This window comes from Pseudomonas sp. SMV71 (genome assembly GCF_052042015.1).
Classification (GTDB): domain Bacteria; phylum Pseudomonadota; class Gammaproteobacteria; order Pseudomonadales; family Pseudomonadaceae; genus Aquipseudomonas.
Genome location: NZ_JBKGGU010000011.1, coordinates 1 through 115,343, shown reverse-complemented (window position 1 = coordinate 115,343; position 115,343 = coordinate 1). Strand labels below are relative to the sequence as shown.

Genomic DNA, 115,343 nt, shown 5'->3' with positions numbered 1-115,343 from the left:
GCAGGGCTGGAGTCAGTTGGGCAATCAGCTTCAGCAGGTCGCTCTTCATGTCCGGCGCCTGGCCAATGGGCTGTCCGGCGAGCAGTTTGCTTTCCAGGAACACTCCGCTGGCGGCGATGGCCTGGGCCAACCCCTTGGGCGAGCTCAGTTGCTGCACGTCCGGCAGGCCGGCCAGCAGGCGGGTCACTGCCGCACGCAGTTCAGTGCCGGTATCGTCGGTGGCCGGCAGGTTCTGCAGCATGGCGAGCAGGCTGTCCAGCGAGCCCTGGCGACTCACCTGGGTCACCAATTGCTGGCTCACCGCCAGTTGTTCCTGATGATTGCTCAGCGGTACGAACTTCAGTGTCTGGGCATCTTGCACCTGGGCGCTCAACAGCGTGCCGATACGCAGCGGCTGGGGGCTGTCGATATCCAGCGTGGCGCCAACTTGGGCGGTGTTGAGCAAGCTCACCAACGACCGATAAACAACCGGCTGCCCAGGCACTTGCGGCAGTGCCTGGCTGGTCAGTACCTTGCCTTGCAGCAGGGTGCCGACGGGCAATTGCGCGGTATCGATCCGAGTCAGGGTCGCAACCGTGGAGGCAACGACCTGTTGCACGGCAATCGCCAGGTTGCTCGGTGACGGCTGGGTCACGGCCAGGCTGGTGCCTTGGGGCAACGGTTGGGTGCTGGTAGCCTGCACCGTGGTCTGGCGGCCGCTGTCCAGGGTGACCTTGAGCAACAGCTGGAAAGTCTGGTCGGCCTGTTTGAGCGACAGCACTTCGGCCTGGGCGGTCTGGCCGGAACCTATCAGGCCCTCGGCGGGGGCCAGCAGTTTGAGCAGCTCGCCACTGATCACCGGCGTACGGGGCGCCGCCGTGGGCGGGGTGATCGGCAGGATGTTGATGTCGCCTGTCATCTGCGGTCTTACCTTGGAGAAAAATAAGCTCTCTTTAGACCTGGGGCCGACATGTATAATGCGGCCCGTCTTTCAGGGAGTGGCGAAAAACCTAGGCTGTGTACGAAATAGTTTGAAACGCTGGTTAGGCAAGGCAAAAACCGGCGAGGAACGGCCGGGGTCGCGCTCGACTTGACTGGTTGTCAATGAGCATTCCGATCGGACTCGCGCACGAGCCGGTTTTTAACGCCGCATAACCAAGTTTCAAGCTATTTCGTACATAGCCTAGCAATTGTTTGACGCAGCTCTGTAAAGCAGGCTGTCAATGCATCTATGCTGCACCACTTTAACGGCCGCTGCACCGCCGACTTGAACCGTATAAGGCCCGCGATCCCTTGACCAGTCCTCTCTTGCAAACCGTCGGCCTCGCCTGTGAGCGAGACTTGCGACTGCTTTTCGAGCATCTCGAATTGAGACTCTCGGCGGGCGATATGGTGCAGATCAGCGGTCCCAACGGCAGTGGCAAGACCAGCCTGTTGCGCCTGTTGGCTGGGCTGATGCAACCGACTGCGGGCCAGGTGTTGCTCAATGGCCGGCCCTTGCAGGCGCAACGCAGCGAACTGGCGCGCAACCTGCTCTGGATCGGCCACGCCGCCGGAATCAAGGATCTGCTGACCCCCGAAGAAAACCTCAGCTGGCTCTGTGCGCTGCACCGACCGGTCGGGCGCGAGGCGATCTGGCAGGCGTTGGCCACGGTAGGTCTGCGTGGCTTCGAAGATGTGCCGTGCCACACCCTGTCGGCCGGCCAGCAACGTCGCGTGGCCCTGGCCCGGCTGTATCTGGACAGCCCGCCGCTGTGGATCCTCGACGAACCCTTCACCGCCCTCGACAAGCAAGGTGTGGCGCAGCTTGAGGAGCATCTGGCCCGGCATTGCGAAAGCGGCGGCATGGTGTTGTTGACCACCCACCACACCCTGGCGCGGATGCCGTCCGGTTATCGCAACGTTGATCTGGGGAACTGGGCCGTATGAGTGTGTTCGGTTTGTTGCTGGCTCGCGAGGCGCGCCTGTTGTTCCGGCGTCCGGCCGAGCTGGCCAATCCGTTGGTGTTCTTCGCGATCGTCATTGCGCTGTTCCCCCTGGCGGTCGGCCCGGAGACTCAATTGTTGCAAACCTTGTCGCCGGGACTGGTCTGGGTGGCGGCACTTTTATCGGTCCTGCTCTCGCTGGACGGGCTTTTCCGCAGTGATTTCGAAGACGGTTCCCTGGAACAGTGGGTCCTTTCGCCGCACCCCCTGGCCCTTCTGGTTTTGGCCAAGGTGCTGGCACACTGGGTGTTTTCGGGATTGGCGCTGGTGCTGCTCTCGCCCCTGCTGGCGATGATGCTGGGACTGCCCGCCGCGTGCATGCCGGTGCTGCTGCTGTCGCTGTTGCTGGGCACGCCGGTGCTCAGCCTGCTCGGCGCGGTGGGCGCGGCGTTGACGGTGGGGCTCAAGCGTGGCGGCCTGCTGCTGGCCCTGTTGATCCTGCCGCTGTATATCCCGGTATTGATCCTCGGCAGTGGTGCCTTGCAAGCCGCATTGCAAGGTATGCCGGCAACCGGTTATCTGCTTTGGCTTGGGAGCCTGACCGCCCTGGCGATAACCCTGACACCCTTTGCAATAGCCGCTGGCCTGAAGATCAGCGTCGGCGAATAATAACGAGGCCTGGTCAAAAATTGACCACTTCCCAGGAAGTAAAGGCAGACCCGGCGGCTCGTGATGGCGAGCCGCGACCGTGATGGAAACAGCAATGAACTGGACCTGGTTTCATAAGCTCGGCTCACCCAAGTGGTTCTACGGCATCAGCGGCAAGCTGTTGCCCTGGTTGAGCATCGCCGCGGTGCTGCTGATTGGCTGCGGCGTCGTCTGGGGTCTGGCCTTCGCGCCGCCGGACTACCAGCAAGGCAACAGCTTTCGCATCATCTATATCCATGTACCCACCGCCATGCTGGCCCAGTCCGTCTATGTGATGCTGGCGGTGTGCGGCGTGGTCGGGCTGGTGTGGAAGATGAAACTGGCCGACGTCGCCCTGCAATGCGCCGCGCCCATCGGCGCCTGGATGACCGCCGTGGCGCTGGTCACCGGGGCCATCTGGGGCAAGCCGACCTGGGGTTCGTGGTGGGTCTGGGATGCCCGACTGACGTCGATGCTGATCCTGCTGTTCCTGTACTTCGGTCTTATTGCGCTGGGCAACGCCATCAGCAATCGTGACAGCGCCGCCAAGGCCTGCGCGGTGCTGGCGATTGTCGGGGTGATCAACATCCCGATCATCAAATACTCCGTGGAGTGGTGGAACACCCTGCACCAGGGCGCCACGTTCAAACTGACCGAGAAACCGGCGATGCCCGTTGAGATGTGGCTGCCGCTGCTGCTCACTGCATTGGGTTTCTACTGCTTCTTCGGTGCCGTGCTGTTGCTGCGCATGCGCCTGGAAGTACTCAAGCGTGAGTCCCGGGCCAGTTGGGTGAAGGCCGAAGTGCAGAACAGTCTGGAGGCCGCTCGATGAGTTTCGCTTCATTCGGCGATTTCCTCGCCATGGGCCATCATGGCCTGTATGTCTGGTCAGCCTACGGCATCTGCCTGGCGGTGCTGGCCCTCAACGTGGCGGCGCCGATCCTGGCCCGCAGGCGGTATCTGCAACAAGAGGCGCGTCGTCTGCGCCGGGAGAATGGCCAGTGAATCCGCTGCGCAAAAAACGTCTTGTCATCATTCTGGCGATCCTGGTGGGTGTTGGCGCCGCCGTCGGCCTGGCCCTGAGCGCCTTGCAGCAGAACATCAATCTGTTTTACACCCCGACACAGATCGCCAACGGCGAAGCGCCTAAGGACACGCGTATTCGCGCCGGCGGCATGGTGGAGGAAGGCTCGCTGGTGCGCTCCGGGGATTCCCTGGACGTGAAGTTCAATGTCACCGACTTCAACAAGAGCGTGACCATCACCTATCGCGGCATCCTGCCGGACCTGTTCCGCGAGGGGCAGGGTATCGTCGCCCTGGGCAGACTCAATGCCGACGGCGTGGTGGTGGCCGACGAAGTACTGGCCAAGCACGATGAAAAATACATGCCGCCGGAAGTGACCAAGGCCTTGAAAGACAGCGGCCAGTCGGCGCCCGCTCCCGTGAAGGAGGGTTGATCGATGACTGCCGGCATCTTTATTCCTGAGTTGGGTCATCTGGCGATGATCCTGGCCCTGTGCTTTGCCCTGGTGCAGGCGGTGGTGCCCCTGTTGGGCGCCTGGCGCGGCGACCGCCTGTGGATGAGCCTGGCCCAGCCGGCGGCGTGGGGGCAGTTCGCGTTCATGCTGTTCGCCTTCGGCTGCCTGACCTATGCCTTTATGGTCGATGATTTCTCAGTGGCCTATGTGGCCAGCAACTCCAACAGCGCCTTGCCCTGGTACTACAAGTTCAGCGCGGTGTGGGGCGCCCACGAAGGTTCGCTGCTGCTCTGGGCCTTGATCCTTGCTGGCTGGACCTTCGCGGTCTCGGTGTTTTCCCGGCAACTGCCCCAGGTGATGCTGGCCCGGGTACTGGCGGTGATGGGCCTGATCAGCACCGGTTTCCTGCTGTTTCTGATTGTCACCTCCAACCCGTTCGAACGCATCCTGCCCCAGATACCGGTGGACGGTCGCGACCTCAACCCGTTGCTGCAGGACATTGGCCTGATCGTTCACCCGCCGATGCTTTACATGGGGTATGTCGGTTTCTCGGTGGCGTTCGCCTTTGCGATTGCGGCATTGCTGGGTGGGCGTCTCGACGCCGCGTGGGCGCGCTGGTCCCGTCCGTGGACCATCGTCGCCTGGGCATTCCTCGGCATCGGTATCACCCTGGGCTCGTGGTGGGCCTATTACGAACTCGGCTGGGGCGGCTGGTGGTTCTGGGACCCGGTGGAAAACGCCTCGTTCATGCCCTGGCTGGTGGGCACCGCGCTGATTCACTCCCTGGCGGTCACGGAAAAGCGTGGCGTGTTCAAGAGCTGGACCGTGCTGCTGGCCATCGCCGCGTTTTCCCTGAGCCTGCTGGGAACGTTCCTGGTGCGTTCCGGGGTGTTGACGTCGGTGCATGCCTTCGCCTCTGACCCCGAGCGCGGCGTGTTCATCCTGATTTTCCTGCTGTTCGTGGTCGGAGGTTCGCTGACGTTGTTCGCCGTACGCGCACCGGTGGTGAAGAGCCAGGTCGGCTTCAACCTCTGGTCGCGGGAAACCCTGCTGCTGGGCAACAACCTGGTGCTGGTGGTGGCCGCGTCGATGATCCTGTTGGGAACCTTGTATCCGCTGGTGCTCGACGCCTTGTCCGGGGCCAAGCTGTCGGTCGGCCCGCCGTACTTCAACGCGCTGTTCATTCCGTTGATGGCGATCCTGATGGTGGTCATGGCCGTGGGCGTGCTGGTGCGCTGGCAAGACACCCCGCTCAAGTGGCTGATGGGCATGCTCACCCCGGTGTTGCTGGGCACCGCAGCGCTGGCCGTGGTGGCCGGCGTGGCCTATGGCGATTTCAACTGGGCGGTGCTGGCGACGTTCATGTTGGCGGCCTGGGTGTTGCTGGCGGGCGTGCGGGACATCTTCGACAAGACTCGGCACAAAGGCCTGATCAAAGGCCTGCCAACCCTGACCCGCAGCTATTGGGGCATGCAGATCGCCCACCTGGGCATCGCCGTCTGCGCCTTGGGCGTGGTGCTGTCCAGCCAGAACAGCGCCGAACGCGACCTGCGCCTGGCGCCGGGCGAATCCATGGACCTGGCCGGTTATCAGTTCGTGTTCGAGGGCGCCAGGCATTTTGAAGGTCCTAACTTCACCTCCGACAAAGGCACCGTGCGGGTGATTCGTGACGGCCGGGAAATCACGGTATTGCACCCGGAGAAACGCCTCTACACCGTGCAGAACTCGGTGATGACCGAAGCCGGGATCGACGCTGGTTTCACCCGCGATCTCTACGTGGCGCTGGGTGAATCCCTGGGCGACGGCGCGTGGGCGGTGCGGGTACACGTCAAGCCGTTCGTACGCTGGATCTGGTTTGGCGGCCTGCTCACCGGCCTGGGCGGCGCGTTGGCCGCGCTGGACCGACGTTACCGAGTCAAAGTGAAAACCCGGGTGCGTGAAGCCCTGGGCGTGACGGGAGCCACTGCATGAAACGTTGGTTGATGTTGTTGCCGCTGGCGCTGTTCCTGGTGATGGCGGTCTTTCTGTACCGCGGCCTGTACCTGAACCCGTCCGATTTGCCTTCGGCGATGATCGGCAAGCCATTTCCCGAGTTTTCCCTGCCCTCGGTGCAGGGCGACAAGACCCTCACCCGCGCCGATCTGCTGGGCAAGCCGGCGTTGGTCAACGTCTGGGGCACTTGGTGCATCTCTTGCCGGGTCGAGCATCCGGTGTTGAACAAACTGGCGCAGAATGGCGTGGTGATCTATGGCGTCAACTACAAGGACGTCAATGCCGATGCCTTGAAGTGGCTTGCCGAATTCCACAATCCCTATCAGCTGGACATCCGCGACGAAGACGGCTCCCTGGGCCTGAACCTGGGCGTCTACGGCGCGCCGGAAACCTTCTTCATCGATGCCAAGGGCATCATCCGTGACAAATTCGTCGGGGTGATCGACGAACAGGTCTGGCGCGAGAAACTCGCCGCCAAGTACCAGGCGCTGGTGGACGAGGCCAAGCCATGAAGCGCTGGCTAGCGGCTGCTGTCCTGGGCTTGAGCATGGTCGGTGTGGCCCATGCCGCCATCGACACTTACGAATTCGCCAACGACGGCGAGCGCGAACGGTTTCGCGAGCTGACCAAGGAACTGCGCTGCCCCAAGTGCCAGAACCAGGACATCGCCGATTCCAATGCACCGATTGCCGCCGACCTGCGCAAGGAAATTTTCCGCATGCTGGGCGAGGGCAAGGACAACCAGCAGATCATCGATTTCATGGTGGATCGCTACGGTGAGTTCGTGCGCTACAACCCCGCCTTGTCTTCCAAGACCGCACTGCTGTGGTTCGGCCCGGCCGGGCTGTTGCTCGGTGGTTTCGTGGCCATTGCGCTGATCGTGCGCCGGCGCCGGGTCCAGCGCACGGCTGCCCCGGACACGCTTTCTGTCGAAGAGCGCCAGCGCCTCGACCAACTGTTGGATAAAACCAAGCATGATTGATTTCTGGCTCGCCGCAGGTCTGCTTCTCCTGGTTGCCCTGAGTTTTCTATTGATCCCGGTACTGCGCGGTCGCCGCGCTCAGTTGGAGGAGGATCGCACCGCCCTCAACGTGGCGTTGTACCAGGAGCGAATCGCCCAATTGCAGGCCGAGCGGGAGGAGGGCGTGCTCAATGCCGCGCAACTGGACACCGGTCGCGCCGAAGCGGCCCGTGAGCTGTTGGCCGACACCGAAGGCGCCGAGGCGCCGCGTGAATCCCGCTTGGGCAAGCCGTTGCCGCTGCTCGCTGCGGTGTTGGTACCGGTGTTGGGCGTGGCGCTGTACCTGCATTTCGGTGCCAGCGACAAGGTCGAACTGACCCGCGAATTTGCACAGGCGCCACAATCGATGCAAGACATGACCCGGCGCCTGGAGCGTGCGGTGGCGGCGCAGCCGGACTCCGCCGAGGGCTTGTACTTCCTGGGCCGTACCTACATGGCCCAGGACCGGCCTGCGGATGCGGCGAGAATTTTCGAGCGTACCGTGGCGGTGGCCGGGCGCCAACCCGAGCTGCTGGGGCAATGGGCCCAGGCGCAATATTTCGCCGATGGCAAGAAATGGTCGGACAAAGTCCAGGCGCTGACGGACGAAGCGCTGAAGCTCGATCCCAAGGAAGTCACCAGCCTCGGCCTGCTGGGCATCGCTGCATTCGAAGGCGAGCGTTATCAGGAGGCAATCGATTACTGGAGCCGCCTGCTGGCGCAACTGCCGGAGGGTGACAAATCCCGCGAGGCGTTGCAGGGTGGCATCACTCGCGCCACCGAGAAGCTTGAGGCCAGCGGCGGCAAGGTTGCCCAGGCGCCAGCGGCCAAGGCCGCAGCACTGCTAAAGGTCCGTGTCGACCTGGCGCCGGCCCTCAAGGCCAAGGTCCAGCCGGGTGACAGCGTGTTCGTCTTCGCCCGCGCCGCTTCCGGCCCGCCGGCGCCGTTGGCGGCCAAACGCCTGACGGTGGCCGATCTGCCGGTGACGGTCGAGCTGGGCGACGCTGACGCAATGATGCCGCAACTGAAACTGTCGAACTTCCCCGAAGTCCAACTGGTGGCGCGCATCTCCCGGGCCGGCCAGCCGACCGCCGGTGAGTGGATCGGCCGCAGCCAACCCCTGGCGAGCAGCACCACCGCGCCGCAGCAACTGACCATCGACAGCCCGGACCAATAACAGGAAGCCCGCACCATGACCGCCATCGCTCGTATCACCTTGCTCACGCTCGTCCTGGGCCTGAGCGCTTGTGCGGTCCAGCGTCCGCCCGAGCCTTCGGCGCCGCTGCCACCGATCCCGCCTTCGACTCCGACCACCAAGCCGGGGCCGTCCACGCCGCCGGGCAAGCCCGTCACCCCGAACAAACCGGCCAAGCCGGTGCCGCGCACCTCCGCCAGCTTCGCTCCGCCACCGGGTGGCAACAGCCATTGGGACGCCAAGCTTGGGGTCTATGTGCTGGATAACCAGACCAACACCTTCTATCGCCAGCGCACCTATTACCGCTGGAACAACGGCTGGAGCCGCTCCGTCAGCCCCAACGGGCCGTGGGAAGACACCACCATCGAAGGCGTGCCGGCGGGGCTGGGGCGTCAGTTTCACTGAGTACGCCGAACTGCTGTGGCAGAAGAGCTGCTGTGGTGAAGGCGCTTTCTGTGGCGAGGGAGCTTGCTCCCGCTGGGCCGGTCCGACGCCTAGGGCGAGCAGCCCCAATCCGGTTATCGCGTTCGATCAGGCATGCCTCATGAGTCTGTTTGCGACTGCTGCGCAGTCGAGCGGGAGCAAGCTCCCTCGCCACAATGAAGTTCGTTTCACTTGCCAAAGTGCATCCCCAGCTTTTTGTGTTTCCGAATATTCATTGAACAAAATTTTCACAAAATCTTGCGGACAATCCCCGCGCTTTAGTTGCAGCCGGTTATTTAATGGCAATGCCGTGGCCGTTCGTGCAACATTTGCGCTTTCGCGCAAGCCCCGGACCTGGCATGGGTCGATAGAGGGTGCGCCGCTGTTTCTTTTTTTGTCACTCAAACTCCAATAGGTCCTAAAACGACATGGCAATCCCGGACGCCCTGAGTCAGCAGCGCACTACGCATCGCCTGCTGCAACCGACCGTCAAATCGCACCTGGCCTACACGTTGCTTTGTGCCTTGGTGATGATGGTCATGTTCAGCCTGCTGCGCCTGGCGCTGCTGGTCTATAACCGCGAGATGATCCTCGACACGCCGGCCTCGACCTTCGTTGAGGCATTCGCCAACGGCCTGCGTTTCGACCTGCGGCTGGTGGTCTATCTCAGCATCCCGCTGCTGCTGGCATTGTTCAGCGCCCGGGCCATGGCGGCACGCGGGTTCTTTCGTTTCTGGCTGACCGTCACTTCCAGCATCGCGCTGTTCCTCGGCTTGATGGAGATGGACTTCTACCGCGAGTTCCACCAGCGCCTCAACGGCCTGGTCTTCCAATACGTAAAGGAAGATCCGAAAACCGTGATGAGCATGCTCTGGTACGGTTTCCCCGTGGTCCGCTACCTGCTGGCCTGGGCCGGCGGCACTCTCATCCTGAGCCTGGCGTTCAAGGGCGCCGACCGGGCGACCCGTCCGCGCGGCCCGTTCAGCGGCGGCAGCATCGGCACCCGCCAGGTCGCGCCGTGGTATGGACGCGTCGCGGTATTCATCGTCTGCCTGCTGGTGGCCGTGGTGGCCGCCCGTGGCACCCTGCGCCAGGGCCCTCCGCTGCGTTGGGGTGACGTCTACACCACCGACTCGAACTTCGCCAACCAGCTGGGCCTCAACGGTACGCTGTCGCTGGTGGCAGCGGCCAAGAGCCGGATGTCCGAGGACCGTGACAACATCTGGAAGGCGACTCTAGAGCAGCCGCTGGCCCAGCAGACCGTGCGCGACATGCTGGTGTTGCCCGACGACAAGCTCGTCGACACCGGTACCGCCGCAGTGCGTCGCGACTATACGCCGCCTGCCGAAAAGACACTGCCGATCAAGAACGTGGTGGTGATCCTCATGGAGAGCATGGCCGGCCATTCGGTCGGCGCGTTGGGCGCACCGGGCAACATCACGCCCTACCTGGACAAGTTATCCAAGGAAGGCCTGTTGTTTGACCGTTTCTTCTCCAACGGCACTCACACCCACCAAGGCATGTTCGCCACCATGGCGTGCTTCCCGAACCTGCCGGGTTTCGAATACCTGATGCAGACGCCGGAAGGCAGCCACAAGCTGTCCGGCCTGCCGCAACTGCTCAGTGCCCGCGACTACGATGACGTGTATGTCTACAACGGCGATTTTGCCTGGGACAACCAGTCAGGCTTCTTCAGCAGCCAGGGCATGACCAACTTCATCGGGCGTAACGACTTCGTGAACCCGGTGTTCTCCGACCCGACCTGGGGCGTGTCCGACCAGGACATGTTCGACCGGGGCCTGATCGAGCTCAAGGCGCGGGAAAACGGCAAGCCGTTCTATGCCTTGCTGCAAACCCTGTCCAACCACACGCCTTATGCCCTGCCGACGCCATTGCCGGTGGAGCGGGTCACTGATCGCGGCAACCTCAACGAACACCTGACCGCCATGCGTTACGCCGACTGGGCGTTGGGCCAGTTCTTCGAGAAGGCGCGCAAGGAGCCTTACTTCAAGGAAACCTTGTTCGTGGTGGTCGGCGACCATGGTTTCGGCAACGAGCGGCAGATTACCGGCATGGACCTGGGCCGCTTCAACGTACCCCTGCTGCTGATTGGCCCGGGCGTGCAGGAAAAATTCGGCCAGCGTAACCATACTGTCGGCACCCAGGTCGATATCGTACCGACCATCATGGGCCGCATCGGCGGGCAAGTGCGTCACCAATGCTGGGGGCGTGACCTGTTGAACCTGCCGCAAGGTGATACCGGTTTTGGTGTGATCAAGCCGTCGGGCAGTGACCAGACCACCGCCATCCTGCGCGACGACCGCGTCCTGGTCCTGCAGAAGGAAAAGGACATGCCGCCCAAGATGTACCGCTATGAATTGGGGGCCCATCCACGTGCCGAAGTCATTCCCGATGCACCGGACACTGCGCAGATGAAGCTCCAGCTCGAATCATTCCTGCAAACGGCGACCAAGAGCCTGCTGGACAACACCGCCGGCGTTGTTGATGGCAAGCCGGACTGACAGTTGGCGAGCATAAAAAAAGAGGCCTTATAAAGGCCTCTTTTTTTTGCTCAGTGGTTTATATCTTGCCCAGTAACAACAGGACCAGCAGCACCACCAACACTACACCGATGATACCGGACGGGCCGTAACCCCAACTTCTGGAGTGCGGGAAGACCGGCAGGCCACCGATCAGCAGAAGGATCAGAATAATGATGAGAATTGTGCCCATGGGTAGATTTCCTTATTGGTCAGTTCTGGGTTGATACAACTTTTAACTGCCAGCGCGCATGCATTGAATCCGGGCGGCTTAATAAGTCCGACCGTAACGTCCTGTAAAAAATTCAATGTTTTTTATTGGTCTAGGAAGTGCAGGTGCCCGGCGATACCTTGTGGCGAGGGAGCTTGCTCCCGCTCGAGTGCGCAGCGCTCGCAAGCTTTTAGCGGTCGCTGCGCAACCGAGCGGGAGCAAGCTCCCTCGCCACGGGAACCAGCCCAGGTATCAAAGGTTGTCGCGGTTTGCCCCCGCCATTCAGCAATCTGATGGAGCGTGGGTCGGCCAGGTGCCTTCGCTACACTTCGCCCATCTCTCCCGGAACAACAAGGCTGTCTGCTATGCAAAATCGCATGATGATCACTGGTGCCGGCTCTGGCCTGGGGCGCGAAATCGCGCTGCGCTGGGCCCGCGAAGGCTGGCGACTGGCCTTGTCGGATGTCGCCGAACCTGGCCTGGTGGAAACCCTCAGGCTGGTGCGCGAGGCCGGCGGTGACGGTTTCATCCAGCGTTGCGATGTACGCGACTACAGCCAGTTGACCGCATTCGCCCAGGCCTGCGAAGAGAAGCTCGGCGGTATCGATATCATCGTCAACAATGCCGGCGTGGCTTCGGGCGGGTTCTTCAGCGAACTTTCCCTGGAAGACTGGGACTGGCAGATCGCGATCAACCTGATGGGCGTGGTCAAGGGCTGCAAGGCGTTCCTGCCGTTGCTGGAAAAAAGCCGCGGCAAGATCATCAACATCGCCTCCATGGCGGCGCTGATGCAAGGCCCGGCCATGAGCAACTACAACGTCGCCAAGGCGGGTGTGGTGGCGTTGTCCGAGAGCCTGCTGGTGGAACTGGCGCAGCAGGAGATCGGCGTGCATGTGGTCTGCCCGTCGTTCTTCCAGACCAATCTGCTCGATTCATTCCGTGGCCCGACGCCGGCGATGAAAGCCCAGGTCGGCAAGTTGCTGGAAAGCTCGCCGATCACCGCCGCCGATATCGCCGACTACATCTACCAACAGGTTGGCGAAGGCCAATTCATGATCCTGCCTCATGAACAGGGCCGTATGGCCTGGGCCATGAAGCAGAAGAATCCGCAGTTGCTGTACAACGAAATGACCGCCATGGCCGACAAGATGCGCGCCAAGGCTCGGCAGAATCCGGCCTGACCCGCGAAGTTGACCTGCATGGCCCGTGCCCTCAGGATGGCGCCTTTCGGCCCTCCTGACGGACACGTGGATGCTCAATTACGTATGGTTCTTTCTCGCCGCGCTGTTTGAGATCGCCGGCTGCTACGCCTTCTGGATGTGGTTGCGCCAGGGCAAGAGTGCCTGGTGGATCATCCCTGCGCTGCTGAGCCTGACGCTCTTCGCCCTGTTGCTGACCCGCATCGAAGCCACCTATGCCGGACGCGCCTACGCCGCCTACGGGGGCATCTATATCATCGCTTCGATCAGCTGGCTGGCGGTGGTCGAGCGGGTGCGGCCACTGGGTTCGGACTGGATCGGCGTGGCGCTCTGTGTGCTGGGCGCGAGTGTGATCCTGTTCGGTCCGCGCTTTTCGGCCTCATGAAACGGCCCGGTTCGGGCGCAATGCTGTCCACTTAAGGTTTATCACATGTCGTGGCGAGGGAGCTTGCTCCCGCTGGGCTGCATAGCAGCCCCAGAAGCTTGGGACCGCTACGCCGAGGCGTCGGACCGGCCCAGCGGGAGCAAGCTCCCTCGCCACGGGGCGATGACGTTCCTTAAGTGAACGGCATTGCGGTTTGGGTGGATTTTGCAGGACATTTCCGTCAGCCGTCAGAGCTTTGCTTGTAGGGCCTTACTGAATTCTCGCGGCTCTCTTGAGAACTGTGGGCAGGCCGGGCATGGTCAAGGTCCAGACATTCTTAAGGACAAGAACCATGCTCGTACTTAGCCGCGCTGTGGGTGAACTGATTTCCATCGGTGACGATATTTCCGTCCGCGTGCTGTCGATTACCGGCGGCACCGTGCGTTTTGGTGTGGAAGCACCACGGCACGTCGATGTTCACCGCTCCGAAATCTACGAAAAGATCCAGAGGAAAAAGGCCAATGTCGCTCGCAAGGCGGCGTGTTCAGTCGAATAGATGCTTGGGCACGTCGTGCTTGAGCATTAGCTGGCACTGTTCGCTTTCAGGGTCGAAGACGATCAGTGCCTGGCCTTTGGTCAAGGCCTGCCTGACCCGCAATACGCGGGTTTCCAGGGGCGTGTCGTCGCCGTTGTCGGTGCCGTCGCGGGTCACGAAGTCCTCGATCAGGCGGGTGAGCGTGTCGACTTCGAGTTGGTCGTGGGGAATCAGCATGGGGCATCTCGGGTTAGGCAGTGTCGCGATGCTACGGCGATTGGGGGTTGGCGGCTAGCCTGTTTGGCTCTCGGATTCTGGTGGGAGCCGAGCTTGCTCGCGATAGCGGTAGATCAGTCAGCATCAATTTTGAATGTCAGACCGCCTTCGCGAGCAAGCTCGCTCCCACAAGGGATACGGGCAGGTTCAGCTCTCCGAACGCTGCCCTATCAGACTGTCCACCGACGGCACGCGGGTGTCGCTTTCCATCTGCGCGTCGTGTTCGATCTGGTGACTGAAACGGTCAAGGGAGCCTTGGGCCGGTTGTGCGTCACTGGCGAACACCGGCGGGCTGAGGATGTAGGCGCCGAGCAGGCGACTGAGGGCGGCCAGGCTGTCGATGTGGGTACGTTCGTAACCATGGGTGGCGTCGCAGCCGAAGGCGAGCAGGGCGGTGCGGATGTCATGGCCAGCGGTGATGGCCGAGTGGGCATCGCTGAAGTAGTAGCGGAACAGGTCGCGGCGCGCCGGCAATTCGTTCTCCTTGGCCAGCTTCAACAGATGCCGGGACAGGTGGTAGTCGTAAGGGCCGCCAGAGTCCTGCATCGCCACGCTGACCGCGTGCTCGCTCGAATGCTGGCCGGGGGCGACCGGCGCGATGTCGATGCCGACGAATTCGCTGACGTCCCAGGGCAGGGCGGCCGCCGCGCCGCTGCCGGTTTCCTCGGTGATGGTAAACAGCGGGTGACAATCGATCAGCAGTTCTTCGCCACTGTCGACAATTGCCTTGAGCGCCGCCAGCAGCGCCGCGACGCCAGCCTTGTCGTCCAGGTGACGGGCGCTGATATGCCCGCTTTCGGTGAACTCCGGCAACGGATCGAAGGCTACATAGTCGCCGATGCCCACGCCCAGGCTCTCGCAATCGGCACGGGTGGCGCAGTAGGCATCCAGGCGCAGTTCGACGTGGTCCCAACTGATGGGCATCTCGTCTACGGCGGTATTGAATGCGTGCCCGGATGCCATCAACGGCAGGACGCTGCCACGGATCACGCCCGTCTCGGTGAACAGGCTGACCCGGCTGCCTTCGGCAAACCGACTGGACCAGCAGCCCACCGGGGCCAGGGTCAGGCGGCCGTTGTCCTTGATGGCCCGCACCGAAGCGCCGATGGTATCCAGGTGGGCCGACACGGCCCGGTCGGGGCTGTTCTTGCGCCCCTTGAGCGTGGCGCGGATCGTGCCGCGACGGGTCATTTCAAAGGGAATAGCCAACTCTTCCAGCCGCTCGGCGACATACCGCACGATGGTGTCGGTGAAGCCGGTCGGACTGGGAATGGCGAGCATTTCCAGCAGGACTTTCTGCAGGTATTCGAGATCCGGTTCGGGAATTTTGCTGATCATGGAAACTCCTCTCGGACGATAGGGTTAAGCATAAGAGCCTTGTGGCGAGGGAGCTTGCTCCCGCTCGAGCGCGAAGCGGTCGCAGCGCTTGCCCTGAATAATCCGGGACAACTCGCATCCAATGGGGCCGCTGTGCGACCCAGCGGCAGCAAGCTCCCTCGCCACAGGTAATGGTGTTCAGGCCACCGCCTGGCTATGGGGAAACAATAGATCCACAAAGCGTTCAGCGGTGGGTTGCGGTTCGTGGTTGGCCAGGCCTGCGCGTTCGTTGGCTTCGATAAACACGTATTCCGGTTGATCGGCAGCGGGCACCAGCAGGTCGAGCCCGACCATGGGAATGTCCAGCGCCCGGGCGGCGCGCACTGCCGCATCGGCCAGGGTTGGGTGCAGGATACCGGTGACATCTTCCAGCACGCCGCCGGTATGCAGGTTCGCGGTGCGCCGGACGAACAGGTGTTCGCCGGCCGGCAACACACTGTCGTAGCTGTATCCCGCCGCGCTCAGGGTGCGTTCGGTCTCGGCATCCATCGGGATCTTGCTTTCGCCTCCGGTAGCGGCCTGGCGTCGACGACTCTGGGCTTCAATCAACTGGCCGACGGTGTGCTGGCCGTCGCCGATCACCTCCGCCGGGCGCCGGATCGCTGCCGCCACCACTTCAAAGCCGATTACCAGGATCCGCAGGTCCAGCCCTTCGTGGAAGCTTTCCAGTAGTACCCGGCTGTCGAAGCGCCGGGCGGCCTCGATGGCGCTCTGGACTTCCTCGATGGTGCGCAGGTCCACCGCCACGCCTTGACCCTGCTCACCGTCCAGCGGCTTGACCACCACCCGCTCGTGCTCATCGAGAAATGCCAGGTTGTCGTCGGCGTTACCTGCCATTTGCTGGACCGGCAGCTTCAGCCCGGCGTTCTTCAGCACCTTGTGCGTCAGGCTTTTGTCCTGGCACAGGGTCATGCTGATGGCGCTGGTCAGGTCACTCAAGGATTCCCGGCATCGCACCCGGCGGCTGCCGTGGATCAAGGTGAACAGGCCCGCCTCGGCGTCGTCCACCTGCACTTCAATGCCCCGGCGGTGCGCTTCCTCGACGATGATGCGCGCATAGGGGTTGAACTGCGCCTCGGGGCCTGGCCCCAAGAACAACGGCTGGTTGATGCCGTTCTTGCGTTTGATGGCGAAGGTCGAGAGGTTACGGAAGCCGAGCTTGGCGTAGAGGTTTTTCGCCTGGCGGTTGTTGTGCAACACCGACAGGTCCAGGTAGCTCAAGCCACGGCTCATGAAGTGCTCGATCAGGTGCCGCACCAGCACCTCACCCACGCCGGGCCGTGAGCATTGCGGATCGACGGCCAGGCACCACAGGCTGCTGCCGTTTTCCGGATCGTTGAAGGCCTTGCGATGATTGAGGCCCATCACGCTGCCGATCACCGCACCGGTGTCTTCGTCTTCGGCCAGCCAGTACACCGGACCGCCTTCATGGCGTGGGGTCAGTCGCTGCGGGTCGATGGGCAACATGCCACGAGCCTGGTACAGCTGATTGATGGCCTGCCAGTCGACTTCGTTCTGGGCCCGGCGGATCCGGAATCCGCGAAACACCCGCGTGGCCTGGCGATAGTCGCTGAACCACAGGCGCAGGGTGTCGGAAGGGTCGAGGAACAGGTGCATCGGCTCCAGCCCCAGCACTTGTTGGGGGGCGGCCACGTACAACGCGATGTCACGTTCGCCAGGCTGTTCGTTGAGCAATTCCCCGGCCAGGGTCGCCGGGTCCGGGAAGGTGTGGCCGACCAGCAGTCGGCCCCAGCCGCAATGCACCACGATCGGGTCGGTGCCCAGTTCGCTGCCGTCTTCGGCCAGGCGTGCCTGTAAGCGCTCGTATGACGGCGCCTGGCCGCGCAGCAGCCGTTGGTTGTGAACGGTTGGGTGAGGTTTCATCAATCAGATTCCTTGCTCGCTGAGCCACAGGTTCAGCGCCGCCAGTTGCCACAGCCGTGAGCCGCGCAATGGCGTGAGTTGGCCGTTGGGGTCCGACAACAGGCGGTCGAGCATGGCCGGGTTAAACAGGCCGCGATCCTGGCTCGGATCCAGCAGCAGTTCACGGACCCAGGCCAGCGTGTCGCCTTCCAGATGCTTGAGGCCCGGCACTGGGAAGTAGCCCTTCTTGCGGTCGATCACTTCGCCAGGAATCACCCGGCGTGCGGCTTCCTTGAGCACCTGCTTGCCGCCGTCGGGCAGTTTGAACTTCGCCGGGACGCGGGCCGAGAGTTCCACCAATCGGTAGTCCAGGAACGGCGTGCGCGCTTCCAGGCCCCAGGCCATGGTCATGTTGTCGACCCGCTTGACCGGGTCGTCCACCAGCATCACGCTGCTGTCCAGGCGCAGGGCCTTGTCCACTGCCGCATCGGCGCCCGGTTGGGCGAAATGTTCTTTGACGAAGTCGCCCGCGGCATCATGGTCGATCAACCACTGGGGCTGCACGGTGGCGGCATATTCTTCATAGCTGCGGTCGAAAAACGCCGCGCGGTAGGCCGCGTAGGGGTCGCTGGCGCCATCCACCTGCGGGTACCAGTGGTAACCGGCGAACAGTTCGTCGGCGCCTTGGCCGCTTTGCACCACTTTGCAGTGCTTGGCCACTTCCCGCGACAACAGGTAGAACGCGATGCAGTCGTGGCTGACCATCGGTTCGCTCATGGCGCGGAACGCTGCCGGCAGTTGTTCGATGATCTCTTTTTCGTCGATGCGCAACTGATGGTGACGGGTGCCGTAGTGCCTGGCGATCAGGTCCGAATACTGGAACTCGTCGCCGCGCTCCCCGCCGGCATCCTGGAAACCGATGGAAAACGTCGACAGGTCTTCGACACCGACTTCGCGCAGCAGGCCTACCAGCATGCTCGAATCGACCCCACCGGACAGCAGCACTCCGACGTCCACGGCGGCGCGCTGGCGAATGGCGACGGCTTCGCGGGTGCTGTCCAGCACGCGGTCGATCCAGTCTTCCAGGTTCAGGTTCTGTTCGTCGGCGTGGGGGCCGTAGGGCAGGGTCCACCAGGTTTTCTGCTCGGTGGTGCCATCGGCTTCGATCCGCATCCAGGTCGCCGGCGGCAGTTTTTCAACGCCTGCCAGCAACGTGCGCGGCGCCGGGACCACCGCATGGAAATTGAGGTAGTGATTGAGCGCGACCGGGTCGAGCATCGGGCTGATGTCACCGCCCTTGAGCAGCGCCGGCAACGCGGAGGCAAAGCGCAACCGCTGGCCGGTGCGCGACAGGTACAGCGGTTTGACACCGAGGCGGTCACGGGCGATGAACAATCGCTTGGCGTCGCGCTCCCAGATGGCGAAGGCGAACATGCCGTTGAGTTTGGGCAGCAGCGCTTCGCCCCAGGCGTGGTAGCCCTTGAGCAAGACTTCGGTGTCACCACCGGAATAGAAGCTGTAGCCCAGGGCTTCGAGTTCTGCCCGCAGTTCCGGGTAGTTGTAGATCGCGCCATTGAAGGCCAGGGACAGGCCCAGTTGATTGTCGATCATCGGCTGCGCCGAGCCGTCGGACAAGTCCATGATCTTGAGGCGGCGATGACCGAGGGCAATCGGCCCCTGGCTATGAAAACCCCAGGCGTCAGGGCCGCGAGGGGCCAGGTGATGGGTGATTCGCTCTACGGCCGCAAGGTCCGCAGGTTGTTGATCGAAACGTAACTCTCCAGCTAATCCGCACATAAGTCCTTACCGGTTTTTCCGTTGGGGAGGGGTCAGACACCGCGCCGAAATGGCGGGTACTCTGAAACTGACCGGGGGGAATGCCGCGAGTTTTATATCGATGCGTTATAAGCCGACGGGTGGGGCTGTCTGCTCCGCAGTACCAACCAATAGAGCAGCACTACCCTTGTGGAAGCGAGCCTGCTCGCGATGGCGGTGGGTCAGCTTGCATCTTGGTTGGCTGAAATCCCGCTATCGCGCGTGTCCAGCCGGGCTTCCTTGTGGGAGCGAGCTTGCTCGCGATAGCGGTAGATCAGCTGCATCTTGGTTACCTGACACATCGCTATCGCGAGCAAGCTCGCTCCCACAGGGTTCGTGGCGTGTCGGCAATCGGGCTCAGGACTTGCCGCGGACCAGCGCCCGCAACGCAAACCGGTTCGGGTGGCAGGCCTCGGCCACGCTGCGGGGCAAGGGCAGGGGCTCGTTGTCGAGCCAGGCGGCGATCAGCTCGCCGGACAAGGGCGCGGTAATCAGGCCGCGCGAGCCATGGCCGCTGTTGATGTACAGGCCATCGAGCCAGGGGCAGGGCTGGTCTGGAACCTGGCGGGCGTCCTTGCTCAAGGCCGAGTAGACCTCTGTAAAGGCCTGGCGGTCGGCCAAGGGCCCGAGGATCGGCAGGTAGTCGGGGCTGGTGCAGCGAAATGCCGCACGGCCTTCCAAGCGTTTCGGGTCCAGGGCATCGGCGTCCAGGCGCTGTACCAAGTCCATTGATATTTCTTCAAGCATTTGCAGGTTGCCGGCGTGTTCGGCGGCGGTGGGTGTCAGGTCGTCACTGTGGAAATCGAAGCTCGCGCCCAGTGTATGTTCGCCCAGCCGCGGCGGAGCCACGTAGCCTTCGGCGCAGACCACCGTCGCCAGGCCCTGGCTGCGAGCGGTTTGCGGCAGGCGGGTGATTTGCCCGCGAATGCGCTTGAGCGGCAGCTCGGCGGCCGGCTCGAAGCGTTTGATTTCAGCGGCGCTGGCGAGGATGACCACAGGGGCGCTGGCGAGGCAGCGTTCGTTATCCCAGGCCTGCCACTGGCCATCCACGCGGCGCAGTTCCAGGGCTTCGTGGTGGGGAAGCACTTCAATCGCCGAACCCGAGGCTTGCCAGGCACACAACGCTGGCGGATGGACCCAGCCGCCTTCGGGATAAAACAGTCCGCCACACGTCAGGCCGATTCCGGATCGGGCTTGGGCTTCGGGTTGATCCAGGCCGTGCAACAGGTCGGCTGGAAATGCAGCGGCCAGTTGCGCCTGGCGCTCGGCCTCCTTCTGGTTGAAGGCCAGCTGCAACACCCCGCAGCCGTCCCAGTCGATACCCCGTTGCAGGTGCTCGAGCAGGCGTCGCGTATAGCCGAAGCCGCTGAGGATCATCTGCGACAACGCTGTGCCGTGGGCGGACAGCTTCAGGTACAGCACGCCCTGGGGATTGCCGGAGGCTTCTTGCGCCAGCGCGGCGTGGCGCTCCAGCAGGGTGACCTGCCAACCCCGGGCCGCGAGACTCGCCGCACTGGCGCAACCGGCCAGTCCGCCGCCGATCACCAATGCCCGGCGATCGCCGCTCGGCGCGGTGGGGCGGGCGTACCAGGGCTTCGCCGAAACCGGCGCCGGGGTCTGCTCCGGCCAGCCGAGAAACACACCGCGCAGGATCTCCCATTTATGGCCGATGCCCGGCGTGCGCTTCATCTTGAAGCCTGCCGCGTTCAGCAAGCGGCGCACCCAGCCGGTGCTGGTGAAGGTGCTGAGAGTCGCGCCGGGGGCCGCCAGCCGGGCCAGTTCGGCGAACAGCTCGGCGGTCCACATTTCAGGATTCCTGGCCGGGGCGAAGCCGTCGAGGAACCACGCGTCGATCTGCCCGTCCAGCTGCGGCAATTGCTCCAGTGCATCGCCGATCAACAAGGTCAGCGTCACTCGGCCATCGGCCAAGGTCAGGCGCTGGAATCCCGGGTGGATCGCTATGTACTGTGCGAGCAATTGGTCGGCTTGCAGCTTGAGTTCCGGCCACAATGCCAGGGCCCGCTGCAGGTCTTGCGGGCTCAGGGGAAACTTCTCGACGCTGACAAAGTGCAGCCGCGCGCCGGCCGGTGCGCATTGTTCGAACAGCTGCCAGGCGCAGAGAAAATTCAAGCCGGTGCCGAACCCGGTTTCGCCGATCACCAACCGTCCATTCTCCGGCAGCGCCGCGAAGCGCTCGGCCAGATTGTTCTGTTCGAGGAACACGTAGCGGGTTTCTTCCAGCCCTGACTGGTCGGAAAAATACACATCGTCGAATACCCGCGAGCGCGGGCGACCGTGTTCGTCCCAGTCGAGTTGGGCGTGGTGCTGGATGGGTGGCATGGTGGGCTCGGTGCGAACGGGAGGGCCATTCTAGCCGATCGGTCTGCGCTTGCCTGATCCAAAGCAAGGGCGCGTCGATCCGTATGGAATCTGCTGCACTGCGCCGCGTCCAATCCGCTAGTCTTGCCCCATTCCCTGGAAGGAGCTGTCCATGTTCGAATCCGCTGAAATCGGTCATTTCATTGATAAAGATACGTACGAGGCCGAGGTCCCGGCGTTGCGTGAAGCGCTGCTCGAGGCCCAGTTCGAATTGCAGCAGCAGGGCCGGTTTCCGGTGATTGTGTTGATCAACGGTATCGAAGGCGCGGGCAAGGGCGAGACGGTGAAGTTGCTCAATGAGTGGATGGACCCGCGGCTGATCGAAGTGCGTACATTCGACCAGCAGACCGACGAAGAACTGGCGCGGCCACCGGCGTGGCGCTATTGGCGGATGCTCCCGGCAAAGGGGCGCATGGGGATTTTCTTCGGTAACTGGTACAGCCAGATGTTGCAGGGGCGGGTGCATGGCGAGTTCAAGGACCCGCGCCTCGACCAGGCGATCAACGCGGCGGAGCGCCTGGAAAAAATGCTCTGCGATGAAGGCGCGCTGATCTTCAAGTTCTGGTTCCATCTGTCCAAGAAGCAGATGAAGGCCCGGCTCAAGAGCCTCAAGGATGACCCGCTGCACAGTTGGCGCATCAGCCCGTTGGACTGGCAGCAGTCCCAGACCTACGACAAGTTTGTCAAATACGGCGAACGGGTATTGCGCCGCACCAGTCGCGATTACGCGCCATGGCATGTGATCGAAGGCGTGGACAGTTGCTATCGCAGCCTTACCGTTGGGCGGATCCTGGTCGAAGGCCTGCGCCAGGCGTTGGACCGGGCGAAGATCAAGCCGCAGAAGACCAGCGTGGCACCGCTGCCGCCGCTGGATGACCAGGTCACGCTGCTCGACAGCCTGGACATGACCTTGCGCCTGGACAAGGACGATTACGAAGAGCAGCTGATCACCGAGCAGGCGCGGTTCGCCGGTCTGTTGCGGGACAAACGCATGCGCCGGCACGCCCTGGTAGCGGTGTTCGAAGGCAACGATGCGGCGGGCAAGGGCGGGGCGATCCGGCGGGTCGCGGCGGCCCTCGACCCGCGCCAGTACAGCATCGTGCCGATTGCCGCGCCCACTGAAGAGGAGCGCGCCCATCCCTATATGTGGCGGTTCTGGCGGCACATTCCGGCGCGGGGCAAGTTCACCGTATTCGATCGTTCCTGGTATGGCCGGGTGCTGGTGGAGCGGGTCGAAGGCTTTTGCAGTCGGGCCGACTGGCAGCGGGCGTACGGCGAGATCAATGATTTCGAGGAGCAGATTGCCGATGCCGGCGTGGTGGTGGTCAAGTTCTGGCTGGCGATCGATAAGCAGACTCAGCTGGAGCGATTCCAGGAGCGCGAGGAGGTCCCGTTCAAACGCTTCAAGATCACTGAAGACGACTGGCGCAACCGCGACAAGTGGGACGCCTACCGGTCGGCGGTCTGCGACATGGTCGATCGCACCAGCACCGAGATTTCCCCGTGGACGCTGGTGGAGGCTAACGACAAGCGTTGGGCCCGGGTCAAGGTGTTGCGCACCCTCAACCAGGCGCTGGAGGCGGCTTTTGAACGCAGCGATAAACAGGCCCGTAAAGGAAAAGGCAAGCACTGAGACGATGGGGACGCATACGCGGGGTGAATGATTGTCGCGGTCGGTTATGCAGTGGACCTATGCTCGGTTCCACTTAACCGACCCAACAATGAGGAACAGCCATGCGTGAAGTGGTAATCGTCGACAGCGTGCGAACCGGCCTGGCCAAGTCTTTTCGCGGCAAGTTCAACATCACCCGTCCGGACGACATGGCGGCGCATTGTGTCAACGCGCTGCTGGCGCGCCATGACATCAGTCCGGCCAGCGTCGAGGATTGTATTGTCGGTGCCGGGTCCAACGAGGGCGCCCAGGGCTACAACATCGGTCGCAACGTAGCGGTGCTCTCGCAACTGGGCATCGGCACCGCCGGCATGACCCTCAACCGCTTCTGTTCCTCGGGCCTGCAAGCCATCGCCATCGCGGCCAACCAGATCGCCTCCGGTTGCAGTGACATCATCGTCGCCGGTGGCGTGGAATCCATCAGCCTGACGCTTAAAAGCGTCAACACCGACAACCTGATCAACCCGCTGCTCAAGGAGCAGGTGCCGGGGATCTATTTCCCCATGGGCCAGACCGCCGAAATCGTCGCCCGCCGTTATCAGGTCAGTCGCGAGGCGCAGGACCGCTACGCTCTGCAGAGCCAGCAACGCACCGCCAAGGCCCAGGCGGCTGGCCTGTTCAATGACGAAATCATCCCGATGACGGTCAAGTACAAGGTCGAGGACAAGGACACTGGCGCGGTGCGGATTCTCGAAGGCGTGGTGGACCGCGATGACTGCAACCGTCCGGACACCACCTATGAAAGCCTCGCTGGCCTCAAGCCTGTGTTTGCCGAAGACGGTTCGGTGACGGCGGGTAACTCTTCGCAATTGTCCGACGGGGCTTCGATGACCCTGGTGATGAGCCTGGAAAAAGCCCAGGCGCTGGGGCTCAAGCCCAAGGCATTCTTCCGTGGCTTTACCGTGGCCGGTTGCGCGCCGGACGAGATGGGTATCGGCCCGGTGTTCTCGGTGCCGAAACTGCTCAAGGCCAAGGGGCTGCAGATCGCCGATATCGACCTGTGGGAGCTCAACGAGGCGTTCGCGTCCCAGTGCCTGTACAGCCGTGATCGGCTGGAAATCGATCCTGAGAAGTACAACGTCAACGGCGGCTCGATCTCCATCGGCCACCCGTTCGGCATGACCGGCTCGCGGCAGGTCGGGCATCTGGTGCGCGAACTGCAGCGGCGCAACCTGCGCTATGGCATCGTGACCATGTGCGTGGGCGGCGGGATGGGGGCGACGGGGTTGTTCGAGGCGGTGAGGTAACGGCGAGCCGATTGGCTTTTTGTGGCTGGGGATTGCCATAGCCGCTGATTGCCGAGGCTATGGTCATCGTGGCGAGGGAGCTTGCTCCCGCTCGGCTGCGAAGCAGTCGCCGGCCTGATTGGTGCAGTGTCGGAGGTGAGGAGGACCGCTTCGCGGTCCAGCGGGAGCAAGCTCCTTCGCCGCGGGATACGGGTTGTTCCTTCGAATGGGGCTAGCTGGCGACCTTATCGACCTGCAGCATCCGCTTGATGTACGCCTCGACTTCGAGCAAGGCAGCCTCGCGACTGACGAACGGGCCTTCCTGGGTGCCTTCGCGGGTACTGAAGTAGAACTCGCCATTTATCCGGCAAATTCGGTCACTGGGGAAGACCATCGCGGAGGCGGGGTCCTGGGCACGTTTGCCAAGCATGAAGGGGCTCCAGATAAAGCGGCTGAGTCGGCTGAATGGGAGTGTAGACGCTGGCATCGATTGCTGCTTATCCAGCCGATAGGCGGCAATGTGCCATCGTCGTTCCGAATTTAATCGCCAACTGTGTCTGTGGTGCCTGCGGATCCATGCCTAGAATGGGCGCTCATGTCTTGAGCTTCGAGGATTGCATGCACATTTCGTCCGGTCGCTGGGTCTACGGCCTGTTTCTCGCCCTGTTGACCGCATTGTTGTGGGGCATTCTGCCGATCAAGCTCAAGCAAGTGCTGCAAGTGATGGATCCAGTGACCGTGACCTGGTTTCGCCTACTGGTGTCGGGCGGCATGCTGTTCATTTACCTGGCGGCCACCCGGCGCTTGCCCAGTCGCAAGGTGCTGGGGCCTCGTGGTGGCTGGCTGGTGATGATGGCAGTGCTCGGGCTGGTGGGAAACTACGTGTTGTACCTGATGGGGCTCAACCGCCTCAGTCCCGGCACGGCGCAACTGGTGGTGCAGATGGGCCCGATCATGTTGCTGGTCGCCAGCCTGTTCGTGTTCAAGGAGCGCTTCAGCGTCGGGCAGGGCATCGGCCTGGCGGTGTTGTTGATCGGTTTCGCGCTGTTTTTCAACCAGCGTCTCGTTGAGTTGCTGACGTCCCTGAGCGAGTACACCGCCGGGGTGCTGCTGGTGTTGCTGGCGTCGACGGTCTGGACCTTCTACGCCCTGGGCCAGAAGCAATTGCTGACGGTGTGGAATTCATTGCAGGTGATGATGGTGATCTACCTGTTCTGCGCTTTGTTGCTCACCCCTTGGGTACATCCGCTTGAGGCCCTGCAACTGAGCCCGCTGCAAGGTTGGCTGTTACTCGCTTGTTGCCTCAACACCCTGATTGCCTACGGCGCGTTTGCCGAGGCCCTGGCCCATTGGGAAGCCTCGCGGGTCAGCGCAACGCTGGCGATCACTCCGTTGGTGACCTTCGCCGCCGTAGCCATCGCGGCCTGGTGGTGGCCCGATTACGTGCATGCCGAGCAGATCAACCTGTTGGGGTATGGCGGGGCGGTGTTGGTGGTGCTGGGGTCGGCCCTGGTTGCGCTGGGGCCGTCGCTGATCGCCGGACTCAGGGCCCGACGGCAGCGGATGGTTGTAGAACGATAGGGGGCACCGTTCCCCTGTGGGAGCGGGCTTGCTCGCGATGGAGGTATGGCAGGCGCAGAAGATGTCAAACCCACTGGCCCCATCGCGAGCAGGCTCGCTCCCACATTTGGATCTTCAGCGCGCACTTATTTTGTGTCCGAGTGGGATCTCCTGTGGGAGCGAGCCTGCTCGCGATGAGGGCCCGTCAGTCACGCCACACTCAGCCCTGGCTACCCGCCTCCAGCATATTCTCCGGCCTTACCCAGGCATCGAATTCTTCATCGGTCAGATAGCCCAGCTGCAAGGCCGCTTCGCGCAGGGTCAGGCCCTCGCTGTAGGCTTTCTTGGCAATCTCGGCCGATTTGTCGTAGCCGATATGCGGGTTCAGCGCGGTCACCAGCATCAATCCGCGCTCCAGGTGCGCGGCCATCTGCCCGGCATCCGGCTCGAGCCCGGCAATGCAATGTTGTTGGAAGTTGCTGCAGCCGTCGGCCAGCAGACGGATCGATTGCAGCAGGTTGTGGATGATCACCGGCTTGAACACGTTCAATTGCAGATGGCCCTGGCTGGCGGCGAACCCGATGGTCACGTCGTTGCCCAGGACCTGGCAGGCGAGCATCGACAAGGCTTCGCACTGGGTCGGGTTGACCTTGCCCGGCATGATCGAACTGCCCGGCTCGTTGGCCGGCAGTTTCACCTCGGCGAACCCTGCGCGTGGACCCGAGCCCAGCAGGCGCAGGTCGTTGGCGATTTTCATCAGGGTCACGGCCAGGGTTTTCAGCGCGCCGGACAGTGCAGTCAGGGGTTCGTGGCCGGCCAGCGCGGCAAACTTGTTCGGCGCGGTGACAAACGGCAGGCCCGACAGCGCTGCCAGCTCGGCGGCAATCGCTTCGCCAAAGCCATGGGGCGAATTGAGCCCGGTGCCCACCGCCGTACCGCCCTGGGCCAGCTCGCAGACCGCCGGCAGCGCCGCGCGGATGGTCCGTTCGGCATAGTCGAGCTGGGCAATGAACGCCGACAACTCCTGGCCAAAGGTGATCGGCGTGGCGTCCATCATGTGGGTGCGGCCGGTCTTGACCAGTTTCATGTGGCGCGCCGCCAGTTCCGCCAGGCCACCGGACAATTCGGCGATGGCCGGTAGCAGTTGCTGATAGACCGCCTGGACCGCCGCGATGTGCATGGCGGTCGGGAAGCAGTCATTGGAGCTCTGGGAGCGGTTGACATGATCGTTGGGGTGCACCGGGCTCTTGCCGCCACGAGGGTTGCCTGCCAGCTCGTTGGCACGGCCGGCGATGACTTCGTTGACGTTCATGTTGCTCTGGGTGCCGCTGCCGGTCTGCCAGACCACCAGCGGGAACTGGTCGTCATGCTGGCCCGCCAGCACTTCGTCGGCGGCCTGTTCGATCAGGCGGGCGATGTCGGCGGGCAGGTCGCCATTGCGGTCATTGACGCGGGCGGCGGCCTTCTTGACCAGCGCCAGGGCATGCAGCACCGACAGCGGCATACGCTCCTCGCCGATGGCAAAGTTGATCATCGAGCGCTGGGTCTGGGCGCCCCAGTAGGCCTGCTCCGGGACTTCAACCTGGCCAAGGCTGTCGGTTTCGATACGGCTCATCGGGTCAAACTCCTTCAAGGGCTGAATGCGCAGTTTAGGCCCTGACGGGCTGCGCCGGTTCCTTCAATCGTCCTTCAATTTAGGAGTGGTGGGTCGGGCCCGTCAATCGGGCCCGGCAAGCCTGAGGGTTGAGCCCCGGCGTTTTTTAGGCGCAGAATGGTCGCCCTTGGGGTTTTACCTCGCCTGTTATGAAAGGAAACTCGATGACCCGTCTTCGTGCCATCTGTACCGCAGTTGCTCTGGTGTGTGCCAGCGGCCCTGTTTTCGCCGATACCGCCAGCCACAACGCCAGCGCCGAAGCGTTCCTGACCCTGGCGCACGCCGACAAGCTGGGCACCCCGGTATATATGCAGGTGCAACAGATGTTTGCCCAGCGCTTCGAACAGACCAAGGCCCCCGAATCGAAGAAAGCCACCCTGGAAACCTACCAGGCCAAGGCCAATGCCGCCCTGGACCAGGCCATCGGCTGGAACAAGCTCAAGCCGGACATGGTCAAGCTCTACACCAGCAACTTCAGCGAATCGGAGCTCAAGGACCTGGTAGCGTTCTACCAGTCGCCACTGGGCAAGAAGGTGCTGGAGAAGATGCCGCAGCTGACCCAGCAATCCGCCCAACTGACCCAGGCCAAGCTTGAAAGCGCGGTGCCGGTGGTCAACAAGCTGCTGGCCGACATGACCGCCGAGCTTGAGCCAAAAGCCGCCGCCCCAGCCAAGAAAAAGCCGTAAGCGGAGCCCGGTATGAGCATGCAACAACGCATCGAATCGACCCTCGGGCTGTTGCAGCCCGAGCATCTGCAAGTGCTGGATGAAAGCCACATGCACAGCCGTGGGCTACAGACCCACTTCAAGGCCGTGGTGGTCAGCCGGCAGTTCGAGGGGCTCAATCGCGTCAAGCGCCACCAGAAGGTCTACGGCACGCTGGGCGAGCTGATGGGCGAGTTCCATGCGTTGGCGCTGCACACCTACACCCCCGAAGAATGGGCCCAGGTCGATGCGGCCCCGGCCTCGCCGACTTGTGCCGGTGGCAGTAAGCACTGATTCAGGCGCTGTGGCAGGGAGCGTGCAGTGGTGAAGCGCTTTGCGTGGTGAGGGGGCTTGCTCCCGCTGGACCGCGAAGCGGTCCCCCTGAAATGACGCAGGCGACGGCTTCGCCGCCGAGCGGGAGCAAGCTCCCTCGCCACAGCAAGCTCTCCTCGCCACAGGTGTGCTCCTAAAGCCACCGTGTATTTGTTAGAATCCGCAACGCGCCGCTGACCCGGCGCGTTTTTTTTCGCATCCGGTTCACCCTTTGCGAGGGTAGCCACCTGGAGAAACACCCATGACACAACCCATTGTCGTGGCGGCACTGTATAAGTTCGTCACCCTTGAAGATTACGTCGAGCTGCGTGAGCCTTTGCTTCAGGCCATGCTCGACAATGGCATCAAAGGCACCTTGCTGATTGCCCATGAAGGCATCAACGGCACGGTGTCCGGTACCCGCGAGGGCATCGACGGCCTGCTGGCCTGGCTGCGCAACGATCCGCGCATGGTCGACATCGACCACAAGGAATCGTACTGCGACGAACAGCCGTTCTATCGCACCAAGGTCAAGCTCAAGAAAGAAATCGTCACCCTGGGCGTCGAAGGCGTGGACCCGAACAAGCAGGTCGGCACCTATGTCGAGCCGCAGGACTGGAACGCGCTGATCAGCGATCCGCAGGTGCTGTTGATCGACACTCGCAATGATTACGAAGTGTCCATCGGCACCTTCGAAGGCGCCATCGACCCGAAGACCACCAGCTTTCGCGAGTTTCCCGATTACATCAAGGCCAATTTCGATCCGGCCAAACATAAGAAAGTGGCGATGTTCTGCACCGGTGGCATTCGCTGTGAAAAAGCCTCCAGCTACATGCTCAGTCAGGGCTTTGACGAGGTCTATCACCTCAAGGGCGGTATCCTGAAATACCTCGAAGAGGTGCCCCAGGAACAAACCAAGTGGCGCGGTGACTGCTTCGTGTTCGACAACCGCGTGACGGTTCGCCACGACCTCAGCGAGGGCGACTATGATCAATGTCACGCCTGTCGCACGCCCGTCAGTGTCGAAGACCGTGCCTCCGAGCACTACGTGCCCGGCATCAGTTGCCCCCATTGCTGGGACAAGCTGAGTGAGAAAACCCGACGCAGTGCTATCGACCGGCAGAAGCAGATCGAGCTGGCCAAGGCTCGCAACATGCCGCACCCGATCGGCTACAACTACAAGCAGCAATCTTCCGAGGCTTGAACCCATGGCGTCACGCCTGCTCTATGTGATGGACCCGATGTGTTCCTGGTGCTGGGGCTTCGCGCCAGTGGCTGACGCATTGGTCGAGCAGGCGCACGCCGCTGGCGTCGAACTGCATCTGGTGGTGGGCGGTTTGCGCACTGGCAGTGGTTCGGCGCTGGAGCCGACGACCCGGCGCTACATTCTTGAACACTGGCAGGCCGTGACTCAGGCCACCGGCCAGCCTTTCAAATTCGAAGGCGCCTTGCCGGACGGTTTTGTCTACGACACCGAACCGGCGTGCCGGGCGGTGGTCACCGCTCGCAGCCTGGCGCCGGACCTGGCCTGGGGCCTGGTGAAACTGATTCAGCAGGCTTTTTATGTGCAAGGCCGCGACGTCACTCACGCCAGCGTCCTGGTGGAGCTGGCCGAACAGGCCGGCTTGCCGCGCATCGAATTCGCCGCCGCGTTCGACCGCGCCGATCAACACGCGGCCACCGCGGCGGATTTCACCTGGGTACAGGACTTGGGCATCGCCGGGTTCCCGACGCTGCTGGCCGAGCGTGACGGCCAACTGGCCCTGCTCACCAACGGCTATCAGCCGCTGAGCCAGTTGTCGCCCTTGCTCGGGCGCTGGCTGGAGCGCGCCGCCTGTGCCTGACCGACCCGAGGGCGCGTCCGCCCCGCAGCACATCGATCGATTGAGCTGGGCGCAAATCCGTCGCCTGGCCTTCAAACATAAAAAAGCCTTGTGGATCGCCAACGGCGTGGCCGTGCTGGCGACGCTGTGCAGCGTACCCATTCCATTGCTGCTGCCGCTGTTGGTGGACGAAGTGCTGCTGGGGCGCGGCGATGCAGCCTTGAAGATCATGGACCTGGCGTTGCCGACCGGCTGGCAACGGGCTGCCGGCTACATCGGGTTGATGCTGCTGGTGACCCTGGCGCTGCGCTGCGCTGCCTTGCTCTTCAACGTGCTGCAGGCGCGGTTATTCGCCAGCCTGGCCAAGGACATCGTTTATCGCATTCGCGTGCGCTTGATCGAGCGTCTCAAGCGTATCTCCCTGGGCGAATACGAAAGCCTGGGCAGCGGCACGGTGGCGGCCCACCTGGTCACCGACCTGGAGACTCTCGACAAATTCATCGGCGAGACCCTCAGTCGTTTTCTGGTGGCGATGCTGACGCTGGTGGGCACTGCCGGCATCCTTGTGTGGATGCATTGGAAGCTGGCACTGCTGATCCTGTTGTTCAATCCGCTGGTGATCTACGCCACGGTGCAATTGGGCAAGCGCGTCAAGCACCTCAAGAAACTGGAAAACGACAGCACCTCGCGGTTTACCCAGGCCCTGACCGAAACCCTGGACGCCATCCAGGAAGTGCGCGCCGGCAACCGCCAGGGCTACTTTCTCGGTCGGTTGGGCGCGCGCGCCCGTGAAGTGCGTGACTATGCGGTGAACTCGCAGTGGAAAACCGACGCCTCGAACCGCGCCAGTGGCCTGCTGTTCCAGTTCGGTATCGACATTTTTCGCGCCGCGGCCATGCTCACCGTGGTGTTTTCCGACCTGTCCATCGGCCAGATGCTGGCGGTGTTCAGTTACCTCTGGTTCATGATCGGCCCCGTCGAGCAGCTGCTGAATCTGCAATACGCGTTTTATGCGGCTGGCGGTGCGTTGAGCCGGATCAATGAGCTGCTGGCCCGAGCCGACGAGCCTCAGTACGCCGGTGGCATCGATCCGTTCAAGGGGCGCGACACCGTGGGTATCGACATCCACGGCCTGAGTTTCGGCTACGGCGAGGAACCGGTGCTCAACCAACTGAACCTGTCCATCGCGCCGGGGGAGAAGGTGGCCATCGTTGGCGCCAGCGGCGGGGGCAAGAGCACCCTGGTGCAACTGTTGCTGGGGCTGTACACGCCGCAGTCAGGCAATATTCGTTTTGGCGGGGCCACGCAGCAAGAGATCGGCCTGGACACCATCCGGGAGAACGTCGCGGTGGTGCTGCAACACCCGGCGCTGTTCAACGACACGGTACGCGCCAACCTTGCCATGGGCCGCGAGTGTGGCGACGACGCTTGTTGGCGAGCGCTGGAAATCGCCCAGCTCGATTCCACGGTACGCGCTTTGCCTCAGGGACTGGACAGTGTGGTGGGGCGTTCCGGGGTGCGCCTGTCGGGCGGGCAGCGCCAGCGCCTGGCGATTGCACGCATGGTGTTGGCCGAGCCCAAAGTCGTCATTCTCGACGAGGCGACATCCGCCTTGGACTCCGCCACCGAATATAACCTGCACCAGGCGCTGGCCCGGTTCCTGAGCAACCGCACCACGTTGGTTATCGCTCATCGGTTGTCGGCCGTAAAACAGGCTGACCGAGTGCTGGTCTTCGATGGTGGTCGGATCGCCGAGGACGGCGGCCACCAGCAGCTGATCGCTGATGGCGGCCTCTATGCCAGGCTCTATGGGCACCTGCAACAGCATTGATGACGCAGGTTCAGTCCGAGTCGGTAGAGGTGCTCATCTCTTCGGCCGGACGCTTGCGTCGTTGTCCCCAGATGACGTTCAGCGCATCGGCCCCGCGCTCATGGCCGAACTCCTTCATGACAATCGAACAGGATTCGCAGGGCGGCAAGGTGGTCGCCACGGTGATTGACTTAATGTCTTCGGGGCCCGGATATTTTTCACTGAGGTAGCCAATCAACTTGCTTTCACTGTCCCCGGAAGTGATCCGACTCAATCTGTCCGAGCTGCCAGGAGCATCCATGAGGTGGGGGATAGCCAGCAGTTTGCCGTCGGGACTCAGGCTAAGGGCGGCCGGGTCGATAGGGTTCCTGAGCCCATCGACATTGAAGTAAGTGACATCACCCACTGTGATCTCGGTCAGTCCGCTATTGGACTTGAACAGTGGCAGATGCCGGGTGTAGTCCTCGATGCCGGAGACACTGACATAAATTTCCTTGTGCCCCGACGTGGTGGTAACGCTGGCGAACGCAATGTTCTTCTGATTCTGGGTCGGGAGGATCTTTTGCAGCTCCAGCATGGCGTCATGGATAGTGACTGTTCGAACGGTCGATTGCGCGGAAGCGCCGCCGGAAGGAGTTGTAAAGAGCGCATTGAAAATGTCCGCTGTTGACGTTTGCAGTGCTTCGGGCGCCTGCCTGGAGGGCTTCCATACGGCGGCGCCGTTGGGCAAGTCAGAGACAATCATGCGGGTTCTGCGATCAAACAACACGGCTTCTGCGGGGTAGGTATTGACCTTCACCCACTTCATGTTCGAAGGCGGGTGGTCCGGTGCGCCGATAGGGATTGAAATTTCATCAATCTTGTCCAGCGCCAGTTCGACCTGCTCTCTTCCGTAAATCCTCGCGGCGTTGTTTGCATTCAGTGAGCCGATGTACACCCGATGCAGTTCCTCACCCACAGAGCCTGGCACCAGGTCGTCGGGCCCCAGTTTCTTCAGAGTAAGCGGGGACTCGATGCTGTCCGTAGAGGACAGTTTCGTCATGTAGTAGTCGTCGAAATTCAATCGCGTGAAAACGTACGTATATTTTTCATCGATGGAGCGGATGATAAGCGCGCCCGTCTCGTGTATATCGTCGATTTTTTCTGCTGTGCCGGTGACTTTGATTCCTCCATACAGACCGGTCTGGAACTCCACTGTCGCGCAGATCGTTTCCCTGGGGATGGGAATTTTGCTCTTCAGGCCAATCCATTCGGGTCGTCCTTTGTAGGTGTTGAGCTTACCGTCCTTGAGCTCATAGATCTTTCCTTCAAACGCCAACAGGGCACGCTCGTCGGCAGTTTTCGGCACGGAAGGATAGAGCGTCGTATCGCCAAACCAGGGGGCCCAGCTCAGTTCGGTTTCAAACTCCCCGGCAGGCGGTCGTTCGGCCGGCTTGCCTGGCAATACATATTTTGTCTTGCACACCTCACCGGGTGCGCGGCGTACCCGGCATGGGCGCTTCTGGAGTATTTCACTGGCATCCAGGTGGCTGGCGCGGCGCAGGACTCCCTTGTTCAACCGGTAAGGAACATCATCCAGATAAAGCGTGCGGTTGCCATCGACTTCCAGCCGTTCGCGCACGCGCGTTGTTTCAGGTACTTCGACGATGACTTCGGTGTCGGTCGTGGCCCGCGAGTTGTAGTAGGAGCGTCCTAACGACAATTCGTCCGAGTCGTCGGTCAATGATGGGCCGTAGGGTCTGGACGATAGCGGGTCGATCAGGCGGTAGTCGGTTCTATCCGAGGAGCCGATATTGCGTACCGGAACATCATCAACCCCTCGTACTGTACTGAGTTGGTCATTTGGCAGCAGAGGCCGCCATCGTCCTGGATCAGTGACCTGGCTCGTGCCCTTTACAAAGTCATAGTGTCCCGCTCTGCCGGTCAAGGTCTTGAGATTCAGATAACCGCTCTTACCGAGCCGGTACGCGCTTTGGCTACCGGCACGCAGCAAGCCTGGAATGCCATCGAGGGGGTTCAGAGTGGCATTGAGCAAGGTGCCCGTGAGTTTCGCGAAGGCGGGAAGTGTTTCGCGGATGGTCCATTTGCCTACTGTGTTGACCAGCTTCAATGAGCCTGAGGCGAACTTTCCGATGGGAAGGACGAAGGAGGCCAAATCAATGAAAAGACCAAACGCACCCCTGGCCAGTCGCTCACGACTTCCTGAACTCAGGTCTTCGATGCTGCTCCAGAAAGGCACGACCGTCTTCGCCACTTCGAGGACTTTCTTGCGATTGGCTTCTTCACGATCGAATTCGGTCTCCCCATAACAGCTATCGCGCAGTGCTTTCTCATCCAGGAACAGCAGGTGCTGGGCGATGTGCCGCGTGATTCTTTGGGTGGTCTTCGATTCCAATGTATACGGCAGGGCGTTGATATCGTTGCTATCAACCGGTTCAAGTGTGTCGCCCAGTTGATCCATGATGGCGAGGCATTCTGCGTCAGCGCGCGGAGCGGTTCCTTTCTCATGGGCATCCCAGTCGAACGGGAGGCTTTTATGACCTGCCACGGTCACGGTCACGGACGAACCGTGACTGATTCTCCACCTTTCTGTCTTTGGTTCTGCGCCAATATGCTGGGGAGTGACATCTGTTCGGCATCGAATGATTCCCGCCTTGGGCAGGAGTTCAAAGTAGGACGTTTCATTGTCCCGGGTCGCTGAGAGGATGAAACCATTACGCGCCCGCAGGGAAAGCGTGTCGTCTTGTGTTTCGTTCGCCGCCTCAATACCCGTAGTTGCTTTTCTTAACGTATAGATCTTGACCGACCCATATTCCAAGCGGTGGCGACCAGCCAAGGGAAGGGAAGCGAGTAGATGAGTGATCAGCGTTCTATAGGCGCTCCTGATCCAATTGATGTGGATCTTGAAGTGAGTCGTGAACGTCTGCTCGATATCTGGCAATGTTCTGCGCTCAGGAGGGATAGCAAATAGCTCCGGCCACGACAGATTCGTCTGTACGGTTCGATCACCGTCGATTTTCAACCAGAGATCGGTTGGAGATTTTCCATCCGGGCCAGTAAAGAACCATTTCCTTTCATAGAGCTGCCCGGAGGCATAGACATCCACAAACGAATAGGCGTCAGGCACACGTTTACCAATGGGGGCCATGAGGCGTAACTGTGTACCGGTGTATGCAGCATCGGCTTCCTTGATCAGCTTTATACCGTCCGACACGAAACGGCCTTCACCAAAAAGCCGAGCCATTCTGAGTTTGGCAATGTTCAGTCTTTCGGGCGGGGGACTATCGAGCCAGCGGATGGCGCTGTTCAGGCTGTCGATTACAGCGTCGAGCTTCTGCGCGGCGTCCTGCATGTCTTGCGTCGTATAGTTGGCGTCGGCGTTGTAGGCAAGCACGCCATTTGTCACCGCCCATTCCTGCATCGGTTTCAGTCGGGTCAGCGTGATCAGCTTCAAATCTTCAGTCGTTGCTTCTGCGGCCTGCCTGATAGGGAGATCGACCAATTGTTGGAAATTCAGTCGTTGCAGCAACAGCGGATCAATGGCCTTGGCGAGATGGACCCCATGGACAAAATTCACCCAAACGGTGGAGCTTCGGTAGGGCAATTGCGGCGGTATATCGCGAACCTGGAACTCTGCCGGGAACAATGGTAGGAAAAGGCCTGCAATCAGAACGGATTCATTCGCGGACGCGGCGCGTTTTGTCGTGACCAGGTGGGCTTCGAACGCGGTCAGGATCTGCTGGTAGCTTTTCCCCCAATTGGACGACTTTTGCCAACGGTAGCCGGCGATGCCGTCCGGGTTGTCGGTTCCTGTCGAGGTGATCCACAGGCGAAGGGTCTTGATCAGCAACTGGTAGCGTATTTGCGGAGCGGTTTCTTCGCCGGCCTGGCCGCCGTACCAACCCAGAGCTTGCAGCAGTTTGTTTGCCAACGCCTGGGCTTTTGCAGATTGCAGGATCGTTTCGAGGTACATCGACGGTTTCGCGCGGACCGTTGTCGCTGACAGGTTGCCGATATCGACGGAGTCGAGGTAAGCCAGCAAGGACGTCTGCGATGGGGGGAGCAATTGGCCCACCGTACCGATGATCTGACTGTCGACCAAGGCCTGCGCGGCCGTTGGCTCTTGGCTCGGTTCGTCGAAATTTACGCCATGCCACAGTCCCAGCGAATGGCGAGCACGTTGCTCCTCCAATGCATCGATCGTGGCTTGGCGTTGTGCGGCGTCTTGCGGATCCCAAGGGGCGATCCCATAGAATCGGGTCATTCTGATCAGTGAGAACCGGCCGTCGAAGCGGATCTTTCCCGCCAGTCTCAGGACGGATTTTTCAATGCCTTTCAGTAACTCACTTAAAGCAGGCTTCTTGTCGAGTTCAAGCTGGACAATGTCCGGACCGTTCTTCTGGCGTGCCGAGTAAAAGACTCTGCCCTCTTTCAGCGTGACCGTCAGTGTGTCGTGTAACGCATTGAGCGTGCCGCACAGTGCCTGGTATGCCTTGTCTTCGATCAGCGCCTGTAATGCACGCTGCCCGATTTCATTTTCCAGGGCCATGGGTGAGTGAGGCTTGGGTGTAACCAGCTTGTCGACGAATCTGTCTGGGGATGTTTCATTGTTTCGCATCAATGCCAACAGCGCGTCGTATTCATCCAGCAGACCTTGGTGAACCTGGACATGGGATGGCCGTTGGTCAAGTAATGAAAGATCAGTAGTGGGTAAAGACTGCATAGTGACGTCCCTGATAACTAACGAAGCTCCAGTCGCTAAAAATGGCGAGGAGCGCAGAGGGCTCTTATTCGATCAGTCCAGGAGAATCAGGGGCGGTAGATATGTATGGACTTGCGGCAGGTTGTAACCTTTCTGGCGGTTTTCACTGTCAGCCACCGGTGGTGATTCAGGCATTCGGGCAGGCCCAACGCTAAATCCTGTATGACCTCTTGCGGGGAACTGCTGCTACTCCTAGTCTTGCTGGAATGATCGGTCTGATGGCTGGTCGACGAGCCTATACAGGGAACTCATGAATCAAGCGCGGACTCTCGGAACCCCCCGGTTGTTGGGCATCGTGTGGCCTTTTATCGCCGTCGTCCTGTTTCAGGCGCTGTTGGGAGGCGTCAGCCTTTATGTGTTGTCTGCGGTTCGCGGCTATGTAGCGGGGGAAAGTCTCTGGTCCAAGGGCCAGAAAGACGCCATCTATTACCTCAACCTCTATGCGGACAGTCGCGACGAGGTAATCTTTCGCAAGTATCAGCAAGCCATCGCCGTGCCCGAGGGCGGTCATGAACTGCGGGTAGCGCTGGACCGCGAGCCGCCGGACCTGGAAGCGGCCAGGGCCGGCATCCTCAAGGGTGGCAATCACCCGGACGACGTCGCCAGCCTGATCTGGCTGTACCTGAACTTTCGTCATTTCAGTTACCTGGAAGAAGCCATCGATCTTTGGACGGTGGGGGACGGTTACCTGATCGAACTGGATAATGTCGCCCAGGAGATGCACCGCAGTATTACCGCTGGCTCGGCTTCTCAAACCGACGTCCGCGGCTGGAAAGCGCGGATCTTTGCCATCAACGACTCCGTCACCCCGGCGGCCAAGGCGTTCAGTGATGCACTGGGGGAGGGGTCGCGCTTCATCTTGCGGCTGCTGCTGGTGACCAACTTTGCCACCGCCCTGGGTCTGATCGTCCTGGCGTTGTTGCGCACGCACAAATTACTGGCTCAGCGCCAGGTATTCGCCAATGCGCTGCAGTTGGAGAAAGAGCGGGCGCAGATTACCTTGCAATCCATCGGCGATGGGGTGATTACCACCGACGTCGAAGGCGCTATCGCCTACATGAACCCCGCCGCCGAGGCGATGACCCATTGGAAGGCCGAACACGCCACGGGGTTGCCCCTGGGGGCGCTGTTCAATCTGCTCGATGACAACGCACAGGCCGAAGGTCTGACCCTGATCGAGCACATCCTCAGCGGCCGCCTCAGTGGTGCCAGCGAGCATTCCAAGCTGATCCAGCGCCTGGACGGCAGCACCGTGTCGGTGACGTTGGTGGGGGCGCCGATCCGTCATGCCGGCAAGGTCAGTGGCGCGGTCCTGGTGCTGCACGACATGACCCAGGAGCGCCAGTACATCGCCAACCTGTCATGGCAGGCCACCCATGATGCCTTGACGGGCCTGGCCAACCGCCGGGAGTTCGAGTATCGCCTCGAGCAGGCCTTGCATAATCTCTCGCGCCAGGCCGGTCGGCATGCCTTGATGTTCCTCGACCTGGACCAGTTCAAGTTAGTCAACGACACCTGTGGTCATGCGGCGGGCGATGAGCTGTTGCGTCATATCTGCGCCTTGTTGCAGTCGGGGCTGCGGGAAAACGACACCCTGGCCCGGCTGGGCGGGGATGAGTTCGGTATCTTGCTGGAGAACTGTTCGCCCGAGGCGGCGGAAAAAATCGCCGAGGGGCTGCGCCAGACCGTGCAGAACCTGCACTTTGTCTGGAAAGGCCGGCCATTCGTGACCACAGTGAGTATCGGCCTGGTGCACATCGCCCACGCGCCGACCACTCTGGAGGCCTCCCTGCGTGCCGCCGACATGGCCTGCTATATGGCCAAGGAGAAGGGCCGCAACCGGGTCCAGGTCTACCATGCCGACGACTCGGAACTGTCGCTGCGTTTTGGCGAGATGGCCTGGGTGCAGCGTTTGCACATGGCCCTGGAAGAAAACCGCTTCTGTCTTTATGCCCAGGAAATCGCTGCCTTGGGCCCGGGTGACCATGGCGGCGGGCATATCGAGATCCTGCTGCGCCTGCACGATGAAGCCGGGCGGATGATCTTGCCGGACAGCTTCATTCCCGCGGCGGAACGCTATGGCCTGATGACATCGCTCGATCGTTGGGTGGTGGAAAATGTATTCAGGATCATCCGCCAGTGCCTGGATGATTCGCCCCAAGGACCGATGGCGATGTGTGCGATCAATCTGTCAGGCACGACTATCGGAGATCAGGCGTTCCTCGACTTCCTGCGTAAACAGTTCGCGGCGTATTCGATTCCGCCGGAAATGATTTGTTTTGAAATTACCGAAACCAGCGCTATCGCGAATTTGGGCAGTGCGATCCGCTTTATCAATGAACTCAAGAGCTTGGGCTGTTACTTCTCGCTGGACGACTTTTGCGCCGGAATGTCTTCATTCGCTTACCTGAAACATTTACCTGTAGACTTCCTGAAGATCGATGGGAGTTTCGTAAAGGATATGCTGGACGACCCGATTAACCGTGCAATGGTCGAGGTGATCAATCACATCGGCCACGTCATGGGTAAGCGTACGATTGCCGAGTTTGTTGAAACCACCCAGATCGAGCAGGCATTGCTGGAGATCGGGGTGGATTATGCCCAAGGGTATGTGATCGAGCGTCCGCAATTGTTTACCTGTGACACATTGTCATGCAGGCCGGCCCGGCCCCAGCCGCTGTTATTCAAGGCCCCCGGCACGTTCCGCTGAAACTCTTGTTGGTCCGGAAAAAATCACAATCAAAAGGAGCCCGACAGTGATCGACACATTCAACCGAACAGGCCCGCTCATGGACGCCACAAGCTATCCGAAATGGGCCCAACAGCTCATTGCCGATTGCAGCGAGAGCAAGCGCCGGGTTGTCGAACACGAGCTGTATCAGCGCATGCGCGATAACAAGCTCAGCGCCAAGACCATGCGTCATTACCTCATTGGGGGATGGCCGGTCGTAGAACAGTTCGCTTTATACATGGCACAGAACCTCACCAAGACCCGCTTTGCCCGCCATCCTGGCGAGGACATGGCGCGTCGCTGGCTAATGCGCAACATCCGTGTCGAACTCAACCATGCCGACTACTGGGTCAATTGGAGCGCCGCCCACGGCGTGACCCTGGAGGAGCTGCAAGCCCAGCAGGTGCCGCCCGAGCTTCATGCTTTGAGCCACTGGTGCTGGCACACCAGCTCGTCGGATTCGCTGATCGTGGCCATCGCCGCGACCAACTACGCCATCGAGGGCGCGACCGGGGAGTGGTCGGCGTTGGTGTGCTCTACTGGCGTCTACGCGGCGGCCTTCCCTGAGGAAGAGCGCAAGCGGGCCATGAAATGGCTGAAGATGCATGCCCAATACGACGATGCTCATCCGTGGGAAGCCCTGGAGATCATCTGCACCCTGGGTGGCATGAATCCGAGCAAGGCCCTGCAAACCGAGCTGCGCCAGGCCGTGTGCAAGAGCTATGACTACATGTATCTGTTCCTGGAGCGGTGCATGCAGTTGGAACAAGCGGAGTCGGTGGGCAAGACCACCGCCAACCGCGAGCGCCTGGCGCTGGCCGGGAGCTGATTCGGTACGCTTGGAATAAGTAATCTGCTGTGGGAGTGAGTCAGCTTGCGAGGGGGGTTGTGCAGTCAACGGGGAGGTTGACCGCCAGGCCCTCATCGCGAGCAGGCTCGCTCCCACAGTTGTTTCGAGAGATATGTTCGGCCACCCAACTCCTGTTGGAGCGGGCTTGCTCGCGAAAACGGTGGGGCTGCTTGCAAAGGTGCCGGATGTGCCGCCGCCTTCGCGGCAAGCCCGCTCCCACATTGAGCCTGCGATAGACACTGATTTACTCAGCGCCCCACGCCCCCTGTGGGAGCGAGCCTGCTCGCGATAGCCGTAGGCGGGCTTTTTGAGAATATCCCTCAGCCCGCCATTGCCAACCGATTGCGGCCTTCGCGCTTGGCTACGTACAGTGCACTGTCGGCCCGACGCAACAGGCTTTCCGCCGACTCACCCGGCAGCAGCGTTGCACACCCCAGGCTGACGGTCAGTTCAATCCTCGTGCCCGCGGCAAAGTAATCCTGGATTTGGGCGGCGTAGCGCAGGCGTTCGCCGATCAGGGCGGCGGCTTCCCGGCTGGTGTTGGCCAGCAGGATCAGGAACTCTTCACCGCCGAACCGGAACACCATGTCCACGTTGCGCAGCTCAGTCTTGATCGACTCGGCTACCGCCCTGAGCACCTCGTCGCCGGCGCCATGCCCATGGCTGTCGTTGATCCGTTTGAAATGATCAATGTCGAGCATCAGCAGTGACAAGGGCTGCGAATGACGCCGGGCCATGTCGATCTCTCGTGCCAGGGTCTGGTCCATGGCAACTCGGTTACCGGTGCCGGTCAGCGGATCACGCAGGGCGCTTTGCGTGGCGGCGCGGTAGAGCAGGGCGTTGCGCAGCGGATACAACAACGCTGACATGGCGGCTTCGAGGTCGCTCTGCTCCGATTCGGCAAAGCGCTGGTTGCGGCGGAACACCAGTTCACCCAGGTCTTCGCCTTCATGGCGCAGGTTGTAGCAGAGAGTGTGATGCCCGCGTTGCCCGAATTCCAGGCGCAGATCGCTGGTTTTGTGCTGGTAAGCCAACGCATCCAGGGGCACCAGGCGCTGAACCTCACGGAAAAACAGACCCAGGATGCGTTGTGGCTCCAGGCTGGTCTGTAACTGTTGGTTAAGTTGCTGGCGCAGCTGCGACAGACTGATCGGCCGCGCGACGAGCGGCGAGGCCTGGCCAAAGCCCAGGCGCTGCAACTTGGCGCTGTCGAAGTCGATCGCGTTGAACTGGGTGGGCGTTTTCATATGGCGTAAGCCCCTAAGCTGAATCTGTCCCGACAGGCAGGGTGTCGCGGCTTTGGGCTGCGCGTCTTACTGGTCCTTCAGTCCCGTAGGACAATGATTTGAGTTTAGTCCGCTTCTTTGCAGGCGTAAGTGCTCGTCTCACCGTCCATTTCCCGCCGAACATGGCGTGTTTGAGGAAGGTTAGAGCGAAAGTCGTGCCATTCGGTTCAGTTGGACAGAAACTGCCGGCTAATCAAACGGTTGAGTTAAAAACCGGGCACCTTGCGTGCCAGTGTCTTGGCGGTTCGTCTGGCTGGGCACCCCGAACAGGGGGCGCTGGCGCGACGGTAAAATGTCGCGCACAGCCCGATGCCGTTACTGCGCGTTGAGCGCCTGGCCGTTGACGTCGGCGCTGTCCGGCCCCATGAGATACAGGTAGACCGGCATGATTTCTTCAGGGGTCGGATTGTTGAGCGGGTTTTCCCCTGGGTAGGCCTGGGCACGCATGCTGGTGCGCGTCGCGCCGGGATTGATGCTGTTGGCGCGCACGCGGGCAACGCTGTCGACTTCGTCTGCCAGAGTCTGCATGAGCCCTTCGGTGGCAAACTTGGACACGCCATAAGCGCCCCAATAAGCTCGGCCCTTACGTCCGACGCTGCTGGAGGTGAACACCACGGATGCGTCGCTGGACAACTTGAGCAGCGGCAGCAAAGTGCTGGTGAGCATGAACGTGGCATTGACGTTCACGTGCATTACCCGCATGAAGTTCTCACCGGACAATTGCTCCAACGGCGTGCGCGGGCCGATGATCGAGGCGTTGTGCAGCAGGCCGTCCAGATGACCGAATTCGGTTTCGATCATGGCCGCCAGTTCATCGTACTGATGGGGCAGGGCGGTTTCCAGGTTGAACGGAATCACCACCGGTTGTGGATGGCCAGCCGCTTCGATTTCATCGTAGACCTGGGTCAGGTTGGCTTCGGTCTTGCCCAGCAGCAGCACGGTAGCGCCATGGGCGGCATAGGTCTTGGCGGCAGCGGCGCCGATACCGCGACCGGCACCGGTGACCAGGATCACCCGGCCGTTGAGCAGATCGGGGCGGGCGGAATAATCAAACATAGAAAACCTCAACAGTTAAAGCGCACGGTAGCGATGGCTAGAGCGGTGATGGATTGCTGTGACGGTGGCGCTAGCTTTTGTGGCGAGGGAGCTTGCTCCCGCTCGATTGCGCAGCAATCGCAAAAAAGGGCCCGCTTCGCGGTCCAGCGGAAGCAAGCTCTCTCGCCACAACAGCAGTCGCACGTTCCTCAGCTCAGCAACTGCACAATGCGTTATCCAGCGCTTCGCGCAGTGCCGATGGATGATCGATCACCACATCCGCGCCCCAATGCCGGGGGTTGTCGTCCGGGTGGATATAGCCGTAGGTCACGGCGCAGGTCTTGGTCCCGGCGCTGCGGCCGGATTCGATGTCCCGCAGGTCGTCGCCCACGAACAGCACGCTGGCCGGGTCCAGGTCGAGCATCTTGCAGGCCAGGGTCAGGGGTTCGGGGTCCGGCTTGCTGTTTTTCACGTGGTCCGGGCAGATCAGCACTTTCGAGCGTTCGGCCAGGCCCAACTGCTGCATGATCGGTTCGGCGAAGCGCACCGGCTTGTTGGTGACCACCCCCCAGATCAGATTGGACGCCTCGATGTCCGCCAGCACCTCGGCCATGCCATCGAACAGATGGCTATGGACCGCGCAGCCCTTGAGGTAACGGCCGAGAAACTCCTGGCGCAGTTCCTCGAAGCCGGGCGATTCCGGGTCCATGGAAAACGTCACCGCGACCATCGCTCGGGCGCCGCCCGAAATCTCGTCGCGAATGTGCTGCGTGTTCATGGGCGGCAGGCCACGATCGGCACGCATGGCCTGGCAGATGGCGATGAAGTCCGGCGCGGTGTCCAGCAGCGTGCCGTCCATGTCGAAAAGAACTGCTTTGAGACGCATCGACTTACTCCTCGCGAAGGGTCTGGATCATGTAGTTGACGTCGACATCGGCGGCCAGCTTGTAATGCTTGGTCAGCGGGTTGTAGGTCAGGCCGATGATGTCCTTGACGGTCAGCCCGGCCATACGGCTCCAGGCGCCCAGCTCCGAAGGCCGGATGAATTTCTTGAAATCGTGGGTGCCGCGGGGCAACAGCTTCATGATGTATTCGGCGCCGATGATCGCGAACAGGTACGCCTTGGGGTTGCGGTTGATGGTGGAGAAAAACACCTGGCCGCCCGGCTTGACCATGCGGAAGCAGGCGCGGATGACCGACGACGGGTCCGGCACGTGTTCGAGCATTTCCAGGCAGGTGACCACGTCGAACTGGCCGGGCATTTCTTCGGCCAGGGCTTCGGCGGTGATCTGGCGGTACTCCACGCTGACACCCGATTCCAGTTGGTGCAATTGCGCAACGGCCAATGGCGCTTCGCCCATGTCGATGCCCATCACTGTCGCGCCGCGCAAGGCCATGGCTTCGCTGAGAATGCCGCCGCCGCAGCCGACGTCGAGCACTTTCTTGCCGGCCAGGTTGACACGCTCGTCAATCCAGTTGACCCGCAGCGGGTTGATGTCATGCAGTGGCTTGAACTCGCTTTCCCGGTCCCACCAGCGGTGGGCCAGGGCTTCGAACTTGGCGATTTCGGCGTGGTCGACGTTGCTCATGTGCAGATCCTCGAAAAACTTGGAAATTCAGTTGCCCCGAGCCGTGGCTCGAGGGGCGGGTTATTCGTTGCGGCCGCTGATACGGCGGCCCCAGGCCTGGGCCGTGGCGGTCAATTGCGTTTCGTCCTGGCGTGTCAGCCGGCCATCCTCGAGCAACGGCTTGCCGCCTACCCAAAGGTGTTTCACGCAGTCGCGGCCGCTGGCGTAAATCAGCTGTGACACCGGGTCGTAGACCGGCTGCTGCGCCAGCCCCGACAGATCGAAGGCCACCAGGTCGGCGGCTTTGCCGACTTCCAGCGAGCCGACCGTGGCTTCGATACCCAGGGCTCGGGCGCCATTGAGCGTGGCCATGCGCAGCGCCCGATGAGCGTCCAGGGCCGAGGCCGATCCCGCCACAGCCTTGGCCAGTAGGGCGGCGGTGCGGGTTTCACCCAGCAGGTCGAGGTCGTTGTTGCTCGCCGCGCCGTCGGTGCCGATCGCCACATTGACCCCGGCCTGCCATAGACGCTCCACCGGACAGAAACCGCTGGCCAGCTTGAGGTTCGATTCCGGGCAATGGATCACACTGCAGTTGCTTTCTACCAGCAAGGCCTGGTCTTCATCACTGATTTGCGTCATGTGCACCGCCTGGAAGCGCGGCCCCAGCAAGCCCAGTCGGCCCAGGCGCGCCATCGGTCGCTCACCGGTCTGGTCCACGGCCTGCTGCACTTCGAAGGCGGTTTCGTGGACATGCATGTGAATCGGGGCGTCCAGCTCCTCGGCGATCACGCGGATTTTCTCCAGGTTGCCATCGTCCACGGTGTACGGCGCATGCGGGCCGAATGCGACTTTGATCCGTGGATGATGCTTGAGGTCGCCGAACAACTCGATGCCCTGACGAATGGCTTCGTCAGCGTTGGCTGCACCTGGGATCGGAAAGTCGAGGATCGGGATCGCGATCTGCGCGCGTATACCGCTGTCGTGGACGCATTCGCTGGCGACCTTGGGGAAGAAATACATGTCAGAAAAACAGGTGATGCCGCCCTTGATCTGCTCGGCGATCGCCAGGTCGGTGCCGTCGCGCACGAATGTCTCGTCGACCCATTTGGCCTCGGCCGGCCAGATGTGCTGTTCGAGCCAGGTCATCAAGGGCAGGTCGTCGGCCAGCCCGCGGAACAGGGTCATTGCAGCATGCCCATGGGCGTTGACCAGGCCCGGGCTGAGCAGCATGCCGGGCAGTTCGCGGACCTGGGCTGCGTCACACTTGAGGGCTTCGGCCCGTGGGCCGATGAACACGATGCAACCGTCACGGACGCCCAGGCCATGATCCTTGAGCACGACACCGGCGGGTTCGACAGGCACCAACCAGGTCGGCAGCAATAATAAGTCGAGCGCAACGGCAGGCTTGGGCATCGTGGAAGGGTTCCATGGGGTATAAAGGATGGCGAAGTATACCCGAGCGTCTTCCCGGAGGGCTCGCTATAATCGGCGGCTTTTGTTCATGAGTGCGGAGTGAAGGATGCGCGACCGACTGTTGGCTGCGGAGAAAGTGAAAGCCATCGATTGGCGGGACGGCACCCTGTACCTGCTGGATCGGCGCGTGTTGCCGTTCGAGCAGAACTGGATCGCCTGCACCAGCGCGGCCGATGTGGCCGAGGCGATTCGCTCCCGGGCAGTGCGCGGCGCGCCGGCCGTGGGCATCAGTGCGGCCTATGCCGTGGTGCTGGCGGCGCGCGCCCGAGCCGCACAGGGCGATGACTGGCAAACGGCGCTGGAAGCCGACTTTACGCTATTGGCCGACGCCCGGCCGACGGCTGCGAACCTGGCCTGGGTACTGGAGCGGATGCGCGACCGCATCGGGCGCTTGAAAGAACATGTCGAGCCGCTGACAGTGCTTGAAGCCGAAGCCATCGCGATCCATGAAAGCGATCGCGAAGCCAACCTGACCATGGCCCAGCTCGGCGTCGACCTGATCCGCAAGCATCAGGGCAACGCCCAGGCCATCCTGACCCACGGCAACACCGGCGCGCTGGTCACCGGTGGCTTCGGTACGGCCCTGGGGGTCATTCGCGGTGCGTTCAGCGAAGGCATGGTCGAGCGCGTCTATGCCGACGAAACCCGACCGGGACTGCAAGGCTCGCGCCTGACTGCGTGGGAGCTCGCCGGCGAGGGCATTCCAGTGACCCTCAACGCTGACGCTGCGGCGGCCCACATCATGAAAACCAAGGGGGTGACCTGGGTTATCGTCGGTGCTGATCGCATTGCGGCCAACGGCGACGTGGTCAACCGGATCGGTACGTATCAACTGGCGGTCTGTGCCATGCACCACGGCGTGCGCTTCATGGTCGTGGCGCCGAGTGCCACCTTCGACCTGGACCTGGCCAGCGGCGAAGACCTGGCAATCACGGAGCGCGACGGGCGCGAACTGCTCAAGGTGGGCGGCCAGTCCCTGGACGCGGACGTAGAGGCCTTCGATCCGGTGTTCGACGTCACCCCGGCGGACCTGATCGATGTCATCGTCACCGAGAAGGGCATCATCGAGCGTCCTGATACGGCGAAGATTGCTCAATTGATGTGCCGCAAGCGGCTGCATTGAGGCAGCTGGCGTCAGATATATCGCAATCGCGAGCAGGCTCGCTCCCACATCGGGCGATGGTGCGCACGAAATTTCACGCACATGCAGCGCGCTGTGGAAGCGTGCCTGCTCGCGATGAGGCCCTTACAGGCAACAAATCACCGGAATTTACCCCCGGATTCTGCACCCGCAACCCCTCTAAGCCCCTCTGACCGCATATCAGCCTGTCACCGGTCAACTAACTACGCACCATGCGCATCTGGGGGATAGGTGCGTGGCGGCTCTTGTGATAACATCCGGCGGTTTCCAGGGCTGCCTCGCGAGGTGGCCTTTACTGCGCAGATCCATGGCATAACTCGTTGATTTGTCGTAAGTCGCTGCACGGCACCTGTCCTGCAGCGGCGAGCTTCGTTCGTCCTGTCTGGATGTGCGAGGTTTCACCAGAAAAAGGAATCAGGCTTCTCATGGGCGAACTGGCCAAAGAAATCCTCCCGGTCAATATCGAAGACGAGCTGAAACAGTCCTACCTCGACTACGCGATGAGCGTGATCGTCGGGCGAGCGCTGCCCGATGCGCGCGATGGCTTGAAGCCCGTGCACCGGCGCGTGCTGTTCGCGATGAGCGAGCTGGGCAACGACTTCAACAAGCCGTACAAGAAATCCGCCCGTGTCGTCGGTGACGTGATCGGTAAGTATCACCCCCACGGCGACACTGCCGTGTACGACACCATCGTTCGGATGGCGCAGCCGTTCTCGCTGCGCTACCTGCTGGTAGACGGCCAGGGCAACTTCGGTTCGGTAGACGGCGACAACGCCGCGGCCATGCGATACACCGAAGTGCGCATGACCAAGCTGGCCCACGAGTTGCTGGCCGACCTGCACAAGGAAACCGTGGACTGGGTGCCGAACTACGACGGCACCGAAATGATCCCGGCGGTCATGCCGACCCGTATTCCCAATCTGCTGGTCAACGGTTCCAGCGGTATCGCCGTCGGCATGGCGACCAACATCCCGCCGCACAACCTCGGTGAAGTCATCGACGGTTGCCTGGCCCTCATCGACAATCCCGAGCTGACCGTCGATGAGCTGATGCAGTACATCCCCGGCCCGGACTTCCCGACCGCCGCGATCATCAACGGTCGCGCCGGCATCATCGAAGCCTACCGCACCGGCCGTGGCCGCATTTACATGCGTGCGCGTTCGACCGTGGAAGACATCGACAAAGTCGGTGGTCGCCAGCAGATCGTCATCACCGAACTCCCTTACCAGTTGAACAAGGCTCGTCTGATCGAAAAGATCGCCGAGCTGGTAAAAGAGAAGAAGCTCGAAGGCATCACCGAACTGCGCGACGAGTCCGACAAGGACGGCATGCGCGTGGTGATCGAGCTGCGTCGTGGCGAGGTGCCTGAGGTGATCCTCAACAACCTCTATGCCCAGACCCAGCTGCAAAGCGTGTTCGGCATCAACATCGTGGCGTTGATCGACGGTCGTCCGCGGATCCTGAACCTCAAGGACCTGCTGGAAGCCTTCGTTCGTCACCGTCGCGAAGTCGTCACTCGCCGCACCGTGTTCGAGCTGCGCAAGGCCCGTGAGCGGGGTCATATCCTCGAAGGCCAGGCCGTTGCCCTGTCGAACATCGACCCGGTGATTGCCCTGATCAAGGCCTCGCCAACCCCGTCGGAAGCCAAGGAAGCACTGGTCAGCACGCCTTGGGAGTCCAGTGCGGTGATGACCATGGTCGAGCGCGCCGGCGCCGACTCGTGCTGTCCTGAGAACCTCGATCCACAATACGGGCTGCGTGATGGCAAGTATTTCCTGTCCCCGGAACAGGCCCAGGCCATCCTGGAACTGCGCCTGCACCGCCTGACCGGCCTGGAGCACGAGAAGCTGCTGGCCGAGTACCAGGAGATCCTCAACCAGATCGGCGAGCTGATCCGTATCCTCAACAGCGCCACTCGCTTGATGGAAGTGATCCGCGAAGAGCTGGAAGTGATCCGCGCCGAGTATGGCGACGTGCGTCGCACCGAGATCCTCGATGCGCGCCTGGACCTGACCCTGGGTGACATGATCCCGGAAGAAGACCGCGTGGTGACCATTTCCCACGGCGGCTACGCCAAGACCCAGCCGCTTGCCGCCTACCAGGCCCAGCGTCGCGGCGGCAAGGGCAAGTCGGCGACCGGCGTCAAGGACGAGGACTACATCGCCCACTTGCTGGTCGCCAACAGCCATACCACGCTGTTGCTGTTCTCCAGCAAGGGCAAGGTGTACTGGCTCAAGACCTACGAGATCCCCGAGGCGTCCCGTGCTGCCCGTGGTCGTCCGCTGGTCAACCTGCTGCCGCTGGACGACGGTGAGTACATCACTACCATGTTGCCGGTGGAGGAATACACCGAAGGTCACTACATCTTCATGGCCACCGCCAACGGCACCGTGAAGAAAACCCCGCTGGAATCCTTCAGCCGCCAGCGCAGCGTGGGCCTGATCGCCCTGGAGCTGGACGAAGGCGACGTGCTGATTTCCGCTGCCATCACCGACGGCGAGCGTGAAGTCATGCTGTTCTCCGACGGTGGCAAGGTGACTCGCTTCAAGGAATCCGACGTTCGCGCCATGGGCCGTACCGCTCGCGGTGTGCGTGGCATGCGCCTGCCAGAAGGGCAGAAGCTGATTTCCATGCTGATCCCCGAAGAAGGCAGCCAGATCCTTACCGCATCCGAGCGTGGCTACGGTAAGCGCACCGCCATCAGTGAGTTCCCGGAGTACAAGCGTGGCGGCCAGGGCGTGATCGCCATGGTCAGCAACGAGCGTAACGGCCGTCTGGTTGGCGCCGTTCAGGTGCTTGATGGCGAGGAGATCATGCTGATTTCCGATCAGGGCACACTGGTGCGTACGCGGGTCGACGAGGTGTCGAGCCTGGGCCGTAACACCCAGGGTGTGACGCTGATCAAGCTGGCCAGCGATGAAACGCTGGTAGGGCTGGAGCGGGTCCAGGAACCGTCGGAAGTCGAAGGCGGGGAGCTGGAGGGCGAAGAAGGGGAGGCATTCGACGGTACCCTCGGTGCCGGTGCGGACGACCTAGCCGGCGACGAGCCTTCGCTCGACGCTGCCGCAGACGAAGAAGAACCGCAGGCGTAAGCGGACACGCAGGGGGGCGGATGAAGATTCGCCCCCTTGTTGTTTGTCCCTTTTGAAAATTTGCGACACTGCACCTTCCCTTATGTGGGAGCCAATACTGCTCATCTGAGGGGGGCTGAATCATTGTGGCGAGGGAGCTTGCTCCCGCTGGGCTGTGTAGCAGCCTTTTGTGAGCGCTTCGCACTCAAGCGGGAGCAAGCTCCCTCGCCACGGATTCAGTTCTTCCCTTGGGGCAGTGGTGTTGAATGAAGATTTATGTGACCACCAGATCAGAGCGAGATTGGATGTGAGCAAGAGAGCCTATAACTTCTGTGCCGGCCCGGCGGCGCTTCCTGAAGCGGTCTTGAAGCGTGCCCAGGGTGAACTTCTCGACTGGCAGGGCAAGGGCCTGTCCGTGATGGAAATGAGCCATCGCAGCGACGAGTTCGTGTCCATCGCCACCAAGGCCGAGCAGGACCTGCGTGATCTGCTGAACATCCCGTCCGATTACAAGGTGCTGTTCCTGCAGGGCGGCGCCAGCCAGCAGTTTGCCCAGGTTCCGCTGAACCTGCTGCCGGAAAACGGCCACGCCGACTACATCGACACCGGCATTTGGTCGCAGAAAGCCATCGAGGAAGCCTCGCGCTACGGTCGCGTCAATGTTGCCGGCACTGCCAAGCCCTATGACTATTTCGCCATTCCCGGCCAGAACGAATGGAACCTGTCCAAGGACGCGGCCTACGTTCACTACGCACCGAACGAAACCATCGGCGGCCTGGAATTCAACTGGATCCCGGAAACCGGCGACGTACCGCTGGTGGCCGACATGTCCTCGGACATTCTCTCGCGCCCTGTGGATATCTCCCGTTTCGGCATGATCTACGCCGGTGCGCAGAAAAACATCGGCCCGAGCGGCATCCTGGTCAGCATCATCCGTGAAGACCTGCTGGGGCGTGCCCGTTCGCTGTGCCCGACCATGCTCAACTACAAGGTCGCGGCCGATAACGGCTCGATGTACAACACCCCGCCGACCCTGGCCTGGTACCTGTCGGGCCTGGTGTTCGAATGGCTCAAGGAGCAAGGCGGCGTCGAGGCCATCGGCAAGCTCAACGAAGTGAAGCAGCGCACGCTGTATGACTTCATCGATGCCAGCGGCCTCTACAGCAACCCGATCAACAAGGCCGACCGTTCCTGGATGAACGTACCGTTCCGCCTGGCCGACGACCGTCTGGACAAGCCATTCCTGGCCGGTGCCGACGAGCGCGGGCTGCTGAACCTCAAGGGCCATCGTTCGGTCGGCGGCATGCGCGCCTCCATCTACAACGCCGTGGACATCAATGCGGTCAACGCGCTGATTGCCTACATGGCAGAGTTCGAGAAGGAACATGGCTGATGTCTGAGCAAGAACTCAAGGCGCTGCGCCTGCGCATCGACGCCCTGGACGAAAAGGTTCTGGAACTGATCAGCGAGCGCGCGCGCTGCGCCCAGGAAGTTGCGCGGGTGAAGATGGCCTCCCTGGCCGAGGGCGAAGTGCCGGTCTTCTATCGTCCCGAGCGCGAGGCGCAGGTGCTCAAACGCGTCATGGAGCGCAACAAGGGCCCGCTGAGCAACGAAGAGATGGCGCGGTTGTTCCGCGAGGTCATGTCCTCGTGCCTGGCCCTTGAGCAGCCACTGAAAGTCGCTTACCTGGGGCCCGAGGGTACCTTTACCCAGGCTGCCGCCATGAAGCACTTCGGTCACGCCGTGATCAGTAAGCCGATGGCGGCCATCGACGAAGTCTTCCGCGAAGTGGCGGCAGGCGCGGTGAATTTTGGCGTCGTGCCGGTGGAAAACTCCACCGAAGGCGCGGTCAACCACACGTTGGACAGCTTCCTCGAGCACGACATGGTGATCTGTGGCGAAGTCGAGCTGCGGATCCACCATCACCTGCTCGTGGGCGAAAACACCAAGACCGATAGCATCAGCCGCATCTACTCCCACGCCCAGTCCCTGGCGCAGTGCCGCAAGTGGCTGGACGCGCATTACCCGAATGTCGAGCGCGTGGCGGTGTCGAGCAACGCCGAGGCGGCCAAGCGGGTCAAGGGCGAGTGGAACTCGGCCGCGATTGCCGGCGATATGGCAGCCGGTCTCTACGGACTGACGCGCCTGGCAGAAAAAATCGAGGACCGTCCGGACAATTCCACGCGGTTCCTGATGATCGGCAACCAGGAGGTGCCGCCGACCGGCGACGACAAGACCTCGATCATCGTTTCCATGAGCAACAAGCCTGGCGCGCTGCATGAATTGCTGGTGCCGTTTCACGACAACGGTATCGACCTGACCCGGATCGAGACGCGTCCGTCGCGCAGCGGTAAGTGGACCTACGTGTTCTTCATCGATTTCGTCGGCCACCACCGCGATCCGCTGGTCAAGGGGGTGTTGGAGAAAATCAGTCAGGAAGCCGTGGCACTCAAGGTGCTGGGTTCCTACCCCAAGGCAGTTCTTTAAGGGCGGATAGCAAATGAGTGGCAATTTCCTCGCCCTGGCACAGCCAGGCGTACAACAACTCTCGCCCTACGTTCCGGGCAAGCCGGTGGACGAACTGGCACGAGAACTGGACCTGGACCCGGCGAGCATCGTCAAGCTGGCGAGCAACGAAAACCCATTGGGCGCGAGCCCCAAGGCGCTGGAAGCGATTCGCGATGCCGTGGCCGAGCTGACCCGCTATCCCGACGGCAACGGCTTTGCCTTGAAAAGCCTGCTGGCCGAGCGCTGTGGTGTCGAGTTGAACCAGGTGACGTTGGGCAATGGCTCCAACGATGTCCTTGAGCTGGTGGCGCGTGCCTACCTGGCGCCGGGTCTCAACGCCGTGTTCAGCGAGCATGCGTTCGCGGTCTATCCGATCGCCACTCAGGCCGTCGGCGCCGACGCCCATGTAGTCCCGGCCAGGGACTGGGGACATGATCTGCCGGCCATGCTCGCCGCCATCGATGCCAACACCCGTGTGGTGTTCATCGCCAACCCGAACAACCCGACCGGCACCTGGTTCGACGCCCAGGCTCTGGACGACTTCCTGCAGGATGTGCCCGAGCACGTGCTGGTGGTGTTGGACGAGGCCTATATCGAGTACGCCGAGGGAAGCGACTTGCCTGACGGCCTGGATTTCCTCGCGGCCTATCCGAACCTGCTGGTCTCGCGCACCTTCTCCAAGGCCTATGGCCTGGCGTCGCTGCGGGTCGGCTACGGCCTGTCCACGCCGGTGGTGGCTGACGTGCTGAACCGCGTACGTCAGCCATTCAACGTCAACAGCCTGGCCCTGGCCGCAGCCTGTGCCGCGTTGCAGGATGACGCCTACCTGGCCGAAAGCCGGCGCTTGAACGAGGCGGGCATGCAGCAACTGGAAGCCGGATTCCGTGAGCTGGGCCTGGGTTGGATTCCATCCAAAGGCAATTTCATCTGCGTCGACCTCGACCGTGTCGCGGCACCGGTTTTCCAGGGCTTGCTGCGTGAAGGTGTGATCGTGCGTCCGGTGGCCAACTACGGCATGCCGAATCACCTGCGCATCACCATCGGCTTGCCGGCGGAAAACCGCCGTTTCCTTGAGGCGTTGAGCAAGGTCCTGGCACGTGGTTGATGTCACTTCACTGCAACCTGCTGCACCTATGATCGGTCGCCTGGTGGTGGTCGGCCTGGGGTTGATCGGCGGTTCGTTTGCCAAGGGGCTGCGTGAAAGCGGCCTGTGTCGTGAGGTGGTCGGTGTCGACCTGGACCCGCAGTCGCGTAAGCTGGCGGTGGAGCTGGGGGTAGTGGATCGTTGCGAGGACGATCTGGCGGTCGCTTGCCAGGGTGCGGACGTGATCCAGCTGGCGGTGCCGATCCTGGCCATGGAAAAGCTGCTGGCACGGCTGGCGACCCTGGATCTGGAGCGCACCATCCTGACGGATGTCGGCAGCGCCAAGGGCAATGTCGTGCGCGCGGCTGCCGAGGCTTTCGGCGCGATGCCGGCGCGTTTCGTACCCGGTCATCCGATTGCCGGTTCCGAGCAGAGTGGGGTAGAGGCCTCCAACGCCGAACTGTTTCGTCGCCACAAAGTGATACTGACACCGTTGGAACAGACCGATCCGGCTGCGCTGGCGGTAGTGGACCGCCTGTGGCGCGAGCTGGGAGCCGATGTAGAGCACATGCAGGTCGAGCGTCACGACGAAGTATTGGCCGCCACCAGCCATTTGCCGCACCTGCTGGCGTTCGGTCTGGTGGATTCATTGGCCAAACGCAATGAAAATCTTGAGATCTTCCGTTACGCTGCCGGCGGTTTCCGCGATTTCACGAGAATCGCCGGGAGCGACCCGGTCATGTGGCACGACATCTTTCTCGCCAACCGCGAAGCTGTCCTGCGCACACTCGATACATTTCGCAGCGACCTCGACGCCTTGCGCGACGCGGTCGATGCAGGGGACGGGCACCAATTGCTGGGCGTTTTCACACGCGCCAGGGTGGCCCGCGAGCATTTCAGTAAAATCCTGGCCCGTCGGGCCTATGTGGACGCTATGAACTCCAACGATCTGATTTTCCTGGCACAACCTGGTGGCTCCCTGAGTGGGCGTATTCGTGTACCGGGCGATAAATCGATTTCCCACCGCTCAATCATGCTTGGCTCGCTGGCTGAAGGCGTGACCGAGGTTGAAGGCTTTCTTGAAGGCGAAGATGCCCTGGCGACGTTGCAAGCGTTTCGCGACATGGGGGTGGTTATCGAAGGGCCACACCACGGCCGCGTGACTATCCATGGTGTCGGCCTGCACGGCCTGAAGCCGGCCCCGGGGCCGATCTACCTGGGCAACTCCGGGACCTCGATGCGTCTGCTTTCCGGCCTGCTGGCTGCGCAGGACTTCGACAGCACCCTGACTGGCGATGCCTCGCTGTCCAAGCGCCCGATGAATCGCGTCGCCAATCCGTTGCGCGAGATGGGCGCGGTCATCGAGACTGCGGCCGAGGGGCGTCCGCCGATGACCATTCGCGGCGGCAACAAACTCAAGGGCCTGACCTACACCATGCCGATGGCCAGTGCCCAGGTGAAATCCTGCCTGCTGCTGGCAGGTCTCTACGCCGAAGGCAAGACCACCGTCACCGAGCCAGCGCCGACCCGCGACCATACCGAGCGGATGTTGCGTGGTTTTGGCTACCCGGTGACAGTCGATGGTGCGACTGCCTCGGTCGAGTCCGGCAGCAAGCTGACTGCGACCCATATCGAAGTGCCGGGCGATATTTCCTCGTCGGCGTTCTTCCTGGTAGCCGCTTCGATTGCCGAAGGCTCTGACCTGGTGCTCGAACACGTGGGTATCAACCCGACCCGTACCGGCGTGATCGACATTCTGCGCCTGATGGGTGCCGACATCACCTTGGAGAATCCGCGTGAAGTGGGTGGCGAACCGGTGGCCGACCTGCACGTACGAGCAGCTAGACTCAAGGGTATCGAGATTCCCGAGGCGCTGGTTCCGTTGGCCATCGATGAATTCCCGGTGCTGTTCGTCGCGGCGGCTTGTGCAGAAGGGCGCACTGTATTGACCGGTGCTGAGGAGCTGCGGGTCAAGGAGTCGGATCGCATCCAGGTGATGGCAGACGGCTTGCTGGCCCTGGGCGTGAAGTGCCAGCCCACACCGGATGGCATCATCATCGACGGTGGCCAGATCGGCGGCGGCGAAGTTCATGGTCATGGCGACCATCGCATTGCCATGGCCTTCAGTGTTGCGTCCTTGCGCGCCAGTGCATCGATTCGCATCCATGACTGCGCCAACGTCGCAACGTCGTTCCCGAACTTCCTGGCGTTGTGCGCGCAGGTCGGAATCCGAGTAGCACAAGAGGCACAGTCGTGAACATCAAGGCACCGGTCATCACCATCGATGGCCCAAGTGGTTCGGGCAAGGGCACCGTCGCTGGTATCCTCGCCAGGCAGTTGGGCTGGAACCTGCTCGATTCGGGTGCCTTGTATCGTCTGTTGGCATTCGCTGCCGCCAACCACGGCGTCGACCTGACCAACGAAGAGTTGCTCAAGGCATTGGCCGCGCATCTGGATGTCCAGTTCATCGCAGCCACTGACGGCCAGTTGCAGCGCATTATCCTGGAAGGCGACGAAGTCAGCGATGTCATTCGTACCGAAAGCGTGGGTGCCGGTGCTTCCCAGGTGGCTGCGCTACCGGCGGTGCGCGAAGCGCTGCTGCAACGCCAGCGCGCATTCCAGGAGCCGCCAGGGCTGGTTGCCGACGGTCGCGACATGGGCACCGTGGTATTTCCCGATGCGCCATTGAAGATTTTCCTCACCGCCAGCGCGGAAGAGCGGGCGCGTCGCCGCTATTTGCAGTTGAAGGGCAAAGGCGAGGATGTTAGTCTGTCGAGTCTGCTAGATGAGATCCGTGCACGCGACGAGCGTGATACCCAGCGCGCAGTAGCCCCGCTAAAGCCGGCGGCCGATGCGATACAGCTGGATTCCACGGAGTTGTCCATCGACCAGGTGTTGCAACGCATCATGAGCGAGATCGCCATTCGCGATATCGCCGGGTGACCAGGAAGCTCCGCAGGGGACCAGTCATAGTCCTGCGGTGCTTCTTTTATATGAAACTAACCCATACCGTCTGGGGTATGGAGCCGGGCGTATTCTTCGCCCCAATCAACAGGAATTAAAATGAGCGAAAGCTTTGCGGAACTCTTTGAAGAAAGCTTGAAAACCCTGAACCTTCAGGCAGGCTCCATCATCACCGGCGTTATCGTTGATATCGATTACCAGTCTGGCTGGGTAACCGTTCACGCTGGTCTGAAGTCTGAAGCACTGATCCCGCTTGAGCAGTTCTACAACGATGCTGGCGAACTGAACATCAACGTGGGTGACGAAGTTCACGTTGCGCTGGACTCGGTTGAAGATGGCTTCGGTGAAACCAAGCTGTCCCGTGAAAAAGCCAAGCGCGCTGAATGCTGGATCGTTCTGGAAGCAGCCTTCGCAGCCGAGGAAGTGGTCAAGGGCGTTATCAACGGTAAGGTTAAAGGCGGCTTCACTGTCGACGTTAACGGCATCCGTGCGTTCCTGCCAGGTTCCCTGGTTGACGTCCGTCCAGTGCGCGACACCACGCACCTGGAAGGCAAAGAGCTGGAATTCAAGGTCATCAAGCTGGACCAGAAGCGCAACAACGTTGTCGTTTCCCGTCGCAGTGTCCTGGAAGCCGAGAACTCCGCCGAGCGCGAAGCTCTGCTGGAATCGCTGCAGGAAGGCCAACAGGTCAAGGGTATCGTCAAGAACCTCACCGATTACGGCGCATTCGTCGATCTGGGTGGCGTCGATGGCCTGCTGCACATCACCGACATGGCCTGGAAGCGTATCAAGCATCCTTCGGAAATCGTCAACGTTGGCGACGAGATCGATGTCAAGGTTCTGAAGTACGATCGCGAGCGCAACCGTGTTTCCCTGGGCCTCAAGCAACTGGGCGAAGACCCATGGGTTGCTATCAAAGCCCGTTACCCAGAAGGCACTCGCGTCACCGCTCGTGTGACCAACCTCACCGACTACGGCTGCTTCGCTGAGCTGGAAGAAGGCGTTGAAGGTCTGGTACACGTTTCCGAAATGGACTGGACCAACAAGAACATCCACCCTTCGAAAGTCGTACAAGTCGGCGACGAAGTGGAAGTCATGGTTCTGGACATCGACGAAGAGCGTCGTCGTATCTCCCTGGGCATCAAGCAGTGCAAGTCCAACCCATGGGAAGACTTCTCTGGCCAGTTCAACAAGGGCGACAAGATCTCCGGCACCATCAAGTCGATCACCGATTTCGGTATCTTCATTGGTCTGGATGGCGGCATCGACGGCCTGGTTCACCTGTCCGACATCTCCTGGAACGAAGTGGGCGAAGAAGCCGTACGTCGTTTCAAGAAGGGCGACGAGCTGGACACCGTTATCCTGTCGGTTGACCCAGAGCGCGAGCGCATCTCCCTGGGTATCAAGCAACTGGAAAGCGATCCGTTCTCCGAGTACGTTCAAGAGAACGACAAAGGCGCAATCGTTAAGGGTATCGTGAAAGAAGTTGACGCCAAAGGCGCCATCATCACCCTGGCCGACGATATCGAAGCGACTCTGAAAGCCTCCGAAATCAGCCGTGACCGCGTTGAAGACGCGCGCAACGTCCTGAAAGAAGGCGAAGAAGTAGAAGCCAAGATCATCAGCGTTGACCGCAAGAGCCGTGTAATCCAGCTCTCGATCAAGTCGAAAGACGTTGAAGACGAGAAAGAAGCTATCCAAAGCCTGCGCGACAAGCCAGCTTCGGACAGCGTCGCTGCTGGTCCTACCACTCTGGGCGACCTGCTGCGTGCACAAATGGAAAAGCAGAACTGAGTTCTGTTGGGCCACAAAAAAGGGCGACTTCGGTCGCCCTTTTTTGTGGGCGTGATTTGTCTGAATCGCTGCCTTGAGCGCTCGCCATGAACCAACACCTCGTCCAAGCTGTCTTTGATTAAGCAGATGGTGCGTATAACCAGTTAGGCTTGAGTTAGCCTATTGGCCCACTAGAGGGATTCGATGAACAGGCTTTTTCTTGTGCTGGCTGTATTGACGCTGGCAGGTTGCTCCACAAGCGCAAAGACTCATGCTGTGCGCGGCGTCAGCGGCATCGAGATCGACTGCTCAGGACTCGGCTCTGGCTGGGAGAAGTGCAACAAGCGGGCTGCGAAGGAGTGCAAGGGAGCAGGCTATAAAGTCATTACCCGTTCTGACGAGGCCAAAGATGAGGACCAGTACCCCTTCGGTTTCAATCCGGCAGGTTATCTGACTCGTACAATGTTGGTCATGTGTCGATAGCTTCAACGCTTCATTTGATCGGGAGTCCTGAACAGGGCATTAACCTGTTCAGGATCTGCGAAGGGGCTGGGAGTCACCCGACGACGTAGAATTTCTTGTACCAATCCACGAATTGGCCGATGCCGCCCTCTATTGACGTGCTGGGAGCGTAGCCAGTATCAATCCTTAATTGCTCGACATCCGCGAATGTATGCTCAACGTCCCCTGGCTGTAAGGGGAGAAGCTCTTTCTGTGTGGTTTTGCCCAATGCATCTTCGATATGGCTGATGTAGGTAAGCAATTCAACAGGTTGGCTGTTTCCAATATTATAGATTTTCCATGGCGCACGGCTGGAAGCTGGATCGGGTGCCAGTCCAGACCATTCGGGGTTTGGGGCCGCTATATGATCGAGAACCTGTACTACACCTTTAACGATATCGTCGATATAAGTAAAGTCGCGACGGTGTTTTCCATAGTTGAAAATCTTTAAGGGTTTGCCTTCCAATATCGCCCTGACAAACAGGAATGGCGACATATCAGGCCGTCCCCACGGGCCATAGACCGTGAAGAAGCGTAGGCCAGTTGTCGGCAGTCCATAAAGATGACTATAGGAATGGGCCATCAATTCATTGGCTTTTTTAGTTGCCGCGTAAAGTGACACAGGATGGTCTACGTTGTCGTGTACGGCGAACGGCATGCTCTCGTTTGCGCCGTAAACCGAGCTGGATGAGGCATAGACCAAGTGCTTGACTCTACCTTGGCGACAGCCTTCAAGCACGTTCAGGAAGCCGACCAGATTGCTCTCTGCATAGGCATGTGGGTTTTCCAATGAGTAACGAACCCCCGCCTGTGCGGCAAGATGAACGACCTTATCGAAACCTTCTTTGGCAAAAAGAGCAGCCATTGATGCCCGATCGCCAATGTCCATCCGTATGAAGCGAAAGCCCTGGAGCGGAATCAGAAGTGCGAGTCGGGCTTCTTTGAGCGAGACCTCATAATAGTCATTCAGATTATCGATGCCCACGACCTCATCGCCACGGGCTAGCAGCGCCTGGCTGACATGGAAGCCGATAAAGCCGGCTGCTCCCGTCACGAGTACCTTCACTGTGGGATTCCTTGCTGATGTTGGACGTCGCCGCGACCTATTGCGTAATACATGAATCCAGCCTCTTTGGCGGAAATCGGATCGAACAGGTTACGTCCGTCAACCAGAACCGGGAAATTCAGGCAACGCTTGAGCCATTGGAAATCTACGGTACGAAACTGTTTCCATTCGGTACAGATGACCAAGGCATCGGCGCCTGCCAACGCTTGCTCCCGGTTCTCCACCAACTGCAGGTCGCTGCGTGGACCATAAATGCGGGAGGTTTCATCCATCGCAGCAGGGTCAAATGCCTGAACTTTTCCGCCTGCGGCCCAGATTGCTTCCATCAGATTGCGGCTTGGCGCAGCACGCATATCGTCAGTGTTCGGCTTGAATGAAAGGCCCCAGACCGCGATGGTTTTATCCGCTAGATCAGAGTCGAAGGCATGCAGGAGCTTATCGAACAGCACATTCTTCTGACGATTGTTGACCGACTCCACAGCATTGAGCAATTCAGCTTCGTAACCGATTTCGTGTGCAGTGCGCGCCAGCGCTTGAACGTCTTTCGGGAAGCACGAACCGCCATAACCGCAACCAGGGTAGATGAATTGAAAGCCGATCCTCGGGTCCGAGCCAATGCCCAGTCTGACTTGCTCGATATCTGCCCCGAGACGCTCTGCCATCTGCGCAATCTCGTTCATGAAGCTGATTTTTGTCGCAAGCATTGCATTGGCCGCGTATTTGGTGAGTTCGGCAGAGCGCACATCCATGAAGATTAACTTATCGCGGTTGCGACTGTAGGGGGCATAACATTCACGCATAGCCGCCCTGACTTCTTCGCAGTTGGTTCCGACGATGATGCGCGCAGCCTTGGAGAAGTCCTCTATTGCAGAACCTTCCTTAAGGAACTCTGGATTGGAGCAGACAGCGAATTCCAGCTCGATTTGCCTGGCTTTCAATGTTTCGGTGATCGTGTGGGTAACCTTGTCGGCGGTTCCCACCGGAACGGTGGACTTGTTAACGATGATTTTTCGGCTGCTCATATGCTGACCGATGGTCCGGGCGACAGCCAATACATGTTGTAAATCGGCAGAACCATCCTCATTGGGGGGGGTTCCTACGGCAATCATTTGCAACTCGCCGAAGTCGACGCCTTCATTCGGATTCGTCGTGAAGTGCAGCCGGCCCTGTTGCTGATTCTGTTCGAGCAGCGCATCCAGCCCCGGCTCGTAGATCGGGACGATACCGCGCTTGAGACCCTCGATTTTTTCTTTGTCGATATCGACGCACATCACTTCATGGCCGGCATCCGCAAGACAGGCGCCGGTGACAAGACCAACGTAGCCAGTGCCGAATACTGTAACTCTCATAATTTACGATCCTGATAAATAAGGGGAGCCACTATCGAGAGGCTTTTCAAAGAGCTTTGTCGCGTAGCAAGACAAATTTAATGCGATTAATGAGCTTCTCGGCGACTAGGCGCAATCCCCCTTCAGCGTAGACGGTAGAAGCCCGCACCCATAGCGACTCGAATCGCAGGAAGTGCGCGAGAAGATAAGATTTCAGCTTATTGATACGCAGCGGTTTGATCCTGGTGCGCTTCATGTGCCGCTGAACCTGAGTAAAGTGATTGGACCAGATCATTGCTACCCGTTCAACGCTGTGCTTTTCAAGAACGTCTTCATAGGCGTTGCTCGCAATTCTGGCTCGCAGGGCGGGATCGGAAATCAACCGGCTTATGGCTGAAATCCACGCTTGAGTCGTATGTTCGGTCAGCAGCCCGGTTTCACCATCGACGACTGAACGTTGATAGGGTGGCATATTCGAATAGATTCCGGCTATGCCGCACGCTGAATACTCTCGGTATTTGTTGTTGGTTTTGCAGCGATTAGAGTAATTATCGATCAGTGGTGCTAGTCCGATCGACCACTGTCGCTCCTGTTTGAAATGTATAAAACCTTCATAGTCGCCATTGTGGGGAAAGGTACGTATGCGACTATCAGACCCCAGGTCAGACGGCGTAGCGCCTATGAATTCGAATACTACCTGCGGATACGCGTCCAATATCGGCCGAATCACCGGTTTGATGATCTCCAGATCATCGACTCTGGATGGGCTTCCTGCAAACCCGATACGCAACTCCCCGTGCGTCAAAGGTTGTGCAGCCCTTAATAATGAAAAATCGAAAAATGATGGCAATATTTCGATTTTTTCATTGAACTGATACAGGAAATCCGCCAGCAGGTCAGAGTTGGTCAATACGCGGTAGGCCCCGGAAACGGCGGCCTCCAACGTGTGACGGATAAGTGGGTGCTGGTAGTAAAGGGCAATAGGGGAATCGCCCTCGATTTTCCAGAAGTTATCATCTATGTAATAGATGTACGGGTGGCGGGCGTTGTGTAGCCTGTCAATCCAGAGCCGCAGCGACGGATCGCCGCTGCGGACAAAAAACGGAATGGTGGTTTTTCGAATATCCGAAGGTTTCAGCGCAGCCAGGAAGACCTTACGGTAAACGATTCCGTAAGGCTCACAGGCAGATAGCATATGCTCGATCAAATGGGTCGTGGCGATCTCCCCTTCGATGACCAGCAGGATATCTATGTTTGGCTTTATCAAGCTGCGACCTTCAGCCATTACTGTAGTGCGGCAAAAGGGAAGTATTTGTAGCGCTTTCTGATCAGCGAATACTCGCTGACTTCATAAAGACCAACGGGAACGTCGGAGTCTTTGACAAAAATGCGCAAATACCAGTTCTTCTCCAATGTCGTCGCTGCCGGAAGCTCGAAATGCGTCGGCGCATCAGGATTGACGACGGCCAGCGGCAGGGCGACCTGTGCAACGACCTCCTTGTCGCTGGAGACAATTTCGATACCCACCAGCCCTTGGTTTCCGCGCATTAATGGTCGGATAGCCAGAGTTATACGGCGAAGATTGTCTTGTTTGATCGGCATGAGGTACTCCCGATACGGAACATTTCTCAAGTCGTCCCCCAAGGCCAGCATCGGACGGGAAGTGTTGAGAAGGTGTTTTTCCGTGAAGTTCCTGAGGGAAGAAAATGCCGGTGAGATCGAGTCCCACAGTGAGCCTTTGCTCTTGTACAGCGAGACCAGTTGCAGGGAGCGAGAGGCTCGATAGCCGCTTACTTCGGTCTGGAGATTGTCGATTACCTGGAGCGCCTCATGGCGCGAATGATCAGCATGCTGCTGTGCGTTGCTGAGCGCCAGTTTCAGATGTTTCACCTCTTGCGCCAGTGGCGACTGGATTTGGGAAGCTTGCCGCGCCGAGGTCAGTTCCTCGTTGAGCCGGCTGTGCTCGCTTTTCCAGGAACCTTCCTTGGCACGGTACCAATCGATGATGCCGTTCGCCGTAAGGAGCTCGGCCTTGAGCAAGGCTACTCTCGCCTCAATAGTTGCCAGGCTTTCCAGTTTGTCACGCAGTTCCTGGTTTGTCCGTACCAGGGCCAGGACTTCGTGATTGGCTTGCGTGGCAGCAGACTGGGCATCACTCAGGCTCTGCATGAGCTCGTCAAGCCGTGCAGATGATTGTGCGGCTTCATCCTGAAGTCGCATATTTTGTTCGTTGAGGCTCAGCGCTTTATCATTCAGCAATTGATGCTGCAGCTCGGACTTCATCAATTTGATGTTGCTTTCATGAAGCTGATTATTCAGCAGTTCGGTCTTTTCAAACAGCCCCATTACCTGCAAGCGCAGGTGATGGTTTTCAGTCCTTGTCTCATGGAGCAAGCGTTCAGATTGCGCTCGATCTTCGGTCAGCTCATTGATGCGCCGCTCGACAGCCACATCTGGGGCCTGAGCCAACGGTGTTCTGTTAGCGAGCTCAAGTTTCAGTTCTTCGATACGCTGACGAAGCGCCGCTTCACTTTGGGTGAATTTTTGAATGATCTGTTCTTGCTCGTGCATCTTAAGGTGCCTGATGTAATAAGGTTCATAGGGTACGAACGCGTCGACATAATCGGAGAAGCTGGCGTCAGGCGAGCGTTCATCACCTTTCCAAACGATAAGCTGGTACATGATCTGTTCACATACGTTGAACCGTTCGTTACGAAACTTTCTCTTTTGTTCAAGAGGAAGGTGGCTGTATTCGGGGAAATAGAAAAACTCAACGTTGATCAATCGAATATCAAGGCCCGGGTTGGAGTTGTCCGACTTTGAAAGTCCCCATGGACGTTGTACCGGGTCAGGATAATCAAGCGGGTCTACTGGCGTCTCGGGATGGTCCGTCCAGAAACGAGGCGTGTGCTCATTGAATACGGTGAGGTGGTAGGGGTTTGCGACGTTCAGTTTCTGTTCGTAATAAGGCGCGATGATGCATACCTGAGCGCCGTGCTTACACACACGATAAATTTCGCGCATTGTGAACATCAAGTCCTTGGTGTGTTCCAAGGCATGTGATGAAAACAGCAGATCAACCGAATCATCTTCTAACGGTAGAACTGCATCAATATCGGCCAGAATATCGACTTCCGGCATAGGAAACCGATCAATTCCGATGAATCCTTCCTGCTTGCGTTTACCGCAGCCGAGGTCGATCCTTACTGGTTCGTTTTCAGGTTTCATTTATCCAGGGCTCTGCACATTTGGCTGATCTGACTGCGCGTTGTAAAAAGAGTTTCGAGCAGCATATCTTCATTTGAAGGTATCGACGGTCTCTTTTCCGCTACTGATGCGGACTGTACCGGGACTTGATGTTTGGAGAACTCATCAAACGCCTGGTTGTACAAATCCACCAGTTCGGATCGAACGTACGTAGGCCGGGCGAGGAACTGCATGGATCTCTGAGCACGGTCCACAATTTCCAGGCGCTGTTCAGGTGAAAGGCGCATATATTCCGAAATCGCGGCGGCCATCGCTTCAGGGCTATCGTTCTTGGAAAGGAAGCCACTGTAGCGGTGTTTGATAATCTCGCCCACGCCACCTACGTTCGTCGAAACCACCGGGATACCCATCGCCATGGCTTGCAGCATGGTTTGCGGCATCGATTCGTCAGTGGCAGAAATCAGTAGCAGATCCGCTCGGTCATAGAAGGGCTTCGGATCATCAATAAAGCCATGCAGCGTGAATTTGTCTGGGAAACCGCTGTTTTTGATCAATGAAGTGCATTGTTGGACATACACGTCGTTGAATACGTCATAGCCAATCAGGTCCACAGAGACATCAAATCCGGCTTCGTTCAGCAATATTGCGGCCTGGATTGCACCCAACTGGTTTTTCCTGGGCTGGAGTGTGCCCGAGACGAGAATACGAAGTGCGTTCTTGGTGTTTGCCACGCGCTTCCGATTTTCACCAAACGCCTTGAAGTAATCGTCAGCGACTGGGCAGACGATGCGTCTGGCCGGGCTTTTCGACAGGCTCGCCCATTTAAATCCGTGAGTAAGCGAAGAGCAATGGATCGAGTCGGCAAAGCGAACAACAAACTTATCGGCGCCTTCGTAGTATTGATGGACACTTGCTGTACATGGAATGCCCAGCCGTTTGGCCAGCAAGCTCATGGTGGGTGACCAGGTTGTAAAGTGCAGCAGGCCGATATTATTGTTCGCCAGACGGCGGGCGAGAATATTTGCAGCCAACTCATCCTGCGGTTGGAATGGGCGCTGGGGCTGAGGGGGTTCCGTGTAGCCCGACGGCCAACTTTCTTCTATCAAATCAGCTCCGCCAGTGGCCGCATCCCAACGCGATTTGAATGCGCTGCTATAGACAGCATCTTTGGGAACGAGCCCCAGGACACGGAAGCCAAGGGACGCAACGAGGCTCGCATGTCTGATCAGATGAAGCGTGGCGCCGCCCAGCGCTGCTTCGTGGAAACTATAGGCGATAGTCTTGTCGCCGAGCCTCGAGTGCAGGCGAACGGATTCGAAAGTAGCCAGAAAGTCGTAGAACTGTGATTCGGTGGTATACCGCGACAGAACCAGGTCACGAGCATTTTCAAGCATCTCGGTCCGTTCCTGCTGGCTCATCGAGTACGCTTTGGCCAAAGCACTTTCCCACGCTTCGACAGTGTTCTCGACCTTGATGCAACAGGCGTCCGGGATATCGGAATAAGGGACTGCGTCAGTGAAGATGCAGACCGCCCCCGCAGCGACTGATTCCAAAAGCTTGACGGGGCTTTTGCTGCGCGCTGCCCGTGTACTGAAGTCGAGAGGGACCAGTGCCACGTCAAAGCTGCACATGCTCAAATCCCGCACGTAACTTTCATAGACATGGGTGAACGGCTTGAAATACACCGGGCAATCCAAGGGGCCGAATTTATCCGGGTCCAATCCCCAGAAATGAAACTCCACGGAGTTCGAATTCTTACTGACGAAACTTGATAGCGCCGGCCATAGCTCGCGCAAGATATCTTCGCGCACAGCCCCGGACATAATGGCGAACTTCAGACGCTTGTCGCGACGATATGTGCGCTTCTGAACGAATCGGGCATGGATATTGGTATGGAGTCGGGCTGTCTTGCTGTTGAGTTCGCCCAGATCCTCATTGATCGCATCGCTGTACCCGATGCAGCAATCCACATTCTTGATCTGATGGACAATCTCCTGGTACGCTGGCGTGCCTGGCGCCAGGAAGCTGTGCTGCGGTCCAACCGAATGGAAGTGCAGCATGTTGTCATCCATCAAATATGCCATGGGCGTCTTGCCCTTTTGGATATTGATGAAATGACTGGCGGCAGCGCCAACGGTGCGGTAGAGCACTGCCACGTCGATACCGGTCAAATCGACGGTCAGCAGCTCGTTTTCCTTGACGAAAGTGCTATTGACCGCACGTTGCTCCGGCAGCGTCGTGAAATTATTGATCGTGACATCGACCGAAGTGGAGTAGTCCGGCTTGACGGTCAACAAATGCAATTTGCGACCGCGGGCGCCCGCTGCCACAGCCATTTCGCTATCGCTGCAGTAATCATTAAACTTCGTCAGGAAGGGAATAGCTTCCATTCGCCGGTATTCGTTGATCTCCGCATCGGTGAACGAGCCGGAAAACTGCGCGAGATCGACAACGTCATAGTTGCCGATGGCCGCGGGCGTCAGCAACTGGTCCCGTGGTATGGACAGACTCTTGCGGTACCGGGTGAAGAACAGAGGAATTTCCTTGCCCAGCGAGTCGGCCAGGTTAGCGCGCACATGCGACGTTACCTCATCCACCCAAATAAAATCGGCATGTTTGGCAAATCTTAGCCACAGATCGTAATCCGAAAAACGCCGCATCATGACGTGCGAGTCGTACATGCCGGCGATATCGTACAGCGCTTTGTGATGCATTACGGTATTGTTCGCTATGTAGTTAGCGTTCATCAACAAACCGTAATTGAAGGGACCGCCCAGCTTCCGGGAGGTTGTCGTTCCGTCAGCAAGTGCAATGTCGACACTGGCATTTCCATAGACAACTGCAGGTTTGCTGCATTTATCAAGCTGCTCTACACGTACCTGCAGGCTGTGTTGCGTCCATAAATCATCGTCGAACTGATAAGCGATGTACTTGCCTTTCGCCAGGAGCGCGGCTTGATTGACCCGCAGGGCCGGCAGTCCACTGTTTTTATGGTAGGAGTGGACGATGATGCGTGGATCTTTCTTCAGGTATTCCTGCAACACCGCCGCGGACCCGTCCCGAGAGCCATCATCCACAATGATCAGCTCGAAATCTTCGTAGCTCTGGGCCAGCACACTGTCGATGGATTCCTGGAGCGGGCCATGTCCGCGAGAGTAAGTAGGCAGGATCACGGTGACTTTAGGGGCCGACGGAGCCTTGCTACTGGCGTAGACCTTAAGGTCAGTAGAAAAGTCGCTAAATTTCATGGCTGTTCCAAGGGCTGTTTTAGTTGGGGCGTGGTGTGATGAGAGAGCAGGCGATCAACCATTGGCCGTATCTTCTGTTGATATAGCCAGTACTCAAACTTGCCAAAAGCTATAGAGGTGGGGAGCGCTACGAGCGTCATCAGCAACAAGGAGGTATGGAACGTGGCACCTGATGCCTTGAGGGCCAGATACAGGCAATAAATAATTGGCAAGTGCAGTAAATAGATACCGTATGAGTAGTCCCCTAAAATAGTTAATAACTTGGGGAAAGGTTTTAGCTGGATGGCGAACAGGATAAGCATCGCGCCGACCAGCGAGGTACTTAGCAAATATCTGGATTCTGCAAAGAAAATTGATTCTGCGCCAATGAGGAGAAATCCCATATAGGCTGAGGTCTTATGGGGTGAAAGAGTGAGGCGGGCGAGAAAATAACCGGTAATAAAAAATATATTAAGGGGAGACAGGAAAATCGTAGTGTAGTCCGGGCTGGGTAGGCTGATTGATACACCGTTATGACCGGCGACAAGAATTGATGCCAACCACAATAATAAGGCGGCGTTCATCAGCGGCGCCCGTGCTCGTGTTAGCAGCATTAATAGAACGATAAACGTGTAGAAGAACATCTCATATATAAGTGTCCAATACGGCACCTGGAAAGAATCGTTCAATGAGCCTGAAGGGAACAAAAGGAGTGATGCCCAGTTGCTCAAGGCAGGGCGATGAGTAGAAAAAAGATAAAAAATTGCGGTTGAAGTTATCAGTGCAATACAGTAGGCCGGGTATATCCGCGCCAATCGATGACTGGCAAAAAGTTTGGGTTTTTTATCGGTTTGAAGAGCTATTACGAAACCGGAAATAATAAAGAAGACGTAAACGCCTACGCCGCCGAAATTAAATTTTCGAAAGTCTAGGGCCGCGTCTCCAATGACTTGACTCGAGAAAAAGTAGGCGTGCTGCAAGAATACCAGCGCTGCGGCGAACAAGCGTAACGCTTGGATATTCTTGAGTGTTGATGTCCCTATCATATTCTTCCTTCTAACGGGATGCTTGTTACTTGATTACAGGCTGTTCGTATGCGCATCGTTGTAGCGCTTGACGATCTCGTCAGTGGGGCCGTCTGCCACTATCTGGCCCTTGTGCAACCATATTGTCCTGTTGCAGAAGTCATTCAAGAGGCTAAAATTGTGAGTTGTAAATACCAGAATCTTGCCCTGCTCCATGAATTCAAACATTCGACGCTTGGCTTTCTCTGCAAAGGAGATGTCGCCGGCTCCCATGACCTCGTCGATCAGGAGAATTTCCGGATTGATACTAGTCGATACGGCAAACGCCAGGCGAATGAACATTCCTGAGGAATATGTTCGTACCGGATAATCAAGAAAGTCTCCAAGCTCGGTGAACTTGGCGATCTCTGGAAGTTTTTCTTCAATCGCCTCCGGTGACATGCCCAGCAACAGACCGCGAATACGAATGTTGTCCCAGCCCGACTGGTTCATTTCGAAACCGGTAGCGAATTCAAACATTGGGCAGACATGGCCCTTGATTGAAACGGTGCCTGACGTCGGTGGGTAAATATCCGCCATCACTTTTAGCAAAGTGCTCTTGCCGGCACCATTGAGCCCTATCAGCCCAACGCGTTCTCCATGGTTGATCTCCAGGTTAATGCCTTGCAGCGCGGCGATGCGATAATTGGTGGCAGTCGCTGCGTTGCGTGACAGCAACTTGCGCCTGACCCAGCTTTTCAACCCCTCTTCGCTGCTCAATGCTCCTTCGAAAGTAATATCGACATTCTTCAGGACAAGTGATGCATGAGTCATAAAAGGAATACCACGCGAGAGTCGAGCTTCATGGCCACGAGTAGTGACAGAAGCCAGGAAGTCAGTACGTAGACACCAGCCCACATGTAGTTTTCAGGTAGTGCCAGTTCACCCTGGATGATTGGGTGCCGTACGACATCAATAAGATAATAAAGCGGATTGAGCTGATAAATGAACCCAAGCCCTTTTTCATGCAACATCTGAATCGGGAACATGATGGGCGTGACGAAGAACATCATTTGCAGCATCACAGCCATTGCGTGGGGAAAATCGCGAAATCGGGCGCCGAGGTAGGCGCTAATCGTGATGTGTCCGAAGGCCGCCATGATCAGAAGCAACAGCCCTGGAATGGCATATAGCCAGCCCATCGCGTTGACTTCATGAAAAAACAGCTGCACCGGTATCACCACCGCGATACCGATGAGCAGTACGATAACGCTTGATATCAGGGTTCTCAGCAGATAGATCTGCTTGGGATAAGAAAATTGCTTGATGTATCCCTCGGCCCTGACAAAGGTTGCGCTGGCATCAGTGATGGACGCGACGATGAACCCCCACAGTGCAAAACCGCATGCCAGATAGGGCAAGAACTCGTGGACGGGCTGACCGAATAACAGTCCGTAGATGAGACCCACACCTGTGACAAAGAAACCGGTTGTCAGCACGATCCATAGCGGACCTATGAACGACCGGTGAAATCTTGCCTTGATATCCTGAACGCCCAGATATGTCCAAACACGCCACATTTTCAATGCGCGGCCGCTATCGATAAACAGTCTTGTGACACTCGTCATTCAATTCCCGCCTGGTTCTTCCGCACGCCCATTCTAATCAATCCCTCGTAACGCTGCTCTTCCTGAAAGCCATGCTTGAGGTATAGGCGGATGGCACGTTCGTTAGTCTCGATTACTTCGAGAAAAACGTATTCCAGATCAAGTACTTCCCAACAGATACTCAACAGGATCCCACACGCTCGACTGATATAGCCGCGCCCTGCACGGTCCGGATCAGCCAGGAACCGACCAACTTCGGCCGAGCGTGCCTGCCAGTCAATTGCGTAGACGGACGCTTGCCCTACCAGCGAACCTTCCGCTTCAACGACGAACAGATAGTCAGTGTCCTTAGGCTGGTAATGCTTGTGAAACCAATTGGAATGTTGCTCATAGGTTAATGGAGTCGAAGTCTTGAACCAGACACGAGCCTCGTCCCGGTTACGCCAGGACAAGGTCTCATGTAAGTCACTCTCTTCGATTAAGCGAAGACGCAACGCGTCGTCTCCAAACGAGGGGAGTGAACGCTTCATTTTGCGTAGCGGATCAGGAGTTCGCACACAGTATCGACGTCTGCGCGGGTAAGACCGAGGTGCATCGGCAGCGACAGGATTTCCTGGCTGGCCTTAGCCGCTTTAGGGCAGGTTCCTGCGCCGAACGAGTACATAGCGTATTCGGTGTTGTCGCGGTAATGCACGCCAGGATAGATCTGATGTTCGTTCAGGGCCAGCATGACTGCGTCCCGATCCTTGACGCGGACTTGCAGCAAATGAGTCGAAGACTCGCAGCCAGGCGTAACGTCGACAATGCTGATTTTGGTCTGACCAGCCAGGTTCTCGCGATACCAGGAGGCCAGCTGACGGCGGTAAGCGTTATCCAGGTCCAGATACTTTAGCTGCACCAGGCCCATCGCGGCCATGATCGAGTTGCCGTGATACTTGTAGCCCAGCTCCTCCACGTCATACATCCACTTATAGGCACCTTGTGCGGCAGTACGTGCAAAGGTGTCTTTGTTGATGCCCAGCCAAGTCAGTTTGCGAACGCGCTCGTCGTCTTCGCGATCCCTGAAGCAGATCATGCCGGAGTCGGCAGTCGGCAAGTTCTTGACCGCCTGGAAGCTGAACACGACGCTGTCTGCTTCCTGGCCGACATGCTTGCCGTTGACGCGGGTGCCCGCCATGTGGGCTGCGTCGAGAATAAGCTTGATGCCGCGCTCTTTACAGATCTCCACTATTTTCTGGTATTGCCCAACGTTACCGCCGATACCGACGAAAATCAGTGCTTTGGTCTTCGAGGTGATGCGTTCAACGACGCTCTCCGGATCCAGGCACAACGATTCGTCGACATCAGCAAATACCGGCTTCATACCGGCATACAGAATGGCATGGTTGGTGGAAATGAATGTCAGTGGAGTGGTGATGACTTCATCATCATTGGCCCAGCCAAACTTGGTCTTGAACAGCTCAACGGCCAGGTGCAGGCCAACTGTATTGGAGCTCAGGAAGTGAGCGTGTGGTAAACCGGTGTAGGTTTTCCATTCTTCTTCCATGGTGGCTGTCTTGAAGCCTAGGCCGGTCCAGCCTTTTTCGAGACATTCGCGAATCGCGGCGAGGCATTCATCAATGCGGAATTTTGGAACGAACAGCTGAATCGACATGGGAATATCCTTATAGGTAGGTTTGGCCAAAGCTTGAAGGCGCTGTACATACCGATCGGGTTTTATGCAAGTGTTGGATAGATAACTTGGAAGCCGGCGAAGATCGCTGGTGCTCAAGCTCTATTGGTGTGGCACTGGGCCGGTAAAGCAGGGTGAAGCAAGCAGGACGAAAAGCGATCTCCTTATCTCGTTCCGGACAATAGGAGGCTTTCCACGTGCGAAGGTCAGTGCTTCCGGTGGCGGCCCTGTTCGAGCGCCCCCAGCAAATCTGCCACAAGACTTGGTAGCGTGGGCCATGCCAGACATGCAGCAAATAAGCGGAAATGGACAATTGTTCGTTTCGGTAAAGGGCACGTTACATGTCCGCATACCCATCAAGCCCGTAGAGGCGGTAAAGGGAACACGGGACCAGACATTCGCTTGTGTCAAAAACCTTTCTTCCTAGGCTGTCTCGGGCTCGATTTCGTTAGTACGGCATCGATGGGACTACCTGTTACCACGTAGTTTCCTAAGGCAGCGCAGGACTATTCCAGCTACGTGTGCAGATCCTTCCTACACGGGAGGAATCATAGTCATATCTGACCCGTGAAGCCATAACTTTGGATTGTTTAGCTAAAACTGGCCCGGAGGGCTGCGGTGGTCTGGCCCCCGTGCCCCGTTCATCACTCGCGAGGATTCTGGCGGGCAACGCGACGTGGCTCTTAGGATTGCGGTGGGGCTGGCCATTCGGGCATCTCCTTTGATGCAGGAGTTGGGGAGGTTGGATCGTGGCGAAAGGAGCATCGAGATGCTGTAAAAAGCAGTCATGGCAAAAAAGGGCATTTCCGTGCAGTGGGACCCCATCCTTGAGCTTTTTGTGGTCCGGCTCGTGAGGGAATGTCCTCTAGGACGCGCATGCCCAGTATCACAAAATATACACCGGCAGATTAGTCAAGACTTGAGCTGTTCAAAATCATCCTGGCGTGCTAAAACCTCTGAAGCGCTACCTAGCTGCTTGAAAAAGAAGGGGAAAATATGACGAAGTCGGAGTTGATCGAACGAATTGTCACCCATCAAGGGCTGCTCTCTTCCAAGGATGTCGAGTTGGCCATCAAGACTATGCTTGAACAGATGTCGCAAAGTCTGGCGACTGGCGATCGGATCGAGATCCGTGGCTTTGGCAGCTTCTCCCTGCACTATCGTGCACCTCGTGTAGGTCGCAACCCGAAAACAGGTCAGTCCGTCAGTCTCGATGGCAAATTCGTTCCGCATTTCAAGCCCGGTAAAGAGTTGCGGGATCGCGTGAACGAAGAGGAGGATGAGGGGCTTTGATAGCAATCGCAGATCAGGGAGGTCCTCGTGCGTAGCCTGAAACGAATTTTTTTCGCCGTGTCCGGCCTCTTGTTGATTTTGATGGTTTTGGCGTTTGTGCTGGAAAATCAACAATCAGTAGCGGTTTTGTTCCTGGGATGGACGGGCCCGCAGCTGCCCGTCTCGGTACTTATGCTCGTAGCGCTGTTGGTAGGTATGGTCATCGGGCCGATTCTGGGATGGCTATTCATGCGCAGGCCCAGAGCGTCGGCTAAGCGATTGGTCTGAGGCAGCTTTATTGACAGCCTACGTCAATTTTCCGTTACGAATTGTCTAATCCATTAGTAAATCCTTCACTAAGCTGTAAAATGCGTCGCCTTCCCCGATCAGGCGTAGCTCTGCGTCGGCTTGGGTGGTTTCCGTCGAAAGTCCGTGCCTATTGAGGTGGCTTCGGCGTTCATGGATCAGACAGTGCTCTGTTGGTGGCCTGTCAGTAACTCTAGGGTATGGTTTCGAGTGAAAATTCTAGTCACCGGCGGTGCCGGGTTTATCGGTTCGGCAGTCATCCGTCACATTATTTCCAACACCACCGACTCTGTCATTAATGTCGATAAGCTTACGTACGCTGGCAATCTGGAGTCCTTGGCCAAAGCCAGCCTGAGCTCTCGTTATACGTTCGAGCGCGTCGATATCTGTGATCGTACCCAGATCGATCGCGTGTTTGCTGAGCATCAGCCCGATGCCGTCATGCACCTGGCCGCAGAATCCCATGTGGACCGTTCGATTTCCGGTCCGTCTGAATTCATCCAGACCAACATCATTGGCACCTACACCTTGCTGGAAGCTGCTCGTCATTATTGGGCCGCTCTGGAGGAAGAGCGTAAAAGTCGATTCCGCTTCCACCATATCTCCACTGACGAGGTCTACGGAGATCTCGAGGGGCCGGAAGACCTGTTCACCGAAACCACTCCATATCAACCAAGCTCGCCATATTCAGCCAGCAAGGCCAGTTCCGATCACTTGGTTCGCGCATGGGCTCGTACCTATGGCTTGCCGACTTTGGTCACCAATTGCTCCAACAACTATGGGCCGTGCCATTTCCCCGAGAAACTGATACCGCTGATGATCCTCAACGCGCTGGAAGGCAAGCCTCTGCCCGTTTATGGCAAGGGTGATCAGGTGCGTGATTGGCTCTATGTCGAGGACCATGCGCGCGCGCTATATAAGGTGGTGACGGAAGGCGTGGTCGGTGAGACCTATAACATCGGTGGTCATAATGAAAAGCAGAACATCGAAGTTGTGTATACCCTCTGTGAACTGTTGGATGAATTGCGTCCGGATTCCGCTCACAGACCTCATGCGAGTCTGATTACCTACGTTCAGGATCGTCCAGGCCACGACCAGCGCTATGCTATCGATGCAAGCAAGATCCAGCGCGAGCTGGGCTGGATGCCGGAGGAAACCTTTGAAAGCGGTATTCGAAAAACAGTCGAGTGGTACCTGAGCAATGCTGAGTGGGTGGCCCACGTGAAAAGTGGTAGCTATCAGCAGTGGATCGACCAAAATTACGCAGGCCGCTCCAACAAAACATGAAAGTTCTTTTGCTTGGTAAGAATGGGCAGATCGGGTGGGAGCTCCAACGTTCACTCGTTCCGCTTGGTGAGCTAGTCGCGCTGGCTCGTCACTCAGTCGATGGTCCGTATCTGGACGTTTCCGACCTTGAAGCGCTGCGCGCAACGATCCGCAAAATCCAACCTGACCTTATCGTCAACGCTGCGGCGTATACTGGTGTCGATAAAGCCGAGTCCGAAAGAGAGCTGGCTAGTCGTGTCAACACTCAAGCCAGCGAGGTTATGGCTGAGGAAGCGGTACGCTTGGGAGCCTGGCTGGTTCATTACTCGACCGACTATGTCTTTAGTGGCGAGGGACGGGAACCCTGGAAGGAAACAGATGCGGTCGCTCCAGTGAATTTTTACGGCGAGAGCAAGCTCGCCGGAGAGCGTGCGATTATCGCCACGGGCTGCAAACATCTGATTTTCCGTACAAGCTGGGTTTATAGCGCTCGGGGCAACAATTTTGCCAAGACGATGTTGCGCCTGGCGAGAGAGCGTGAGGTCTTGAATGTTATTGATGACCAGATTGGCGCTCCTACTGGCGCTGAATTAATTGCAGACGTCACCGCTCTTGCTATCCAGCAGGTCTTGAGACGGCCGGAATTGGGCGGCCTTTATCACTTGGCAGCGGCTGGTGAGGTCTCATGGCATGGTTATGCCAATCATGTGATTGAATTTGCCAGGGCCAACGATGAGTCCCTCGCTGTCGAGACGATCAATCCAATTGGGGCCACGATGTATCCTGCCCCCGCTGTTCGTCCTCTGAATTCCCGATTAGATACACAAAAGCTGCGCGACAATTTTTCTCTACACTTGCCGGAGTGGCAAAGTGGTGTAACCAGAATGCTAAGGGAAGTGCTAAGCAAATGACCACGACAAATCGTAAAGGCATCATCCTTGCCGGTGGTTCAGGTACTCGCCTGCACCCATTGACCCTCGGCGTGTCCAAACAGATGTTACCGATCTACGACAAGCCGATGATCTTTTACCCGCTGTCGGTATTGATGCTGGCCGGTATGCGTGAAATCCTGATTATCTCTACACCTGAAGACCTGCCATGTTTCCAGAAGCTGCTGGGTGACGGTAGCTTGTACGGGATCAAGCTGACCTATGCGGAGCAGCCCAGCCCCGATGGACTGGCACAGGCTTTCATTATTGGTGAAGAGTTTATTGGCAAGGATCCTTGCTGCCTAATTCTGGGCGACAACATTTTCTACGGTCAGCACTTTTCAGACAATCTGCATTCAGCGTGTAGTCAGGAGCAAGGTGCTACAGTGTTCGGCTACCATGTCTCCGACCCTGAGCGTTTTGGCGTGGTGGAGTTCGATAAGTCTGGTCGTGCGCTAAGCATCGAAGAGAAGCCGCATAAGCCGAAGTCAAACTATGCTGTAACCGGTCTGTACTTTTACGATAATCAAGTGGTAGAGATCGCCAAGAGCATCAAACCGTCCGAAAGGGGAGAACTGGAGATCACTGATGTCAACCGGGCATATCTTGATCAAAAAGCACTGAACGTTGAAATGCTCGGCCGCGGGTTCGCATGGTTGGATACTGGTACTCATGATTCTCTTCTGGAGGCCAGCCACTTTGTGCATACCATCGAGCAGCGTCAAGGCCTGAAAGTGGCGTGTCTGGAAGAGATTGCATATCACAACGGTTGGATTACTGCAGAGCAGCTGCGTGCCCAAGCCGCAGCGCTCAAAAAGACAGGCTATGGTCAGTATCTGCAAAAGCTACTCGACTCACCAAGTTGAATGGCGTGTGTTGCCTCTTTTGCATTCGCGTTCCGTCGGTGTTTGGACTGATATGCCAATAGCGCAGCCTCAAGTCGCAGTTTTATTGGCAGCCTACAATGGAATGCGCTGGATCGGAGAGCAATTGGATTCAATCCTCCGTCAGTCTACAGTTCATGTAACCGTTTATATCAGTGTTGACCCGTCCTGCGATGGGACGGAGCAATGGTGCGCGGAGGCCACACAACGCTATGACAATGTAGTCTTGTTGCCCCCTGCGGGCCGTTTCGGTGGGGCTTCGCGCAATTTTTTTCGCCTGCTTCGTGATGTTGATTTTAGCGGCTTTGACTATATTGCTTTTTCGGATCAAGACGACATTTGGCATCTTGACAAGCTTGAGAGAGCGGTCCAGGCGATAAAGTCGCGGCAGGCTCACGCTTATTCCAGCAACGTGACCGCTTTATGGCCCAATGGCGACAGGCATCTTCTGAACAAGGCTCAACCACAGGCGCAATGGGATTTCATATTTGAGGCAGCTGGCCCTGGTTGCACTTATGTGCTGTGTCAGGAGCTGGCGGAATCAATGAAAAGCTCGATGCTTGCCAATTGGAATTTGCTTCAACAAGTAAGTTTGCACGATTGGTATTGCTATGCCTTCGCCCGGAGCCATGGTTATAGCTGGTACATCGATCCGAAACCTGCGATGGAGTATCGGCAACATTCGAATAACCAAGTGGGAGCGAACAAAGGCGTACGACCTTTGATCGCTCGCTACAGGCGTATTTACCAAGGTTGGTGGTTCAGTCAAGTTAAATTAATTGTTGCGCTCGTTGGGCTGGAAAAAGATCCGTTCGTTTCCAGTTGGTATTCTCTGGGTCGCATGCAGTTGATATATCTTTCGTTTAAAGCGGCACATTGCAGACGACGGTTAAGAGATAAGCTTCTGTTTTTTGCTGTGTGTTGGGCGGCTGTTTTACTGGGAAGAAATTACCCATGACGTCGCCACGTGTGCTTGTAACCGGGGCGGGTGGCTTTGTCGGAGAGTCGCTGATTCTGAAGCTTTTGGCCAGCGAGAGATTCATCCCTGTTGGAACGTCTCGCCGCACGATCAAATTGAATGCTCTGTGCCAAGTCTTGATGTTAGATTTGAATCGCCCCGAGGCATGGCCTTCGCTATTGGATATCCAAGTACTGGTGCATTGTGCTGCGCGTGTGCATGTGATGAACGAAGGGACAGAGGATCCGCTTACTTCTTTTCGACAGATTAACGTTCAAGCGACGGCCAATCTGGCAAGGCATGCGGCAAGCTGTGGGGTAAAACGGTTCATTTTTATCAGCTCTATTAAGGTGAACGGCGAGCAGACGTTCCCGGGAGCTCCGTTCACTGCGGATGACAAGCCGGCGCCTGAGGATCCTTACGGGATATCGAAGCTCGAGGCCGAACTTGTTTTGATGGAAATCGGGCGGGAAACGGGGATGGAAATCGTAGTCATTCGGCCGCCACTGATCTACGGAGACGGCGTCAGGGCAAATTTCCTTACGATGTTGAAGTGGTTGAATAAAGGGATTCCGCTGCCGTTTGGCGCGGTCAACAATCTGCGCAGCCTGGTCTCGATGGAGAATCTGGTCGATCTTATATTTGTGTGTATCGATCACCCCGGCGCTGCGGGACAAGTCTTTCTGGTCAGTGACAACGAAGACATATCGACCGCTCGTCTTTTAAGGGAATTAAGTATCGGGTTGGGCAAGAAGGTTCGCCTGCTACCTATCCCTCGGTGGCTGTTGCTGGGAATAGGTCGTGTGCTGAGAAAGGAGGCGTGGATAGGACGGTTGTGTAATTCACTTCAGGTGGATATTTCAAAAACCTGTGAGCGTTTGAACTGGAAGCCAAGAATAGATGCGGTTTCTGCTTTGCGAAGAACTGCTATCGGCTTCAAACAACGTGAGCGTTGATGCGGCTGGATGGATTTGGGATTTTCAACGCGATGGGAGGTACAGTGGTAGCTTCGTTTAAATCTGCACACATGGACAGTGATTCCGACGAGTCTCATTGCGATGAGGAGCTTATACCTTTTTCACCCGCCAGGCTTTCGGTGTTACTTTGTACCTTTAATGGCGGGCGATTCCTGAAGCAACAACTGGACTCCATTGAAAAACAAACGTTTGGGGATTGGCGATTGATCGTCTCCGATGACGGCTCGGTCGACGATACTCTGCATATTCTGGAGCAATACAGGACTCGCTGGGGAGAGGGCCGCCTGGTGCTACTGCGAGGCCCTAAGAAGGGTTTTGCCGCAAACTTCATGACGCTCACGGCCAAGTGTGAGGGGCAATCAGAGTTCTATGCCTGGGCTGATCAGGATGACGTGTGGCTTGAAGATAAGTTAGAACGGGCTATTACATGGCTCGACTTGCAGCCGCCAGATCATGCGGCTTTGTACTGCACCCGCACCGAGTTGATTGATGAACAAGGCGTATCCATAGGTTTTTCTCCGCTGTTCAGGCATCCGACCGCCTTCGCCAACGCGCTGGTCCAGAACATCGCCGGCGGAAATACGATGGTGTTCAATCAAGTAGGTTGCCAGACGATCAATGCTGCCGGGCAAAATGCAGTCGTTGCTCACGATTGGTGGGCGTATCTGGCGATTTCCGGGGTAGGTGGGCAAGTGTGTTATGACGCTCGACCGTCGATGCTTTACCGTCAGCATGGAGGAAACATCATCGGCTCTAACTCAAGCTTGGCCAGTCGGATCACGCGGATCCGAATGGTGTTTCGCGGGCGGTTCCGTCGCTGGAACGAGACAAATATCGCGGCACTTGCATTGATCGGAGAGAAGCTTACGCCTGCAAACCACCGCATTTTTGACTGTTTTAAGAAGGCACGTCAGCAGAGGGGGGTGAAACGGCTTTATTGGTTAAAATGTTCAAGTGTCTATAGGCAGACTGTCGCGGGCAATCTTGGCCTCTTGCTGGCGGCTTTTGTCGATGGAATCTGAGATGGCAAACTCGCGTTGCAGGTGTCGGACAACGGTCCTGAGGTTCTGTCCCTTTTCTGGGTTCCGATGCTTAGTCAGCGACCTACCTCTTATCCAACGGGTGCAAGCAACATGACGTTTGGCGCAGTGTTCCTAAGCGTTCTCGTCGCTTCCTGGGGGTTTACCTGGTTATTGCGACGTTATGCTTTGTCAAAGAGCTTGATGGACATCCCTAACGAGCGCAGCTCTCATTCGGTGCCAACGCCTCGCGGGGGGGGGATGGCCATAGTCTTCAGTTTCCTTGCCACCCTACCTGTCCTCGGTGTTTCAGGGTGGATGGACGATGGGGCCATATATGCCTTACTGGGAAGCGGCCTGTTGGTTGCTCTAGTTGGGTTTGCCGATGACCATGGGCACATCGCCGCAAGATGGCGCTTGATAGGACATTTTACGGCCGCTATCTGGGCCATATACTGGCTAGGCGGGCTGCCGCCATTGAAATTCATCAGTGCGTCAATTGATCTGGGCTGGCTCGGCCACGCACTGGCCGTCATCTACTTGGTATGGATGCTCAATCTCTACAATTTCATGGACGGTATTGATGGCCTGGCTGGTGCAGAGGCATTGATCGTCTGTTTCGGTGGCGCAGTTATTTGCCTGATCACCGGACAAGTCCAGCCGCTTTGGGGGGCGGTGCTTCTGGGCGCGGCAGTAACGGGGTTCCTGTGCTGGAATTTTCCACCCGCACGCATCTTTATGGGCGATGCTGGAAGCGGCTTTCTAGGTATATCCCTCGGGATTCTGTCGCTGCATGCAGGCGCCGTGGAATCCGAATTCCTTTGGAGCTGGGTTATTTTGCTCGGAGTCTTCATTGTCGACTCGACGTGGACGCTCGGCCGGAGACTTATCAATGGAGACAAGATTTATCAGGCTCATCGAAGCCACGCTTATCAGTACGCGTCCCGTCGATATGGTAGTCACAAAACGGTGACGCTGGGAGTTGCCGGGCTCAACGTGTTCTGGTTGCTACCTTGGGCTGTGGCAGTGGCGTCGGGGTATGTATCCGGTTTTATCGGATTGGTTGTCGCCTATGCTCCTTTGCTCTGCTTGGCTGCGTTGTTTAAAGCGGGCACCCGAGAGGCCCTTTCATCTGTTTGAGTCGTCTGTCAGATATTCAAGGGACGTTAAAAGATGGAAGTCGCGGAATAATGGTATGATTCACGGCCATTGTGCGAGCCGGATTTCCAAGCGTGGCGTTAGAGTGGACTAAGTAATATTTAGCTACGTATTGCTATATAAGGAAAGCGGTCAATTTCGGTGCGCTAGATAAGTTGGAGTGTTATGCATGTTGCATAAAGATAATAATTTAAATTTGCTTCGGCTTATTGCTGCACTAATGGTTCTGTATGCGCATTCTTTTGATTTCTATGGAGGCTCGGCACCTGTTTTTCTCGGTCTAACCCCTTATGGTGGTCTGGGTATAGATATATTTTTCATTATTAGTGGTTATCTGATAGTGAAAAGCTGGGATTCGTCGCCTTCAATAATAAATTTCCTAAGCAAGCGTTCATTGCGGATTTTTCCTGCTTTAATTGTGGTCGTGCTGATCAGTATGCTGGTTCTAGGCCCGATTGCTACGACCTTGAGTATTGGCGAGTATTTTGCACATCCACAGTTCATGTCTTATCTAAAGAATATTATTCTGAGTCCGGTTTTTTATTTGCCCGGAGTTCTTGAGCATGCAAGAGTGCCAAATGCAGTCAATGGTTCTTTGTGGAGCCTACCCGTCGAATTTTTTATGTACTTGATCGTTATGGGGTTGGGAATTCTTTTCCGCGGTGGGCGTTGGGTGTACGCTGTAGCCACTGGGTCGTTCACGCTCGTTGTGATTTTCTGGTGCTGGGCGGGCGCCCCTCCGACAGTCATATACGGCACTGATGTCCGGAATATTTTCCTGACGGGTATCTATTTCCTGATCGGCGCATGCTACGCAAAGTGGCGATTGGAACGAGGGTTCAGCTTATCGGGTGTATGTGTCCTGGTCATGGCAACGATATTGTTGGCGCCATATTCTGCGATTTCCAAATTCCTGCTGTGGCTAGCCTTGCCCTACATCGTACTGGCTTACGGCCTGTCCCACAGCCGGCTGGGAAGTTGGATCAATCGACTAGGTGATTGTTCTTATGGTGTGTACATATATGCCTTCCCTGTTCAGCAGTTTGTGCTGCTGAAATTTCCGACTATTTCGTACCCTGTTTATCTAGCCAGCACCGTTGTGATAACGCTGTTGCTAGGATACGTGTCTTGGTATTTTATTGAAAAACATTCATTGAAATTCAAACCTAAAGATAAATCCAGACGCCCTGAGGGCCTTAGCGAATCGAGAACATCATTTTCCCCGGCGATCGGTAGTGGTTTGGAAACGATGAAGTTTGATGGCTAATGATTTTAGATGACGGGTTGCAGGTAGTGATGAATATATTGGTCATTCAAGGCGCTTGGCGATGAGCTGGCTCGAAGAAATACTCTCGGATCGCAGGATGCTGGTGAGTTTGATTGCAAATGATCTGCGTGCGCGTTATTTGACTAATTACTTGGGGTTCCTATGGGTGTTTATCCAGCCCTGTGCTACGACAATCATTTTGTGGTTCGTGTTCCAGTTTGGTTTCAAGGCCGCTCCCCACGGTGATTTCCCTTTTGTCCTATGGTTGGTCTGCGGTCTGGTTCCTTGGTTCTTTGTGGTTGAAGCCCTCAACGCTGGCTGTACAGCGGTCAAGGAAAACAGCTTTCTGGTTAAGAAGATAGTATTCAAAGTGTCTTTGCTGCCGTTAGTGAAGCTCAGCTCTGCGGTCCTTGTGCATTTTTTTTTCGTACTGCTACTTCTCCTGTTGTTCGTGGTTTATGGATATGCGCCAAGTATCCATTGGTTGCAAATAGGCTATTACATTGCCTGTTTGTTCATGCTGCTGTTGGCGATTGCCTGGATTACCAGTTCGGTGGTTATTTTCTTTCCTGACCTGGGCCAAATTGTGGCAATGGCCACGCAGTTTGGCTTCTGGTTGACTCCAGTTTTTTGGGATATAGATGTAGTTCAGGGACAAGCTGCTGCCTACCTTAGACTGAACCCTTTTGCTTATATCGTTGAAGGATTCAGAGATTCGCTCATCCGGGAGGTATGGTTCTGGGAGCGGCCAACCCAGACCTTGGTCTTCTGGGGAATTTTGGTATTCCTGACGCTGGTGGGTTGGCGCACGTTCAAAAAATTAAAACCTCATTTTGCGGATGTTTTGTGATGAGCGAATTGAACGAGCTCGCGATCCGCGTTCAGAACGTGAGCAAGGTATATAGGCTTTATAACAAACCCGTCGATAGGTTGATCGAGGCACTGTCGCTTTTCGGCAAACACAGGCACCACGATTTCAATGCATTGACCGATGTCTCCTTTACCGTCAAGAAAGGGCAAACCGTCGGTATTCTCGGTAAGAACGGAGCCGGCAAAAGCACCTTGCTGAAAATCCTCACCGGCGTGCTGACCCCTTCGAGCGGTGAGGTCGAGGTGGTCGGTCGGGTTGCTTCGTTGTTGGAATTGGGGGCCGGTTTCAATCCGGACTACACTGGCGTGGAAAATATTTACTTCCAAGGTGCCCTCATGGGGTATTCCCACTCCGAGATGCAGGTTCGGATTGCTGCCATTCTGGAGTTCGCAGACATCGGTGATTTCGTCAATCAGCCCGTGCGTATGTATAGCAGTGGAATGTTTGCGCGTCTCGCATTTTCGGTGGCGATCAATGTCGAACCTGACGTATTAATCGTCGACGAGGCTTTAAGCGTAGGAGATGCGGGTTTCCAGCTTAAATGCATGCTCAAGATGAAGAGCATGCAGGAGCGCGGCACGACTATTTTGTTTGTGTCCCACGATACACAGTCTGTAATCCGGTTTTGCCAGGCGGTCATTGTCATGCAGGACGGCCAGATCCTTGAGTACAGTTCAGATGTGTTGGCCGCTACCAAGAATTATGAGAAAAAGGTACGTAACAGCAACTCGGTATTAGCCGGAGGAGACGAAACGCATCACGCCGATATTTCCTATGGGGAAGAGTTAGGTGATATTTCAGAAGTGCGGTTTGGTTCTGGTCTGGCAAAAATCAATGCTGTTGACTTTTCTACGGCCGATGGCGCGCTAAGTAATCAATTCGAGCCTGCTGACGATATCACTATGAATTGTTATGTACAGTCTAATACCGAGCTGCATAACGTAGTGATTGGCTATTCACTTCGAGATGCTAAAGGTGTCGATGTGGCAGGTGACAATACACTGCTGGCAGGCTGCAAGTTAGCTTTCCAAAAGGGTGCCTATAGAATAAGTTTCAATTTTTCTTTGAATCTGGCACCCGGGGTATATTTCCTGTTTATTGGAATGGCCAGCCTGGACGGAGAGCGGGTTGAACTAGATCAGCGCTGGCCGATGCGGAAGTTGGTAGTTTCTGGTGGGCGTCAAATCGTTGGCGTTGCTTACTGCCCGTCAACAGTAAATGTTGTAAAGAGTGCTTAATCATGCTTGAGATCGGTAAGGCGAAGATTGCGGACACGGTTAAATTTCATGTAGATGAAACGGCTGTTTGCGTCATTGAGGACGGTGTTGAAATCAGAGATAACGTCGTCATAGAGTGTGGCGCTGGCGGTCATTTGCGTGTTTCGTCGGGGACGATCATCAATTATGGTTCCTGGGTGAATGGGAGCGGAAAGGTTACCATCGGTGAAAACGTGATGATCGCGCCGAACGTTTCCATTACTTCGTCTACGCACCGATACAATTTGCAGACTCCGATCAAGGATCAAGGTCTGAGGTTGGCAGAAGTAACGATTGGAGATGATGTCTGGATCGGCACCAATGTATCGGTTCTGGCAGGCGCGGTTGTTGGGAACGGGTCAATCGTCGCTGCGAATGCGGTAGTCAAATTCAACATCGCTCCGAATAGCATCGCAGCAGGTGACCCAGCAATACGCGTGGCATCAAGGAAGTTTAAGCGTGTCGTTTTCTACACGCTTCCGTTGATTTTGAGAGAGCAACCAACGTTATTCAGTAGCATAGTCGACGTATACTTGCCACTGGCGAACAAGTTTGCCAGCGATGGCTGGGAATGCATTTTCGTTGGTTCTGACGCGCTAAGGGACGAATACCCGGAGTTTAGCCATACGTGGATCAGCCCTGCTTCACTGGGCTTTGACTATCCGGGAAAAAATGATCCCGAGTGGATGAGCCATTGGACGTGTCTGCTCAACAACCAACCATTGGCTTTTCATGACCGATTCGTTGAATCGCTGATCGAAACGGTATCACCTGACCTGGTGTTCTGCTGGAATCATGACGGCAGTCTTGAAACCGCCTGCGCAACTAAAGAGATCCCTTTGTTGTTCAACGAACTGGGTATGCTCCGAGCACCAAATCCAATGGCGTATTATTCGGACACTCGCGGTGTCAACGTGCGCAGTGGTTTCAGCATAGAGTTTGCAGATTATCAAGCAAAACAACTCGAACCACCGTCCGACATTGCGTTTGAACATTTACAGGAGATGGAAGACAGGTATCGGTTTCGCGGTGGTGCGCAAGTTCCCACGTTACTGATCCTGCTTCAAGTGCAGGACGATTCCAATATCATTATGGGATCTCCGTTCGCGAGTATGACCGAGTATGTTCACCACATCTATGATGTGGTGAAGGATTCGGGTTTTCGAGTACTGGTTAAGCCGCACCCGTTAGACGAAGTACCTACCTTACCGGACTACGTTCTGGTTGCTGATAAGGATGACAGTATCGCGGCCCTTATTTCTGCTGCCGACGTGGTGTTTACCATCAATTCGTCGGCGGGCTTCGAAGCGGCGCTGGCGGGTAAGACTGTTTACACGTTAGGGAAGGCTCCTTATTCGCTTACCGGCTTGACTATTGATGTTAGCCAGCCAGCGCATCTCGCGGTGTTGTGGCAAAAGCACAAAGCGGTGTGTCCTTGCTCCAGATCACTTCGGGCGCAAGTCCTGGATTTTTCTCTGACGCACTATTTTCTTGACGAGGCTCATTTCATTGAGCCGTCATCGCACCTCGGCCGTCTTGCCAGAACCGTTCCCTCCGATCTGTCGCGGAGCCCTTTTGATGCTGATCTTGAGAGCTATCGACAGCAATCTTATATCGCTTGGCTTGAAGAAAAAAATCGGGAGCTCGCTGTAGAACTGTCCAGCTTGAGTCAGCATGGTCTTTCAATAAACAGTAATGCTGCCGCAGAGGAAGTTCAGGCGCTCCGCTCTGAAATCGGATCTTTGAAGGAACAGCTATCCAGCATCCTGTCTTCAAATTCATGGCGGTTGACCCGTCCGCTTAGAGGAGGGCGGCGTCTGTTTCCTGTGATTTGGCGAGTCCAGCGCTGGGGCGTGTATTTGCGTTATTTGTTGCGACCGGCCTATCAGCGGCTCCCATTTCTCATTGGCTTGCGTATGAAGGGCAGGAACAGTCTGAAAGGCGTACGGTCCGGCTTCATGCGGGTCTTTAATTCGCAGCAGAATCTCAAGGCTATTCAGGCAATGGCTGGCCGTCGTTTTGAACGAGCTCCGACCAGTCTGAAGGTCGATGCTCAGCCAATGATCGATGTGTCGGTGGTGACCTACAACAGTGCAAAATGGATCGATGGATTTTTCGAGTCATTGGAAAAGCAAAATTATCCTCTTAAAAGCGTTGCGCTGTGTTTCGTTGACAATGGTTCCCTCGATACTACCGTGGTGCAATTGCAGCGCTGGAAAACGCTTCTCGGTAAAGAGGTGGCCGACTTCAAGATCATTCAGGGCGAAAACGTCGGTTTTGGTCGGGGGCATGATCGCGCTATAAAAACCGGACAGGCAGATTTCGTTCTGGTCAGTAACATCGATATCGTGTTCGCTCAAGATTCGATAAGTAAGGTAGTGGCTGCGGCAGCTTCAGACACGGTTCGGGCTGTTGCGTCGTGGGAGCTTCGTCAGGCACCTTATGAGCATCCGAAATATTATGATCCAGTCACCCATGAAACCAATTGGTCTTCTCATGCCTGTATTTTAATTCGCCGTTCGGCCTACACGGATGTAGGTGGATATGAGCGCGAGATATTCATGTATGGTGAGGATGTCGAATTATCCTACAGGTTTCGCTCTTATGGGTACCTGCTGAAATACTGCCCGGCAGCTGTTGTACACCATTACACTTACGAGCACGAAAATCATGTGAAGCCGGTTCAGTTCACTGGTAGTACGCTGGCCAACACTTATCTGCGCTTGCGTTATGGTGGTTTCAGCGACCGGCTTGGTGCGTTGGTGCTGCAAGTTTTATTATTGTTCAGGCCGCAGGTCTATTCGGGCGCGCGGTTGGATTTGATTTACAACTTGGGAAAAATTATTCGGAAAGCTCCGCACTTTCTTTTGGGCAAAGGCACCAGCAAGGACGTGTATTTTCCTTTCCGTGGTTTCGATTACGAAATGATTCGTGACGGTGCATTCTGGAAAGTAGGAGAGCCATTGGCGGCGATGCCTTTGGTGACGATTGTCACCCGAACCTACCGTAAGCGTAACGAGTTCCTCCGCCAGGCGATCATATCCGTCCTGAATCAGACCTACCCTAACGTGGAGCTGATTGTCGTAGAGGACGGCGGAGAGACGATGAAGGAGCTGGTGGCCGAATGTCAACGGCAAGACAGACCGTCCATTCGTTATTACGGCATGGATAAAGTCGGGCGTTCCGTGACCGGGAATTTTGGCCTTGAGATGGCCAGAGGTACCTACTGTATGTTCCTCGATGATGACGATCTGCTGTTTTCTGATCACGTCGAGGTATTGGTGACTGCGTTGGCGAATAATCCGACAGCGGTCGGGGCATATTCGCTAGCAATGGAAGTAGGAACTGTCACGGCCGCAAACGGTACTTACACGGAGGTCAGCCACGAGACCCCTTCTTATTTCAGGCATGAATACAACTACGATATTTTGCTGGATCACAACTTTATCCCGATCCAATCCTTGCTATTCCGTCGCGATCTTTACCTGCAGCGAGGCGGTTTCGAGACAGATATGAGCAACCTTGAAGACTGGAACCTTTGGTTGCGCTATGGTTTTGGTAATCAATTCACTTATGTGCCGAAAACCACGTCCCTTTTTCGCACGCCTGCTGACCCGAATGTGCGCCTGGAACGTCATAAGCTGCTGCACGAGGCATATTCTCTTGCAAAGGGGCGAGCGGCCAAGTCTTGTGAAGGTTACCTGCTGACCGAAGGTTGAGCCATTTGGGTGCGTTAGCGAATAGGAACGGATCGTTTGATAGTGGCCTTTGTACGCTATTGGGGTCGCCATACACGTGGCAATTTCATATTGGGGGCGTCGATCAAGTGCTAAGGTCTGGTATTTCTGGAATTGGTTTCCGGTTTCAGGCCATTTCCTGCTTCGACAGCGTTACGTCAAAGGCGTAGTTTATCGAGGTCAACATTGATTCTCTTGCGGGAGGTTCATATGAGAGATTCGGAGGAGTTTGACTAGTATGGAGGGACTGAGAGTGATGCTGCTTCGCCTGCCGAGACGTCAGAAACGTGCGCTTCAGGTGATTGCTGATGTCGTGCTGGTCACGTTTGCACTCTGGATGGCGTTTGTCGTGCGCCTGGGTATCGAAGAGCTTGTCAACCCTTTACGGGTCCATACTTGGCTTTTTATCAGCGCCCCGCTGGTCGCCATACCTTTGTTCATTAGATTTGGCATGTATCGTGCCGTGATGCGTTATTTCGGGAATGATGCGTTGATTGCCATCATCAAGGCTGTCAGCTTGTCCTCCCTGATGCTGGCCTTCATCGTGTATTGGTCCAGCAACCATGAGCAAGTAATTCCGCGCTCCATTATTTTCAACTACTGGTGGTTGAGCCTTGTAATGATTGGCGGTCTGCGTCTTGCCATGCGCCAATATTTCATGGGGGACTGGTTCACTGCCGCAAGGCACGTCCCGTTCACCCAGCGCGACGACGCCCTGACAAAGGTGGCGATTTACGGTGCCGGAGTAGCGGGTAATCAACTGGTCGCTGCGTTACGCATGGGGCGGGTGATGAGACCGGTCGCTTTCGTCGATGACGACAGTGACATTGCCGACAGGATCATTTCCGGCTTGCAGGTGTTCAAGCCCAAGCACATCCAGCAGATGATCGAGGCTACCGGTGCCCAGGAAATCTTGCTGGCGCTTCCGTCGTCGACTCGTGCGCGGCGCAGAGAGATCCTGAATCTGCTTGAAGGATTTCCACTTCATGTTCGTAGCGTCCCAAGTTTTACCGACCTGGCGAGCGGCCGGGTCAGGGTCGAGGATATCCAGGAAGTCGATATCGCAGACCTGCTCGGACGCGATCCAGTGCCAGCCCAAGCTGATTTGCTGGAGCGTTGCATCAAGGGCAAGGTCGTTATGGTCACCGGTGCAGGCGGCTCCATCGGATCGGAATTGTGCAGGCAGATTTTCACACTGGGACCGATGACCCTGGTTTTGTTCGAACATAGTGAGTACAACCTTTACAGCATTTTGTCGGAGCTGGAACAGCGGGGTACTCGTAAGTCGGTGCCTGTGCGTCTTCTGCCGATCCTTGGCTCGATCCGGCATCCGGAAAAGTTGCTGGATGTAATGAAGACGTGGAAGGTGGACACCGTTTACCACGCGGCAGCGTACAAGCATGTGCCAATGGTCGAGCACAACATTGCCGAGGGTGTGCTGAATAATGTCATCGGGACGCTTAATACGGCGCAGGCTGCGTTGCAATCGGGTGTTTCGAATTTCGTGCTTATCTCAACGGACAAGGCGGTCCGACCGACTAATGTCATGGGCAGCACCAAGCGCTTGGCAGAATTAACCCTTCAAGCGCTGAGCCGGGAGGTTGCGCCAGTATTGTTTGGCGACGAGGCCAATATTTCCCGAGTGAACAAGACCCGTTTTACCATGGTGCGATTCGGCAATGTACTGGGATCTTCTGGCTCGGTGATTCCCCTGTTCCATAGCCAGATCAAATCCGGCGGTCCGTTGACCGTTACTCATCCGAAGATAACCCGCTACTTCATGACTATTCCCGAAGCCGCCCAGTTGGTGATACAGGCCGGTTCGATGGGGCAGGGGGGGGATGTCTTCGTGCTGGATATGGGAGAGCCGGTCAGAATTGCCGAACTGGCAGAGAAGATGATTCATTTATCGGGCCTGAGTATTCGGTCGGAGCGTAACCCCCAGGGCGATATCTCCATCGAATTCACCGGGCTGCGCCCCGGCGAGAAACTGTATGAAGAGCTGTTGATCGGAGACAACGTCAGTGCGACGGAACATCCAATGATTATGACAGCCAATGAAGACCACCTGCCCTGGGATCTGTTGAAGCTTAAGTTGAACGACCTGCTTGCTGCCGTGGAGCGTGATGACTATGGGCGAGTGCGCCAGCTCCTGCGCGAGACAGTCAATGGTTACTCGCCAGATGGCGAAATCGTCGACTGGATCTACCAACAGCGTCGGTTGGAGCCCTGATTGTTACATAAACTGTAACGTACACGTTTTTGACAGACGTCTAGTATCGCCTAAGTTTGAGAGGCAGCTTCGGAAAAGCTGCTTCTCTCTTACTGATGTCATGGAGCGTCACTCATGCGTACTGGCTATTTATACTCTTTGGTTTTTGCCCTTCTGACCAGCGCTTCAATCGCTGTCGTTGCTGCACCGGCGGTTAAACTCGATACGGTGGTCGCGCCGCAGGCTACGCAAGTGTCAGCGAAACCACAGAGTGACAAGGTCGATCTCAATGGGGCTGACGCCGCTACGCTGCAGCGCGAGTTGTCGGGGATAGGTGAAGCCAAGGCCAAGGCGATTGTTGCCTATCGTGAAAGTAATGGAGGCTTTTCATCGGTGGATGAATTGCTGGAGGTCAAGGGCATTGGCAAGGCGTTGCTGGACAAGAATCGCGACAAGCTGGAAGTGAACTGAGCCGTGAACCAAGGGAAGTCGGTCGAATGTGACCGGCTTCTTTGCGTGGTGACGGAGAAATCTGAAGGATTTTTTTATAACCAAGCCGACCTCGGGATAAGCTCTTAGTAACGCTTGCCCACCGCCACTCCGGTGAACAAAGGACTTGCGCCATGTACAAAGATTACCCAGCCGCGTACCAAACCAGCAAAGGCTCAGCGCTGCGGGTGGATAAGCCGTTCTACGAACGTATCCGCACGCAGCAGGACAAGCGCACGCTCATCGAGCAGTTCGAGGTCCCAATCCGCACCGGTCGTGCCTGGCACGTTCCGGCCGGTCATGTGTTTCGTGTCACCACCCCGGTGGGTCCGCAGGTGGGGGATTTCAACGTGTGGAACGCCCACGATCCGCGGGAGCGCTTGTGGGCAGCACGTACGCGCCAGCTCCAGGGCGCACACGTCAGCACCCATGATCGGTTGTGGTCGAACCTGCCATTTCTGCGACCCTTGGTCACCATCACCGACGACAGCCTCGCCGGCTACGGCATCGACGAGCATGGCGGGCGGTTGCACGACCTGCTGGGTACGCGCTGCGACCCCTACGTGAACAAAATGCTGACCGGCGAAGACTTCCACCATCACTGCCATTCGAACCTGACCCGCGCGGTGTTGCCCCACGGCCTGACGGAGTTCGACGTTCACGATGTGTTGAACATTTTCCAATGCACCGGGCTCAATCACGACGACATGTATTTCATGAAGGCCTGTCCGGCGCAGAAGGGCGATTACCTGGAGTTTTTCGCCGAGATTGATTTGCTCTGTGCCCTTTCCACCTGTCCCGGTGGCGACCTTTCGCTGGCGATGTGGGGGCCGGATGCACAGGATCCGCTCAGCGTCTGTCGTCCGCTCGGGGTAGAGATCTATCGGTTGGAAGATTCATTGCTCGAGGGTTGGAGCCAGCCTGAGCGGGCCGCTTACAAGGGCCTGCATGGTTTACAGATTGCCAAGGCGGATTGGGAGAAGTAGTGAAGCCACGACCGGCGCGAGTGATTGGGGGCGCTTCGCGCCCCAGCGGGAGCAAGCTCCCTCGCCACGAGTCGGTTGCGGCCTGCCAAAAATCAGCGATCCTTGGCCTCCTTCGCATCCATCTCTGCATTGCGTTCGGCAACGCGCTTGCGCTGTTCGTCCGTCAGTTCGACCTTGTTGGCGGTGTCGCGCAATAGCATCAGGCCGCCGACGATCGAGCCGATTGCGACGATCAGAATCAACCAGGCATACCAGGGCATAGGGCTCTCCTTGAGGCGGGTCGGTGGGTGTTCTTCACCCGATCCGCCACGCTTACCATGTATGAGCGACGTTCGTTCGCAGTGGTTCAATACTACGCCTGTTCCAACGCATGTACCGAACGCACCGGCAGCCTCACGCCAAAGCCTGCGCGCATTCTTTACAGATTCTTTATCCCGCGTGCCCGTTCTCGATCTCGCCCCTTTACAGCCTCCCTGCAGACAATCACTCCATCCACGGCACGATGCCGTACCACGGAGAAACCCCATGAATGTGCTGGACGGAGTGTCACTGCTGCTGGCAGTGGCGCTGTTCATTTATCTACTGGTTGCGCTGTTGCGCGCGGATCGGAACTAGGAGCAGCTATGCACGGTTATGACTATGGGCTGATCCTCGCATTTTTCGCGCTGGTGCTGGTTCCGGCGCCGTTTCTCGGACGGTTCTACTACAAGGTCATGGAGGGTCAGCGCACCTGGCTTTCGCCGATCCTGAGGCCGGTGGAGCAAGGCTGCTATCGGATGGCAGGTGTGGATCCGCAGACAGAGCAAAGCTGGCAGAAATACACCCTGGCCTTACTCGCATTCAACCTGGCGGGTTTTGCGCTGCTGTTCGCGATTCTCCTGCTGCAAGGATATTTACCGCTCAATGCCGAGCAACTGCCTGGCATGGAATGGACCCAGGCCTTCAACACCGCGGTCAGTTTCATGACCAATACCAACTGGCAGTCCTACAGCGGTGAAGCGTCCCTGAGCTACCTGAGCCAGATGGTCGGCCTGACCGTGCAGAACTTTGTTAGTGCCGCCACCGGCCTGGCCGTGTTGGTGGCGCTGTGTCGCGGGATCGGACGCAAGTCCGCTGCGACGTTGGGTAACTTCTGGGTCGACGTGACCCGGGCCACGCTTTACGGGCTGTTACCGCTGTGCCTGTTGCTGGCGTTGTTCCTGGTTTGGCAGGGCGTGCCGCAGACCTTTGCGCACTATGTACATGGGGTCACGATGCAGGGTGTCGACCAAGTCATTCCCCTGGGCCCGGCGGCCAGCCAGATCGCGATCAAGCAGCTGGGCACCAACGGCGGTGGTTTCTTCGGTGTCAACTCCGCGCATCCGTTCGAGAACCCGACGGCCTGGAGCAATCTGTTCGAACTCGCTTCGATCATCCTGATTCCCGCCGCGCTGGTGTTCGCCTTCGGCCATTACGTCAAGGACCTGCGTCAGAGCCGAGCGATCATCGCCTGCATGCTCGCACTGTTCCTGATCGGCGGTGCCACGTCGCTATGGGCCGAATTCCAGGCCAATCCGGCATTGGACAACCCAGCCGTTGAACAGGCCGCGCCTCTGGAAGGCAAGGAATCGCGCTTCGGTACCACCGCTACGGTGTTGTGGTCGGTCACTACCACGGCCGCTTCCAATGGCTCGGTCAATGCCATGCACGACAGCCTCAATCCACTCAGCGGGATGGTGGCGCTGATGAACATGATGGTCGGCGAGGTGATCTTCGGCGGCGTCGGCGCAGGTCTCTACGGGATGTTGCTGAACGTGTTGGTCGCGGTGTTCCTGGCCGGGTTGATGATCGGTCGTACCCCGGAATACCTGGGCAAGAAGCTTGGCGCCAGGGAAGTGCAATTGCTGGTGATGACATTGCTGGTGATGCCCGTGAGCGTGCTGGTATTGGGCGCTATCGCCGCGAGCCTGCCCGGGCCGGCAGCTGCGGTGAGCAACCCCGGCGCCCACGGGTTCAGCCAGTTGCTCTATGCCTACACCTCGGCCGGGGCTAATAACGGCTCGGCATTTGGTGGTTTCAGTGCAAACACGCCGTTTCATAACCTGATGCTCGGCCTGGGCATGTTGATCGGTCGGTTCGGCTACATCCTTCCGGTGCTGGCATTGGCGGGGAGCCTGGCGCTGAAGAAAACCGCGCCGATCGGCCAGAACAGCTTTCCCACCCACGGTCCGCTGTTCGTGACTCTGCTGACCGTGACCATCCTGCTGGTGGGCGGCTTGACCTTCCTGCCGACCCTGGCCCTGGGGCCGATTGCCGAACACCTGAGCCTGGGTTTCTGAGGAGTTGATAATGAATATGCCGATGAGCAAAGCCGTCGTCTCCAAGGCGCCGGAACAACCGAAAACCAACCTGTCGGCCCTCTGGCGACCGGCGTTGGTGCAAGCCTTCGTCAAGCTCGATCCACGCCAGTTGCACCGCTCCCCGGTGATGTTGGTGGTAGAACTGACAGCAATCCTCACCACCGTGTTGTGCTTCATTCCCGACAGCGCAGTGCCGACCCTCGTCGCGGCGCAGATCGCTTTGTGGTTGTGGTTTACCGTGTTGTTCGCCAACTTCGCCGAAGCGCTGGCAGAAGGGCGCGGCAAGGCCCGTGCCGACAGTCTCAAGGCCGGCAGTGAGGGCCTGAGCGCCCGCCGCCAGACTGCCACCGGCTTCGAGGTGATCGCGGCCACGCGTTTGCGCAAGGGCGACGTGGTGCGCGTCGCTGCCGGGGAAATGATCCCTGGCGACGGCGAAGTCATCGAGGGCATCGCGGCGGTCAACGAGGCGGCGATTACCGGTGAATCGGCGCCGGTCATTCGTGAGTCCGGTGGTGATCGCTCGGCCGTTACCGGCAACACGCGCCTGGTCTCTGACTGGTTGCTGGTGCGGATCACCAGCAATCCGGGCGAGTCGACCCTGGACCGCATGATCGCCCTGGTGGAAGGTGCCAAGCGCCAGAAGACCCCGAACGAGGTCGCGCTGGACATCCTGCTGATCGGCCTCACGCTGATCTTCCTGTTGGTGGTGGTGACATTGCAACCGTTCGCCCATTTCGCCAATGGCAACTTGCCGCTGGTGTTCCTGGTGGCGCTGTTGGTGACGTTGATTCCCACCACCATCGGCGGGTTGTTGTCGGCCATCGGCATCGCCGGGATGGACCGGCTGGTGCGCCTGAACGTGATTGCCAAATCCGGTCGTGCGGTGGAAGCGGCGGGGGACGTGCATGTGCTGATGCTGGACAAGACCGGCACCATCACCTTTGGCAATCGACGCTGTGCTGCGGTGCACGCCGCACCTGGGGTGAGCGCCAGTGAGTTGGCCGAAGGTGCGTTGTTCGCCTCGCTGGCCGACGATACGGCCGAAGGCAAGTCCATCGTGGAGTACCTGCGAGGCCTGCATCCGCTGCCCGAACCTGGTCTCGAAACGCTGACCGCCGTGCCGTTCAGCGCTGAAACGCGCTTGTCCGGGGTCGACTACCAGGGGCGCCTTTACCGTAAAGGCGCCGTAGATTCGCTGCTGGAATTCATCGGTATGCCACGCAGCGAGTTGCCGTCGGCACTGGCTCGTGAGGTCGACAGGATCGCCCAGAGCGGTGGTACGCCGTTGCTGGTGTGCGTGGACGGCAAGCTGCTGGGCGTCATTCATCTCAAGGACGTGGTCAAGCCTGGCATCCGCGAGCGGTTCGCCGAGCTGCGCAAGTTGGGGATCCGCACGGTGATGGTGACGGGCGACAACCCGCTGACCGCCGCCGCGATTGCCGCAGAGGCGGGCGTCGACGACGTGTTGGCCGAAGCCACCCCCGAGAAGAAACTGGCGCGGATCCGTCATGAGCAGAATGACGGTCGGCTGGTGGCCATGTGTGGCGACGGCGCCAACGATGCACCGGCCCTGGCCCAGGCCGATGTCGGCATGGCGATGAACGACGGCACCCAGGCCGCCCGGGAGGCGGCGAACATGGTCGACCTCGACAGCGACCCGACCAAGTTGCTGGATGTGGTGCAGATCGGCAAGGAACTGCTGGTGACCCGCGGCGCGCTGACGACATTTTCAATCGCCAATGACGTCGCCAAGTATTTTGCGATCCTGCCGGCGCTGTTCGCTTCGATCTATCCGCAACTCGGGGTGCTGAACGTGATGGGCCTGGACAGCCCGCAAAGCGCGATCCTCTCGGCGATCGTATTCAACGCGTTGATCATCGTCGTGTTGATCCCCTTGGCCTTGCGCGGTGTGCGGGTTCAGGCGGCCAGCGCGGCGGCGCTGTTGCGGCGCAACCTGTTGATCTATGGCCTGGGCGGGATCGTGGTGCCGTTCGTGGGGATCAAGGCGATTGATGTGTTGCTGACGGCGTTGGGGCTGGTTTGAGTTTGTCGCCGATCGATGAAGTTCTGTGGCGAGGGAGCAAGCTCCCTCGCCACAATGTGCGCTCGCCAATGAATCAGTTTCGATTCGAGGATTTTGACATGTCTACCCTGTTACGCCCGGCCCTGAGCCTGTTACTCCTGATGACCCTGCTCACCGGCATCGCCTACCCCTTGCTGGTCACCGCAGTGGCGCAAGTCGCTTTTCCTGTCCAAGCCAACGGCAGCCTGGTCGTCGATGCCGCCGGCAAGGTTCGCGGGTCAACCCTGATTGCCCAGGATTTCCAGGGCGACGCCTGGTTCCATCCTCGCCCCTCGGCTGGCGCCTTTGCCACTGTGGCCAGTGGCGCCAGCAACTTGTCGCCGAGCAATCCTGCCCTGGCCACCCGGGTGATCGACGACGCCGGCAAATTGCAAGTGCCCGGCCAGGGGCCAGTGCCACTGGCGTTGCTGACCACTTCCGGCAGTGGTCTGGACCCGCACTTGCCACCGGCCGCGATTGCCTATCAACTGGCGCGTGTTGCGGCGGCGCGTCATTTGCCGGTCTCGACGTTGCAGCAACTGGTTGACCGTCATACCGAGCAACCGCTGGTGGGGCCGCCGGTGGTGAATGTACTGGCGTTGAACCTGGCCTTGGAGGCACTGTAAAAAACCTGTGGGGCTTCGATCAACAATCCGATATAGAGATCCACGCATGAGCGACTCCAGCCGCGCCGACGCGCTGCTCGCCAATCTGCCCCGCAGCGACCGTGGCCGGCTCAAAGTTTTTCTGGGCGCGGCACCCGGTGTCGGCAAGACCTACGCCATGCTGCAAGCGGCCCACACCCGGCTGCGCCAGGGCGTAAAAGTCATCGCCGGGGTGGTAGAGACCCACGGCCGCAGCGAAACCGAAGCCTTGCTTGCGGGCCTGGCGCAGCAGCCATTGGTGCGCTCGGAATATCGCGGCGTGATGCTCGAGGAGATGGACCTCGACGGCCTGCTCGCGGCTCGGCCAAGCCTGGCGCTGGTGGACGAGCTGGCTCACAGCAACGCGCCCGGCAGCCGTCATGCCAAGCGCTGGCAGGACATCCAGGAACTGCTGGCCGCTGGCATTGATGTGTACACCACCGTCAATGTCCAGCACCTGGAAAGCCTCAATGATCAGGTGCGTGGCATCACCGGCGTGCAAGTCCGCGAGACGTTGCCGGACTGGGTCTTGCAGGAGGCCGATGAGTTGCTTCTGATTGACTTGCCGCCGCGTGAGCTGCTGGAGCGCCTGCGCGATGGCAAGGTCTATGTGCCGGAACAGGCCCGTGCGGCAATCGACGCTTTTTTCACCCAGACCAACCTGACCGCCTTGCGCGAGCTGGCCATGCAGACCGCCGCCGCGCAGGTCGACAATGACCTGGCCCAGGGGTATCGCCAACTGGGTCAGGCCGCCCCGGCGGTTCGGGGACGATTGCTGGTGGGGGTTGACGCTGACGAACAGGCTGAACGCCTGGTGCGCCACGCCAGCCGCGTCGCCCAGCGCCGGCATTTGCCCTGGACCCTGGTGCATGTGGACAACGGCAGCGCGCGGGACGAGCCCTCGCGCCAGCGGCTGCAAAACGCCCAGCAACTGGCTGAGCGACTCGGTGGGGAAGTGGTGCTGCTGCGGGCTGGTGAAGTGGCCCGCACGCTGATCCAGCATGCCACCGAACGGCGCGCCACGCTGGTGTTGGTGGGGCAGTCCCGACCACGGCTGCGTCGCCGGTTGTGTGGCGGCGGCCTGGCGTCGCGCTTGCTGCGCAGTGCCCGGGGGCTGGAGATCAACGTGCTGGACAGCGACGAACAGCCCCGGCCGGCCCGGGCACGTTCGACGGCGGTCCGGACCGGTTTCGACTATGTCCTCGCGCTGCTGGCGACGGTGCTCGCCAGCGCCTTGGCCTGGGGCATTTCGGGGCTGCTGGCGCTACCCAATATTTCCCTGGTGTTCTTGATGGCGGTATTGCTGGTGGCGGTGCGCAGCAGCCTTGGTCCGGCGCTGGCTTGCGCGGCGCTGTCGTTCCTGGCTTACGACTTTCTGTTCATCCCGCCGAATTTTTCCCTGACCATCCAGCGCGAGGAAGACGTACTGACCTTGGTGTTCTTCCTGCTCATGGCCGCCCTGACCGGTAACCTGGCGGCCCGCCAGCGCCGGCAATTGCAGGCACTGCGCGACACCCAGCAGGAAACCGGCGAGTTGCTTGACCTGTCGCGCAAACTCACGGCCGCCACCGACCGCCAGGCGGTGATCAGCGCCGCCGAGCAGCACCTCAACGGCTGGCACGATGTGCGACTGTGCCTGCTCAACCGCGACCGCCAGGGCACCTGGAAGGTCGAGACCGCCGAGCCGCTGACGTTCACCGAGGCCGAACGCGCTGCGGCCGACTGGTCCTGGCAGCATGATCAACCGGCCGGCGCCGGCACCGGGACGCTGCCGTCCGGGCGCTGGTGGTGGTGGCCACTGTCGGCGGAGGGCGAGCCCCTGGCGTTGCTCGGCGCCTGCCCCAAGGAGGGCATGCCGTTGAGTGGCCAGCGTCGCCGGTTGCTGACGGCCCTCAGCCAGCCATTGGCCCAGGCCTTGGCCCGGGCGCAACTGGCCCAGGACCTGGAGGCGGCACGCCTGCACGGCGAAACCGAGCAACTGCGCAGCGCTTTGCTGGCTTCGGTGTCCCATGATTTGCGCACGCCACTGACCGCCATGCGCGGCAGCATCGACAGTCTGTTGGCGCTGGGTGAGGCAATCCCGTTGGCGGATCGCCGCGAACTGCTCGAAGGCACCCGCGATGAAGCCGAACGGCTGGATCGCTACATCCAGAATCTGCTGGACATGACCCGCCTCGGCCACGGTGCCTTGAAGCTGGCGCGGGACTGGGTGTCGCCGGCAGACATCGTCGGCAGCGCGCTGAATCGCCTGCGTGCGATGCTGGCGCCATTGGCGGTCGACGTCGAGGTGCCCGCCGAACTGCCTTTGCTGTACGTGCATGCGGCGCTGATCGAACAGGCCCTGGTGAACGTGCTGGAAAACGCTGCGCGCTTCTCGCCGGCCCACGGGCGCCTGCAACTGAGCGCCGGGGCGACGGGCAACGAAATATTTTTTGCAGTGGCCGATGAGGGGCCCGGCATTCCCGAAGCCGAGCGCGAGCGCATCTTCGACATGTTCTACACCGCCGCTCGCGGCGATCGGGGCGGGCAGGGCACGGGCCTGGGGCTGGCGATCTGTCAGGGCATGGTGGGGGCCCATGGTGGGCGAATCACTGTCGCCGATGGCCTCGACGGACGCGGCGCCTGCATCACTTTGCACCTGCCGTTGCAAGCTCAACCGGGTATGGACGATGAAGCATGAGCGGCGCTGCGTTATGCTTTTCCACTGTTTACCTTGAACGAACCCCATGAGCCAGAACGCGACCCTTTTGGTCATCGATGACGAACCGCAGATCCGCAAGTTCCTGCGAATCAGCCTGACCTCCCAGGGTTACAAAGTCCTGGAGGCGGGCACCGGCACGGAGGGGCTTGCCCAGGCGGCGTTGAACAAGCCTGATTTGCTGATACTCGACCTCGGCCTGCCGGACATGGACGGCCAGCAGGTGCTGCGCGAGTTGCGCCAGTGGTCGGCGGTACCGGTGCTGGTGCTCTCGGTGCGGGCCAGTGAAGCGCAGAAGGTCGAGGCGCTGGATAACGGCGCAAACGATTACGTGACCAAACCGTTCGGCATTCAGGAGTTCCTCGCCCGCATCCGCGCCTTGTTGCGCCAGGCTCCGGTCGGCGAGTCGCAGGAGGCGGCGTTGAAATTCGGCCCGCTGACGGTGGACCTGGCCTACCGACGGGTTTTGCTCGATGGTGCCGAGGTGGCACTGACACGCAAGGAGTACGCGGTGCTGGCGCAACTGGCCCGGCATCCGGGGCGGGTCATCACCCAGCAGCAACTGCTCAAGGACATCTGGGGCCCGACCCACACCGAAGACAGCCATTATTTGCGGATCGTGGTCGGTCACCTGCGCCAGAAACTGGCCGACGACCCGACCCGGCCACGGTTCATCGTGACCGAGGCGGGGGTGGGGTATCGGTTGTTGGGGGAGGGTGGAATCTAGCCCCCAATAGGTTTCAAGTCGTGCACCATTGTGGCAAGGGAGCTTGCTCCCGCTGGGCTGCGAAGCAGCCCCCGTACAGCCCAATGAACCTGATACACCGAGGTGTTCGGTTCTGGGGGCGCTGCGCACCCCAGCGGGAGCAAGCTCCCTCGCCACATGGGCTCGGTGATCATGCTTGATTCTACTCACTCTCATACCGATCCAACGTATCGCTGGCAATCTCCCTCCCCAACGCGATCAATTCCGGGGCCTTGTAGAACTCAAAAAACCGGCACACCCGTTTCGGCACGTTGATCAGCACATCCGGTGGGTAGCCGGCAATCTTGTACTGGGCCAGCGAGGTCTGCATCACCTCGAAACTCTGGTTGATCAGATCCAGCAACGAGGCGGGACCTACGTTGTCGATGATGAACGAGCCGGTGGCGGATTTCGGCGCGCCTTCGGCCTCTGGCGCGGCGGCCGGTTGCTGGCCTTCAGGTTCGGCGGATTCGATCCACGGGTTGATCTCGGCCGCTTCGGCCTTCAACGCCTCTTGTTCCAACAGCAGCAGTTGCTCGGCTTGCTTGCGACGAAACGGCAGGCGCGAACCCAGGGAGCTGACCAGGGTGTCGAAGCGGCGCCGGAACGCGGCGGGGCGCGGGATGACCGGCAGCCTGTATTGTTTCTGGTTGGTGGCGTTGAGGTTGACCGCGATGATCAGGTCGCAATGGCTTGAGACCACCGGCACGATCGGCAACGGATTGAGCAAACCACCGTCTACCAGCATGCGGTTGCCCTGCATCACCGGCGTGAACAGGCTGGGAATGGCTGCCGAGGCGCGCATCGCCTGGTGCAGGCAACCCTCCTGGAACCAGATTTCCTGTTGGTTGGTCAGGTCGGTCGCAACGGCGGTGTAGGGAATGCGCAAATCTTCGATATTGAGTTCGCCGACGATCTTGCGGATCTGGCCGAAGACTTTCTCCCCGCGAATCGCCCCCAGGCGAAAGCTGACGTCCACCAGCCTCAGGACGTCCAGGTAGTCGAGGCTTTCAATCCAGTTGCGGTAGTCCTCGAGCTTGCCTGCGGCATAGATCCCACCCACCACGGCGCCCATCGAGCAACCGGCGATGCAAGCGATGTCGTAGCCACGTCGTTCGATTTCTTCGATCACCCCGATATGGGCATAGCCCCGGGCGCCGCCCGAACCCAATACCAATGCGACACGTTTTGTCATGACCCGACCCCTTGTCTAACAGGCTTCAACAATGCACGCATCGACGGCTCGGCTCAATCGTTGTGGCGCAGGCGTCGTTTTTTGACACGTTCCCGTGGCATTTGCGTATTCTCGCCCACACTTGAATAAGCGGGCCGGCCCAGGCACTTTTTGCCGCCGGGACCGTCTTACCAGCACGACTGTTTACCTGACTTGAGGTGTAATCGATGAAAGCCCGGATCTGCCTGCCCCTGGTGGCATCCCTGATGGTTTTGGCCCTGGCCGGTTGCGCCGGCAAAACCGCCTACCGTGACAGTTGCGGCAGCCAACTCGATGCCGCCTGGCATGAACTGGACTTGGCCAAGGCCGAAGGTTTTGCCGGTACCGTGAGTTACTCCAAGGCCTTGTCGCTGTTGACCGGCGCCAAGACCCAGCAACAATTCGAAGCCTTTGAAGGCTGCACCAAGAAAGCCGAGAAAGCGCGTTTCTACATCCGCGAATCTCGCGCAGGACGATAACGGCAGAGACAAGCCACTGGCTGCGAGCTACAAGTAACGGCGTATCGCTCCCTGCTTGAAGCTTGCAGCTTGACGCTCGAAGCTGCGTACGGAGTACGTCCCATGATCGATCGGCTAGTGGCCCGCATATTGGGCCTTGAAGTTCGTCTGTTGGCCTGCCAGGCCCGCTTGAATGCCCACACCGACAGCGAAGCGCTGCACGACCTGCGCACCACGGTTCGTCGCCTGCGCAGCCTGCTTCGGCCCTTGCGCGGATTACCCGGCGTCGAGCAGCTGGAAACAGCCGCTTCGGCGGTAGGCACCTTGACCACGCCTCTGCGCGACCGAGAAGTATTGGCGGCTTACCTTGAGCAACACGGCAAGACCGAAGCGGCGCAGCGGCGCCGGGCGCAAATGGCCGACGCCTATCCTGCCGTCGCGGGCAGCCCGGAGCTGGCGCAGTTGCTGATGATCCTCGATGCGTTCCCACGCTTCATCCGCGCGGCCCAGCGCGAGGGGCTGCTCGACGGATTGCGCAAGCGCATTGAAAAGCGCCTGGACAAACAATGGAAAAAACTCGGTAAAGCCCTGCGCGATCCAGCCCATGACCGCCATCGGTTGCGTCTGTTGATCAAGCGCGTGCGCTATGCCATCGAGGCCTACCCTGAACTCGACCGCCTGCCAAAAGCCGCCATGCCTCGGCTCAAGTCGGCCCAGGGCGCGCTGGGCGACTGGCACGATTGCTGGCAATGGCTCGCCCGGGCTGCGGAGGAAACCGACCTGCGCCCCTGCGTGCCGGTCTGGCAGATCACCATGCAAAAGGCCGAGGCTGAGTCCGACAGGGTGCTGGACAAGCTGATCGCGAGCTGTTTCGAAAAGCCCTGAACCTTCAGCTGTACACCTGTGGGAGCAGGCTCGTTCCCACAGGGATTGCGGGTGGTTTCAAAAATCGCGGCCTATCTGTCCGCCTCTTTGGCCGGAATGAGCGCTGTGCCGTCGACCCGTGCTGGTTAAGATCGTCGCATCTCCCCCTGTCTTCGAGGTCATCATGCGCTTTTCCGATTTGATCGATGCCGTGCGCCGTCAGCCAGAGGCGGTGTCTATCGCGCCGGAGTGGGGCCAGGGCCGCGCCAGTTTTGGCGGGTTGGTGGCGGCGCTGCAATACGAGGCAATGCGGGCGAAGGTGCTGGCGGATCGCCCGATACGTTCGTTGGCGATTACTTTTGTCGGCCCGGTCGAACCCGATGTTCCTGTTTCCTTCGAAGCCGAGGTGCTGCGTGAAGGCAAAGCGGTGAGCCAGGTACTGGGGCGGGCGGTGCAGAACGGTCAGGTGGTGACTGTGGTGCAGGGCAGCTTCGGCGCGTCGCGTGCATCGGTGGTGGCGGTGCAGGCCGATCCTGCGCCTGAATTCACCAGCGTGGAGCAATGTCAGGAACTGCCTTACATCAAAGGCGCCACGCCGGAGTTCATGCGTCACCTGGCAATGCGCTGGAGTATTGGCGGCTTGCCGTTCACAGGCAATAAATCGCGCAGCATGGGCGGCTGGGTACGCCTGCGTGGCGACGTGAAGGAAGAGGCGTTGAGCGAGCCTCATATCCTGGCATTGGTGGACGCCTGGCCCCCGGCGCTGTTGCCGCACCTTACGCAAATGGCTCCGGGCAGCACGCTCACCTGGACCATCGAGTTTGTCCAGCCGCTACTTGAGCTGACGACGTTGGATTGGTGTAAATACCTCGCCGAGATCGAGCATGCCCAGGACGGCTATGGCCATGTCGCGGCAAAGTTCTGGAGTGCCGATGGCCGCCTGATTGCCTTGAGCCGCCAGACAGTGACGATTTTCGCCTAAGGTTCAAAACGCTCATGGCGCTGCAACCGGAACGCAGCGGCCATGCCGATCACACCGATGGCGACGTCGGCCAGGCTCTGGCTGAACACCCCTGAAACCATGAGCAGCAACGCGACGATAAACAGCGGTACCGCCATCAGCTGAGCAACCTGGTGATCGGACTGGCGCGACATGTGAGGCGCGACGCGCCATTGCCAGGCCGGGAAGTGTGGATGACGTTTGCCCATGATGCGGATCCTTGAGTTCATCAAATCGAATGACCCAAGAATAGGCGTGGCCCGACGAGGCGGCGAATCACGGTTGGCTATCGAGGTGATAGGTGGCCATAGTCTGGACGATGACGGATTGCTCTTGTGGCGAGGGAGCTTGCTCCCGCTGGGCCGCGCAGCGGACCTGACTGTCTGTCAGGCATGTCCGATTGCTGAGCGCCTGCCAAGAGGGGGCGCTTCGCACCCCAGCGGGAGCAAGCTCCCTCGCCACAGGAACTGTGTCGCTATCACGGGGAGATATTTTAAAGTCGCAGCTGCCCGATCACCTTGTTCAATTCCCCCGCCAGGGTCGCCAGGTCATGGCTGGTGGTCGCCGAGTCCACCGTCTGGCGCACGGTGTTTTCGGTCACGTCGCGAATGCTCACCACCGCTCGGTTCATTTCCTCGGCGACGTGACTCTGCTGTTCGGCCGCGACTGCAATCTGCGTGTTGCTCTCGCGCATCTGTGCCACCGCGCCGGCAATCTGCGCCAACGCCTCGCCGGCTTCGCGAGCCTGTTGCACGCAGTCGTCGGCCTTGTACGAACTTTCCTGCATGAAATCCACCGCATCCCGGGTACCGGCCTGGAGCGCCGAGACCATGGTGGTAATTTCATCGGTGGAGGCCTGGACCCGTTTGGCCAGGTTGCGCACCTCATCGGCCACCACGGCAAAGCCCCGGCCCATTTCACCGGCCCGCGCTGCCTCGATGGCCGCGTTCAAGGCCAGCAGGTTGGTCTGCTCGGCGATGCTGTGGATCACACTGACCACGCCGTTGATTTTCTGGCTGTCTTCGGCCAGGCGTTGGATCATTTCGGCGGTCTGTTGCACGCCTGATGACAGCCCGGAAATCGATTGCTGCACGCGGTTGACCACTTCATGGCCGTTGCCCGCCAAGGTGTCGGCGGCCTTCGACAGGTCGCGGGTAGCGCCGGCGTGCTGGGCGATGTGATGAACCGTGGCGGACATCTGATTGATTGCCGTGGCGGCCTGGTCGGTTTCGCTCTGCTGGCCAAGCATGCCGTGACGCACCTCGCTCATGCTCGACGCCAGGCGCGCGGCGCCTGTGTCCAACTGGCGGGCCGTGCTGGCGACGGTGTCGACCACGCGTTGATAACCGGCCTGCATGGCGTTGAATGCCGCTGCCATCTGGCCCACTTCGTCCTTGCACGCCAGCGGCACGCGGGCGGCCAGGTCGCCGGTCTGCTCCACGTGCAGCATCACATCCTTCAACGTATTGAGTTGGCTGAGCAAAAATCGGATCAACAATTGCGATGCACCGAGCATCGCCAGCATCAGTACGAACACGGCCACCGCATATTGGCTGAAGCGTTCTCCAAATACCTGGCCCAGGCTGACACCACGGGCTAGCACCGCGAGCTGTTGGTTGTCGTCGCGACGGATGACTTCTGCGCCCAGCAGTGGATCTACGCCGAACAAAAGTGTGGAATCGAGCACGACCCAGCCATCGGCCTGGGCCAGCGACGGCAACGGCTGGTCTTTGAAGGTGGGGATTTGATCGCGCCGATAGATCAGCAGCTCATCGGCCTTGGGCAAGGGCTGTCCAGCAGGCCAGTTCCGAAGCAGGCGCGCCTGCGCCTGGGCATTCGCCTGGACCGCCTGGTTGCGTGCCTGTTGTTCCAGGTGCACCGCATAGAGCACCAGCAGCAGGGTGGTGACAAAGGCGACCGCATTGACCGCCCAGAATTTGTACTTCAGCGAGATATTGCTAAGCCAGGCACCCATGGTAGGTCTTCTCTGATAGCGGAAACAGTTTTGGCAAGGTGCCATTATTGTGCCGCTAGCCATGGGCCGGGGTGTTGATGTGGGTCAACAGACACCGCAAAACCACCTGTGCGAGCGAGCCTGTTCGCGATAGCGGTGTGTCAGTCGAGATATGTGCAACTGACCCACCGCTATCGCGAGCAGGCTCGCTCCCACCGGTTTTCGTCGATCAGGATACGGTGGGCAACCCAAAAAACGCCCGTGCGCATGCGGTGCTATGGGCCGCCAGGTCTTGCGGGGTTTCGCCCCGATGCAACGCCACTTCGCGCAGCACCTCTGTCAGGTAGGCCGGTTCGTTCCGGCCGTTCTTTGGCTTGGGCCGCAGCGTACGTGGCAGCAGGTAGGGCGCATCGCTTTCAAGCATCAGCCGACCGCGGGGGATCTCGCGCACCAGCGGGTGTAGATGCGTGCCCCGGCGCTCGTCGCAGATCCAGCCGGTAATGCCGATGTGCAGGTCCAGGTCGAGGTAGCTGAACAGCGCCTTTTTTTCCCCGGTAAAGCAATGCACGACCGCCGCCGGCAACCGATCGCGAAAATCACGCAGGATTTCCAGCAGGCGCTGATCGGCGTCGCGTTCATGAAGAAAGACCGGCCGCTGCAACTGGACTGCCAGGGCAAGATGTTCTTCCAGAACTTTTTCCTGCTGCGGCCTGGGAGAGAAGTCGCGATTGAAATCCAACCCGCATTCACCCACCGCTCGGACCCGGTCCTGGGTCAGCAGATCCTTGAGGTGCCTGGCGCTGTCGGTGGTCCATTCGCTCGCGCTATGAGGATGAATGCCGGCGGTGCAAAACAGCCGTTGACCGGTGTGATCGAGGTGCTGGCACAGCTCCAGAGCCTGCTCGCTGCCCTCGATGCTGGTGCCGGTCAGGACCAGTTGGCAGACCCCGGATTCATGGGCACGCTCAAGCACCGCCTGGTGTTTATCCGCGAAACTGGGGTTGGTCAGGTTGACGCCGATATCAATGAGTTGCATGGTTCTACCTCGGCCCGAAGGCCGGAAAGCATATCAGAGCTGTAGATTTATAAGAAAAGCCAAGAACTACAACGAGTTGTGGCTGTCTGTTGAGGCCGCGAGACAGGTCGGGTTGGTATAAAAGCCATCACTGTGCCAGTCTTTCGCACTTTTCAGCGCCCCAAGGCGCTCTGTTTCTGTTGCTCCCCATTCTTTTTCTGTCAGGAGGGGCAGCAGTGTTCCTTCCGGAGAGTGGATGGCACGTCCCCAGGTGTTGCTACTGTTGTGTTGTTCGCTGCTGTTGCCGATGCCGGCCGAAGCGCGCCTGCCTGGCCCGGTACAGGCAGTGGCGCCGGGTACGGTGCGCGATCTGGCGCAGATCCGCAGCAGTCGGGTACTCAAGGTGTTGGTCAACCAGAGTCGCAACAGCTCCGGTGAAGTCCAGGGCCAGCCCATTGGCGTCGAATATCACCGGTTGCGGGCTTTCGAACAGTACCTCAACGGCCACGCCCGGGATGGCCAGGAAATCACCCTCAAGATCATTCCCAAAGCCAAGGATCAACTGCTCGGCGCGTTGCAGCGCGGGGAGGGCGATCTGGTGGCGCCCGGTGAGTTGCTCGAACCCCAGGCCGGTTATGCGGTCAGTGCCAGTGATCCGATCCGCACCGACGTGCCGTTGCTGTTGGTCGGTATCAAGGGCGAGAAACGCTATACGCGCGTGGAGCAGCTCTCCGGCAAGACCCTGGCCCTGCCCAATGGCAGTGCGGCGGGGGACGCGGTGAGCCAGATCAACCAGAAACTGGCGTTGCTCAAGTTGCCGCCGGTGAAGGTCGAATGGGTCGACCCGACCCTGGCTGTGGAGGACGTGCTGGAAATGGTCCAGGGTGGGATTTTTCACCTGACCATTGTCGAGCAGCCCATCGCTGAACGGTGGAGCAAGATCCTCCCTAAACTGCGGCTCGACCGTCAGGTGCTGATTGGCGAGCCGGGCGACGAATATTGGTTCGTGCGTCGCGACGCCGCCATGTTGCGGGCAAGCATCGACCGATTCCTGGCGGCCTACAAGGTACCGGCTAACGAGGATGCCGCGTTCCTGCGCATTTATCGCCGCTTGTACCAGGTTCACTATCCCCTGGCCCGGGCTGATCGCCAGCGCCTGGAAAAACTGCGCCCGGTGCTGCAGAAACATGCCGACGCCCAAGGCATGGACTGGCTCAACCTGGCGGCGCTGGCTTTCAAGGAATCAGCGTTGCAACCCAGCGCCCGCGGCGGCGGTGGGCCCACTGGTCTGATGCAGATTACCCCGTCGGCGGCCCAGCGCGTGGGCGTCGACAACATCCAGAACCTGGACGCCAATGTGCAGGCCGGCGCCAAGTACTTGGCCATGATCCGTCGCAAGTTCTTCGCCAGCCCCAAGCTCAACGAGCGCGAACGCATGGCCTTTGTCCTGGCCGCCTACAACATGGGGCCAGAGCGCGTCCAAGGCATGCGGGCCGAAGCCCGGCGTCGCGGATTGAACCCCAACCAGTGGTTCTTTCAGGTTGAACGAATTGCCATGGAGCAAGTGGGAATGGGCGCCGTCAGCTACGTTAACAGCGTGAACAAATACTACCTGGCCTTCGATCGGGAGCGCGAAACGCTGGAACCGCAGGAACAAAAAGTGGCTTTGCGTAAATAATCGAATATATCGATTGGTATGTCAGATATTTCGCGCTTTTATAACCAGATTGATTGATTAATATGGCGACCAACAACCACACACCCAGGGATGCATACACATGAATTCGTCGATCAATAAAGTACTGTTTACCCGCGCCGGTTATGGCCTGACCGTCCTGCGCATCGTCGTAGGCGTCATTTTCGCCGCCCACGGTTCGCAGAAACTCTTCGGCCTGTTCGGTGGCTACGGCCTCGCCGGAACGGCGCAGTGGATGGAAAGCATCGGCCTGACCCCAGGCTATGTGATGGCGACATTGGCCGGCGGTACCGAGTTTTTCGCCGGGCTGGCGTTGATCATCGGCCTGCTTGCCCGTCCTGCGGCGCTGGGCTTGGCTTTTCTGTCGCTGGTGGCGATTTTTTCGGTGCACATCGGTAACGGATTGTTCATGGCCAATAATGGCTATGAGTTTGCCTTGGCATTGCTGGCGGGGAGCATCGCGGTCCTGATCGAAGGGGCAGGGAAGCTTTCGGTGGATCGGGCCATCGCTGGCTGAGTTTGATCGGCGGGAAAACGGCGCGGGTCCTGAGAGGGGCAGCGCCGTTTTCTTTTTGAAGAAGCCGATTCTTGACACCCACGGCCCGGCTTCTCTACGATTCCCACCCATGCGCCGATTTAAACAGCTACTTGCGGGGCGCCAGGTAACTCCTACAGTTGCCGATAGAAGCCATGGAGCCGGCTTCGAAATACCGCTAAAGCGCTGGTTCGGTGTTGCCTCTCACCTGCCATGCAGACTTTTGAGGCAGAGACACGTCACGATGAACGCACCCAGCCCCCTTGTACGTCTTGCGCCGATCACGGCGAACCTTGTGCAACGCAATCCGAAGATTCTCCTGGGCGGTACTCACCAGCCAACACTCTTGCGCTACCTCGACGGCTGGCCGCGCCGCCATCACGGACCTGCTGCTTTTCTGATCCAGTTTGTCGAAGACGGTGAGTCCCTGGCACGTTTTGCCAGCGACAGTTTCGACCTGGCCGTCATCCAGTGCCCCAGCGCGGCGGACGCTCCTGAAATGATCCGGCAATTGACCCGTATCGCCCGGCAGGGGTTGATCACCCGCCGTTGAGCCGCCTGGCCGTCGCAATGGACGCCAGTTACGGGTACGTGATATCCACGATATAGACCAGCTTTTCCCCGGTTGGCGTCTGGACGCGGACTTCGGCGTCCAGGGCCTTGCCAATCAGCGCCCGAGCCAGGGGCGAATCGATGCTGATCAGGTTCTGCTTCAGATCCAGTTCGTCCGGGCCGACGATGCGATAGCGCGACTCCTTGCCGTCCTCATCCTCCACCGTGACCCAGGCGCCGAAGTACACCTTGTTCGGATCGCTGGGTTTTTCGCTGACGACCTTGAGCGCTTCAAGGCGCTTGGTAAGGAAACGCACGCGGCTGTCGATTTCCCGGAGCATTTTCTTGCCGTAGGTGTACTCGGCGTTTTCCGAACGATCACCCTGGGCCGCCGCCTCGCTGACCGCCTGGGTCACTTGAGGGCGACGCACGTGCCACAGTTCATGGAATTCGGCGCGCATCCGCGCTTCACCTTCCGGGGTGATCAGCGCGGTGCCAGCGGTGCGGGGTGGGCGATAACGACTCATGGCAACTTCTTGTAATAGCGACGCCTCCAGTCTATCAACCCTCGCGCAGCACTGTCAGCGGGCTGGCATTGAGTGCCCGACGGGTTCCGAACACCCCGGCTGCGCCGATCAACAACGCGCCCAGCAGCGGCAATACCAGCAGCCACGGATGCGGGTGCCAGGGCAGGTCGAAGGCGTAGCGGTAGAGCACCAGGCTGACCAGTTCCGAGCCCAGGGCGGCGAGCAAACCACTGACCGCACCCAGCAGGCCGAACTCGATGCGTCGGGCCCTGACTAGCAACGGCCGTTCGGCGCCCAGGGCGCGCAGCAGCGCGCCTTGGCGAATCCGCTCGTCGAGCGTCGCTTGCAGACCCGAGAACAGCACGGCCATCCCCGCCGCCAGCACAAACAGCAGCACGTATTCCACGGCCAGCGTGACCTGGGCCAGGATGCTGCGCAGCTGTTCGAGCAGGGCTTCGACTTGCAGAATCGTTACGGCCGGAAAGGCTCGGGACAGCTCGACGATCTGCTGGTCGTGGCCCGCCGCCAGGTAAAAGCTGGTCAGGTACGTCGCCGGTAGATCTTTGAGCGTACCCGGCTGGAAGATCATGAAGAAGTTAGGCTGGAAGTTGTCCCAGTTGATCTCTCGCAGGCTGGTGACCTTCGCTTCGCGGTTCACCCCACCCACGCTGAAGATCAGCCGGTCACCCAATTTGATCTTGAGATTTTCGGCCACCTTGCCTTCCACTGAAACCCCCGGGATATCGTCGGGTGGTTGCTGCGGCCACCAGGTGCCTGCCGTCACGACGTTGCCCGCCGGCAAGTCTGCGGCCCAGGTCAGGCTCAGGTCCCGTTGCAATGCGCGGTCTCCCGCCGAATCCTTGGTGACAAATTCGCTGGCCGGCTCGCCGTTGATGCTGATCAGTCGCCCCGGTACCACAGGGTAGAGCGGCGCCGATTGCGCCGACAACGCCAACAGCTTGTCGGTGAAGGCCTGCTTGTCGTTGGGGAGAATGTTCAGGGCGAAGTAATTCGGCGCGTTTTTTGGCAATTGGTTTTGCCAGGTGTCCAGCAACTCACCTCGCAGCAGCGCGATCAGCGCCATGGATAACAGGATCAGACCGAACGCCAAGGCTTGGCCGGCGGCCGCCAACGGGTGACGCAGCAGTTGGCCGAGGCCCAGGCGCCAGGGCAAGGAAGCGCGAGCCAGCATCCGGCGCAGGCTTTGAAGCAGCAGCAATAGCAGGCCACCGAGCACCAGCGCGGCAACGACGCCGCCACCCAACAATGCGAAGGTGAGGACCAGGTCCAGGCTCAGGCGCCACATGATCAGGCCGAGCGCACCCAGCGCAGCACCGTAGACCACCCAGGTGCTGGAAGGGATCGGCAACATGTCTCGGCGCAGCACCCGCAAGGGCGGCACCCGGCCTAGCGCGGCCAAGGGTGGCAGGGCAAACCCGGCCAGCGCCACCAGGCCGGTGCCGATCCCGGCGACAGCCGGCAGCAGGCCGCCCGGCGGAACATTGGTGGGCAACAGGTCATGCAGCAGCGCAAACAGGCCCAACTGGGCGATCCAGCCGAGCAGGGCCCCGCTGATACTGGCCAACAGGCCCAGAACGGTCAGTTGCAGGCTGAACAGCACCATGGCTTCCCGACGCGACAGGCCCAGGCAGCGCAGCAGCGCGCTGGCGTCGAATCGTCGGGTGGCGAAACGGTTGGCCGAGAGTGCGACGGCAACCCCCGACAGCAATACCGCCACCAGGCTGGCCATGTTCAGGTAGCGCTCGGCCTTGCCCAGGGCCCCGCCGATTTGCCGGTTGCCATCACGGGCATCCTGCAGGCGCTGGTTGGGCTCCAGGCCGGGCTTGATCAAGTCTCGATAGGTTTGCAAGGCCGACGCCGGGCCGCGCCAGAGGTCGCGATAGCTGACGCGGCTGCCGGGTTGCACCACGCCAGTGGCGTCCAGGTCCTTGAGGTTGATCAGGACCCGTGGCGTGAGGCTGTAGAAGTTGCCGGCGCGATCCGGCTCATAGGTCAACACTCGGCTCAGGCGCAGGGTCTGGTTGCCGATATCGATGCTGTCGCCAATCTTCAGATCCAGGGCGGTCAACAGCCGAGCTTCGACCCAGGCCTCACCAGGGTTAGGTCGTCCGCCGGTTTCTTCCGGGGCGAACGGAGCAGGGGCGCTCTTGAGTTCCCCGCGCAACGGGTAGATGTCATCGGCCGCCTTGACGCTGGAAAGCTGGATGCCATTGTCGGTGGCTACGACGCTGGAGAACTCCACCACCCGGGCGTGTTCCAGGCCCAGTTCGGTGCCGCTGCGGATCTGTTCCGGGCGAGCGGGCGAGCTGCCTTCGAGCAGCAGGTCGGCACCGAGGAATTCGGTGGCGCGCATCATCATCGCACCATTGAGACGGGCGCCGAAGTAACCAATGGCGGTACTTGCCGCCACCGCCACCAGCAGGGCGAAGAACAGCACTCGTAATTCGCCGGCGCGGGCATCGCGCAGCAATTGACGGACAGCAAGACTGAACAGGCGCAACAGCGGCAAGCGTGCCATCAAGGCTCCAAGGGCGCGACCATCTGGCCGGCTTCAAGTCGGATCAGGCGCCGGCAGCGATGGGCCAGGCGTTCATCATGGGTGACCAGCACCAGGGTCGTGCCGCTTTCTTTGTTCAGCTCGAACAGAAGGTCGCTGATGCGCTCGCCGGTGTGGCTGTCGAGGTTGCCGGTGGGTTCGTCGGCAAACAGCACATCGGGCTCGGCGGCAAAGGCGCGGGCAATCGCCACGCGTTGCTGCTCGCCTCCGGAAAGCTGGCGGGGCGAGTGGGTCAGGCGCTGGCCCAGGCCGACCCGTTGCAGCAGTTCGGTGGCGCGTTCGCGGGCATCGCTGCGCCCGTCCAGTTCCAGCGGCAGCATGACGTTTTCCAGCGCGTTGAGGCTGTCGAGCAACTGGAATGACTGGAAGACGAAACCGACATGCTCGGCGCGAATCCGTGCCCGCTGGTCTTCATCCAGCGCGCTGAGGGCCTGGCCGGCCAGTGTCACTTCACCGCTGCTGGGCAGGTCCAGGCCGGCCAGCAGGCCCAGCAGGGTGGATTTGCCGGAACCGGAGGCACCGACGATCGCCAGGCTGTCGCCTTTGTTCAGTTCCAGGCTGAGTTCGTGCAGGATGGTCAGTTCACCTTCCGCGCTGGAGACCACTTTGCTAAGGTCCGTCGCGGTGAGAATGCTTGAGCCCATGGAGAATCCGATGCGTGTGTGGTTTTTGAGTGCCGGCCTGGCCTTGATGTGCATGGTCCAGAACGCAGCGGCGGGTACAGTCCTGATCGTTGGCGATAGTATCAGCGCGGCTTTCGGCCTGGATACCCGGCAAGGCTGGGTGTCGTTGCTCGAACAACGGCTCAAGGCCGAGGGTTTTGACGATAAGGTGGTCAATGCGTCCATCAGTGGCGACACCAGTGCCGGAGGCCAGGCGCGGCTGCCAGCGCTGCTTGCAGCCCATAAGCCGGACCTGGTTATCCTCGAGTTGGGAGGCAACGATGGCTTGCGCGGACAGCCGCCAACACAATTGCAACAAAACCTTGCAGCGATGATCGACAGCTCCCGCGCCAGCGGTGCCAAGGTATTGCTGTTGGGCATGCAGTTGCCCCCCAATTACGGGCGGCGCTACACCGATGCGTTTGCCAAGGTCTACAGCACCCTGGCCGAGGAGAAGGACGTGCCGTTGGTGCCGTTTTTCCTCAAGGATGTCGGGGGCATTCCGGGGATGATGCAAGGCGACGGATTGCACCCGTCCGTCGCCGCCCAGGGCAAGTTGCTGGAAAATGTCTGGCCGACGCTCAAACCGCTGCTTTGACGCTTTTCTAGCGGCAGGCTTTCGGCTAATGTGGCGCCCCCGATTTGGAGCCCCCGATGCCGCGTCCTGCCTGGTCCCTGTTTGCCTACCAACTGATCGAGCCTGACGAACAGCTGGATCTGTTCGCCTGCCAGGAAGTACGGGTACACCTGGTGACGCGGCAATTGGAGCTCGGCGGCTCGGCTGACCGGACCCTCTGCGGCAGCCTCTTGCCGGCCCAGCCGCGTTGGTCGAGCGTCGATCGACGGATTTTCCAGGATCATCGGCTTTGCTCGTTGTGCCGGGCGATCCTCGAATCCCAGAAACGTGGCACCTCGCCGATCTGGCCGGAGTTGCGGTTCGAGTTGTAATCACCAAGCCGCTCCCACAGATAATGCTGTTCACTCAAGATGTCACTGAATCCGTGGCGAGGGAGCTTGCTCCCGCTGGAGCGCGCAGCGGTCCCAAGCGTTGGGGGCTGCTACGCAGCCCAGCGGGAGCAAGCTCCCTCGCCACAGTGAATCGACAGGCCTCAAGTGGCGCAGCATTGTGCTTCCACGGGGGATTTGTGGTGGATGCCACTTCTGGGCGCGCCCGGTCCATTGCGCAGACTGTTCAAAGTTGCTGCACATCGGACACGCCATCGTCGCCCTCCCCGAAATAACAGGCTGCGGTGTACAATCGTCGTCTTCATACCTCTGTTCGACCTGCGAAGGATTTCCCGGATGTTGCCGCGCTTGCCTGCCGTCGCCCGCTGCCTGTCTCTAGCCGCCCTGTGTATGGCGGGTCCCGTTGCAGCACTGGAGCTGCCCCTGCCGCCGCCGGGTGAAGACATAGTCGGCCAGGTGCAGGTCATCAAGGCCAAATACGAAGACACTTTCGCCGACCTGGGTACGACCTATGACCTGGGATATACCGAGATGGTCGCCGCCAACCCGGGTGTCGACCCGTGGCTGCCGGGCGCCGGCACGGAGATTGTGTTGCCGACCCGTTTCATCCTGCCACCGGGCCCGCGCGAAGGAATCGTGATCAACCTTGCCGAGTATCGTCTCTACTATTTCCCCAAGGGGCGAAACGTGGTTTACACGTTCCCGCTGGGGATTGGTCGTGAAGGCTGGGGGTCGCCAATCGCTCGCACCAGTATTATCGCCAAGACGCCGAACCCGACCTGGACTCCGCCAGCGTCAATCCGGGCCGAACATGCCGCCGACGGCGACATTCTGCCGAGCGTGGTGCCGGCCGGGCCTGATAACCCGCTGGGTCCGTTCAAGTTCACCCTGGGTACCCCGGGTTATCTCATCCACGGGTCGAACAAGAAGTTCGGCATCGGTATGCGCACCAGCCATGGCTGTTTCCGCATGTTCAACAACAACGTGCTGGAAATGGCCAGCATGGTGCCAGTGGGGACGCCGGTGCGGATCATCAATGATCCTTACAAGCTGGGCTTGAGCGGTGGCAAGGTTTACCTGGAAGCCCACACCCCGGTGGACGACAAGGGCAACCCATCGGTGGTGGACAAGCACACCGCAGTGATCAATGCGATGCTCAAGCGTGAGGACATCACCAGCAACCTGCGCATGAACTGGGATGTGGTGCGGGATGTGGTGGCTGCCGAAGACGGCCTGCCGGTAGAGGTCGCCGTTCCGAATACCTCGGCTCCGATGGTCTCGAGCGCGCCGTCGGTCGACCTGCCCCAGTAACCGTCTCAAACAACCCGTCGGCGTTTCGCGACGCCGACGGGTTTTTTATTGGTGCGCCAGGCATGGCGCGTTGCGCGCAA

Annotated in this window: 96 protein-coding genes and 1 pseudogene (1 of these 97 running past the window's edge); 64 read left to right on the top strand and 33 right to left on the bottom strand. The window is 59.0% G+C overall.

What is annotated here, in order from left to right:
• A protein-coding gene (fliK, locus tag ACLEJQ_RS13510; protein ID WP_440795710.1) for a flagellar hook-length control protein FliK crosses the window boundary here: on the bottom strand, positions 1–898 show its 5' portion. The gene continues 674 nt to the left of window position 1, outside the view; only the first 898 of its 1,572 coding nucleotides appear in the window; it begins with the start codon at positions 896–898; its stop codon lies beyond the left edge, outside the window.
• 374 nt (positions 899–1,272) lie between these two features.
• Between fliK and ccmA the strand changes: the two genes are divergently transcribed.
• The 11 genes from ccmA to ACLEJQ_RS13455 all read left to right on the top strand — a co-directional run bounded on the left by ccmA (position 1,273) and on the right by ACLEJQ_RS13455 (position 11,201).
• Positions 1,273–1,908, top strand: a complete 636-nt coding sequence (ccmA, locus tag ACLEJQ_RS13505) for a cytochrome c biogenesis heme-transporting ATPase CcmA (protein WP_440795708.1) — start codon at positions 1,273–1,275, stop codon at positions 1,906–1,908.
• Positions 1,905–2,573, top strand: a complete 669-nt coding sequence (gene ccmB / locus ACLEJQ_RS13500; protein ID WP_440795706.1) for a heme exporter protein CcmB — start codon at positions 1,905–1,907, stop codon at positions 2,571–2,573. The genes ccmA and ccmB overlap by 4 nt, the downstream gene beginning before the upstream one ends.
• Before the next feature lie 94 nt (positions 2,574–2,667).
• Positions 2,668–3,423 (top strand): heme ABC transporter permease, encoded by a 756-nt coding sequence (locus ACLEJQ_RS13495; RefSeq protein ID WP_440795704.1) that lies wholly within the window; start codon positions 2,668–2,670, stop codon positions 3,421–3,423.
• Positions 3,420–3,596, top strand: a complete 177-nt coding sequence (gene ccmD / locus ACLEJQ_RS13490; RefSeq protein ID WP_440795702.1) for a heme exporter protein CcmD — start codon at positions 3,420–3,422, stop codon at positions 3,594–3,596. The genes ACLEJQ_RS13495 and ccmD overlap by 4 nt, the downstream gene beginning before the upstream one ends.
• Positions 3,593–4,048, top strand: a complete 456-nt coding sequence (gene ccmE, locus ACLEJQ_RS13485; protein WP_440795700.1) for a cytochrome c maturation protein CcmE — start codon at positions 3,593–3,595, stop codon at positions 4,046–4,048. The genes ccmD and ccmE overlap by 4 nt, the downstream gene beginning before the upstream one ends.
• 3 nt (positions 4,049–4,051) lie before the next feature.
• On the top strand, positions 4,052–6,040 hold the full coding sequence (locus ACLEJQ_RS13480; protein WP_440795698.1) for a heme lyase CcmF/NrfE family subunit: 1,989 nt from the start codon (positions 4,052–4,054) through the stop codon (positions 6,038–6,040).
• On the top strand, positions 6,037–6,573 hold the full coding sequence (locus ACLEJQ_RS13475) for a DsbE family thiol:disulfide interchange protein (protein WP_440795696.1): 537 nt from the start codon (positions 6,037–6,039) through the stop codon (positions 6,571–6,573). Before ACLEJQ_RS13480 ends, ACLEJQ_RS13475 begins: the two co-directional genes overlap by 4 nt.
• Positions 6,570–7,043 carry a cytochrome c-type biogenesis protein gene (locus ACLEJQ_RS13470; protein WP_440795694.1) on the top strand — a complete coding sequence of 158 codons (474 nt, stop codon included), beginning with the start codon at positions 6,570–6,572 and terminating at the stop codon, positions 7,041–7,043. Before ACLEJQ_RS13475 ends, ACLEJQ_RS13470 begins: the two co-directional genes overlap by 4 nt.
• Positions 7,036–8,238 (top strand): c-type cytochrome biogenesis protein CcmI, encoded by a 1,203-nt coding sequence (gene ccmI / locus ACLEJQ_RS13465; protein ID WP_440795692.1) that lies wholly within the window; start codon positions 7,036–7,038, stop codon positions 8,236–8,238. Before ACLEJQ_RS13470 ends, ccmI begins: the two co-directional genes overlap by 8 nt.
• A gap of 15 nt (positions 8,239–8,253) precedes the next feature.
• Positions 8,254–8,661, top strand: a complete 408-nt coding sequence (locus tag ACLEJQ_RS13460) for a hypothetical protein (RefSeq protein WP_440795690.1) — start codon at positions 8,254–8,256, stop codon at positions 8,659–8,661.
• A 446-nt stretch (positions 8,662–9,107) separates the two neighbouring features.
• Positions 9,108–11,201, top strand: coding sequence for an LTA synthase family protein (locus ACLEJQ_RS13455; protein WP_440795688.1), 2,094 nt, complete (start codon positions 9,108–9,110; stop codon positions 11,199–11,201).
• Between the two features lie 58 nt (positions 11,202–11,259).
• Here the strand turns inward: ACLEJQ_RS13455 and ACLEJQ_RS13450 are convergent, their stop codons facing one another.
• Entirely contained in the window at positions 11,260–11,412 is a 153-nt protein-coding gene (locus tag ACLEJQ_RS13450; protein ID WP_003183939.1) for a DUF3309 family protein, read from the bottom strand.
• Between the two features lie 383 nt (positions 11,413–11,795).
• On the opposite strand from ACLEJQ_RS13450, the gene ACLEJQ_RS13445 reads away from it, so the two are divergent.
• From ACLEJQ_RS13445 to csrA, 3 genes are all read left to right on the top strand, one after another.
• Positions 11,796–12,611: an SDR family oxidoreductase gene (locus ACLEJQ_RS13445; protein ID WP_440795686.1), complete on the top strand. Its 816-nt coding sequence runs from the start codon at positions 11,796–11,798 to the stop codon at positions 12,609–12,611.
• Positions 12,612–12,681: 70 nt separating this feature from the next.
• Positions 12,682–13,014 carry a YnfA family protein gene (locus tag ACLEJQ_RS13440; RefSeq protein WP_440795684.1) on the top strand — a complete coding sequence of 111 codons (333 nt, stop codon included), beginning with the start codon at positions 12,682–12,684 and terminating at the stop codon, positions 13,012–13,014.
• A 331-nt stretch (positions 13,015–13,345) separates the two neighbouring features.
• A complete protein-coding gene (csrA, locus tag ACLEJQ_RS13435) occupies positions 13,346–13,549 on the top strand; it encodes a carbon storage regulator CsrA (RefSeq protein ID WP_245138722.1) in 204 nt (67 codons plus the stop codon).
• Here csrA and ACLEJQ_RS13430 read toward each other — a convergent pair.
• From ACLEJQ_RS13430 to mnmC, 5 genes are all read right to left on the bottom strand, one after another.
• Positions 13,538–13,765 carry a YheU family protein gene (locus tag ACLEJQ_RS13430; RefSeq protein ID WP_003199186.1) on the bottom strand — a complete coding sequence of 76 codons (228 nt, stop codon included), beginning with the start codon at positions 13,763–13,765 and terminating at the stop codon, positions 13,538–13,540. The genes csrA and ACLEJQ_RS13430 overlap by 12 nt on opposite strands.
• 186 nt (positions 13,766–13,951) lie before the next feature.
• Complete coding sequence (locus tag ACLEJQ_RS13425; RefSeq protein WP_440795681.1) at positions 13,952–15,142, bottom strand: osmoprotectant NAGGN system M42 family peptidase; 1,191 nt, start codon at positions 15,140–15,142, stop codon at positions 13,952–13,954.
• A 177-nt stretch (positions 15,143–15,319) separates the two neighbouring features.
• Positions 15,320–17,065 (bottom strand): N-acetylglutaminylglutamine synthetase, encoded by a 1,746-nt coding sequence (gene ngg / locus ACLEJQ_RS13420; protein WP_440795679.1) that lies wholly within the window; start codon positions 17,063–17,065, stop codon positions 15,320–15,322.
• A 3-nt stretch (positions 17,066–17,068) separates the two neighbouring features.
• Complete coding sequence (locus ACLEJQ_RS13415; RefSeq protein ID WP_440795677.1) at positions 17,069–18,841, bottom strand: N-acetylglutaminylglutamine amidotransferase; 1,773 nt, start codon at positions 18,839–18,841, stop codon at positions 17,069–17,071.
• Between the two features lie 375 nt (positions 18,842–19,216).
• The gene (mnmC, locus tag ACLEJQ_RS13410; protein WP_440795675.1) at positions 19,217–21,199 is read right to left on the bottom strand and encodes a bifunctional tRNA (5-methylaminomethyl-2-thiouridine)(34)-methyltransferase MnmD/FAD-dependent 5-carboxymethylaminomethyl-2-thiouridine(34) oxidoreductase MnmC; all 1,983 of its coding nucleotides are present in this window, start codon (positions 21,197–21,199) and stop codon (positions 19,217–19,219) included.
• A 151-nt stretch (positions 21,200–21,350) separates the two neighbouring features.
• On the opposite strand from mnmC, the gene pap reads away from it, so the two are divergent.
• Together pap and ACLEJQ_RS13400 are read left to right on the top strand one after the other, a co-directional pair.
• On the top strand, positions 21,351–22,871 hold the full coding sequence (gene pap, locus ACLEJQ_RS13405; protein WP_440795673.1) for a polyphosphate:AMP phosphotransferase: 1,521 nt from the start codon (positions 21,351–21,353) through the stop codon (positions 22,869–22,871).
• Positions 22,872–22,972: 101 nt separating this feature from the next.
• Entirely contained in the window at positions 22,973–24,157 is a 1,185-nt protein-coding gene (locus ACLEJQ_RS13400; protein WP_440795671.1) for a thiolase family protein, read from the top strand.
• A 211-nt stretch (positions 24,158–24,368) separates the two neighbouring features.
• Here ACLEJQ_RS13400 and ACLEJQ_RS13395 read toward each other — a convergent pair whose 3' ends face one another.
• A complete protein-coding gene (locus tag ACLEJQ_RS13395) occupies positions 24,369–24,566 on the bottom strand; it encodes a DUF6316 family protein (protein ID WP_440795669.1) in 198 nt (65 codons plus the stop codon).
• A 188-nt stretch (positions 24,567–24,754) separates the two neighbouring features.
• Here ACLEJQ_RS13395 and ACLEJQ_RS13390 point away from each other — a divergent pair, with 188 nt between their 5' ends.
• Complete coding sequence (locus ACLEJQ_RS13390) at positions 24,755–25,717, top strand: DMT family transporter (RefSeq protein ID WP_440795667.1); 963 nt, start codon at positions 24,755–24,757, stop codon at positions 25,715–25,717.
• A 199-nt stretch (positions 25,718–25,916) separates the two neighbouring features.
• Here ACLEJQ_RS13390 and ACLEJQ_RS13385 read toward each other — a convergent pair whose 3' ends face one another.
• Positions 25,917–27,311: a class II fumarate hydratase gene (locus tag ACLEJQ_RS13385; protein ID WP_440795665.1), complete on the bottom strand. Its 1,395-nt coding sequence runs from the start codon at positions 27,309–27,311 to the stop codon at positions 25,917–25,919.
• Between the two features lie 203 nt (positions 27,312–27,514).
• On the opposite strand from ACLEJQ_RS13385, the gene ACLEJQ_RS13380 reads away from it, so the two are divergent.
• The 5 genes from ACLEJQ_RS13380 (at position 27,515) to ACLEJQ_RS13360 (ending at position 32,020) form a co-directional block, all read left to right on the top strand.
• On the top strand, positions 27,515–28,036 hold the full coding sequence (locus ACLEJQ_RS13380; protein WP_042732949.1) for a DUF2059 domain-containing protein: 522 nt from the start codon (positions 27,515–27,517) through the stop codon (positions 28,034–28,036).
• Positions 28,037–28,048: 12 nt separating this feature from the next.
• The gene (locus ACLEJQ_RS13375) at positions 28,049–28,348 is read left to right on the top strand and encodes a BolA family protein (protein ID WP_440795663.1); all 300 of its coding nucleotides are present in this window, start codon (positions 28,049–28,051) and stop codon (positions 28,346–28,348) included.
• A 280-nt stretch (positions 28,349–28,628) separates the two neighbouring features.
• Entirely contained in the window at positions 28,629–29,570 is a 942-nt protein-coding gene (gene trhO, locus ACLEJQ_RS13370; RefSeq protein ID WP_440795661.1) for an oxygen-dependent tRNA uridine(34) hydroxylase TrhO, read from the top strand.
• 37 nt (positions 29,571–29,607) lie between these two features.
• Positions 29,608–30,210, top strand: a complete 603-nt coding sequence (locus tag ACLEJQ_RS13365; protein ID WP_245138361.1) for a DsbA family protein — start codon at positions 29,608–29,610, stop codon at positions 30,208–30,210.
• 31 nt (positions 30,211–30,241) lie between these two features.
• A complete protein-coding gene (locus ACLEJQ_RS13360) occupies positions 30,242–32,020 on the top strand; it encodes an ABC transporter ATP-binding protein (protein ID WP_440795839.1) in 1,779 nt (592 codons plus the stop codon).
• 10 nt (positions 32,021–32,030) lie between these two features.
• Here ACLEJQ_RS13360 and ACLEJQ_RS13355 read toward each other — a convergent pair whose 3' ends face one another.
• Positions 32,031–36,722 (bottom strand): hypothetical protein, encoded by a 4,692-nt coding sequence (locus tag ACLEJQ_RS13355; RefSeq protein WP_440795659.1) that lies wholly within the window; start codon positions 36,720–36,722, stop codon positions 32,031–32,033.
• A 289-nt stretch (positions 36,723–37,011) separates the two neighbouring features.
• Here ACLEJQ_RS13355 and ACLEJQ_RS13350 point away from each other — a divergent pair, with 289 nt between their 5' ends.
• Together ACLEJQ_RS13350 and ACLEJQ_RS13345 are read left to right on the top strand one after the other, a co-directional pair.
• Entirely contained in the window at positions 37,012–39,471 is a 2,460-nt protein-coding gene (locus tag ACLEJQ_RS13350; RefSeq protein WP_440795658.1) for an EAL domain-containing protein, read from the top strand.
• A gap of 79 nt (positions 39,472–39,550) precedes the next feature.
• Positions 39,551–40,321 (top strand): TenA family transcriptional regulator, encoded by a 771-nt coding sequence (locus ACLEJQ_RS13345; protein WP_440795656.1) that lies wholly within the window; start codon positions 39,551–39,553, stop codon positions 40,319–40,321.
• 341 nt (positions 40,322–40,662) lie between these two features.
• On the opposite strand, the gene ACLEJQ_RS13340 is transcribed toward ACLEJQ_RS13345, so the two are convergent.
• From ACLEJQ_RS13340 to ACLEJQ_RS13320, 5 genes are all read right to left on the bottom strand, one after another.
• Positions 40,663–41,589, bottom strand: coding sequence for a GGDEF domain-containing protein (locus ACLEJQ_RS13340; RefSeq protein WP_440795654.1), 927 nt, complete (start codon positions 41,587–41,589; stop codon positions 40,663–40,665).
• Between the two features lie 354 nt (positions 41,590–41,943).
• Positions 41,944–42,684 carry a YciK family oxidoreductase gene (locus tag ACLEJQ_RS13335; RefSeq protein ID WP_440795652.1) on the bottom strand — a complete coding sequence of 247 codons (741 nt, stop codon included), beginning with the start codon at positions 42,682–42,684 and terminating at the stop codon, positions 41,944–41,946.
• 193 nt (positions 42,685–42,877) lie between these two features.
• Positions 42,878–43,549, bottom strand: a complete 672-nt coding sequence (gene mupP / locus ACLEJQ_RS13330; protein WP_440795650.1) for an N-acetylmuramic acid 6-phosphate phosphatase MupP — start codon at positions 43,547–43,549, stop codon at positions 42,878–42,880.
• A 4-nt stretch (positions 43,550–43,553) separates the two neighbouring features.
• Positions 43,554–44,252 (bottom strand): bifunctional 2-polyprenyl-6-hydroxyphenol methylase/3-demethylubiquinol 3-O-methyltransferase UbiG, encoded by a 699-nt coding sequence (ubiG, locus tag ACLEJQ_RS13325; RefSeq protein ID WP_440795648.1) that lies wholly within the window; start codon positions 44,250–44,252, stop codon positions 43,554–43,556.
• Between the two features lie 60 nt (positions 44,253–44,312).
• Complete coding sequence (locus ACLEJQ_RS13320; RefSeq protein WP_440795646.1) at positions 44,313–45,644, bottom strand: TRZ/ATZ family hydrolase; 1,332 nt, start codon at positions 45,642–45,644, stop codon at positions 44,313–44,315.
• A gap of 106 nt (positions 45,645–45,750) precedes the next feature.
• Here ACLEJQ_RS13320 and mtnA point away from each other — a divergent pair, with 106 nt between their 5' ends.
• From mtnA to ACLEJQ_RS13275, 9 genes are all read left to right on the top strand, one after another.
• Positions 45,751–46,827 (top strand): S-methyl-5-thioribose-1-phosphate isomerase, encoded by a 1,077-nt coding sequence (gene mtnA / locus ACLEJQ_RS13315; RefSeq protein ID WP_440795644.1) that lies wholly within the window; start codon positions 45,751–45,753, stop codon positions 46,825–46,827.
• A gap of 443 nt (positions 46,828–47,270) precedes the next feature.
• Positions 47,271–49,937 carry a DNA gyrase subunit A gene (gene gyrA / locus ACLEJQ_RS13310; RefSeq protein ID WP_440795642.1) on the top strand — a complete coding sequence of 889 codons (2,667 nt, stop codon included), beginning with the start codon at positions 47,271–47,273 and terminating at the stop codon, positions 49,935–49,937.
• 286 nt (positions 49,938–50,223) lie between these two features.
• Positions 50,224–51,309 carry a 3-phosphoserine/phosphohydroxythreonine transaminase gene (serC, locus tag ACLEJQ_RS13305; protein WP_440795641.1) on the top strand — a complete coding sequence of 362 codons (1,086 nt, stop codon included), beginning with the start codon at positions 50,224–50,226 and terminating at the stop codon, positions 51,307–51,309.
• Positions 51,309–52,403, top strand: a complete 1,095-nt coding sequence (gene pheA, locus ACLEJQ_RS13300) for a prephenate dehydratase (RefSeq protein ID WP_024778725.1) — start codon at positions 51,309–51,311, stop codon at positions 52,401–52,403. Before serC ends, pheA begins: the two co-directional genes overlap by 1 nt.
• Positions 52,404–52,416: 13 nt before the next feature.
• Complete coding sequence (hisC, locus tag ACLEJQ_RS13295) at positions 52,417–53,529, top strand: histidinol-phosphate transaminase (protein ID WP_440795638.1); 1,113 nt, start codon at positions 52,417–52,419, stop codon at positions 53,527–53,529.
• A 28-nt stretch (positions 53,530–53,557) separates the two neighbouring features.
• Complete coding sequence (locus tag ACLEJQ_RS13290; RefSeq protein ID WP_440795837.1) at positions 53,558–55,765, top strand: bifunctional prephenate dehydrogenase/3-phosphoshikimate 1-carboxyvinyltransferase; 2,208 nt, start codon at positions 53,558–53,560, stop codon at positions 55,763–55,765.
• Entirely contained in the window at positions 55,762–56,451 is a 690-nt protein-coding gene (cmk, locus tag ACLEJQ_RS13285) for a (d)CMP kinase (protein ID WP_014337227.1), read from the top strand. The genes ACLEJQ_RS13290 and cmk overlap by 4 nt, the downstream gene beginning before the upstream one ends.
• A gap of 120 nt (positions 56,452–56,571) precedes the next feature.
• Entirely contained in the window at positions 56,572–58,266 is a 1,695-nt protein-coding gene (gene rpsA, locus ACLEJQ_RS13280) for a 30S ribosomal protein S1 (RefSeq protein ID WP_440795636.1), read from the top strand.
• Between the two features lie 183 nt (positions 58,267–58,449).
• Positions 58,450–58,728, top strand: coding sequence for a hypothetical protein (locus ACLEJQ_RS13275; RefSeq protein WP_440795634.1), 279 nt, complete (start codon positions 58,450–58,452; stop codon positions 58,726–58,728).
• A 73-nt stretch (positions 58,729–58,801) separates the two neighbouring features.
• Here the strand turns inward: ACLEJQ_RS13275 and ACLEJQ_RS13270 are convergent, their stop codons facing one another.
• Genes ACLEJQ_RS13270 through ACLEJQ_RS13225 form a run of 10 tightly spaced genes read right to left on the bottom strand, consistent with a single transcriptional unit; the run spans position 58,802 to position 71,839 of the window.
• The gene (locus ACLEJQ_RS13270; protein ID WP_440795632.1) at positions 58,802–59,812 is read right to left on the bottom strand and encodes an NAD-dependent epimerase; all 1,011 of its coding nucleotides are present in this window, start codon (positions 59,810–59,812) and stop codon (positions 58,802–58,804) included.
• Positions 59,809–61,161, bottom strand: a complete 1,353-nt coding sequence (locus ACLEJQ_RS13265; protein WP_440795630.1) for a UDP-glucose dehydrogenase family protein — start codon at positions 61,159–61,161, stop codon at positions 59,809–59,811. Before ACLEJQ_RS13265 ends, ACLEJQ_RS13270 begins: the two co-directional genes overlap by 4 nt.
• A 46-nt stretch (positions 61,162–61,207) precedes the next feature.
• The gene (locus ACLEJQ_RS13260; protein WP_440795628.1) at positions 61,208–62,425 is read right to left on the bottom strand and encodes a glycosyltransferase; all 1,218 of its coding nucleotides are present in this window, start codon (positions 62,423–62,425) and stop codon (positions 61,208–61,210) included.
• Positions 62,425–64,368 (bottom strand): methyltransferase domain-containing protein, encoded by a 1,944-nt coding sequence (locus ACLEJQ_RS13255; protein ID WP_440795626.1) that lies wholly within the window; start codon positions 64,366–64,368, stop codon positions 62,425–62,427. Before ACLEJQ_RS13255 ends, ACLEJQ_RS13260 begins: the two co-directional genes overlap by 1 nt.
• Entirely contained in the window at positions 64,365–67,595 is a 3,231-nt protein-coding gene (locus ACLEJQ_RS13250; protein WP_440795624.1) for a glycosyltransferase, read from the bottom strand. Before ACLEJQ_RS13250 ends, ACLEJQ_RS13255 begins: the two co-directional genes overlap by 4 nt.
• Complete coding sequence (locus tag ACLEJQ_RS13245) at positions 67,592–68,620, bottom strand: acyltransferase family protein (RefSeq protein WP_440795622.1); 1,029 nt, start codon at positions 68,618–68,620, stop codon at positions 67,592–67,594. Before ACLEJQ_RS13245 ends, ACLEJQ_RS13250 begins: the two co-directional genes overlap by 4 nt.
• Positions 68,621–68,653: 33 nt before the next feature.
• Positions 68,654–69,412 (bottom strand): ABC transporter ATP-binding protein, encoded by a 759-nt coding sequence (locus tag ACLEJQ_RS13240; RefSeq protein ID WP_440795620.1) that lies wholly within the window; start codon positions 69,410–69,412, stop codon positions 68,654–68,656.
• Positions 69,409–70,206 carry an ABC transporter permease gene (locus tag ACLEJQ_RS13235; protein WP_440795618.1) on the bottom strand — a complete coding sequence of 266 codons (798 nt, stop codon included), beginning with the start codon at positions 70,204–70,206 and terminating at the stop codon, positions 69,409–69,411. Before ACLEJQ_RS13235 ends, ACLEJQ_RS13240 begins: the two co-directional genes overlap by 4 nt.
• The gene (locus ACLEJQ_RS13230; protein WP_440795616.1) at positions 70,203–70,715 is read right to left on the bottom strand and encodes a GNAT family N-acetyltransferase; all 513 of its coding nucleotides are present in this window, start codon (positions 70,713–70,715) and stop codon (positions 70,203–70,205) included. Before ACLEJQ_RS13230 ends, ACLEJQ_RS13235 begins: the two co-directional genes overlap by 4 nt.
• The gene (locus ACLEJQ_RS13225; protein ID WP_440795614.1) at positions 70,712–71,839 is read right to left on the bottom strand and encodes a DegT/DnrJ/EryC1/StrS family aminotransferase; all 1,128 of its coding nucleotides are present in this window, start codon (positions 71,837–71,839) and stop codon (positions 70,712–70,714) included. Before ACLEJQ_RS13225 ends, ACLEJQ_RS13230 begins: the two co-directional genes overlap by 4 nt.
• Before the next feature lie 1,014 nt (positions 71,840–72,853).
• On the opposite strand from ACLEJQ_RS13225, the gene ihfB reads away from it, so the two are divergent.
• From ihfB to ACLEJQ_RS13145, 16 genes are all read left to right on the top strand, one after another.
• Positions 72,854–73,150, top strand: a complete 297-nt coding sequence (ihfB, locus tag ACLEJQ_RS13220) for an integration host factor subunit beta (protein WP_440795612.1) — start codon at positions 72,854–72,856, stop codon at positions 73,148–73,150.
• A 27-nt stretch (positions 73,151–73,177) separates the two neighbouring features.
• Positions 73,178–73,417 (top strand): lipopolysaccharide assembly protein LapA domain-containing protein, encoded by a 240-nt coding sequence (locus ACLEJQ_RS13215; protein ID WP_440795610.1) that lies wholly within the window; start codon positions 73,178–73,180, stop codon positions 73,415–73,417.
• 228 nt (positions 73,418–73,645) lie between these two features.
• Positions 73,646–74,722, top strand: a complete 1,077-nt coding sequence (gene rfbB / locus ACLEJQ_RS13210; protein ID WP_440795609.1) for a dTDP-glucose 4,6-dehydratase — start codon at positions 73,646–73,648, stop codon at positions 74,720–74,722.
• On the top strand, positions 74,719–75,612 hold the full coding sequence (gene rfbD, locus ACLEJQ_RS13205; protein WP_440795608.1) for a dTDP-4-dehydrorhamnose reductase: 894 nt from the start codon (positions 74,719–74,721) through the stop codon (positions 75,610–75,612). Before rfbB ends, rfbD begins: the two co-directional genes overlap by 4 nt.
• Positions 75,609–76,496, top strand: coding sequence for a glucose-1-phosphate thymidylyltransferase RfbA (rfbA, locus tag ACLEJQ_RS13200; protein ID WP_440795606.1), 888 nt, complete (start codon positions 75,609–75,611; stop codon positions 76,494–76,496). The genes rfbD and rfbA overlap by 4 nt, the downstream gene beginning before the upstream one ends.
• A gap of 52 nt (positions 76,497–76,548) precedes the next feature.
• Positions 76,549–77,472: a glycosyltransferase gene (locus ACLEJQ_RS13195; RefSeq protein WP_440795835.1), complete on the top strand. Its 924-nt coding sequence runs from the start codon at positions 76,549–76,551 to the stop codon at positions 77,470–77,472.
• Positions 77,469–78,428 carry a UDP-glucose 4-epimerase family protein gene (locus tag ACLEJQ_RS13190; RefSeq protein ID WP_440795604.1) on the top strand — a complete coding sequence of 320 codons (960 nt, stop codon included), beginning with the start codon at positions 77,469–77,471 and terminating at the stop codon, positions 78,426–78,428. The genes ACLEJQ_RS13195 and ACLEJQ_RS13190 overlap by 4 nt, the downstream gene beginning before the upstream one ends.
• Positions 78,428–79,471, top strand: a complete 1,044-nt coding sequence (locus ACLEJQ_RS13185; protein WP_440795602.1) for a glycosyltransferase family 2 protein — start codon at positions 78,428–78,430, stop codon at positions 79,469–79,471. The genes ACLEJQ_RS13190 and ACLEJQ_RS13185 overlap by 1 nt, the downstream gene beginning before the upstream one ends.
• 111 nt (positions 79,472–79,582) lie before the next feature.
• On the top strand, positions 79,583–80,608 hold the full coding sequence (locus ACLEJQ_RS13180; RefSeq protein ID WP_440795601.1) for an MraY family glycosyltransferase: 1,026 nt from the start codon (positions 79,583–79,585) through the stop codon (positions 80,606–80,608).
• 187 nt (positions 80,609–80,795) lie between these two features.
• Complete coding sequence (locus ACLEJQ_RS13175; RefSeq protein WP_440795599.1) at positions 80,796–81,893, top strand: acyltransferase family protein; 1,098 nt, start codon at positions 80,796–80,798, stop codon at positions 81,891–81,893.
• A 61-nt stretch (positions 81,894–81,954) separates the two neighbouring features.
• Entirely contained in the window at positions 81,955–82,743 is a 789-nt protein-coding gene (locus ACLEJQ_RS13170; protein ID WP_440795597.1) for an ABC transporter permease, read from the top strand.
• Positions 82,743–84,002 carry an ABC transporter ATP-binding protein gene (locus tag ACLEJQ_RS13165; protein ID WP_440795595.1) on the top strand — a complete coding sequence of 420 codons (1,260 nt, stop codon included), beginning with the start codon at positions 82,743–82,745 and terminating at the stop codon, positions 84,000–84,002. Before ACLEJQ_RS13170 ends, ACLEJQ_RS13165 begins: the two co-directional genes overlap by 1 nt.
• A 2-nt stretch (positions 84,003–84,004) precedes the next feature.
• Positions 84,005–87,739, top strand: coding sequence for a glycosyltransferase (locus tag ACLEJQ_RS13160; RefSeq protein WP_440795593.1), 3,735 nt, complete (start codon positions 84,005–84,007; stop codon positions 87,737–87,739).
• Positions 87,740–87,995: 256 nt separating this feature from the next.
• The gene (locus ACLEJQ_RS13155) at positions 87,996–89,990 is read left to right on the top strand and encodes a polysaccharide biosynthesis protein (RefSeq protein WP_440795591.1); all 1,995 of its coding nucleotides are present in this window, start codon (positions 87,996–87,998) and stop codon (positions 89,988–89,990) included.
• A 114-nt stretch (positions 89,991–90,104) separates the two neighbouring features.
• Positions 90,105–90,440, top strand: coding sequence for a ComEA family DNA-binding protein (locus ACLEJQ_RS13150; RefSeq protein ID WP_440795589.1), 336 nt, complete (start codon positions 90,105–90,107; stop codon positions 90,438–90,440).
• A 152-nt stretch (positions 90,441–90,592) separates the two neighbouring features.
• On the top strand, positions 90,593–91,444 hold the full coding sequence (locus ACLEJQ_RS13145; RefSeq protein ID WP_440795587.1) for an urea carboxylase-associated family protein: 852 nt from the start codon (positions 90,593–90,595) through the stop codon (positions 91,442–91,444).
• A 92-nt stretch (positions 91,445–91,536) separates the two neighbouring features.
• Here ACLEJQ_RS13145 and ACLEJQ_RS13140 read toward each other — a convergent pair whose 3' ends face one another.
• The gene (locus ACLEJQ_RS13140; protein WP_080942495.1) at positions 91,537–91,704 is read right to left on the bottom strand and encodes a DUF2897 family protein; all 168 of its coding nucleotides are present in this window, start codon (positions 91,702–91,704) and stop codon (positions 91,537–91,539) included.
• A gap of 265 nt (positions 91,705–91,969) precedes the next feature.
• Between ACLEJQ_RS13140 and kdpF the strand changes: the two genes are divergently transcribed.
• From kdpF to ACLEJQ_RS13110, 6 genes are all read left to right on the top strand, one after another.
• Positions 91,970–92,059, top strand: a complete 90-nt coding sequence (gene kdpF / locus ACLEJQ_RS13135; RefSeq protein ID WP_033033323.1) for a K(+)-transporting ATPase subunit F — start codon at positions 91,970–91,972, stop codon at positions 92,057–92,059.
• A gap of 8 nt (positions 92,060–92,067) precedes the next feature.
• On the top strand, positions 92,068–93,762 hold the full coding sequence (gene kdpA / locus ACLEJQ_RS13130; protein ID WP_440795584.1) for a potassium-transporting ATPase subunit KdpA: 1,695 nt from the start codon (positions 92,068–92,070) through the stop codon (positions 93,760–93,762).
• A 10-nt stretch (positions 93,763–93,772) separates the two neighbouring features.
• On the top strand, positions 93,773–95,827 hold the full coding sequence (gene kdpB / locus ACLEJQ_RS13125; protein WP_440795582.1) for a potassium-transporting ATPase subunit KdpB: 2,055 nt from the start codon (positions 93,773–93,775) through the stop codon (positions 95,825–95,827).
• Positions 95,828–95,925: 98 nt separating this feature from the next.
• On the top strand, positions 95,926–96,471 hold the full coding sequence (gene kdpC, locus ACLEJQ_RS13120) for a potassium-transporting ATPase subunit KdpC (protein ID WP_440795580.1): 546 nt from the start codon (positions 95,926–95,928) through the stop codon (positions 96,469–96,471).
• 46 nt (positions 96,472–96,517) lie between these two features.
• Positions 96,518–99,169 carry a DUF4118 domain-containing protein gene (locus ACLEJQ_RS13115; RefSeq protein WP_440795578.1) on the top strand — a complete coding sequence of 884 codons (2,652 nt, stop codon included), beginning with the start codon at positions 96,518–96,520 and terminating at the stop codon, positions 99,167–99,169.
• A gap of 46 nt (positions 99,170–99,215) precedes the next feature.
• Entirely contained in the window at positions 99,216–99,914 is a 699-nt protein-coding gene (locus ACLEJQ_RS13110) for a response regulator (RefSeq protein ID WP_440795576.1), read from the top strand.
• Between the two features lie 181 nt (positions 99,915–100,095).
• Here the strand turns inward: ACLEJQ_RS13110 and ACLEJQ_RS13105 are convergent, their stop codons facing one another.
• Positions 100,096–101,127 carry a patatin-like phospholipase family protein gene (locus ACLEJQ_RS13105; RefSeq protein ID WP_440795574.1) on the bottom strand — a complete coding sequence of 344 codons (1,032 nt, stop codon included), beginning with the start codon at positions 101,125–101,127 and terminating at the stop codon, positions 100,096–100,098.
• 206 nt (positions 101,128–101,333) lie between these two features.
• Between ACLEJQ_RS13105 and ACLEJQ_RS13100 the strand changes: the two genes are divergently transcribed.
• From ACLEJQ_RS13100 to ACLEJQ_RS13090, 3 genes are all read left to right on the top strand, one after another.
• Positions 101,334–101,624 carry a hypothetical protein gene (locus tag ACLEJQ_RS13100; RefSeq protein WP_440795572.1) on the top strand — a complete coding sequence of 97 codons (291 nt, stop codon included), beginning with the start codon at positions 101,334–101,336 and terminating at the stop codon, positions 101,622–101,624.
• Between the two features lie 102 nt (positions 101,625–101,726).
• The gene (locus ACLEJQ_RS13095; RefSeq protein ID WP_440795570.1) at positions 101,727–102,488 is read left to right on the top strand and encodes a CHAD domain-containing protein; all 762 of its coding nucleotides are present in this window, start codon (positions 101,727–101,729) and stop codon (positions 102,486–102,488) included.
• A 163-nt stretch (positions 102,489–102,651) separates the two neighbouring features.
• Positions 102,652–103,449, top strand: a complete 798-nt coding sequence (locus tag ACLEJQ_RS13090) for an acyl-CoA thioesterase (RefSeq protein ID WP_440795568.1) — start codon at positions 102,652–102,654, stop codon at positions 103,447–103,449.
• 14 nt (positions 103,450–103,463) lie between these two features.
• Here ACLEJQ_RS13090 and ACLEJQ_RS13085 read toward each other — a convergent pair.
• From ACLEJQ_RS13085 to ACLEJQ_RS13075, 3 genes and pseudogenes are all read right to left on the bottom strand, one after another.
• A pseudogene (locus ACLEJQ_RS13085) lies at positions 103,464–103,676 on the bottom strand (terminase); the annotation flags it as partial.
• Between the two features lie 284 nt (positions 103,677–103,960).
• On the bottom strand, positions 103,961–105,442 hold the full coding sequence (locus ACLEJQ_RS13080) for a methyl-accepting chemotaxis protein (protein ID WP_440795566.1): 1,482 nt from the start codon (positions 105,440–105,442) through the stop codon (positions 103,961–103,963).
• A 208-nt stretch (positions 105,443–105,650) separates the two neighbouring features.
• Positions 105,651–106,457 carry a TatD family hydrolase gene (locus tag ACLEJQ_RS13075; protein ID WP_440795564.1) on the bottom strand — a complete coding sequence of 269 codons (807 nt, stop codon included), beginning with the start codon at positions 106,455–106,457 and terminating at the stop codon, positions 105,651–105,653.
• A gap of 235 nt (positions 106,458–106,692) precedes the next feature.
• On the opposite strand from ACLEJQ_RS13075, the gene ACLEJQ_RS13070 reads away from it, so the two are divergent.
• The 3 genes from ACLEJQ_RS13070 to ACLEJQ_RS13060 all read left to right on the top strand — a co-directional run bounded on the left by ACLEJQ_RS13070 (position 106,693) and on the right by ACLEJQ_RS13060 (position 109,220).
• A complete protein-coding gene (locus ACLEJQ_RS13070) occupies positions 106,693–108,114 on the top strand; it encodes a transglycosylase SLT domain-containing protein (RefSeq protein WP_440795562.1) in 1,422 nt (473 codons plus the stop codon).
• A gap of 100 nt (positions 108,115–108,214) precedes the next feature.
• On the top strand, positions 108,215–108,649 hold the full coding sequence (locus tag ACLEJQ_RS13065) for a DoxX family protein (protein WP_440795560.1): 435 nt from the start codon (positions 108,215–108,217) through the stop codon (positions 108,647–108,649).
• Between the two features lie 262 nt (positions 108,650–108,911).
• Positions 108,912–109,220 (top strand): class I SAM-dependent methyltransferase, encoded by a 309-nt coding sequence (locus tag ACLEJQ_RS13060; RefSeq protein WP_440795558.1) that lies wholly within the window; start codon positions 108,912–108,914, stop codon positions 109,218–109,220.
• Positions 109,221–109,248: 28 nt separating this feature from the next.
• On the opposite strand, the gene greB is transcribed toward ACLEJQ_RS13060, so the two are convergent.
• Genes greB through ACLEJQ_RS13045 form a run of 3 tightly spaced genes read right to left on the bottom strand, consistent with a single transcriptional unit; the run spans position 109,249 to position 112,968 of the window.
• A complete protein-coding gene (gene greB, locus ACLEJQ_RS13055; RefSeq protein WP_440795556.1) occupies positions 109,249–109,746 on the bottom strand; it encodes a transcription elongation factor GreB in 498 nt (165 codons plus the stop codon).
• A 34-nt stretch (positions 109,747–109,780) separates the two neighbouring features.
• Positions 109,781–112,285 carry an ABC transporter permease gene (locus tag ACLEJQ_RS13050; RefSeq protein WP_440795555.1) on the bottom strand — a complete coding sequence of 835 codons (2,505 nt, stop codon included), beginning with the start codon at positions 112,283–112,285 and terminating at the stop codon, positions 109,781–109,783.
• Positions 112,285–112,968 carry an ABC transporter ATP-binding protein gene (locus ACLEJQ_RS13045; protein ID WP_440795553.1) on the bottom strand — a complete coding sequence of 228 codons (684 nt, stop codon included), beginning with the start codon at positions 112,966–112,968 and terminating at the stop codon, positions 112,285–112,287. Before ACLEJQ_RS13045 ends, ACLEJQ_RS13050 begins: the two co-directional genes overlap by 1 nt.
• 10 nt (positions 112,969–112,978) lie before the next feature.
• On the opposite strand from ACLEJQ_RS13045, the gene ACLEJQ_RS13040 reads away from it, so the two are divergent.
• The 3 genes from ACLEJQ_RS13040 to ACLEJQ_RS13030 all read left to right on the top strand — a co-directional run bounded on the left by ACLEJQ_RS13040 (position 112,979) and on the right by ACLEJQ_RS13030 (position 115,263).
• Positions 112,979–113,584, top strand: coding sequence for an arylesterase (locus ACLEJQ_RS13040; protein ID WP_440795551.1), 606 nt, complete (start codon positions 112,979–112,981; stop codon positions 113,582–113,584).
• Between the two features lie 56 nt (positions 113,585–113,640).
• The gene (locus ACLEJQ_RS13035; RefSeq protein WP_042728326.1) at positions 113,641–113,934 is read left to right on the top strand and encodes a hypothetical protein; all 294 of its coding nucleotides are present in this window, start codon (positions 113,641–113,643) and stop codon (positions 113,932–113,934) included.
• A 354-nt stretch (positions 113,935–114,288) separates the two neighbouring features.
• On the top strand, positions 114,289–115,263 hold the full coding sequence (locus ACLEJQ_RS13030) for a L,D-transpeptidase family protein (protein WP_440795549.1): 975 nt from the start codon (positions 114,289–114,291) through the stop codon (positions 115,261–115,263).
• The last annotated feature ends 80 nt before the right edge of the window (positions 115,264–115,343 follow it).

What these genes read in the sequence shown, in the direction of transcription:
- rfbA (WP_440795606.1), top strand. Translation starts at nt 75,609, where the DNA reads ATGACCACGACAAATCGTAAAGGCATCATCCTTGCCGGTGGTTCAGGT.
- ACLEJQ_RS13245 (WP_440795622.1), bottom strand. Translation starts at nt 68,620, where the DNA reads ATGATAGGGACATCAACACTCAAGAATATCCAAGCGTTACGCTTGTTC.
- ACLEJQ_RS13380 (WP_042732949.1), top strand. Translation starts at nt 27,515, where the DNA reads ATGACCCGTCTTCGTGCCATCTGTACCGCAGTTGCTCTGGTGTGTGCC.
- ACLEJQ_RS13105 (WP_440795574.1), bottom strand. Translation starts at nt 101,127, where the DNA reads ATGACAAAACGTGTCGCATTGGTATTGGGTTCGGGCGGCGCCCGGGGC.
- ACLEJQ_RS13145 (WP_440795587.1), top strand. Translation starts at nt 90,593, where the DNA reads ATGTACAAAGATTACCCAGCCGCGTACCAAACCAGCAAAGGCTCAGCG.
- ACLEJQ_RS13350 (WP_440795658.1), top strand. Translation starts at nt 37,012, where the DNA reads ATGAATCAAGCGCGGACTCTCGGAACCCCCCGGTTGTTGGGCATCGTG.
- ACLEJQ_RS13470 (WP_440795694.1), top strand. Translation starts at nt 6,570, where the DNA reads ATGAAGCGCTGGCTAGCGGCTGCTGTCCTGGGCTTGAGCATGGTCGGT.
- rpsA (WP_440795636.1), top strand. Translation starts at nt 56,572, where the DNA reads ATGAGCGAAAGCTTTGCGGAACTCTTTGAAGAAAGCTTGAAAACCCTG.
- ihfB (WP_440795612.1), top strand. Translation starts at nt 72,854, where the DNA reads ATGACGAAGTCGGAGTTGATCGAACGAATTGTCACCCATCAAGGGCTG.
- ACLEJQ_RS13425 (WP_440795681.1), bottom strand. Translation starts at nt 15,142, where the DNA reads ATGATCAGCAAAATTCCCGAACCGGATCTCGAATACCTGCAGAAAGTC.
- ACLEJQ_RS13275 (WP_440795634.1), top strand. Translation starts at nt 58,450, where the DNA reads ATGAACAGGCTTTTTCTTGTGCTGGCTGTATTGACGCTGGCAGGTTGC.
- ACLEJQ_RS13450 (WP_003183939.1), bottom strand. Translation starts at nt 11,412, where the DNA reads ATGGGCACAATTCTCATCATTATTCTGATCCTTCTGCTGATCGGTGGC.
- ACLEJQ_RS13095 (WP_440795570.1), top strand. Translation starts at nt 101,727, where the DNA reads ATGATCGATCGGCTAGTGGCCCGCATATTGGGCCTTGAAGTTCGTCTG.
- gyrA (WP_440795642.1), top strand. Translation starts at nt 47,271, where the DNA reads ATGGGCGAACTGGCCAAAGAAATCCTCCCGGTCAATATCGAAGACGAG.
- ACLEJQ_RS13160 (WP_440795593.1), top strand. Translation starts at nt 84,005, where the DNA reads ATGCTTGAGATCGGTAAGGCGAAGATTGCGGACACGGTTAAATTTCAT.
- ACLEJQ_RS13195 (WP_440795835.1), top strand. Translation starts at nt 76,549, where the DNA reads ATGCCAATAGCGCAGCCTCAAGTCGCAGTTTTATTGGCAGCCTACAAT.
- pheA (WP_024778725.1), top strand. Translation starts at nt 51,309, where the DNA reads ATGTCTGAGCAAGAACTCAAGGCGCTGCGCCTGCGCATCGACGCCCTG.
- ACLEJQ_RS13240 (WP_440795620.1), bottom strand. Translation starts at nt 69,412, where the DNA reads ATGACTCATGCATCACTTGTCCTGAAGAATGTCGATATTACTTTCGAA.
- ACLEJQ_RS13185 (WP_440795602.1), top strand. Translation starts at nt 78,428, where the DNA reads ATGCGGCTGGATGGATTTGGGATTTTCAACGCGATGGGAGGTACAGTG.
- ACLEJQ_RS13400 (WP_440795671.1), top strand. Translation starts at nt 22,973, where the DNA reads ATGCGTGAAGTGGTAATCGTCGACAGCGTGCGAACCGGCCTGGCCAAG.
- ACLEJQ_RS13045 (WP_440795553.1), bottom strand. Translation starts at nt 112,968, where the DNA reads ATGGGCTCAAGCATTCTCACCGCGACGGACCTTAGCAAAGTGGTCTCC.
- ACLEJQ_RS13320 (WP_440795646.1), bottom strand. Translation starts at nt 45,644, where the DNA reads ATGCCCAAGCCTGCCGTTGCGCTCGACTTATTATTGCTGCCGACCTGG.
- ccmD (WP_440795702.1), top strand. Translation starts at nt 3,420, where the DNA reads ATGAGTTTCGCTTCATTCGGCGATTTCCTCGCCATGGGCCATCATGGC.
- ccmB (WP_440795706.1), top strand. Translation starts at nt 1,905, where the DNA reads ATGAGTGTGTTCGGTTTGTTGCTGGCTCGCGAGGCGCGCCTGTTGTTC.
- ccmI (WP_440795692.1), top strand. Translation starts at nt 7,036, where the DNA reads ATGATTGATTTCTGGCTCGCCGCAGGTCTGCTTCTCCTGGTTGCCCTG.
- rfbD (WP_440795608.1), top strand. Translation starts at nt 74,719, where the DNA reads ATGAAAGTTCTTTTGCTTGGTAAGAATGGGCAGATCGGGTGGGAGCTC.
- ngg (WP_440795679.1), bottom strand. Translation starts at nt 17,065, where the DNA reads ATGAAACCTCACCCAACCGTTCACAACCAACGGCTGCTGCGCGGCCAG.
- ubiG (WP_440795648.1), bottom strand. Translation starts at nt 44,252, where the DNA reads ATGAGCAACGTCGACCACGCCGAAATCGCCAAGTTCGAAGCCCTGGCC.
- ACLEJQ_RS13155 (WP_440795591.1), top strand. Translation starts at nt 87,996, where the DNA reads ATGGAGGGACTGAGAGTGATGCTGCTTCGCCTGCCGAGACGTCAGAAA.
- mnmC (WP_440795675.1), bottom strand. Translation starts at nt 21,199, where the DNA reads ATGCCACCCATCCAGCACCACGCCCAACTCGACTGGGACGAACACGGT.
- mtnA (WP_440795644.1), top strand. Translation starts at nt 45,751, where the DNA reads ATGCGCGACCGACTGTTGGCTGCGGAGAAAGTGAAAGCCATCGATTGG.
- ACLEJQ_RS13070 (WP_440795562.1), top strand. Translation starts at nt 106,693, where the DNA reads ATGGCACGTCCCCAGGTGTTGCTACTGTTGTGTTGTTCGCTGCTGTTG.
- ACLEJQ_RS13180 (WP_440795601.1), top strand. Translation starts at nt 79,583, where the DNA reads ATGACGTTTGGCGCAGTGTTCCTAAGCGTTCTCGTCGCTTCCTGGGGG.
- ACLEJQ_RS13090 (WP_440795568.1), top strand. Translation starts at nt 102,652, where the DNA reads ATGCGCTTTTCCGATTTGATCGATGCCGTGCGCCGTCAGCCAGAGGCG.
- ACLEJQ_RS13100 (WP_440795572.1), top strand. Translation starts at nt 101,334, where the DNA reads ATGAAAGCCCGGATCTGCCTGCCCCTGGTGGCATCCCTGATGGTTTTG.
- ACLEJQ_RS13475 (WP_440795696.1), top strand. Translation starts at nt 6,037, where the DNA reads ATGAAACGTTGGTTGATGTTGTTGCCGCTGGCGCTGTTCCTGGTGATG.
- ACLEJQ_RS13440 (WP_440795684.1), top strand. Translation starts at nt 12,682, where the DNA reads ATGCTCAATTACGTATGGTTCTTTCTCGCCGCGCTGTTTGAGATCGCC.
- ACLEJQ_RS13235 (WP_440795618.1), bottom strand. Translation starts at nt 70,206, where the DNA reads ATGACGAGTGTCACAAGACTGTTTATCGATAGCGGCCGCGCATTGAAA.
- ACLEJQ_RS13390 (WP_440795667.1), top strand. Translation starts at nt 24,755, where the DNA reads ATGCACATTTCGTCCGGTCGCTGGGTCTACGGCCTGTTTCTCGCCCTG.
- ACLEJQ_RS13385 (WP_440795665.1), bottom strand. Translation starts at nt 27,311, where the DNA reads ATGAGCCGTATCGAAACCGACAGCCTTGGCCAGGTTGAAGTCCCGGAG.
- ACLEJQ_RS13355 (WP_440795659.1), bottom strand. Translation starts at nt 36,722, where the DNA reads ATGCAGTCTTTACCCACTACTGATCTTTCATTACTTGACCAACGGCCA.
- ACLEJQ_RS13060 (WP_440795558.1), top strand. Translation starts at nt 108,912, where the DNA reads ATGAACGCACCCAGCCCCCTTGTACGTCTTGCGCCGATCACGGCGAAC.
- ACLEJQ_RS13115 (WP_440795578.1), top strand. Translation starts at nt 96,518, where the DNA reads ATGAGCGACTCCAGCCGCGCCGACGCGCTGCTCGCCAATCTGCCCCGC.
- greB (WP_440795556.1), bottom strand. Translation starts at nt 109,746, where the DNA reads ATGAGTCGTTATCGCCCACCCCGCACCGCTGGCACCGCGCTGATCACC.
- ACLEJQ_RS13040 (WP_440795551.1), top strand. Translation starts at nt 112,979, where the DNA reads ATGCGTGTGTGGTTTTTGAGTGCCGGCCTGGCCTTGATGTGCATGGTC.
- ACLEJQ_RS13460 (WP_440795690.1), top strand. Translation starts at nt 8,254, where the DNA reads ATGACCGCCATCGCTCGTATCACCTTGCTCACGCTCGTCCTGGGCCTG.
- ACLEJQ_RS13150 (WP_440795589.1), top strand. Translation starts at nt 90,105, where the DNA reads ATGCGTACTGGCTATTTATACTCTTTGGTTTTTGCCCTTCTGACCAGC.
- csrA (WP_245138722.1), top strand. Translation starts at nt 13,346, where the DNA reads ATGCTCGTACTTAGCCGCGCTGTGGGTGAACTGATTTCCATCGGTGAC.
- ACLEJQ_RS13170 (WP_440795597.1), top strand. Translation starts at nt 81,955, where the DNA reads ATGAGCTGGCTCGAAGAAATACTCTCGGATCGCAGGATGCTGGTGAGT.
- kdpF (WP_033033323.1), top strand. Translation starts at nt 91,970, where the DNA reads ATGAATGTGCTGGACGGAGTGTCACTGCTGCTGGCAGTGGCGCTGTTC.
- ACLEJQ_RS13290 (WP_440795837.1), top strand. Translation starts at nt 53,558, where the DNA reads ATGATCGGTCGCCTGGTGGTGGTCGGCCTGGGGTTGATCGGCGGTTCG.
- ACLEJQ_RS13340 (WP_440795654.1), bottom strand. Translation starts at nt 41,589, where the DNA reads ATGAAAACGCCCACCCAGTTCAACGCGATCGACTTCGACAGCGCCAAG.
- ACLEJQ_RS13395 (WP_440795669.1), bottom strand. Translation starts at nt 24,566, where the DNA reads ATGCTTGGCAAACGTGCCCAGGACCCCGCCTCCGCGATGGTCTTCCCC.
- mupP (WP_440795650.1), bottom strand. Translation starts at nt 43,549, where the DNA reads ATGCGTCTCAAAGCAGTTCTTTTCGACATGGACGGCACGCTGCTGGAC.
- ACLEJQ_RS13165 (WP_440795595.1), top strand. Translation starts at nt 82,743, where the DNA reads ATGAGCGAATTGAACGAGCTCGCGATCCGCGTTCAGAACGTGAGCAAG.
- kdpA (WP_440795584.1), top strand. Translation starts at nt 92,068, where the DNA reads ATGCACGGTTATGACTATGGGCTGATCCTCGCATTTTTCGCGCTGGTG.
- ACLEJQ_RS13415 (WP_440795677.1), bottom strand. Translation starts at nt 18,841, where the DNA reads ATGTGCGGATTAGCTGGAGAGTTACGTTTCGATCAACAACCTGCGGAC.
- ACLEJQ_RS13375 (WP_440795663.1), top strand. Translation starts at nt 28,049, where the DNA reads ATGAGCATGCAACAACGCATCGAATCGACCCTCGGGCTGTTGCAGCCC.
- ACLEJQ_RS13345 (WP_440795656.1), top strand. Translation starts at nt 39,551, where the DNA reads ATGGACGCCACAAGCTATCCGAAATGGGCCCAACAGCTCATTGCCGAT.
- ACLEJQ_RS13030 (WP_440795549.1), top strand. Translation starts at nt 114,289, where the DNA reads ATGTTGCCGCGCTTGCCTGCCGTCGCCCGCTGCCTGTCTCTAGCCGCC.
- kdpC (WP_440795580.1), top strand. Translation starts at nt 95,926, where the DNA reads ATGTCTACCCTGTTACGCCCGGCCCTGAGCCTGTTACTCCTGATGACC.
- ACLEJQ_RS13250 (WP_440795624.1), bottom strand. Translation starts at nt 67,595, where the DNA reads ATGAAATTTAGCGACTTTTCTACTGACCTTAAGGTCTACGCCAGTAGC.
- ACLEJQ_RS13495 (WP_440795704.1), top strand. Translation starts at nt 2,668, where the DNA reads ATGAACTGGACCTGGTTTCATAAGCTCGGCTCACCCAAGTGGTTCTAC.
- ACLEJQ_RS13140 (WP_080942495.1), bottom strand. Translation starts at nt 91,704, where the DNA reads ATGCCCTGGTATGCCTGGTTGATTCTGATCGTCGCAATCGGCTCGATC.
- ACLEJQ_RS13110 (WP_440795576.1), top strand. Translation starts at nt 99,216, where the DNA reads ATGAGCCAGAACGCGACCCTTTTGGTCATCGATGACGAACCGCAGATC.
- ACLEJQ_RS13455 (WP_440795688.1), top strand. Translation starts at nt 9,108, where the DNA reads ATGGCAATCCCGGACGCCCTGAGTCAGCAGCGCACTACGCATCGCCTG.
- ACLEJQ_RS13050 (WP_440795555.1), bottom strand. Translation starts at nt 112,285, where the DNA reads ATGGCACGCTTGCCGCTGTTGCGCCTGTTCAGTCTTGCTGTCCGTCAA.
- ACLEJQ_RS13335 (WP_440795652.1), bottom strand. Translation starts at nt 42,684, where the DNA reads ATGTTTGATTATTCCGCCCGCCCCGATCTGCTCAACGGCCGGGTGATC.
- ACLEJQ_RS13260 (WP_440795628.1), bottom strand. Translation starts at nt 62,425, where the DNA reads ATGGCTGAAGGTCGCAGCTTGATAAAGCCAAACATAGATATCCTGCTG.
- ACLEJQ_RS13075 (WP_440795564.1), bottom strand. Translation starts at nt 106,457, where the DNA reads ATGCAACTCATTGATATCGGCGTCAACCTGACCAACCCCAGTTTCGCG.
- ACLEJQ_RS13175 (WP_440795599.1), top strand. Translation starts at nt 80,796, where the DNA reads ATGTTGCATAAAGATAATAATTTAAATTTGCTTCGGCTTATTGCTGCA.
- ACLEJQ_RS13190 (WP_440795604.1), top strand. Translation starts at nt 77,469, where the DNA reads ATGACGTCGCCACGTGTGCTTGTAACCGGGGCGGGTGGCTTTGTCGGA.
- ACLEJQ_RS13265 (WP_440795630.1), bottom strand. Translation starts at nt 61,161, where the DNA reads ATGAGAGTTACAGTATTCGGCACTGGCTACGTTGGTCTTGTCACCGGC.
- ACLEJQ_RS13445 (WP_440795686.1), top strand. Translation starts at nt 11,796, where the DNA reads ATGCAAAATCGCATGATGATCACTGGTGCCGGCTCTGGCCTGGGGCGC.
- trhO (WP_440795661.1), top strand. Translation starts at nt 28,629, where the DNA reads ATGACACAACCCATTGTCGTGGCGGCACTGTATAAGTTCGTCACCCTT.
- ACLEJQ_RS13080 (WP_440795566.1), bottom strand. Translation starts at nt 105,442, where the DNA reads ATGGGTGCCTGGCTTAGCAATATCTCGCTGAAGTACAAATTCTGGGCG.
- ACLEJQ_RS13255 (WP_440795626.1), bottom strand. Translation starts at nt 64,368, where the DNA reads ATGAAACCTGAAAACGAACCAGTAAGGATCGACCTCGGCTGCGGTAAA.
- ACLEJQ_RS13480 (WP_440795698.1), top strand. Translation starts at nt 4,052, where the DNA reads ATGACTGCCGGCATCTTTATTCCTGAGTTGGGTCATCTGGCGATGATC.
- ACLEJQ_RS13230 (WP_440795616.1), bottom strand. Translation starts at nt 70,715, where the DNA reads ATGAAGCGTTCACTCCCCTCGTTTGGAGACGACGCGTTGCGTCTTCGC.
- pap (WP_440795673.1), top strand. Translation starts at nt 21,351, where the DNA reads ATGTTCGAATCCGCTGAAATCGGTCATTTCATTGATAAAGATACGTAC.
- hisC (WP_440795638.1), top strand. Translation starts at nt 52,417, where the DNA reads ATGAGTGGCAATTTCCTCGCCCTGGCACAGCCAGGCGTACAACAACTC.
- ACLEJQ_RS13225 (WP_440795614.1), bottom strand. Translation starts at nt 71,839, where the DNA reads ATGTCGATTCAGCTGTTCGTTCCAAAATTCCGCATTGATGAATGCCTC.
- ACLEJQ_RS13365 (WP_245138361.1), top strand. Translation starts at nt 29,608, where the DNA reads ATGTGTTCCTGGTGCTGGGGCTTCGCGCCAGTGGCTGACGCATTGGTC.
- kdpB (WP_440795582.1), top strand. Translation starts at nt 93,773, where the DNA reads ATGAATATGCCGATGAGCAAAGCCGTCGTCTCCAAGGCGCCGGAACAA.
- ACLEJQ_RS13035 (WP_042728326.1), top strand. Translation starts at nt 113,641, where the DNA reads ATGCCGCGTCCTGCCTGGTCCCTGTTTGCCTACCAACTGATCGAGCCT.
- ACLEJQ_RS13430 (WP_003199186.1), bottom strand. Translation starts at nt 13,765, where the DNA reads ATGCTGATTCCCCACGACCAACTCGAAGTCGACACGCTCACCCGCCTG.
- ACLEJQ_RS13065 (WP_440795560.1), top strand. Translation starts at nt 108,215, where the DNA reads ATGAATTCGTCGATCAATAAAGTACTGTTTACCCGCGCCGGTTATGGC.